The sequence below is a fragment of the Curtobacterium sp. USHLN213 genome (assembly GCF_037144815.1).
Lineage (GTDB): Bacteria > Actinomycetota > Actinomycetes > Actinomycetales > Microbacteriaceae > Curtobacterium.
In genome coordinates this window covers 57,488-171,266 of sequence record NZ_JBBCYQ010000003.1, presented here as the reverse complement: position 1 = coordinate 171,266, position 113,779 = coordinate 57,488, and the positions used below count along the sequence as shown (strand labels likewise).

The 113,779-nt window shown below is 71.0% G+C and carries 109 protein-coding genes, 3 tRNA genes and 2 pseudogenes (2 of these 114 cut by a window edge); 63 read left to right on the top strand and 51 right to left on the bottom strand.

Going from position 1 to position 113,779, the window contains the following annotated elements; genetic code table 11:
- The 4 genes and pseudogenes from WFH25_RS05405 to WFH25_RS05390 all read left to right on the top strand — a co-directional run.
- A protein-coding gene (locus WFH25_RS05405; protein ID WP_261647238.1) for an ABC transporter permease crosses the window boundary here: on the top strand, positions 1-421 show its 3' portion. It extends 980 nt beyond the left edge of the window; 421 of the gene's 1,401 nt are visible here — the last part of the coding sequence; its start codon lies beyond the left edge, outside the window; the stop codon is at positions 419-421.
- Positions 422-816: 395 nt separating this feature from the next.
- Positions 817-2,586, top strand: a complete 1,770-nt coding sequence (gene leuA / locus WFH25_RS05400) for a 2-isopropylmalate synthase (RefSeq protein WP_336697050.1) — start codon at positions 817-819, stop codon at positions 2,584-2,586.
- Positions 2,587-2,890: 304 nt separating this feature from the next.
- Positions 2,891-3,613, top strand: a pseudogene (gene recO, locus WFH25_RS05395) (DNA repair protein RecO); the annotation flags it as partial.
- Positions 3,614-3,849: 236 nt separating this feature from the next.
- On the top strand, positions 3,850-4,647 hold the full coding sequence (locus WFH25_RS05390; protein ID WP_070418701.1) for an isoprenyl transferase: 798 nt from the start codon (positions 3,850-3,852) through the stop codon (positions 4,645-4,647).
- 75 nt (positions 4,648-4,722) lie between these two features.
- On the opposite strand, the gene WFH25_RS05385 is transcribed toward WFH25_RS05390, so the two are convergent.
- Complete coding sequence (locus tag WFH25_RS05385) at positions 4,723-5,649, bottom strand: LysR family transcriptional regulator (RefSeq protein ID WP_336697049.1); 927 nt, start codon at positions 5,647-5,649, stop codon at positions 4,723-4,725.
- A 70-nt stretch (positions 5,650-5,719) separates the two neighbouring features.
- Between WFH25_RS05385 and WFH25_RS05380 the strand changes: the two genes are divergently transcribed.
- From WFH25_RS05380 to WFH25_RS05365, 4 genes are all read left to right on the top strand, one after another.
- On the top strand, positions 5,720-6,769 hold the full coding sequence (locus tag WFH25_RS05380; RefSeq protein ID WP_336697048.1) for an aminotransferase class V-fold PLP-dependent enzyme: 1,050 nt from the start codon (positions 5,720-5,722) through the stop codon (positions 6,767-6,769).
- A 114-nt stretch (positions 6,770-6,883) separates the two neighbouring features.
- Complete coding sequence (locus WFH25_RS05375; RefSeq protein WP_071294830.1) at positions 6,884-8,269, top strand: glycine--tRNA ligase; 1,386 nt, start codon at positions 6,884-6,886, stop codon at positions 8,267-8,269.
- 146 nt (positions 8,270-8,415) lie between these two features.
- Entirely contained in the window at positions 8,416-9,150 is a 735-nt protein-coding gene (locus WFH25_RS05370; protein WP_071294831.1) for a DsbA family oxidoreductase, read from the top strand.
- The gene (locus WFH25_RS05365; protein WP_175473623.1) at positions 9,147-9,317 is read left to right on the top strand and encodes a hypothetical protein; all 171 of its coding nucleotides are present in this window, start codon (positions 9,147-9,149) and stop codon (positions 9,315-9,317) included. The genes WFH25_RS05370 and WFH25_RS05365 overlap by 4 nt, the downstream gene beginning before the upstream one ends.
- A 7-nt stretch (positions 9,318-9,324) precedes the next feature.
- On the opposite strand, the gene WFH25_RS05360 is transcribed toward WFH25_RS05365, so the two are convergent.
- A complete protein-coding gene (locus WFH25_RS05360; RefSeq protein WP_070418706.1) occupies positions 9,325-9,807 on the bottom strand; it encodes an aminoacyl-tRNA deacylase in 483 nt (160 codons plus the stop codon).
- A gap of 47 nt (positions 9,808-9,854) precedes the next feature.
- Between WFH25_RS05360 and dusB the strand changes: the two genes are divergently transcribed.
- From dusB to WFH25_RS05305, 12 genes and pseudogenes are all read left to right on the top strand, one after another.
- The gene (gene dusB / locus WFH25_RS05355; protein WP_336697047.1) at positions 9,855-11,027 is read left to right on the top strand and encodes a tRNA dihydrouridine synthase DusB; all 1,173 of its coding nucleotides are present in this window, start codon (positions 9,855-9,857) and stop codon (positions 11,025-11,027) included.
- Positions 11,024-12,313, top strand: coding sequence for a deoxyguanosinetriphosphate triphosphohydrolase (locus tag WFH25_RS05350; RefSeq protein ID WP_071294833.1), 1,290 nt, complete (start codon positions 11,024-11,026; stop codon positions 12,311-12,313). Before dusB ends, WFH25_RS05350 begins: the two co-directional genes overlap by 4 nt.
- 151 nt (positions 12,314-12,464) lie before the next feature.
- A complete protein-coding gene (gene dnaG, locus WFH25_RS05345; protein WP_336697046.1) occupies positions 12,465-14,393 on the top strand; it encodes a DNA primase in 1,929 nt (642 codons plus the stop codon).
- A gap of 923 nt (positions 14,394-15,316) precedes the next feature.
- A complete protein-coding gene (locus WFH25_RS05340; RefSeq protein WP_336697045.1) occupies positions 15,317-16,933 on the top strand; it encodes an ABC transporter substrate-binding protein in 1,617 nt (538 codons plus the stop codon).
- An 84-nt stretch (positions 16,934-17,017) separates the two neighbouring features.
- Positions 17,018-17,275: pseudogene (locus WFH25_RS19350) on the top strand (ABC transporter permease); the annotation flags it as partial.
- A 183-nt stretch (positions 17,276-17,458) separates the two neighbouring features.
- On the top strand, positions 17,459-18,124 hold the full coding sequence (locus WFH25_RS19345; protein ID WP_374115159.1) for an ABC transporter permease: 666 nt from the start codon (positions 17,459-17,461) through the stop codon (positions 18,122-18,124).
- A 2-nt stretch (positions 18,125-18,126) separates the two neighbouring features.
- On the top strand, positions 18,127-19,122 hold the full coding sequence (locus WFH25_RS05330) for an ABC transporter permease (protein ID WP_336697044.1): 996 nt from the start codon (positions 18,127-18,129) through the stop codon (positions 19,120-19,122).
- Entirely contained in the window at positions 19,119-20,873 is a 1,755-nt protein-coding gene (locus tag WFH25_RS05325; RefSeq protein ID WP_336697043.1) for an ABC transporter ATP-binding protein, read from the top strand. The genes WFH25_RS05330 and WFH25_RS05325 overlap by 4 nt, the downstream gene beginning before the upstream one ends.
- Before the next feature lie 148 nt (positions 20,874-21,021).
- Complete coding sequence (locus WFH25_RS05320) at positions 21,022-21,954, top strand: ATP-binding cassette domain-containing protein (protein WP_336697042.1); 933 nt, start codon at positions 21,022-21,024, stop codon at positions 21,952-21,954.
- Positions 21,951-22,976 carry a D-isomer specific 2-hydroxyacid dehydrogenase family protein gene (locus WFH25_RS05315; protein ID WP_336697041.1) on the top strand — a complete coding sequence of 342 codons (1,026 nt, stop codon included), beginning with the start codon at positions 21,951-21,953 and terminating at the stop codon, positions 22,974-22,976. Before WFH25_RS05320 ends, WFH25_RS05315 begins: the two co-directional genes overlap by 4 nt.
- Before the next feature lie 100 nt (positions 22,977-23,076).
- Positions 23,077-23,149: transfer RNA gene (locus tag WFH25_RS05310), tRNA-Asn, on the top strand.
- Between the two features lie 89 nt (positions 23,150-23,238).
- Complete coding sequence (locus WFH25_RS05305) at positions 23,239-23,727, top strand: hypothetical protein (RefSeq protein WP_070418713.1); 489 nt, start codon at positions 23,239-23,241, stop codon at positions 23,725-23,727.
- Positions 23,728-23,811: 84 nt separating this feature from the next.
- Here WFH25_RS05305 and def read toward each other — a convergent pair whose 3' ends face one another.
- Positions 23,812-24,387 carry a peptide deformylase gene (def, locus tag WFH25_RS05300; protein WP_071294837.1) on the bottom strand — a complete coding sequence of 192 codons (576 nt, stop codon included), beginning with the start codon at positions 24,385-24,387 and terminating at the stop codon, positions 23,812-23,814.
- Positions 24,388-24,426: 39 nt separating this feature from the next.
- Between def and WFH25_RS05295 the strand changes: the two genes are divergently transcribed.
- The 6 genes from WFH25_RS05295 (at position 24,427) to WFH25_RS05270 (ending at position 29,388) form a co-directional block, all read left to right on the top strand.
- Entirely contained in the window at positions 24,427-25,338 is a 912-nt protein-coding gene (locus WFH25_RS05295) for a DMT family transporter (protein WP_175473624.1), read from the top strand.
- 113 nt (positions 25,339-25,451) lie between these two features.
- The gene (locus WFH25_RS05290; RefSeq protein ID WP_071294838.1) at positions 25,452-26,663 is read left to right on the top strand and encodes a glycosyltransferase; all 1,212 of its coding nucleotides are present in this window, start codon (positions 25,452-25,454) and stop codon (positions 26,661-26,663) included.
- A gap of 13 nt (positions 26,664-26,676) precedes the next feature.
- Positions 26,677-26,751, top strand: a tRNA-Ile gene (locus WFH25_RS05285).
- A gap of 55 nt (positions 26,752-26,806) precedes the next feature.
- Entirely contained in the window at positions 26,807-27,943 is a 1,137-nt protein-coding gene (locus tag WFH25_RS05280) for an AI-2E family transporter (RefSeq protein ID WP_229085312.1), read from the top strand.
- Positions 27,940-28,740 carry a DUF1684 domain-containing protein gene (locus WFH25_RS05275; RefSeq protein WP_336697040.1) on the top strand — a complete coding sequence of 267 codons (801 nt, stop codon included), beginning with the start codon at positions 27,940-27,942 and terminating at the stop codon, positions 28,738-28,740. Before WFH25_RS05280 ends, WFH25_RS05275 begins: the two co-directional genes overlap by 4 nt.
- 147 nt (positions 28,741-28,887) lie before the next feature.
- Positions 28,888-29,388: a DUF3145 domain-containing protein gene (locus tag WFH25_RS05270; protein WP_071294840.1), complete on the top strand. Its 501-nt coding sequence runs from the start codon at positions 28,888-28,890 to the stop codon at positions 29,386-29,388.
- A gap of 291 nt (positions 29,389-29,679) precedes the next feature.
- On the opposite strand, the gene WFH25_RS05265 is transcribed toward WFH25_RS05270, so the two are convergent.
- From WFH25_RS05265 to aceE, 6 genes are all read right to left on the bottom strand, one after another.
- Positions 29,680-30,924, bottom strand: a complete 1,245-nt coding sequence (locus tag WFH25_RS05265) for a beta-ketoacyl-[acyl-carrier-protein] synthase family protein (protein WP_261646846.1) — start codon at positions 30,922-30,924, stop codon at positions 29,680-29,682.
- Between the two features lie 201 nt (positions 30,925-31,125).
- Positions 31,126-31,374, bottom strand: a complete 249-nt coding sequence (locus WFH25_RS05260) for an acyl carrier protein (RefSeq protein WP_022903951.1) — start codon at positions 31,372-31,374, stop codon at positions 31,126-31,128.
- A 114-nt stretch (positions 31,375-31,488) separates the two neighbouring features.
- A complete protein-coding gene (locus tag WFH25_RS05255; RefSeq protein WP_070418718.1) occupies positions 31,489-32,544 on the bottom strand; it encodes a beta-ketoacyl-ACP synthase III in 1,056 nt (351 codons plus the stop codon).
- Entirely contained in the window at positions 32,541-33,482 is a 942-nt protein-coding gene (locus WFH25_RS05250; RefSeq protein WP_336697039.1) for an ACP S-malonyltransferase, read from the bottom strand. The genes WFH25_RS05255 and WFH25_RS05250 overlap by 4 nt, the downstream gene beginning before the upstream one ends.
- Before the next feature lie 106 nt (positions 33,483-33,588).
- A complete protein-coding gene (locus WFH25_RS05245) occupies positions 33,589-34,815 on the bottom strand; it encodes a PucR family transcriptional regulator (RefSeq protein ID WP_070418720.1) in 1,227 nt (408 codons plus the stop codon).
- A 7-nt stretch (positions 34,816-34,822) separates the two neighbouring features.
- A complete protein-coding gene (gene aceE / locus WFH25_RS05240; RefSeq protein WP_070418721.1) occupies positions 34,823-37,567 on the bottom strand; it encodes a pyruvate dehydrogenase (acetyl-transferring), homodimeric type in 2,745 nt (914 codons plus the stop codon).
- Positions 37,568-37,811: 244 nt separating this feature from the next.
- On the opposite strand from aceE, the gene WFH25_RS05235 reads away from it, so the two are divergent.
- The 3 genes from WFH25_RS05235 to pip are packed head-to-tail and all read left to right on the top strand — an operon-like array spanning position 37,812 to position 40,279.
- Positions 37,812-38,300, top strand: coding sequence for a peroxiredoxin (locus tag WFH25_RS05235; protein WP_070418722.1), 489 nt, complete (start codon positions 37,812-37,814; stop codon positions 38,298-38,300).
- 53 nt (positions 38,301-38,353) lie between these two features.
- Positions 38,354-39,298 (top strand): alpha/beta fold hydrolase, encoded by a 945-nt coding sequence (locus WFH25_RS05230; protein ID WP_336697038.1) that lies wholly within the window; start codon positions 38,354-38,356, stop codon positions 39,296-39,298.
- A 9-nt stretch (positions 39,299-39,307) separates the two neighbouring features.
- Entirely contained in the window at positions 39,308-40,279 is a 972-nt protein-coding gene (gene pip, locus WFH25_RS05225) for a prolyl aminopeptidase (RefSeq protein WP_336697037.1), read from the top strand.
- Here the strand turns inward: pip and WFH25_RS05220 are convergent.
- The 5 genes from WFH25_RS05220 to WFH25_RS05200 form a co-directional block, all read right to left on the bottom strand.
- The gene (locus WFH25_RS05220; protein ID WP_336697036.1) at positions 40,244-41,830 is read right to left on the bottom strand and encodes an alpha/beta hydrolase; all 1,587 of its coding nucleotides are present in this window, start codon (positions 41,828-41,830) and stop codon (positions 40,244-40,246) included. The genes pip and WFH25_RS05220 overlap by 36 nt on opposite strands.
- Positions 41,827-42,786, bottom strand: a complete 960-nt coding sequence (locus WFH25_RS05215) for an amino acid--[acyl-carrier-protein] ligase (RefSeq protein ID WP_336697035.1) — start codon at positions 42,784-42,786, stop codon at positions 41,827-41,829. The genes WFH25_RS05220 and WFH25_RS05215 overlap by 4 nt, the downstream gene beginning before the upstream one ends.
- Entirely contained in the window at positions 42,783-43,976 is a 1,194-nt protein-coding gene (locus WFH25_RS05210; RefSeq protein ID WP_139199191.1) for an acyl-CoA dehydrogenase family protein, read from the bottom strand. The genes WFH25_RS05215 and WFH25_RS05210 overlap by 4 nt, the downstream gene beginning before the upstream one ends.
- The gene (locus tag WFH25_RS05205) at positions 43,973-44,260 is read right to left on the bottom strand and encodes an acyl carrier protein (protein WP_071294843.1); all 288 of its coding nucleotides are present in this window, start codon (positions 44,258-44,260) and stop codon (positions 43,973-43,975) included. Before WFH25_RS05205 ends, WFH25_RS05210 begins: the two co-directional genes overlap by 4 nt.
- Positions 44,261-44,373: 113 nt before the next feature.
- Positions 44,374-44,751: a holo-ACP synthase gene (locus WFH25_RS05200; RefSeq protein ID WP_336697034.1), complete on the bottom strand. Its 378-nt coding sequence runs from the start codon at positions 44,749-44,751 to the stop codon at positions 44,374-44,376.
- Positions 44,752-44,854: 103 nt separating this feature from the next.
- On the opposite strand from WFH25_RS05200, the gene WFH25_RS05195 reads away from it, so the two are divergent.
- Genes WFH25_RS05195 through WFH25_RS05185 form a run of 3 tightly spaced genes read left to right on the top strand, consistent with a single transcriptional unit; the run spans position 44,855 to position 48,133 of the window.
- Positions 44,855-45,907, top strand: a complete 1,053-nt coding sequence (locus tag WFH25_RS05195; RefSeq protein ID WP_336697033.1) for a hypothetical protein — start codon at positions 44,855-44,857, stop codon at positions 45,905-45,907.
- Positions 45,904-47,478 carry a phenylacetate--CoA ligase family protein gene (locus WFH25_RS05190; RefSeq protein ID WP_336697032.1) on the top strand — a complete coding sequence of 525 codons (1,575 nt, stop codon included), beginning with the start codon at positions 45,904-45,906 and terminating at the stop codon, positions 47,476-47,478. Before WFH25_RS05195 ends, WFH25_RS05190 begins: the two co-directional genes overlap by 4 nt.
- Before the next feature lies 1 nt (position 47,479).
- The gene (locus WFH25_RS05185; RefSeq protein ID WP_336697031.1) at positions 47,480-48,133 is read left to right on the top strand and encodes a hypothetical protein; all 654 of its coding nucleotides are present in this window, start codon (positions 47,480-47,482) and stop codon (positions 48,131-48,133) included.
- A 34-nt stretch (positions 48,134-48,167) separates the two neighbouring features.
- Here WFH25_RS05185 and WFH25_RS05180 read toward each other — a convergent pair whose 3' ends face one another.
- The 6 genes from WFH25_RS05180 to WFH25_RS05155 form a co-directional block, all read right to left on the bottom strand.
- Positions 48,168-48,728 carry a hypothetical protein gene (locus WFH25_RS05180; protein WP_336697030.1) on the bottom strand — a complete coding sequence of 187 codons (561 nt, stop codon included), beginning with the start codon at positions 48,726-48,728 and terminating at the stop codon, positions 48,168-48,170.
- The gene (locus WFH25_RS05175) at positions 48,725-49,705 is read right to left on the bottom strand and encodes an aldo/keto reductase (RefSeq protein WP_070418729.1); all 981 of its coding nucleotides are present in this window, start codon (positions 49,703-49,705) and stop codon (positions 48,725-48,727) included. Before WFH25_RS05175 ends, WFH25_RS05180 begins: the two co-directional genes overlap by 4 nt.
- A gap of 35 nt (positions 49,706-49,740) precedes the next feature.
- Positions 49,741-50,268, bottom strand: coding sequence for a hypothetical protein (locus WFH25_RS05170; RefSeq protein ID WP_071301907.1), 528 nt, complete (start codon positions 50,266-50,268; stop codon positions 49,741-49,743).
- Between the two features lie 224 nt (positions 50,269-50,492).
- Positions 50,493-51,359 carry a hypothetical protein gene (locus WFH25_RS05165; RefSeq protein WP_336697029.1) on the bottom strand — a complete coding sequence of 289 codons (867 nt, stop codon included), beginning with the start codon at positions 51,357-51,359 and terminating at the stop codon, positions 50,493-50,495.
- Complete coding sequence (locus WFH25_RS05160; protein WP_336697028.1) at positions 51,359-52,003, bottom strand: SatD family protein; 645 nt, start codon at positions 52,001-52,003, stop codon at positions 51,359-51,361. The genes WFH25_RS05165 and WFH25_RS05160 overlap by 1 nt, the downstream gene beginning before the upstream one ends.
- Before the next feature lie 265 nt (positions 52,004-52,268).
- A complete protein-coding gene (locus WFH25_RS05155) occupies positions 52,269-54,611 on the bottom strand; it encodes an AAA family ATPase (RefSeq protein ID WP_336697027.1) in 2,343 nt (780 codons plus the stop codon).
- Positions 54,612-54,775: 164 nt separating this feature from the next.
- On the opposite strand from WFH25_RS05155, the gene WFH25_RS05150 reads away from it, so the two are divergent.
- Positions 54,776-54,848 (top strand) — tRNA-Val (locus tag WFH25_RS05150).
- Positions 54,849-54,908: 60 nt separating this feature from the next.
- Here the strand turns inward: WFH25_RS05150 and WFH25_RS05145 are convergent.
- The gene (locus WFH25_RS05145; protein WP_281264287.1) at positions 54,909-55,334 is read right to left on the bottom strand and encodes a hypothetical protein; all 426 of its coding nucleotides are present in this window, start codon (positions 55,332-55,334) and stop codon (positions 54,909-54,911) included.
- A 227-nt stretch (positions 55,335-55,561) separates the two neighbouring features.
- Between WFH25_RS05145 and WFH25_RS05140 the strand changes: the two genes are divergently transcribed.
- Positions 55,562-56,752 (top strand): hypothetical protein, encoded by a 1,191-nt coding sequence (locus WFH25_RS05140; RefSeq protein WP_336697026.1) that lies wholly within the window; start codon positions 55,562-55,564, stop codon positions 56,750-56,752.
- Positions 56,749-57,189: a hypothetical protein gene (locus WFH25_RS05135; protein ID WP_186317532.1), complete on the top strand. Its 441-nt coding sequence runs from the start codon at positions 56,749-56,751 to the stop codon at positions 57,187-57,189. The genes WFH25_RS05140 and WFH25_RS05135 overlap by 4 nt, the downstream gene beginning before the upstream one ends.
- Positions 57,190-57,235: 46 nt before the next feature.
- Here the strand turns inward: WFH25_RS05135 and WFH25_RS05130 are convergent, their stop codons facing one another.
- Together WFH25_RS05130 and WFH25_RS05125 are read right to left on the bottom strand one after the other, a co-directional pair.
- Positions 57,236-58,321, bottom strand: coding sequence for a tyrosine-type recombinase/integrase (locus tag WFH25_RS05130; protein WP_186317531.1), 1,086 nt, complete (start codon positions 58,319-58,321; stop codon positions 57,236-57,238).
- Positions 58,321-58,533 carry a helix-turn-helix transcriptional regulator gene (locus WFH25_RS05125; protein ID WP_186317530.1) on the bottom strand — a complete coding sequence of 71 codons (213 nt, stop codon included), beginning with the start codon at positions 58,531-58,533 and terminating at the stop codon, positions 58,321-58,323. The genes WFH25_RS05130 and WFH25_RS05125 overlap by 1 nt, the downstream gene beginning before the upstream one ends.
- A gap of 226 nt (positions 58,534-58,759) precedes the next feature.
- On the opposite strand from WFH25_RS05125, the gene WFH25_RS05120 reads away from it, so the two are divergent.
- Positions 58,760-59,485 (top strand): hypothetical protein, encoded by a 726-nt coding sequence (locus WFH25_RS05120; RefSeq protein WP_144759176.1) that lies wholly within the window; start codon positions 58,760-58,762, stop codon positions 59,483-59,485.
- A 17-nt stretch (positions 59,486-59,502) separates the two neighbouring features.
- On the opposite strand, the gene WFH25_RS05115 is transcribed toward WFH25_RS05120, so the two are convergent.
- A complete protein-coding gene (locus tag WFH25_RS05115; RefSeq protein ID WP_281264289.1) occupies positions 59,503-59,802 on the bottom strand; it encodes a hypothetical protein in 300 nt (99 codons plus the stop codon).
- An 881-nt stretch (positions 59,803-60,683) separates the two neighbouring features.
- Here WFH25_RS05115 and WFH25_RS05110 point away from each other — a divergent pair.
- Together WFH25_RS05110 and WFH25_RS05105 are read left to right on the top strand one after the other, a co-directional pair.
- Positions 60,684-61,958 (top strand): MFS transporter, encoded by a 1,275-nt coding sequence (locus tag WFH25_RS05110; protein ID WP_336697025.1) that lies wholly within the window; start codon positions 60,684-60,686, stop codon positions 61,956-61,958.
- Positions 61,959-61,979: 21 nt separating this feature from the next.
- A complete protein-coding gene (locus WFH25_RS05105; protein ID WP_187290482.1) occupies positions 61,980-62,567 on the top strand; it encodes an AAA family ATPase in 588 nt (195 codons plus the stop codon).
- Between the two features lie 50 nt (positions 62,568-62,617).
- On the opposite strand, the gene WFH25_RS05100 is transcribed toward WFH25_RS05105, so the two are convergent.
- The 3 genes from WFH25_RS05100 to WFH25_RS05090 all read right to left on the bottom strand — a co-directional run bounded on the left by WFH25_RS05100 (position 62,618) and on the right by WFH25_RS05090 (position 65,114).
- Positions 62,618-63,787, bottom strand: coding sequence for a permease (locus WFH25_RS05100; protein WP_281264291.1), 1,170 nt, complete (start codon positions 63,785-63,787; stop codon positions 62,618-62,620).
- A gap of 130 nt (positions 63,788-63,917) precedes the next feature.
- Positions 63,918-64,532, bottom strand: coding sequence for a DUF305 domain-containing protein (locus WFH25_RS05095; RefSeq protein WP_281264292.1), 615 nt, complete (start codon positions 64,530-64,532; stop codon positions 63,918-63,920).
- A gap of 111 nt (positions 64,533-64,643) precedes the next feature.
- Positions 64,644-65,114: a hypothetical protein gene (locus WFH25_RS05090; protein ID WP_281264293.1), complete on the bottom strand. Its 471-nt coding sequence runs from the start codon at positions 65,112-65,114 to the stop codon at positions 64,644-64,646.
- A 279-nt stretch (positions 65,115-65,393) separates the two neighbouring features.
- Between WFH25_RS05090 and WFH25_RS05085 the strand changes: the two genes are divergently transcribed.
- The 6 genes from WFH25_RS05085 to eno all read left to right on the top strand — a co-directional run bounded on the left by WFH25_RS05085 (position 65,394) and on the right by eno (position 69,514).
- Positions 65,394-65,900 (top strand): universal stress protein, encoded by a 507-nt coding sequence (locus WFH25_RS05085; protein WP_281264294.1) that lies wholly within the window; start codon positions 65,394-65,396, stop codon positions 65,898-65,900.
- A gap of 11 nt (positions 65,901-65,911) precedes the next feature.
- Positions 65,912-66,643, top strand: coding sequence for a 2,3-diphosphoglycerate-dependent phosphoglycerate mutase (locus tag WFH25_RS05080; RefSeq protein ID WP_281264295.1), 732 nt, complete (start codon positions 65,912-65,914; stop codon positions 66,641-66,643).
- Complete coding sequence (locus tag WFH25_RS05075; protein WP_031261894.1) at positions 66,640-67,143, top strand: fluoride efflux transporter FluC; 504 nt, start codon at positions 66,640-66,642, stop codon at positions 67,141-67,143. The genes WFH25_RS05080 and WFH25_RS05075 overlap by 4 nt, the downstream gene beginning before the upstream one ends.
- Positions 67,140-67,511, top strand: coding sequence for a fluoride efflux transporter FluC (locus tag WFH25_RS05070; RefSeq protein ID WP_022906549.1), 372 nt, complete (start codon positions 67,140-67,142; stop codon positions 67,509-67,511). The genes WFH25_RS05075 and WFH25_RS05070 overlap by 4 nt, the downstream gene beginning before the upstream one ends.
- Positions 67,512-67,558: 47 nt before the next feature.
- Complete coding sequence (locus tag WFH25_RS05065; RefSeq protein WP_144759151.1) at positions 67,559-68,044, top strand: inorganic diphosphatase; 486 nt, start codon at positions 67,559-67,561, stop codon at positions 68,042-68,044.
- A 135-nt stretch (positions 68,045-68,179) separates the two neighbouring features.
- A complete protein-coding gene (eno, locus tag WFH25_RS05060; protein ID WP_022906550.1) occupies positions 68,180-69,514 on the top strand; it encodes a phosphopyruvate hydratase in 1,335 nt (444 codons plus the stop codon).
- On the opposite strand, the gene WFH25_RS05055 is transcribed toward eno, so the two are convergent.
- Positions 69,499-70,425, bottom strand: coding sequence for a LysR family transcriptional regulator (locus tag WFH25_RS05055; protein ID WP_281264296.1), 927 nt, complete (start codon positions 70,423-70,425; stop codon positions 69,499-69,501). The genes eno and WFH25_RS05055 overlap by 16 nt on opposite strands.
- Positions 70,426-70,495: 70 nt before the next feature.
- Here WFH25_RS05055 and WFH25_RS05050 point away from each other — a divergent pair, with 70 nt between their 5' ends.
- Positions 70,496-71,653: a TDT family transporter gene (locus WFH25_RS05050; protein ID WP_281264297.1), complete on the top strand. Its 1,158-nt coding sequence runs from the start codon at positions 70,496-70,498 to the stop codon at positions 71,651-71,653.
- 1,167 nt (positions 71,654-72,820) lie between these two features.
- On the opposite strand, the gene WFH25_RS05045 is transcribed toward WFH25_RS05050, so the two are convergent.
- Positions 72,821-73,876 carry a hypothetical protein gene (locus tag WFH25_RS05045; RefSeq protein WP_281264298.1) on the bottom strand — a complete coding sequence of 352 codons (1,056 nt, stop codon included), beginning with the start codon at positions 73,874-73,876 and terminating at the stop codon, positions 72,821-72,823.
- Positions 73,877-74,368: 492 nt separating this feature from the next.
- Positions 74,369-75,055, bottom strand: a complete 687-nt coding sequence (locus tag WFH25_RS05040) for a hypothetical protein (RefSeq protein ID WP_289469968.1) — start codon at positions 75,053-75,055, stop codon at positions 74,369-74,371.
- An 804-nt stretch (positions 75,056-75,859) separates the two neighbouring features.
- On the opposite strand from WFH25_RS05040, the gene WFH25_RS05035 reads away from it, so the two are divergent.
- Both WFH25_RS05035 and WFH25_RS05030 read left to right on the top strand, forming a co-directional pair.
- The gene (locus WFH25_RS05035) at positions 75,860-76,372 is read left to right on the top strand and encodes a hypothetical protein (RefSeq protein ID WP_144759133.1); all 513 of its coding nucleotides are present in this window, start codon (positions 75,860-75,862) and stop codon (positions 76,370-76,372) included.
- Positions 76,369-76,785: a hypothetical protein gene (locus tag WFH25_RS05030; RefSeq protein ID WP_144759130.1), complete on the top strand. Its 417-nt coding sequence runs from the start codon at positions 76,369-76,371 to the stop codon at positions 76,783-76,785. Before WFH25_RS05035 ends, WFH25_RS05030 begins: the two co-directional genes overlap by 4 nt.
- A gap of 58 nt (positions 76,786-76,843) precedes the next feature.
- Here the strand turns inward: WFH25_RS05030 and WFH25_RS05025 are convergent, their stop codons facing one another.
- The 7 genes from WFH25_RS05025 to WFH25_RS04995 all read right to left on the bottom strand — a co-directional run bounded on the left by WFH25_RS05025 (position 76,844) and on the right by WFH25_RS04995 (position 82,531).
- Positions 76,844-77,410: a DNA N-6-adenine-methyltransferase gene (locus WFH25_RS05025; RefSeq protein WP_186317528.1), complete on the bottom strand. Its 567-nt coding sequence runs from the start codon at positions 77,408-77,410 to the stop codon at positions 76,844-76,846.
- A 289-nt stretch (positions 77,411-77,699) separates the two neighbouring features.
- A complete protein-coding gene (locus WFH25_RS05020; protein WP_336697024.1) occupies positions 77,700-78,974 on the bottom strand; it encodes a HipA domain-containing protein in 1,275 nt (424 codons plus the stop codon).
- Positions 78,971-79,615 (bottom strand): helix-turn-helix transcriptional regulator, encoded by a 645-nt coding sequence (locus WFH25_RS05015; RefSeq protein WP_336697023.1) that lies wholly within the window; start codon positions 79,613-79,615, stop codon positions 78,971-78,973. The genes WFH25_RS05020 and WFH25_RS05015 overlap by 4 nt, the downstream gene beginning before the upstream one ends.
- A 159-nt stretch (positions 79,616-79,774) precedes the next feature.
- Positions 79,775-80,818, bottom strand: a complete 1,044-nt coding sequence (mgrA, locus tag WFH25_RS05010; RefSeq protein WP_071301990.1) for an L-glyceraldehyde 3-phosphate reductase — start codon at positions 80,816-80,818, stop codon at positions 79,775-79,777.
- Positions 80,819-80,853: 35 nt separating this feature from the next.
- The gene (locus WFH25_RS05005) at positions 80,854-81,252 is read right to left on the bottom strand and encodes a glutathionylspermidine synthase family protein (protein ID WP_336697022.1); all 399 of its coding nucleotides are present in this window, start codon (positions 81,250-81,252) and stop codon (positions 80,854-80,856) included.
- The gene (locus tag WFH25_RS05000) at positions 81,153-82,160 is read right to left on the bottom strand and encodes a glutathionylspermidine synthase family protein (protein ID WP_336697021.1); all 1,008 of its coding nucleotides are present in this window, start codon (positions 82,158-82,160) and stop codon (positions 81,153-81,155) included. Before WFH25_RS05000 ends, WFH25_RS05005 begins: the two co-directional genes overlap by 100 nt.
- Complete coding sequence (locus WFH25_RS04995; RefSeq protein ID WP_254789616.1) at positions 82,160-82,531, bottom strand: tRNA-dihydrouridine synthase; 372 nt, start codon at positions 82,529-82,531, stop codon at positions 82,160-82,162. The genes WFH25_RS05000 and WFH25_RS04995 overlap by 1 nt, the downstream gene beginning before the upstream one ends.
- A 112-nt stretch (positions 82,532-82,643) precedes the next feature.
- On the opposite strand from WFH25_RS04995, the gene WFH25_RS04990 reads away from it, so the two are divergent.
- Positions 82,644-83,060, top strand: coding sequence for a YkvA family protein (locus WFH25_RS04990; protein ID WP_442892400.1), 417 nt, complete (start codon positions 82,644-82,646; stop codon positions 83,058-83,060).
- Between the two features lie 121 nt (positions 83,061-83,181).
- Here the strand turns inward: WFH25_RS04990 and WFH25_RS04985 are convergent, their stop codons facing one another.
- The gene (locus tag WFH25_RS04985) at positions 83,182-83,877 is read right to left on the bottom strand and encodes a TetR/AcrR family transcriptional regulator (protein WP_336697020.1); all 696 of its coding nucleotides are present in this window, start codon (positions 83,875-83,877) and stop codon (positions 83,182-83,184) included.
- A 104-nt stretch (positions 83,878-83,981) separates the two neighbouring features.
- On the opposite strand from WFH25_RS04985, the gene WFH25_RS04980 reads away from it, so the two are divergent.
- Positions 83,982-85,130 carry an epoxide hydrolase family protein gene (locus WFH25_RS04980; RefSeq protein WP_336697019.1) on the top strand — a complete coding sequence of 383 codons (1,149 nt, stop codon included), beginning with the start codon at positions 83,982-83,984 and terminating at the stop codon, positions 85,128-85,130.
- 255 nt (positions 85,131-85,385) lie between these two features.
- Here the strand turns inward: WFH25_RS04980 and WFH25_RS04975 are convergent, their stop codons facing one another.
- Together WFH25_RS04975 and WFH25_RS04970 are read right to left on the bottom strand one after the other, a co-directional pair.
- On the bottom strand, positions 85,386-87,782 hold the full coding sequence (locus WFH25_RS04975) for an excinuclease ABC subunit UvrA (protein WP_336697018.1): 2,397 nt from the start codon (positions 87,780-87,782) through the stop codon (positions 85,386-85,388).
- Positions 87,783-87,884: 102 nt separating this feature from the next.
- On the bottom strand, positions 87,885-88,562 hold the full coding sequence (locus tag WFH25_RS04970; protein WP_336697017.1) for a hypothetical protein: 678 nt from the start codon (positions 88,560-88,562) through the stop codon (positions 87,885-87,887).
- A 110-nt stretch (positions 88,563-88,672) separates the two neighbouring features.
- Between WFH25_RS04970 and WFH25_RS04965 the strand changes: the two genes are divergently transcribed.
- A complete protein-coding gene (locus tag WFH25_RS04965) occupies positions 88,673-89,092 on the top strand; it encodes a VOC family protein (protein WP_336697015.1) in 420 nt (139 codons plus the stop codon).
- Here the strand turns inward: WFH25_RS04965 and WFH25_RS04960 are convergent.
- Positions 89,073-90,020, bottom strand: coding sequence for a methyltransferase family protein (locus WFH25_RS04960; RefSeq protein WP_070418741.1), 948 nt, complete (start codon positions 90,018-90,020; stop codon positions 89,073-89,075). The genes WFH25_RS04965 and WFH25_RS04960 overlap by 20 nt on opposite strands.
- A gap of 152 nt (positions 90,021-90,172) precedes the next feature.
- Between WFH25_RS04960 and WFH25_RS04955 the strand changes: the two genes are divergently transcribed.
- A complete protein-coding gene (locus tag WFH25_RS04955) occupies positions 90,173-90,832 on the top strand; it encodes an acyltransferase (protein ID WP_336697014.1) in 660 nt (219 codons plus the stop codon).
- Here WFH25_RS04955 and WFH25_RS04950 read toward each other — a convergent pair.
- The 3 genes from WFH25_RS04950 to WFH25_RS04940 all read right to left on the bottom strand — a co-directional run bounded on the left by WFH25_RS04950 (position 90,816) and on the right by WFH25_RS04940 (position 92,753).
- Positions 90,816-90,953 carry a hypothetical protein gene (locus WFH25_RS04950; protein WP_156794898.1) on the bottom strand — a complete coding sequence of 46 codons (138 nt, stop codon included), beginning with the start codon at positions 90,951-90,953 and terminating at the stop codon, positions 90,816-90,818. The two genes, WFH25_RS04955 and WFH25_RS04950, sit on opposite strands and share 17 nt — an antisense overlap.
- Positions 90,954-91,041: 88 nt before the next feature.
- Positions 91,042-91,941 (bottom strand): SDR family oxidoreductase, encoded by a 900-nt coding sequence (locus WFH25_RS04945; RefSeq protein ID WP_070418743.1) that lies wholly within the window; start codon positions 91,939-91,941, stop codon positions 91,042-91,044.
- A gap of 77 nt (positions 91,942-92,018) precedes the next feature.
- Complete coding sequence (locus WFH25_RS04940) at positions 92,019-92,753, bottom strand: alpha/beta fold hydrolase (RefSeq protein ID WP_336697013.1); 735 nt, start codon at positions 92,751-92,753, stop codon at positions 92,019-92,021.
- 44 nt (positions 92,754-92,797) lie between these two features.
- On the opposite strand from WFH25_RS04940, the gene WFH25_RS04935 reads away from it, so the two are divergent.
- Together WFH25_RS04935 and WFH25_RS04930 are read left to right on the top strand one after the other, a co-directional pair.
- Positions 92,798-93,052 (top strand): DUF7218 family protein, encoded by a 255-nt coding sequence (locus WFH25_RS04935; RefSeq protein ID WP_071294860.1) that lies wholly within the window; start codon positions 92,798-92,800, stop codon positions 93,050-93,052.
- Between the two features lie 40 nt (positions 93,053-93,092).
- On the top strand, positions 93,093-93,311 hold the full coding sequence (locus tag WFH25_RS04930) for a hypothetical protein (protein ID WP_071294861.1): 219 nt from the start codon (positions 93,093-93,095) through the stop codon (positions 93,309-93,311).
- 3 nt (positions 93,312-93,314) lie between these two features.
- Here WFH25_RS04930 and WFH25_RS04925 read toward each other — a convergent pair whose 3' ends face one another.
- From WFH25_RS04925 to WFH25_RS04910, 4 genes are read right to left on the bottom strand one after another with little or no spacing between them, the layout of a single operon-like run.
- Entirely contained in the window at positions 93,315-94,148 is an 834-nt protein-coding gene (locus tag WFH25_RS04925) for a glycoside hydrolase family 16 protein (protein WP_336697012.1), read from the bottom strand.
- Positions 94,149-94,178: 30 nt separating this feature from the next.
- On the bottom strand, positions 94,179-95,489 hold the full coding sequence (locus WFH25_RS04920) for a PP2C family protein-serine/threonine phosphatase (RefSeq protein WP_336697011.1): 1,311 nt from the start codon (positions 95,487-95,489) through the stop codon (positions 94,179-94,181).
- Positions 95,490-95,538: 49 nt separating this feature from the next.
- A complete protein-coding gene (locus tag WFH25_RS04915) occupies positions 95,539-95,799 on the bottom strand; it encodes a hypothetical protein (protein WP_071301920.1) in 261 nt (86 codons plus the stop codon).
- A gap of 26 nt (positions 95,800-95,825) precedes the next feature.
- Positions 95,826-96,806 (bottom strand): HD domain-containing protein, encoded by a 981-nt coding sequence (locus WFH25_RS04910; RefSeq protein WP_336697010.1) that lies wholly within the window; start codon positions 96,804-96,806, stop codon positions 95,826-95,828.
- A 96-nt stretch (positions 96,807-96,902) separates the two neighbouring features.
- Between WFH25_RS04910 and WFH25_RS04905 the strand changes: the two genes are divergently transcribed.
- Positions 96,903-97,865 carry an SDR family NAD(P)-dependent oxidoreductase gene (locus WFH25_RS04905; protein WP_336697009.1) on the top strand — a complete coding sequence of 321 codons (963 nt, stop codon included), beginning with the start codon at positions 96,903-96,905 and terminating at the stop codon, positions 97,863-97,865.
- Positions 97,866-97,937: 72 nt separating this feature from the next.
- Complete coding sequence (locus tag WFH25_RS04900; RefSeq protein WP_336697008.1) at positions 97,938-99,203, top strand: hypothetical protein; 1,266 nt, start codon at positions 97,938-97,940, stop codon at positions 99,201-99,203.
- Between the two features lie 156 nt (positions 99,204-99,359).
- On the opposite strand, the gene WFH25_RS04895 is transcribed toward WFH25_RS04900, so the two are convergent.
- Positions 99,360-100,586, bottom strand: coding sequence for a cobalamin-independent methionine synthase II family protein (locus tag WFH25_RS04895; RefSeq protein ID WP_336697006.1), 1,227 nt, complete (start codon positions 100,584-100,586; stop codon positions 99,360-99,362).
- Positions 100,587-100,781: 195 nt separating this feature from the next.
- Here WFH25_RS04895 and WFH25_RS04890 point away from each other — a divergent pair, with 195 nt between their 5' ends.
- From WFH25_RS04890 to WFH25_RS04875, 4 genes are all read left to right on the top strand, one after another.
- Complete coding sequence (locus WFH25_RS04890) at positions 100,782-105,194, top strand: hypothetical protein (protein WP_336697005.1); 4,413 nt, start codon at positions 100,782-100,784, stop codon at positions 105,192-105,194.
- A gap of 35 nt (positions 105,195-105,229) precedes the next feature.
- Complete coding sequence (locus WFH25_RS04885; RefSeq protein WP_336697004.1) at positions 105,230-105,916, top strand: hypothetical protein; 687 nt, start codon at positions 105,230-105,232, stop codon at positions 105,914-105,916.
- Positions 105,917-106,008: 92 nt separating this feature from the next.
- Entirely contained in the window at positions 106,009-107,037 is a 1,029-nt protein-coding gene (locus WFH25_RS04880) for a transporter (protein ID WP_336697003.1), read from the top strand.
- A 133-nt stretch (positions 107,038-107,170) separates the two neighbouring features.
- On the top strand, positions 107,171-107,980 hold the full coding sequence (locus WFH25_RS04875; RefSeq protein ID WP_336697002.1) for a DUF1684 domain-containing protein: 810 nt from the start codon (positions 107,171-107,173) through the stop codon (positions 107,978-107,980).
- A 224-nt stretch (positions 107,981-108,204) separates the two neighbouring features.
- On the opposite strand, the gene WFH25_RS04870 is transcribed toward WFH25_RS04875, so the two are convergent.
- Positions 108,205-108,765, bottom strand: a complete 561-nt coding sequence (locus tag WFH25_RS04870) for a histidine phosphatase family protein (RefSeq protein WP_336697001.1) — start codon at positions 108,763-108,765, stop codon at positions 108,205-108,207.
- 4 nt (positions 108,766-108,769) lie between these two features.
- Positions 108,770-109,486 (bottom strand): MgtC/SapB family protein, encoded by a 717-nt coding sequence (locus tag WFH25_RS04865; RefSeq protein WP_336697000.1) that lies wholly within the window; start codon positions 109,484-109,486, stop codon positions 108,770-108,772.
- Positions 109,487-109,583: 97 nt separating this feature from the next.
- Here WFH25_RS04865 and WFH25_RS04860 point away from each other — a divergent pair, with 97 nt between their 5' ends.
- From WFH25_RS04860 to WFH25_RS04845, 4 genes are all read left to right on the top strand, one after another.
- On the top strand, positions 109,584-111,068 hold the full coding sequence (locus WFH25_RS04860; protein WP_336696999.1) for a reverse transcriptase family protein: 1,485 nt from the start codon (positions 109,584-109,586) through the stop codon (positions 111,066-111,068).
- Positions 111,069-111,149: 81 nt separating this feature from the next.
- Complete coding sequence (locus WFH25_RS04855) at positions 111,150-112,373, top strand: acyl-CoA dehydrogenase family protein (protein WP_336696998.1); 1,224 nt, start codon at positions 111,150-111,152, stop codon at positions 112,371-112,373.
- A 141-nt stretch (positions 112,374-112,514) separates the two neighbouring features.
- Entirely contained in the window at positions 112,515-113,282 is a 768-nt protein-coding gene (locus tag WFH25_RS04850; RefSeq protein WP_336696997.1) for a hypothetical protein, read from the top strand.
- Positions 113,279-113,779, top strand: partial view of an LLM class flavin-dependent oxidoreductase gene (locus WFH25_RS04845; protein ID WP_336696996.1) — the 5' portion only. It continues 774 nt past the right edge of the window; 501 of the gene's 1,275 nt are visible here — the first part of the coding sequence; it begins with the start codon at positions 113,279-113,281; its stop codon lies off the right edge, out of view. The genes WFH25_RS04850 and WFH25_RS04845 overlap by 4 nt, the downstream gene beginning before the upstream one ends.

The following is a 113,779-nucleotide window of genomic DNA, read 5'->3' as shown; positions in this document are numbered from 1 at the left end:
GCGTGACTTCTTCGTCCAGCTGAACGCCGTGGTGAGCGTCATCGTCGGGTTCTCCGCCGTGATCGCCGCGGTGGGGGTCGTGAACGCGCTCGCCCTCGGGGTGCTGCAGCGCCGGCGGGAGCTCGGGCTGCTGCGGGTGCTCGGGCTGACCGGGGCGCAGGTCCGACGGATGATCGTCACCGAGGCCGTCCAGATGGTCGTCGCAGCCGTCGTCACCGGGCTCGTGCTCGGCACCTTCTACGGGTGGGTCGGTGGGCAGACGTTGCTCGGTTCGCTCGGCTTCGCGACGACGCCGGTGCTGCCGCCGTTGACGGTGGGGATCGTGGTCGTGGGGGCGTTGGTCCTCGCGGTGGTCGCGACGATCGCGCCGGTGCGGCGTGCGATGCGGGTTCCGCCGACGGAGGCGCTGGCGGTCGACTGACCCGTCGCCCGCGGTCGCTCGGGTCGCCGGGTCGCCGAGATCGCACGATCCGCCGCTCGGGTCGGCCGAGGTCGCACGATCCGTCGCTCGGGTCGGCCGAGGTCGCACGAAGTGTCGCTCGCGGCGCCGGCAGGCGACGGTTCGTGCGACCTCGACGCCGCGGCCGCGGCACGTCGTGCGACCTCGACGCCCCGGCCGCCGGGTGCGGGTCGTGCGACCTCGGCGCCCCGCGACGGCTCGGTCTGTCACACGGACCGCCGCCGGTGCTACCGTGGACCCGATGTACTCGGCGCTCCTCCTCCTTCGCTGCCGCGACGAGGCCTGACACAACGGCCCACCTCGTCGCGGAGTCCGTCGTGGCCTGACCCACACCTGACGACGAAAGCGACGAAACGATGCAGAACACCCAGCGCCCCTCCGGGATGCCGATCCACAAGTACGTCCCGTTCCACGACCAGATCCGTGTCGACCTCCCGGACCGCACCTGGCCGACGAAGCGCATCGACAAGGCACCGCGGTGGTGCGCGGTCGACCTGCGCGACGGCAACCAGGCCCTGATCGACCCGATGGACTCCGAGCGCAAGCGCGCCATGTTCGACCTGCTCGTCCGCATGGGCTACAAGGAGATCGAGGTCGGGTTCCCGAGCGCCTCGCAGACCGACTTCGACTTCGTCCGCTCGCTCATCGACGAGGGCGCGATCCCCGACGACGTCACGATCCAGGTGCTGACCCAGGCGCGCGAGCACCTCATCAACCGCACGTACGAGGCGATCGACGGCGCGAAGCAGGCCATCGTGCACCTGTACAACTCGACGTCGATCGTCCAGCGCGAGGTCGTGTTCCGCACCGACGTGCAGGGCGTCGTCGACATCGCGGTGTCCGGCGCGAAGCTGTGCCGTGCGGCCGAGGCGACCCTGCAGCACGACACGAAGGTGTTCTACGAGTACTCGCCCGAGTCGTACACCGGCACCGAGCTCGAGGTCGCGGTCCAGATCTGCAACGCCGTGCTCGAGGTCTTCGAGCCGACGCCCGACCGCAAGGTGATCATCAACCTGCCGGCGACCGTCGAGATGGCGACGCCGAACGTCTACGCCGACTCGATCGAGTGGATGTCCCGCAACCTGGCCCACCGCGAGGACGTCATCCTCTCCCTGCACCCCCACAACGACCGCGGCACCGCCGTCGCGGCCGCAGAGCTCGGCTACATGGCCGGCGCCGACCGCATCGAAGGCTGCCTGTTCGGCAACGGTGAGCGCACCGGCAACGTCGACCTGGTCGCACTCGGCATGAACCTGTTCACGCAGGGGATCGACCCCGAGATCGACTTCTCGGACATCGACCAGATCAAGCGCACGGTCGAGTACTGCAACCAGCTGCCGGTGCCGGAGCGCCAGCCGTGGGCGGGCGACCTCGTCTACACGGCGTTCAGCGGCTCGCACCAGGACGCCATCAACAAGGGCTTCGAGGCCATGAAGGCCAAGGCCGCGGCCGCCGGCAAGGACATCGACGAGATCGCGTGGGCGGTGCCGTACCTGCCCGTCGACCCGAAGGACATCGGCCGCTCGTACGAGGCCGTGATCCGCGTCAACTCCCAGTCCGGCAAGGGCGGCGTCGCCTACCTGCTCAAGACGGACCACTCGATCGACCTGCCCCGCAAGCTGCAGATCGAGTTCTCCGGGGTCGTGCAGCAGCGCACCGACGCCGAGGGCGGCGAGTTCTCGTCCGAGCGCATCTGGGACCTCTTCCGCGACGAGTACCTGCCCGCGGCAGACGAGTCCGACAAGTGGGGCCGCTACGAGATCACGAAGACGGCGACGTCGAGCGACTTCGACGGCACGACGAAGCTCTCGGTCGCACTGCGCGTCGACGACGGCTCGATCACGTCCGACGCCGTCGGGACGGGCCCGATCGACGCGTTCCTCACGGTCATGCGGGAGCAGGGCGTCGACGTGACGCTCTACGACTACTCGGAGCACACGATGAGCGCCTCGGGTGACGCACAGGCCGCGTCCTACGTCGAGCTCGACGTCGACGGCGTCCGACTGTGGGGCGTCGGGATCGACGCCGACATCGCCACCGCGTCGCTCAAGGCGATCGTCTCGGCGGTCAACCGCGCGGTGCGTGCGGGGGCTGCGTCCGGCGCGTCCGAGCTGGTCTCGGCGTAACGCGTTCCGTCCAGGAGGCGCGGTGCGGGTCCGTCCCGCACCGCGCCTCCTGTGCGTGGTCGCGCTGGTGCGTGCGTGCGTGCGTGCGTGCGTGCGCGCCGCGAGCGGGACGTTTCTGTCCCGCTCGGCGGTGGCGAGCGGCGCCTTCCGCCCGCTCGGCGGACGTGAGCGGCGTGTCGCGCCCGCTCGGCGGCCGGCCGCTCGGCGGACGTGGGCGGCGTGTCGCGCCCGCTCGACGCCCGCCCGCTCGACGGATGCGAGCGGCGCGGCGCGGCGCGTCGGTGGCGCGGGGGATACTGGACCAATGCCGCTGTACCGGGACGAGTGCGTCGTGTTGCGTACCCACAAGCTCGGTGAAGCCGACCGCATCGTCACGATGCTGAGCCGGCAGCACGGCAAGATCCGGGCGGTGGCGAAGGGCGTCCGGCGGACCGCGTCGAAGTTCGGGTCCCGGCTCGAGCCGTTCATGGTCGTCGACGCCCAGTTCTACGAGGGCCGCTCGCTCGACATCGTCACGCAGGCCGAGTCGCTCGGTTCGTACGGCGCGCAGATCGTCGCCGACTACGGGGCCTACACCGCCGCCAGCGCGATGGTCGAGACCGCCGACCGTCTGAGCGAGGCGGACGCCGGACTGCAGCAGTACCTGCTCCTCGTCGGGGCGCTCCGGTCGCTGGCGCGCGGCGAGCACGTGACGAGTGCGACGCTCGACTCGTACCTGTTGCGCGCGATGAGCATCGCGGGCTGGGCGCCGTCGTTCCGCGACTGCGCGGTCACCGGCGAGCCCGGGCCGCACTCGGCGTTCGTCGTGCAGCTCGGCGGCGTGGTGGCGGACCACGCGGCGCCTCCGGGGACACCGCGGCTCGACCCGGACACCCTGCACCTCCTGGGCTCCCTGCTCGCCGGCGACTGGAGCACGGTGGACGCGTCGGACGAGCGCACGCGCTCCCGGGCGTCCGGCGTGGTGGCGGCGTACGCCCAGTGGCACCTGGAACGATCGCTCCGGTCGCTGCCGCACGTCGACCGCACCGAGCACCCGTCCCCGGTCCATCCGACACCGGGTGGTGTGCCCGCCGCGGTCGCCGCGACCCCGGCACCCACGCTGCCGGAGCCGCCGGACCCGTCCGGCAACGCGACCGGCAACGCGACCGGCAACGCAACCGACCACGCGCCCGGCAACACGCCCGGCAACATGCCCCGCAACGCGACCGGCAACGTGCCGGGCAACGCGCCCGACCAGCCGTCCGACCACGGAGGAACCCCTGCATGAGCCCTCGCCGGTACGCCGAGTCCGAGCCGCTGAAGCCCGTCGACTGGACGGGTGAGCACCCTCCGGCGATCCCGCTGCAGTTCGTCCCCGAGCACGTCGCGATCGTGATGGACGGCAACGGCCGCTGGGCGAACCAGCGCGGCCTCACCCGGGTCGAGGGGCACCGCGCGGGTGAGGCCTCGCTCCTCGACGTGGTCGCCGGCGCCGTGCAGATCGGCGTCAAGCACGTCTCGGCGTACGCGTTCTCGACCGAGAACTGGAAGCGCTCACCCGACGAGGTCCGCTTCCTGATGGGCTTCAACCGCGAGGTCCTGCACCGCCGCCGCGACCAACTGAACGCGTGGGGTGTCCGGATCCGGTGGGCGGGACGGCGGCCGCGGCTCTGGCGCAGCGTGATCGACGAGCTGCAGACCGCCGAGCGCATGACGGCCGACAACGACGTGTGCACGCTGACGATGTGCGTCAACTACGGCGGTCGGAACGAGATCGTCGACGCGGTCCGGGGCATGGCCGAGGACGTCGCGGCCGGGCGCCTCAAGCCGAGCCAGGTCACCGAGAAGGCCCTCGCGAAGCGGCTGTACGTGCCGGAGCTGCCGGACGTCGACCTCTTCCTGCGGAGCTCCGGGGAGCAGCGGACGTCGAACTTCATGCTGTGGCAGTCGGCGTACGCCGAGATGGTGTTCCTCGACCGGCTGTGGCCGGACTTCCGTCGCACCGACCTGTGGGGAGCGATCGAGCAGTACGCGCGCCGCGATCGACGGTTCGGCGGGGCGGTGGACGCACCGACGGCCTGACAGGAGGCGCGGGGCGGCGCCGACCCGCGCCTCCCGTCCGACGGTTCCCGGCTCGACCGAGCGCCCGCCTTCGGCTCAGCCGAGCAGGTGCGCCGCGCCGCGGACCGCGTCGAGCGCGGCGCGGACGCTCGGCACCCGGTCCGCGCCCCGTGCCACCACCACCTCGACGCGCCGCGCGAGCTCGTCGCTCGCCGCCGTGACCGAGACGCCGGGCGGCACCACGGTGGTCGTGAGCGCGAGGCGGGGGAGCAGGGCCACGCCGAGGCCCGCCGCGACCAACCCGACGACCGCCGCGGCGTTGTCCGTCTCGAGGACGATGTCCGGGGTGAAGCCGGAAGCGGCGCACGACGCGAGCAGGTGCCCTCGGCACCGCGGGCACCCGCCGATCCATCGCGCCTCGCAGAAGGCGGCGAGGTCCGCGACCGCGTCGGCACCGTGCGCGGACCCGCTCAGTGCCGGGGCAGGCGTCACGAGGGCGAGCGGGTCGCGACCGAGCACCCGGGTCGTGAGCGTCGGGTCGGCGACGACGTCGTCGCCCTGCAACGCGTGCGAGAACGTCAGCGCCACGTCGACCTCGCCGCGGCGGAGGAGCTCGACGGCCTCCGGCGGTTCGGCCTCGACGTACGAGGTCACCACGCCCGGACTTGTGGCCGACATCGCGGCCAGCACCGGCGGCACGAGGGTCGACGACGCGCTCGGGAACCCGGCGATCCGCACCCGTCCGCGGGCGAGCCCGCCGACGGCATCGAGGTCCTCCCGCGCTGCCGCGAGGGCTGCCTGCACGGCGAGGGCGTGGTCGGCGAGGACCCGTCCCGACTCGGTGAGCGTGACGCCGCGCGCTCCGCGGAGCACGAGCTCGTGGCCCGTCCGGCGTTCGGCGCGGGCGAGCAGCTGGCTCACCGCGGGCTGGCTGTACCCGAGGGCGGCGGCCGCGCGGCTGATCGAGCCGGCGTCACGGACGGCGCGCAGCACGCGGAGGAGTTGGGGATCGAGGTCGTCCACAACGTCATGTTATGAGGGATCGAAGAAGCCTGCCCTGGTGTGATGGGCGACCCCGCGCCACCGTGGAGGCATGGACTCATTCGTCGACGGCTCCGGCTACCTGGCGGCCTGCACCGCCGGACTCCCCACGCGCGGCACGCTCGCCGCCATGCGCGCCGACCTCGACGAGTGGGAGCACGCCGCGTCCACGCCGGTCGCGTACGGCGCGCTCGTCGAGGAGGGCCGCTCGCTCTTCGCGCGCATCGTCGGCGTCGACCGGGCCCGGGTCGCCACGGGGTCGCAGACCTCCGCCATGGTCGCGGTCGTCGCCGCTGCGCTGCCGGACGGCGCCGAGGTGGTCGTCCCCGACGGCGACTTCAGTTCGCTCGTGTTCCCGCTCCTCGCCCAGGCGCACCGCGGGGTCCGGGTCCGGAGCGTCCCGCTCGCCTCCCTCGCCGACGCGGTGCGGCCCGGGACGTCCCTCGTCGCCTGGTCCGCGGTGCAGTCGTCGAGCGGCGTCGTCACCGATCCGGAGCCGGTGCTCGAGGCGGCTCGGACCGTCGGTGCGCTCACGCTGTGCGACCTCACGCAGGCCGCCGGCGTGCTCCCGGTGGACGCTGCCCCGTTCGACGTGACGGTCACGCACGCGTACAAGTGGCTGTGCGCGCCGCGCGGGGTCGCCTTCTCGACGTTCTCGGACGCGGCGGTCGAACGGCTCCGCCCCGTGCAGGCCGGGTGGTACGCGGGCGCCGACGTGTGGGCGTCCTGCTACGGCCCAGCGATGCGGCTCGCCGACGACGCGCGTCGGTTCGACGTCTCGCCGGCGTGGCAGGCATGGCCGGGCGCGGTGGCTGCGCTCCGGCACGTCGCCGCGCTCGATGCGACGTCGTCCTGGAGGCACGCCACGCGTCTCACGGACCGGCTCGCCGACACGCTCGGGTCACCGCGGAGCGGTCAGGCGATCACGACGTTCGCGGACGCCGACGGCGCGGCCCTCCGGGCCCTCGCGGCAGCCGGGATCACCGCGAGCGGGCGGGCCGGTCGGCTCCGGCTGGCGTTCCACCTCTGGAACGACGAGGACGACGTGACGCGCGTGGCGGACGCGCTGGGCGCCGTGGACGGCTTCAGACCGGAGGGGTGAGGCGCGTTCTCCACAGGCACCGCGCCTCCCGTCCGCCGAGGCCCGTGGGGCCGGTACGCTTGCCCGGTACGTTTCCGAACCGGGCACCCAGCTCGGCGACCTCTGGAGCATCCCGTGGCACAGTCCTCCCGTCTCGACAGCGTCATCGCCCTGGCCAAGGGCCGTGGCTTCGTCTTCCAGTCGGGGGAGATCTACGGCGGATCGCGCTCCGCGTGGGACTACGGGCCCCTCGGCGTCGAGCTGAAGGAGAACATCAAGCGGCAGTGGTGGCAGCGGTTCGTCCGCGGCCGCGGTGACATGGTCGGCCTCGACTCGGCCGTGATCCTGCCGCGCAAGGTGTGGGAGGCGTCGGGGCACGTCGCGACCTTCACCGACCCGCTCGTCGAGTGCCTGCACTGCCACCACCGGTTCCGCGAAGACCACCTCATCGAGGCGTTCGTGGCGAAGAAGGACCGGCAGCCCGAGGGCGGCATGGCCGAGATCGCGTGCCCGAACTGCGGCACCCGCGGCCAGTGGACCGAGCCGCGCGAGTTCTCCGGCATGCTCAAGACCTACCTCGGCCCGGTCGAGTCGGAAGAGGGCCTGAACTTCCTCCGCCCCGAGACCGCGCAGGGCATCTTCGTGGACTTCGCGCAGGTCGTGACGACCAGCCGCATGAAGCCCCCGTTCGGCATCGGCCAGGTCGGCAAGGCCTTCCGCAACGAGATCACGCCCGGCAACTTCATCTTCCGGACGCGCGAGTTCGAGCAGATGGAGATCGAGTACTTCGTGCCGCCGGCCTCCGCGCAGGAGCACTACGAGCAATGGATCGCCGACTCGGTCGCGTTCTTCACCGACCTCGGCATCGACCCGGAGAACCTGCGGCGCTTCGACGTCCCGGACGGGGAACGCGCGCACTACTCCGACGCCACCGCCGACATCGAGTACCGCTTCGGGTTCGCGGGCACGGAGTGGGGCGAGCTCATGGGTGTCGCGAACCGCACGGACTTCGACCTGAACAACCACATCGAGTCCTCCGGCAAGGACCTCCGGTACTTCGACCAGGCCGCGAACGAGAAGTACGTGCCGTACGTCATCGAGCCGTCGTTTGGTCTGACCCGTGCGCTCATGGCGTTCCTGCTCGACGCCTACCACGAGGACGAGGCGCCGAACGCGAAGGGCGGCGTCGACAAGCGCACGGTCCTGCGGCTCGACCCGCGGCTCGCTCCGGTCAAGGCCGCCGTCCTGCCGCTGTCCCGCAACGAGCAGCTGTCGCCGGTGGCGCGTGGCCTCGCGGACGACCTGCGCAAGTACTGGAACGTGGACTTCGACGACGCGGGGGCGATCGGCCGTCGCTACCGTCGCCACGACGAGATCGGCACGCCGTTCTGCATCACGGTGGACTTCGACACGCTCGAGGACAAGGCCGTGACGGTGCGCGAGCGCGACACGATGTCGCAGGAGCGGGTGGCGCTCGACCAGCTACAGGGGTACCTCGCGGCGCGGTTGCTCGGCGCGTAGGCGCGGTGCGTCCGGCGCGGCCGTTCGCACAACCAAAGGCACCCCGAACCACGCTGATGCGCGGCGCGGGGTGCTTTTGGTTGTGCGGCGGGCGCAGGCCGGGGCAGCGCGGGAATGCGGCTGCGGCGGCCCCGGTTGCGACCAGCATGAACGACTCTGTGAAGGTCGATGTCTGGTCGGACATCGCCTGCCCCTGGTGCTACATCGGCAAGCGGAAGTTCGAGGCCGGCGTCGCCGCCTTCGCCTCGACCCCGAACGGCGCCCCGGTCGAGGTCGAGTACCACTCCTTCGAGCTCAGCCCCGACACCCCCGTGGACTTCGAGGGCACCGAGGCCGAGTTCCTCTCCGGCCACAAGGGCATGCCCGTCGAGCAGGCGCAGCAGATGCTCGACCAGGTCTCCGGCATCGCCGCGAGCGTGGGCCTCGACTACGACTTCGAGTCGATGCACCACACCAACACGGTGAAGGCGCACCAGGTCATCCACCTGGCGAAGGAGCAGGGCAAGCAGCTCGAGATGGTCGAGCGCCTCTTCGCCGCCTACTTCGAGCGCGGTGAGCACGTCGGTCAGGACGAGTCGCTGGCGTCCCTCGCGGCCGAGGTCGGCCTCGACCCGGACGAGGTCCGCGCCACGCTCCGCGACGACTCGCAGCTCGCGGCCGTCCGCGCCGACCAGGCGCAGGCGCAGGCGTACGGCATCAACGGCGTCCCGTTCTTCGTCATCGACGGCAAGTACGGCGTCTCCGGCGCGCAGGACCCGGCTGCGTTCGAGCAGGTGCTGACGCAGGTCGTCGCCCTCCGTGGGACGACCCCGTCGGACGTCGCCGAGGCCGAGCAGCGGTCCGCCGAGGACGCGGCAGCAGACGCGGAGGCGACCCGATGACGGACGTCCGCGTCGACGGCTCGGCCGAGCCGCGCCTCCAGTCCGACGGCCAGGAGGCGCGACCCGCCCTGCTCACGCTCGTCACGCCCGGCGGTGCGCCGGTCTGCGAGGGCGACTCGTGCTTCGTGCCCGGCGCCGAGGGCGTCTGGACCGAGGTCCCCGACTGAGCGGGTGCTAGCGGACGGGTTCCTCGTCGGTGATGTCGGCGACCGTGGCGCCGTACGCCGCGACCAGGTCGTCGGCGTCGACGAAGGCGCTCGCGCCGTGCCGACCGGCGCCGAGGGCGACCCGGCGTCCGACGATCCGCTCGTCGGCGTAGACCGGCAGGTCGCCCGTCGCGCCGATGGGCGTGATGGTGCCGCGCTCGTAGCCCGAGGCCTCGAGCGCGGTGGCGGCGTCGGGCATCGAGAGCTTGTTGACGCCGACGACGGTGCGGAGCTTCTTCCAGGCGATGGCACGGCCACCGGGCACGAGGGCGAGCAGGAAGCCGCCGTCGTGCCGCTTCACGACGAGGGTCTTCACGATGTCGCCGGGCTCGATGCCGAGCAGTGCGGCTGCCCCGTGCAGGGAGTCCGCGGCGGGTCGCTCGACCACGTCGACCCGGAGCCCTCGGGCCCGTGCGTCGGCGTCGAACCTGGTGATGGCGTCGGTCGTCATGTGGAGAACGCTACCGGCGCGCACCGACGTGGGAAGATGGGAGACGTATGACGATCACTGACGCACTCGGGACGGCGACCCGTCCGGCGAAGCCCCTGCGCATCGGCCCCATCGAGGTCGACGTGCCGGTCGTGCTCGCGCCGATGGCGGGCATCACGAACATGGCCTACCGCCGGCTCTGCCGCGAGTACGGCGCCGGCTTGTACGTGTGCGAGATGATCACCTCCCGCGCGCTCGTCGAACGCACTCCCGTGTCGATGCAGCTCATCCAGCACCACGAGTCCGAGACCCCGCGGTCGATCCAGCTGTACGGCGTCGAGCCGAACACGGTGGCCGAGGCGGCGACGATCCTCGTGGGCGAGGACCGCGCCGACCACATCGACCTCAACTTCGGGTGCCCCGTGCCGAAGGTCACGCGCAAGGGCGGGGGAGCGGCCCTGCCCTGGAAGCTCGACCTCTTCAAGGAACTCGTCACGAAGACCGTCCGTGCCGCCGGGGACGTCCCCGTCACCGTGAAGATGCGCAAGGGCATCGACGGAGACCACCTCACGTACCTCGACGCCGCCCGCATCGCGCGGGACGCCGGCGTCGCGGCGGTCTCCCTGCACGCCCGCACCGCCAACGAGCACTACTCGGGCCACGCGGACTGGTCGGCGATCGCGACGCTGAAGGAGACCATCACCGACATCCCGGTGCTCGGCAACGGCGACATCTGGTCCGCTGCCGACGCACTCCGCATGGTCGACGAGACCGGGGCGGACGGCGTCGTCGTCGGGCGCGGGTGCCTCGGTCGGCCGTGGCTGTTCGGCGACCTCGCGGCGGCGTTCCGCGGCGAGGGGTTGCGGTACATGCCGTCCCTCGGCGAGGTGGCGGTGGCGTTCAAGCGGCACGCCGAACTGCTCGTCGAGTTCTTCGGCAGCGAGGAGCACGGCTGCCGCGACGTCCGGAAGCACGTCGCCTGGTACTTCAAGGGGTACCCGATCGGCGGCGACGTCCGGTCCGGGCTCGCGATGGCGTCCAGCCTGCAGGAGATCGACGACCTGCTCGGGCAGCTCGACCACGACGCTCCGTACCCCGGTGCCGACGCCGAGGGGCCCCGAGGTCGTGCGGGCCACCCGAAGCGCACCGCCCTGCCCGACCGCTGGCTCGAGTCGCGCGACGTCGACAGCGAGTTCCGCAAGGTCCTCGCCGCCGCCGAGCTGCACCACAGCGGCGGATGAGCGCCACGAGTTCGTACGGGCCGGCCGACGCCGAACGCTGGCTGCCCGAGACCCACGGCAACCGTCGGTCCGACTTCGCCCGTGACCGCGCCCGGCTCCTGCACTCGAGCGCGCTCCGACGGCTCGCCGCGAAGACCCAGGTGCTCAGTCCGACGACCGGGCTCGACTTCGCCCGGAACCGTCTGACGCACTCGCTCGAGGTCGCCCAGGTCGGCCGCGAGCTCGCCGACTCGCTCGGCCTCGACCCCGACGTCGTGGACACCGCCTGCCTCGCGCACGACATCGGGCACCCGCCGTTCGGCCACAACGGCGAGACGGCCGTGAACGCGTGGGCGGCGGGCATCGGCGGGTTCGAGGGGAACGCGCAGACGCTGCGGCTCCTCACCCGGCTCGAGCCGAAGGTGTACGGCGCCGAGCCCGAAGACCACCGTCCGTACGGGCTGAACCTCACGCGGGCATCGCTCGACGCCAGCTGCAAGTACCCGTGGCCGGCAGCCCAGGGCGTGTCCGAGGCGTCGTCCGGCCGCACCAAGTTCGGCTTCTACGACGACGACCACGACGCGTTCGAGTGGCTCCGTGCCGGTGCTCCCCGTCGGCAGCGCTGCATCGAGGCGCAGGTCATGGACCTGTCGGACGACATCGCGTACTCGGTGCACGACTTCGAGGACGCCGTCGTCGCGGGCTTCATCGACGTCGCTGCACTGGGCGACCGCGTCGGCGAGAACGACATCGTGTCGGCGATGCACGCCTGGGTCGGCTCGGACCTCAGCCGCGACGAGCTGCTCGAGGCGTTCGACCGGCTCCGCTCGCTGCCGCTGTGGATGACCTCCTACGACGGGTCGCGACGAGACCTGGCGCGGCTGAAGAACCTCACCTCGCAGCTGATCGGTCGGTTCGCGCGGACGGCGACCGCGGCGACGCGGGAGTCCTACGCCTCGGGCTCCCTCGTGCGCTTCGCGGCGTCGGTCGTGACCCCGCCCGAGATCATCGGCGAGATCGCCGTGCTGAAGGGCATCGTCGCGGCGTTCGTGATGACGCAGGGCGATCGGCAGCCCGTGTACGAGGACCAGCGGCGGATCCTGACCGAGCTCCTCGACGCCCTGGCGGCGAGCGGCAGCGCCGACCTCGAGCCGGGCTTCGCGGCGGACTGGCGTGCTGCGTCCGACGACGCCGGGCGGTTGCGGGCCGTGGTCGACCAGGTGGCGAGCCTGACCGACCAGGGTGCGCTGGCGTGGCACAAGCGGCTCGTGGTGGGGGACCGCGAGACGGTGCACATCCCGGTCTGACGGTCGCGCGCACGGCCACGTGCGCCGCGCCCTGGATGCGACCCGTGGCGGGGCGGCGCCGGCGGGGCGGGGCCGAGCCGCGCCTCCTGGCCGTTGTCCACAGGTCTCGTGACGGTCGGCCGACGTCGGTCGCACGAACTAGGATCGAGGGGTGGCTGGGAGGATCGCGCGGAACGACATCGACGAGGTCCGCTCGCGTGTCAACATCGCCGACGTCGTCGGCGACTACGTGACCCTGAAGTCCGCCGGGGTGGGGTCGCTGAAGGGCCTCTGCCCTTTCCACGACGAACGCTCCCCGTCGTTCCACGTCCGTCCGCAGGTCGGGCGGTACCACTGCTTCGGCTGCGGCGAGGACGGCGACGTCTTCGACTTCGTCATCAAGCAGGACCACACGACCTTCCAGGAAGCCGTCGAGCGGATGGCCGCGAAGATCGGCTTCACGCTCCACTACGAAGAGGGCGACGGCCCCCGCACCGACTACAACGCCCGTGCGCGGCTCATCGCCGCGAACGAAGCGGCGCAGCAGTTCTACACCGCGCAGCTCACGACGGCGGCGGCCGAGCCGGCCCGGCAGTTCCTCGGTGAGCGCGGGTTCGACCCCGCGGCGGCGCAGCACTTCGGCGTCGGCTTCGCTCCGAAGTCGTACGACGCGCTGCGGGACCACCTGCGCGGTCGTGGGTTCTCGCTCGAGGAGATCGTCTCCGCCGGACTCGTCAGCCAGGGCGACCGGTCGCCGTACGACCGGTTCCGCGGGCGCCTCATGTGGCCGATCCGCGACGTCACCGGGGCGACGATCGGCTTCGGTGCGCGGCGGCTGCTCGATGACGACAAGGGCCCCAAGTACCTCAACACGCCCGAGACCCCGATCTACCACAAGAGCCAGGTGCTCTACGGGCTCGACCTCGCCCGGCGGGACATCTCGAAGCAGAAGCAGGTCGTGATCGTCGAGGGGTACACCGACGTCATGGCGTGCCACCTCGCCGGCATCACCACCGCGGTCGCCACCTGTGGCACGTCGTTCGGCGTCGACCACATCAAGGTGCTCCGGCCGATGCTCGGCGACTCGGCCAGCCGCGACCTCTCGCAGCTCGGCAACATCGTCTTCACGTTCGACCCGGACGAGGCCGGGCAGCGCGCTGCCTCGCGGGCGTTCGCGGAAGAGAGCCGCTTCGCCTCGCAGACCTACGTCGCGGTCGCGCCGGGCGGGCTCGACCCGTGCGACCTCCGGCTGGCGCGGGGTGATGCCGCGGTCACGCGCCTCATCGAGACGAAGCGCCCGATGTTCGAGTTCATCATCCGTCGCCGGCTCGCCGCGCACGACATCGAGACGGCCGAGGGGCGCGTCGCCGGCCTCCGCGACGCCGCACCGGTCGTCGCGGGCATCCGCGACCGGACGCTCGCGACGGCGTACACGCGCGAGACCGCCAAGTGGCTCGGCCTCGACATCCCCGAGGTGCGTCGCGCGGTCGAGAACGCCCGGCAGCGCGCGGGCGCGTCGACGACCGACCACCGCTCAGGAGGCGCGGCTCCAGCCACGCACCCCGGCTCCGGTGGCGACGCGGTCGCCGTCCCGGACGAGCCCGTGGCCGGGCTCCGACTCCTGCCGAGCGACCCGATCACCCGCATGGAGCGCGACGCCGTGATGGCGATGGTGCAGCAGCCCGGGCACGTCGGAGCGCCGCTCCTCGGGTTGGCGGCGGCCGCGACCTTCTCGGCACCGATGCTGTCCGTCGTGCGGGACGCCGTCGTGGCGAACGTCGACGCGATCGGCGCGGGGGACTGGCTCGAACGGTTGCTGCAGGACGTGCCGGGGCCGTTCCGCGGCCTCGTGCAGGAGCTCGCGCTCGCACCGATCCCGGCCCGCACCGACGAGGACCTGGCCATCTACGCGCGGAGCATCGTCGTCGCGCTGGTGGAGCGGGACCTGCTCGCCCGGAAGGCATCGCTGCTCGGGCAGTTGCAGCGGGCGGACCCGACGGAGCAGGCCGATCGGCGGGCGGAGATCCAGCGGCAGCTCGTGGACATCGACGCGCAGCGGATGCGGTTGCGCGCGGACGCCGAGGCGGCGGCGAACTCGTAGGCGGGTCGCGGCGCCCACCTGGCTGCCGTGCGGTCGTTCGCCCGTGGTCGCCCGTGGTCGCCCGCGCGGGGTCGCTCGCGCGGGGTCGTTCGTCCCGGGGTCGTTCGCCCGGGGTCGCTCGCCGAGGTCCCTCGACACGCCGTGTGCGTGTCGCCGAGGTCGCACGAACGGCCGTTCGGTAGCGCTCGGAGCGGCACTTCGTGCGACCTCGGCCCAGGGGACGGCCACGCGCACGAGGTGGGCCCGCGTGCGGTGGACGTGACCGGAGCGTCACCGGGGGACGCGGTGCGGACGGGCGCTGCGCCTCCAGGGTGCCGAGGTCGCAGGACACGCCGCGTGCATGTCGCCGAGGTCGCACGAACGGCCGGCCGGTAGCGCTGGGAGCGGCACTTGGTGCGACCTCGGCGCTGCCGGCTGGCGCCGGCGGCAGGCCGGGATGCCGAGCGGGCGGGACGCGCCGCGTGCGGCTCGGCGAGCGGGCGGAACATGCCGCATGCCGGGCGTGAGGGGTGTGTACATCGCCCGCTCGCGACCCGGCGAGCCCGGCGAGCCCGCCGAGCCGCCGAGCCGGCGAGCCGCCGAGCCGGCGAACCCGTCGAACCGCCGAACCGCCGCCGGCGACCTCGAGCGGGCGGAATGCGCCGGTGGTCGGGCGCGAGCGGTGCGGACATCGCCCGCTCGGCCGCCGGGGCCGGCAGAGCCCCGCGTTGCACCGCGCAACAATCCTGCGCGACGCGCCGCCCGGACACGCACGGATGATGCAACACGCGACGCGACCGTGCATTACAGCGGTGTAAACAAATCTCCCTCGGTTCGTGCAGTTCCGTGACAGGGTGATAGCAATGAGCGTTCCTGGCCGGGCACACAGTCGATCCACCTCCGGCCCAGGACCCTTGCATTCATCACCAAGAGAGGCATCGGACATGGCATCCGTGACCAAGTGGGGCAAGCGCGGCATCGCGCTCGGCGCCGGAGTGGCAGCGACGGCGCTGGTGCTCAGCGGCTGCGCGAGCAGCAGCGTGAGCGACACCGCCCTGAACGGCATCAGCATCGGGACGACCGACAAGATCACGTCGCTCGACCCGGCGGGCTCGTACGACAACGGCTCGTTCGCCGTGCAGAACCAGGTCTTCCCGTTCCTGATGAACACGCCGGTGGGCAGCCCCGACGTCGAGCCGGACATCGCGACCAAGGGCGAGTTCACGAACGACACCACGTACACGGTGACGCTCAAGAAGGGCCTGAAGTTCGCGAACGGGAACGACCTCACGTCGAGCGACGTGAAGTTCTCGTTCGAGCGCGAGCTGAAGATCAACAACGAGAACGGCCCGCAGTCCCTGCTCGCCAACCTCAAGAGCATCGACACGCCGGACGACACGACGGTCGTGTTCCACCTCGACCACGCCGACCAGACCTGGCCGCAGGTGCTCTCCAGCCCCGCCGGCCCGATCGTCGACGAGCAGGTCTTCTCGGCCGACAAGCTCACGCCGGCTGCGGACATCGTCAAGGGCAAGGCGTTCGCCGGGCAGTACTCGATCAGCTCCTACAAGGAGAACGACACGATCCAGTACAAGGCGAACAAGAACTACGACGGCCTCCTGGGCAAGCCGAAGACCGACGAGGTCACGGCGAGCTACTACACCAAGGAGACCGACCTCAAGCTCGCCGTCCAGAAGGGCGACGTCGACGTCGCCTACCGTTCGCTGACGCCGACCGACATCGCCGACCTCCGCAAGGACGACAAGGTGAAGGTCACCGACGGCCCCGGCGGTGAGATCCGCTACCTGGTCTTCAACTTCAACACGCAGCCGTTCGGCGCGAAGCAGTCGGACGCCGACGAGACGAAGGCCCTGGCCGTGCGCCAGGCCGTGGCGGACGTCGTCGACCGCGAGAAGCTCGCCAAGGACGTCTACAACGACACCTACTCGCCGCTCTACTCGATGGTGCCGGACGGCCTCACCGGTGCCGCGAAGCCCTTCGAGGAGCTCTACGGCGACGGCGACGGCGGCGCGGACGTCGACAAGGCGAAGGAGACCCTGTCGAAGGCGGGCGTCACCGGCAAGGTGCAGCTCGACATCCAGTACGCACCGGACCACTACGGTTCGACGTCGGACGACGAGTACGCCGAGCTCAAGACCCAGCTCGAGAACTCCGGCCTGTTCACCGTGAACATCCAGTCGACGGTCTACACGACCTACGCACAGGAGCGCACGAAGGACGCCTACCCGGTGTACCAGCTCGGCTGGTTCCCGGACTTCTCGGACGCCGACAACTACCTGTCGCCGTTCTTCACGAAGGACAACTTCGTGCAGAACCACTACGACGACCCGACGATCCAGCAGCTCATCTCCGAGGAGCAGCAGGAGTCCGACAAGGACAAGCGCGCGGACCTCATCGAGCAGGCGCAGGAGCGTGAGGCGACGCAGATCTCGACGCTGCCGCTGCTGCAGGGCAAGTCGGTCGCCGTCGCGGCCAAGGACGTCAAGGGCCTGACCCTCGACTCCTCGTACAAGTTCCGGTACGCGACCCTCTCCAAGTAAGCCCGGTTCCGGTCCACGGGGGCGTTCCCACGAGGAGCGCCCCCGTGACCGCGTCCCCAACGGCACCGAAAGGCACCCGTCCCCGTGACCCTCAGCACCCCAGAGGCGAGCTCGGAACTGGCCACCGACCCCACCAAGCCCGAGGCACAGCGCAGTGCCAAGAGCAGCGGCGGCGGACTCGGCCGGTACGTCCTCGTCCGGTTCCTCCTCATCTTCCCGACCGTCTTCATCCTGGTGACGCTCGTGTTCTTCCTGATGCGCGTCATCGGGAACCCGATCACCGCATCGGTCGGCGGCCGACTCACGCCGTCCCAGCTGCAGGAACGCCTGCACGCCGCGGGCTACGACCGCCCGGTCTTCGTCCAGTACATCGAGTACCTCGGCAACATCGTCCGCGGCGACTTCGGCACGACGGCCACCGACAACCGGCCGATCACCGAGATCATCGTCACGTACGGCGGCGCGACCGCCGAGCTCGTCTTCTACGCGCTCATCGTCGCGCTGCTGCTCGGCATCCCGCTCGGCATGCTCGCCGCGTACATGCGCGACAAGTGGCCGGACGTCCTGTTCCGCGCGCTCGCGATCCTCACCTACGCGACGCCGGTGTTCTTCGGCGGCCTGCTGCTCAAGCTCGTCTTCTCGGTGTGGCTCGGCTGGCTCCCGCTCGGCGACCGCGCGTCCACGCGGGTGTCGCTCGTCCTCGACAACATCCAGGGCGCGACGGGCATCTACCTCATCGACGCCCTGCGCACCGGCAACGCCCAGATCATCGGGGACGTGCTGGCGCACGCCGTCCTGCCGGCACTGACCCTGGGGCTCCTCACCGCCGGCATCTTCCTGCGCCTGGTGCGCGCGAACATGATCGGGACGCTCGGTTCCGAGTACGTCGACGCGGCCCGCTCGCGCGGCGTTCGGGAGGCGCGGCTCGTCCGCACGCACGCGTTCCGTCCCGCCCTCGTGCCGATCATCACGGTGATGGGACTCCAGATCGCCATGCTCCTGGGCGGTTCCGTCCTCACCGAGACCACCTTCGGGTGGCGCGGGCTCGGCTTCGAGCTCAACCAGTACCTGTCGGCCCGCGACTTCGTCGCGGTCCAGGGCATCGTCGCGATGCTCGCGGTGATCGTCGCGGTGACGAACTTCATCGTGGACGTCGTCGCGGCCCTCATCGACCCGAGAGTGAGGTTCTAGAGATGGCTGACACCTCCCTCGTCGACCGCCACGAGCCGCTCTGGAAGCGGCTGCCCGTCGTGCTGCAGCTCCGTCGGAGCACTGGCTGGCAGCGCGCCATGCTCATCACCGGCGTGGTCATCTGCGCGCTGTACCTCCTCGTCGCGATCGCCGCGCCCCTCATCGCCCCGTACGGCTTCGGCCAGCTGCAGGGCGCCGACGGGCAGAGCTTCCCGCGCACGGGTGCACCGAGCGCCACGCACATCTGGGGCACGACCGTCGGCGGCTTCGACGTCTTCAGCCGCGTCGTCTACGGCGCCCGGACCGCGGTGCTCGTGGTCATCGTGGCCGTCGTCGTGTCGATCATCATCGGCGTCCTGCTCGGCATGGTCTCCGGCTACATCGGCGGCTGGCTCGACCGGGTCCTCGTCGTCGTGGCGGACGCGATCTACGCGTTCCCCTCGCTGCTCCTCGCCATCGTGGTGTCCATCGTCATCTCGGGCGGCAACTCGAGCTACTCGGGCGGCATCATCGCCGCGGCGATCTCGATCACGGTCGTGTACGTCCCGCAGTACTTCCGGGTCGTCCGCGCCGAGGCCGTGCGGCTCAAGAACGAGGCGTTCGTCGAGTCCGCGCGGGTGATGGGCACCAACCCGTGGCGCATCATGACCCGGCACGTGCTGCGGAACTCGACGCGCTCCCTCCCGCTGATCCTCACGCTGAACGCGAGCGACGCGATCCTGACACTCGCGGGCCTCGGCTTCCTGGGCTTCGGCATCGGCCCGACCAGCGGCGCGGAGTGGGGCTACGACCTCAGCCGTGCGCTGTCCGACGTCGCGAGCGGCGTCTGGTGGACCGGCGTCTTCCCGGGTGTCGCGATCGTGGTGCTCGTCCTCGGCGTGACGTTCATCGGCGAGAGCCTCAACGACATCTCCGACCCGCGTCTGCGTGCGCGACGCCGGCTCAAGCAGCTGGTGTCCCGCAAGCAGACGGCCAGCACGGAAGGGGCGACCGCATGACGGACGCGACCAACCAGTCCCGCGCGACCGACCAGTCGCGCGCGACGGACCTGCCCGTCGCCTCCACGCGCCTCCAGGCCGGCGACACCACGACGGAACCGGTCGTCGTCGTCGACGACCTGACCGTCACCTTCGCGACCGACGGCGGTGCCGTCGACGCGGTCAAGGGCGTCAGCATCGACGTCCGCCCCGGCGAGGTCCTCGCCCTGGTCGGCGAGTCCGGCTCGGGCAAGTCCGTCACGGCGCGGAGCATCCTGCGCCTCATGCCGGAGACGGCGACGCTCGGCGGTGCGGTGTTCCTCGACGGCACGGACGTCGTGACGGTCGGTGCGCAGAAGCTCCGGAGCCTGCGCGGCACCGCGGGCGCGATGGTGTTCCAGGAACCCTCCACGGCGCTCAACCCGGTCTTCACGGTCGGGTGGCAGATCGCCGAGGGGCTCCGGGCCCACGGCGGCGTCTCCGCGAAGGAGGCCCGCGCGAAGGCGATCGACTACCTCCGCCGCGTCGGCATCCCCGATCCCGAGACCCGGGTCGACCACTACCCGCACCAGTTCTCCGGCGGCCAGAAGCAGCGCGTCGTCATCGCGAGCGCGCTCGCCCTCGAACCGTCGGTGATCATCGCCGACGAGCCGACCACCGCCCTCGACGTGACGGTCCAGGCGGAGATCCTCGACCTGCTCCGCCGGTGCCGCGACGAGTTCGGCGCGGCGATCGTCATCATCACGCACAACATGGGCGTCGTCGCCGACCTGGCCGACCGCGTCGCCGTGATGTACCAGGGCGAGGTCGTCGAAGAGGCCCCGGTCGCTGAGCTGTTCGCGGCGCCGCAGGCCGACTACACGAAGCGCCTGCTCGCCGCCGTGCCCCGGCTCGAGGCCTCCACCGGGGTCGCCCGCCGTGCCGCGATCAGTGACGACGTCGAGCCGCTCGTCCGCGCACGCGGGCTCGAGATCGAGTACCCGGGCCGGCTCGGGTCGCACGCGTTCAAGGCGGTCAAGGGCGTCGACCTCGACATCCGTCCCGGCGAGGTCCTCGGCCTCGTGGGGGAGTCCGGCTCCGGCAAGACGACCATCGGCCGCGCGATCGCCGGCCTGACGAAGATCACCGGCGGCTCGCTCGAGGTGCTCGGCACCGAGATGCTCGGGTACCGCGAACGCGACTTCAAGCGGCACCGCAAGGACATCGGGTTCGTCTTCCAGGACCCGGCGACCTCGTTCAACCCGCTGCTCACGATCTCGGAGTGCGTCGCCGAACCGCTCGTCGTGCACGGCGAGGTGTCGAGCCCGCGTGCCGCCCGGAAACGTGTCGGCGAACTGCTCGAGGCCGTGCAGCTCCCGGCGGCCTACGGCGACCGGTACCCGCACGAGCTGTCCGGCGGGCAGCGGCAGCGTGCGTCGCTCGCGCGGTCGCTCGCGCTCCGGCCGAAGCTCCTCATCGCCGACGAGCCGACGAGTGCGCTCGACGTGTCCGTCCAGGCGCGCGTGCTCGAGCTGTTCCTCGAGCTGCAGCAGGACCTCGGGTTCGCATCGCTGTTCATCAGCCACGACCTCGCCGTGGTCGGCGCGCTCTCCGACCGGATCGCCGTGCTCTACCGCGGCGACCTGGTCGAGACGGGCACCACGGCCGAGGTCCTCAGCTCGCCGCAGCACCCGTACACGCAGCGTCTCCTGGCGTCACTCCCGGTGCCGGATCCGGCGGAACAGGCGGAGCGACGGCGTACGCTTGTGGAACTGGAGAACGCCGGGTCCTGACCCGACGCGACCATCCCCGGAGGCGCGGCTGACGTCGACGACGCACGCCGCGCCTCCTGGGCGGTCACCTCCACCGCAACACGCACGACGGTCGGTGCAGCCCGGTCCGTCGCGAACCGCCGCCAGGGGGCGGCGTGGAAGGGGACCCATGATCGCGGTCAACGGACCGGCGGTCGTCGCGGACGACGTGTCGATCGAGTACCGGAGCGGACGGGGGACGGATGCGATCCGGGCCGTCGACGGCGTGAGCCTCACGGTCCGTCAGGGGGAGATCCTGGCCGTGCTCGGCGAGTCCGGGTCCGGCAAGTCGACGTTCGCCGCGGCGATCGCCGGCCAGCTCGGCACCACCGGCGAGGGCGACGGTGCCCACCGTCGGCACATCGTCGGGGGCGAACTCACGGTGCTCGGGCAGAAGACGCGTGGGCTCCGACCGACGTCCCGCAAGCTCGAGCGGCTCAGCGGCCGCATAGGCTACCTGCCGCAGGACGGCGCGGACCGGCTCAGCCCGGACCTCACCGTCGGCGAGGCCATCGCGGAACCGATCTACGCCCGAGACCGCCGGTTCGACCGGAAAGAGGCCGGCCTGATCGTCGCCCGCCTGGTCGACGCCGTGCACCTGCCGCTCGGGGTGATGCGGCTCAACACGTGGGAGCTCTCGAGCGGGCAGCGGCAGCGCGTCGCCCTCGCGAAGGCGCTCGTGCTCGAGCCCCAGCTGCTCGTCGCCGACGAACCCGCCCGCGGCGTCGACGTGCTCGTGCGGCAGTCGGTGCTCGAGGCGCTGGCGACCCTGCAGCGGAACCGGCAGTTCTCGGCGGTCGTGGTGTCGAGCGACCTGCGCGAGGCCCGGGCACTCGCCGACCGGGTGGCGATCATGGCCGAGAGCCGGCTCGTCGGTCTCGGCACCTTCGACGAGGTCCTCGACAACCCCGTCGACCCCTACGTCAAGACGCTCGCGTCGACGGCGGCCCGTCCGGTGAAGCGTCGGCAGCCGGCGTCGGCCGCACCCCGTCGGTCCTCGGTGCCGCGTCGGCCGGTCGCCGCCGGCACCGGTCCGCGCGCGGAGCGGCAGGAGAACGCATGAGCGCGGGTACGTCGCCGTCGTCGGGGGTGCGCGGGCACCGGGCCGTGGTGACCGACGCGGGTGCCGAACTGCCGGTCGCCCCGCCGTCCGCGGGCCCGATCGCGATCCTGCCCGCCGGGGACGGCACCGCCCTCCACGAGGACGCCGTCGCCGCAGCCGGTGGGACCGTCGCTCCGCTCGGGGCGGACACCGCCGGACTCGTGTGGCTCGACCCTCGCGATCCCGCGGGACTCGCCGACGCGCTCGACGGCGCACCGTCCATCGGCTGGGTCCAGTTGCCGTTCGCCGGCGTCGACGCCTTCGCCTCGCTGATCGCCGAGCACGGCGACCGGGTGTTGTTCACCTCGGCCAAGGGCGCGTACGCCGAACCCGTCGCCGAGCACGCCCTCGCGCTGACGCTCGGGACGCTGCGGGTGCTGCAGAAGCGTGCCCGGGCGCGGTCGTGGGCGACCGAGCCCGAGGGTGTCTCGCTCTACGGCCGGAACGTGGTCGTCATCGGCGCCGGTGGCATCGCGCTGGAGTACATCCGCCTGCTCGCGCCGTTCGAGGTCTCGGTCACCGTGGTGCGCCGGTCGTCCTCGCCGGTTCCCGGGGCGGACCGGACCGTCACGACCGACCAGCTGGACGACGTCCTGCCCGATGCCGATGTGGTCATGATCGCCGCGGCGATGACCTCGGGGACCGCGAAGCTGTTCGGGCCCGCGCAGTTCGCGATCATGAAGCCGTCGGCACGGCTCGTGAACATCGCCCGCGGGGGACTGGTCGACACCGCCGCGCTCGTGGACGCCCTGCGCAGCGGTGCGATCGCTGCGGCCGGACTCGACGTCACCGACCCGGAGCCGTTGCCGGACGGACACCCGCTCTGGGACGAGCCGGGCGCGATCATCACGCCGCACCAGGCCGACACGCCGGAGATGGTGGCGCCGCTGCTGGCCGAGCGCGTGCGGGTGAACACCGTGGCGTTCCTCGGCGGAGTCGGCGAGGGCTTCGTCGGCGTGGTCGACCCGGTCGCGGGGTACTGAGCGCGGCACGCCCGGGATGCGTGGCGGATGCGCGGGGTCGCTCCCGGGTACTGCTATGCTGTTACCCGTTGTTCGCACGACATTCGCCAGCGGACAGTGATCCTCGATAGCTCAATTGGCAGAGCAGCCGGCTGTTAACCGGCAGGTTGTTGGTTCGAGTCCAACTCGGGGAGCAGCACGGCCCTCACCTTCGGGTGGGGGCCTTTTGCGTGGCGTCGGAGCTCGCAGCGGACGCATGGCCGGAAGCTGTTAGCGTTCACAGGTGATCACCGTGCGCCGAGCCCTCGCCGCGGGCGTCGTCGCGGCCGCGGCGATCGGCCTCGTGGGGTGCACGACCGGCGCGGAGTCCGAGCCGGGCGACTCGCTCGACACCACCGCCACCTCGGGCGTCGCGGTGTCCGGCACGGCACCGATCGTCTTCGCGTTCGTCTGCGACGTGGGGACGTCGGACCGCTCCGAGACGTACACGACCTACTCCGCCGTGTGGGACGACGAGCGCACCGACTGCCGGGCGCAGCGGATCACCGGCACCGAGATGTCGACGCAGCAGCGCTCCGCGGTCGACGCCGCCGAGGGGGACGCCACGCTCGAGGAACTCGCGACCACCTGCGCGGTGCGGGGGACCGGGCCGTGGGCGGCCTCCGTCGACTCATCGGCCGAGGCGCACGTCGCGGCCGGTCTGCTCGAGTACTGCCCGGGGCATCCGGAGACCGAGCACCTGCGGGACGCGATCGCTGCCTGGCGGGGGTGAGCCGCGCCTCCTGGGCCCTGCTGATCAGCGCCGGGCCGACGCGGTTGGCCGTCGACCGGACCCGGGCAGACGGGACGAGCGCCGTCAGCCCTCGGGGTGGTCGCGCCCCGGCAGCCAGGACTTGCCCGGGCCGCCCCAGCTGTTCTTCCTGATGGCCTTCGCGACCTGCTTGCCGTACGGGTGCACGAGCCGGTCCGCGTAGAGGTACCCGTCGAGGTGGTCGTACTCGTGCTGGAAGATGCGGGCGAGCCAGCCGTGGGCCTCGACCTCGAACGGCGTGCCGTGCTCGTCGACGGCACGGAGCAGCGCGCCCTCGGAGCGGCGGAGCGGGAACCGTTCGCCCGGGACCGAGAGGCAGCCCTCGGACTCCTCGTCCTCGTCGAGTTCCTCCACAGCCTCGGGAACGGCGGGGGTCGTCCACAGGACGGGGTTCACCGCGACGCCGCGGTGCAGGACCTCGTCATCATCGGTCCATGAGTACACGAACAGCCGCTTGCCGACGCCGACCTGCGGGCCGGCCAGTCCGACCCCGGGTGCGAGGTCCATCGTCTCGAACATGTCGGCGACCAGCGATCGCAGGTCGTCGTCGAAGTCGGTGACCTCGGCTGCACGCTCGTGCAGGACGGGTTCGCCGGTGATGCGGATCGGGAGAACGGCCATTCACCCAGGTTATCCGGCGGGGAACGGTAGCCTCGACGCGTGACGACGGACCTCCAGCTGCCCGACGCGGTGAACCTCACGCCGTTCCAGGCGCTCATGATCCCCGTCGCGCTCATCGGGGCGGTCTTCCTCTCACTGGGGGCGCAGTTCCAGAGCCGCGGGGTGCAGCGGGTGGAAGCGCGGCTCGGTCGGCAGTCGAAGGGACTCAGCGTCCGGCACGTCGTCGGGCTGGTCTCGAGCGGCTACTGGGTGCTCGGCACGCTCATGCTCGGCATCGCCGTGGTCCTGCAGCTGGTGAGCATCACGTACGCGCCGCTCATCGTCGTGCAGCCGCTCGGCGCCGTGGCCCTCGTGATCACGACCTGGTTCTCGTCGCGGTCCTCCGGGGTCCCGCTCGGCCGTCGGGCACGGCGAGCTGTCTGGACGTGCATCGTCGGCGTCGGCATCTTCGTCGGCATCGCGGCCTTCGTCGGGCACGAGAGCGCGATCACGAGCCGACAGCTCGTCACCGTGCTCGTGATCCTGGCCGTCGTGCTGGTGCTCGTGCTGGTGTCGTTCCGCCTCGTCGCGAAGCACAAGAACGCGCTGTACTACATCGTCGGCGCCGGCGTCCTCTACGGGTTCGTCGCGACGCTGGCCAAGGTCGTGCTCAACCGGTTCGTGAACGGCACGTTCGACTGGCTGACGGTGCTCGCGATCGTCGGGGTGGTCGTCGCCGCCTCGCTGGGCGGGTACTTCGTGCAGAACGCGTACTCGAGCGGGTCGGCCGACCTCGTGATCGCCGGGCTGACGGTCATCGACCCGATCGTCGCCGTCGGCATCGGGGTGATCGTCCTCGGCGAGGCCGCCGGCGCCCCGGTCTTCGCCGTCTTCGGCTTCGTCGTCGCCGCCGCGATCGCGATCACCGGGGTGTTCCTCCTCGCCAAGCACCACCCGCAGACCCGCTCCTGAGCCGTCGTCCCGTGGGGTGACGGAGTCCACCGCGAGGCGGACGCGCTGCCCGAGCGGCGTGCGGTAGCGTCGTCGAACGACCAGCAATCGCCCACGAGAGGACGACGCCAGCCGTGTCAGACGACGCCACCACCGCCACCGCCGGACCGACGGGTGCGACGGGCGGTCGACGACCGCTGCGCGTCCTCATCGCAGCGGACACCTTCGCACCTGACGTCAACGGAGCCGCGACCTTCGCCGAGCAGCTCGCCGTCGGCCTCGCCGAACGCGGGCACGAGGTCCAGATCGTCGCCCCGGCGGCGAGCCGCCACTACGGCACCTTCGACGAGGAGCTCCACGGTGTGACCCTCGTCGTGCACCGCCTGAAGTCCTACAAGTGGCCGCTGCACGCGTGGCTGCGCTTCGTGTGGCCGTGGAGCGTGAAGAAGTGGACCGCCCCGATCCTCGACGCGTTCCAGCCCGACGTCCTGCACATCCAGTCGCACGTCGTCGTCGGCCGGGGCATGGTGCCCGAAGCGCACGCGCGCGGCATCCGGGTGATCGCCACGAACCACTTCATGCCCGAGAACCTCCTCGAGTACACGCCGTTCGGCAAGCGCACGGTGCCGATCGCCGTGAAGATCGCCTGGAACGACGCCGCCAAGACCTACCGGCTCGCCGACGCGATCACGACCCCGACGAACCTCGCCGCCGACTACCTGCGCCGGGCCATCGCCGGGCAGCGGGTCCTGGCGATCTCGTGCGGGATCGACGCCACCCGGTACGTCGCACGCGAGGGGCGGCCTGCGGGCAACGACATCGTCTTCGTCGGTCGGGTCGCACCCGAGAAGAACCTCGACGTCCTCGTGAAGGCCCTCGCGCTGCTGCCGTCCGAGCTCGGAGCCACGCTGACGATCGTCGGCGACGGCGAGATGATCCCCAAGCTCCGGCAGCAGGCGAAGGAGCTCGGGCTCGAGGACCGCGTCCGCTTCCTCGGCTTCGTCTCGGACGAGGTCAAGCAGCAGGCGCTCACCAACTCGACCGTGTTCGCGATGCCCTCCACCGCCGAGCTGCAGAGCATCGCCTCGCTCGAGGGCATGGCCTCCGGCCTCCCCGTCGTCGCGGCGGACTCGATGGCGCTCCCGCACCTCATCGACGGCAACGGGTACCTCTTCACCCCCGGTGACGAGCACGACCTCGCGGCGAAGCTCACGGCGGTGCTGACCGCGTCGGACGAGGACTACGTCACGATGCGCGACCGCAGCCTGGCGATGATCGAGGCGCACGACATCAACCGCACGCTCTCGACGTTCGAGTCGCTGTATCGTGGGGAACCGGTGGCCTGACGGTCCCCGGCACGGGGCGGTAGCCAAGCTGGTCAAGGCAGTCGGCTCATAACCGAACGATTCGCGGGTTCAAGTCCCGCCCGCCCTACATGTCAAAAGCCGACGCGGGTTCGAGCAACAGCAAGCGACCGCACCCGCCCCGCGTGCACCTCCCGAGGAAGCGCGACACGCAGCAGCAACAGGACGACCACAGCCCGACGCCCAACGTGACGTTCGAGGTGACCCGTGGTGGCACCGGCGTGCGCGTGAACGCCTTCCGGATCGGCTTCATGGGTGCGCTCGGCGTGCTCGTCGCCGTCGTCGCGGGGGCGATCGTCAACGAGCTCTCCACCGTGCTCGTCTACGTCGGCGTCGCGCTGTTCCTGGCGCTCGGCATCGACCCGTTGGTGTCCTTCCTCGAACGGTTCGTGCCGCGCTGGGTGGCCATCACCGTCGTGGTCGTCGGGGTCCTCGCCGCGTTCGCCGGGGTGGTGTTCGCGGTCGTGCCGATCCTCGTGCAGCAGGCGACGAACCTCATCCAGAACTTCCCCGACATCGTGCAGGACATCTCGAGGCAGGAGTGGGTGCAGAACCTCTCCGACCAGCTGTCCGGGTCGTTCGACATCGACCACGCGTTGCAGTCCGTGCAGTCCTTCGTCGAGAACCCCGGCAACCTGCTGAGCCTCGGCGGCGGGATCCTCGCGGTCGGCAGCGGGATCCTGACCGGTCTCACGGGCGCCGTCATCGTCATCATCCTGATGCTCTACTTCCTCGCGTCGATGCGCGGCATGAAGTCGATGACCTACCGATTCGTCCCGGCGTCCCGCCGCGAGAACTTCATCGACGTCAGCGAGCAGATCACCCAGGCGGTCGGTCGCTACGTCGTCGGGCAGATCTCCCAGGCGCTCATCAACGGCATCCTCAGCCTGGTGTTCCTGCTCATCATCGGTGCTCCGCTGCCCGTGCTGCTGGCCTCGTTCGCCTTCCTCGGGTCGCTCATCCCGCTCGTGGGCACGCTCGCGTCGGCCATCGTCATCTCGCTGCTGTGCCTGTTCGCTTCGCCCGCGACGGCCCTCGCCGCCGCGATCTACTACCTCGTGTACATGCAGGTCGAGGCGTACGTGATCTCGCCGCGGATCATGTCGCGTGCCGTGCAGGTCCCCGGCGCCCTCGTCGTCATCGCAGCGGTCGCGGGCGGGACCATCGGCGGGGTGCTCGGCGCACTCGTGGCCCTGCCGGTCGCCGCGTCGGTGATCATCATCGTCCAGAAGGTCATCTACCCCCGCCAAGAGCAGTCGTGACCGCCTTCGACGAGCACGTCGCCGACCGTGACCGCTGGGCGACCAGCCCTCGGGGTCCGCTCGCGCTCGTGAACGCCCAGCGCGTCGACCACGCCCAGCCCGTGTGGCCGGTCCCGGGGCAGTGGGCACCGGCACCCGGCGGCCTCACGGTCACCGCCGACGCAGGTGACGGGGTGCTCGTCGACGGCGACCCGGTGGACGGCACCGTGCTCGTCGCCGGCGACGAGGCGGTCGTCCCGTCGGTGGTCGCCTTCCCGGACGGCCTCGCCGGGTCCGTCTCCCGTGGCACGCTGCGCGTGTGGGACCCGGCGTCCGACGCGATCGCCCGCTTCGCACGCATCGCCCGGTTCGACCACTCCGCCGCGTGGGTCACGTCCGGCAGGTACACGCCGGGTGTCCCAGGAGGCGCGGCGAGCGTCGTCGACGCAGCCGGCGATCCGCTCGAGGTCGCCGGACACGTCGAGACCACCCTGGGCGGATCGGCCGTCCGGTTGGTGGCGGTCCGCTCCGCGGCCTTCCGAGGCGCCGCGCGGCTGCAGCTCATCGTGCAGGACGCCACGAGCGCCCTGCCCGAGGACGATCCCGGCAGCACCTACTCGATGGGCCGGTTCCTGTACCTCGACGACCCCGGTGTCGCTGCCGACGTCGAGCTGGACTGGAACTTCCTCGTCCTGCCGCCGTGCGCGTTCTCGTACCAGTTCGCCTGCCCGATCCCGCCCGGCGAGAACCGGATCCCGGTGCCGCTCACCGCGGGGGAGCGGCACCCGCTCGACGCGTCGGGGCACGTCTTCCACTGACTCTGTCGCGGTGCCTGGTGTTCCCAGCGCGCAGCCTGCATAATGGGCGTGTCCGCAAGGACATCACAATCGGATATCGATGGTTCCGAAACGAGAACCTCCAGTTCAGGTCGATGGGGAAGTCGCACCTGACGAATCGGAGGAATCGTGAACGGAACGACCACCGGGGTGCTCTACGTGCACTCCTCACCACGCGCGCTCTGCCCGCACGTCGAATGGGCAGCAGGTCGCGCCATGAGCCGCGCCGTGAACTTCTCGTGGCTCGACCAGCCCGCTCAGGACGGCGCGCGTCGGACCGAGTTCACCTGGACCGGTTCCGTCGGCACGGGTGCGGCGATCGCCTCGGCCCTGCGCGGCTGGGAGCACCTCCGGTACGAGGTCACCGAGGAACCCACCTCCGAGTCGGACGGCGGCCGCTGGATGCACACGCCCGACCTCGGGGTGTTCTACGCGCAGACCGACGTCACCGGCAACATGGTCGTCCCCGAGGACCGCGTCCGCTACGCGATGGAGGTGGCGGGGAGCAACGCCCTCGAACTCCACCGCGAGCTCCGACTCGCCCTGGGTCAGGCGTGGGACGACGAACTCGAACCGTTCCGCCACGCCGCCGAGGGCAACCCGGTCGTCTGGCTGCACCGCGTCGGCTGAGTCGCGCCCGATCCTCCGTCACGGACGCCGCCCCTCGGGGCGGCGTTCGTGCGTCCGCGGCCGCCCGCCCGCGCCGAGTCTCGCCTCGGCGGACAGTTTCGCGCCTCCGGAGCCGCGAAACTGTCCGCGGGGCCGAGTCTCGGCGCACCGACGCGGCCACACGCCACGGGCCGCGGCCGCGGGGAGCGCGCCCCGCCCAGACCGACCAGGGACGGACGGAGGCCCGCCCCGACGACGCGGGACGGGCCTCCAGGACCGACGGACGGACCCGACGGGCCCGACGGACCGGACTCAGACGCTCCGGAACGCGACCACGGCGTTGTGCCCACCGAACCCGAACGAGTTGCTCACCGCGAGCAGGTCGCCCTGCGGGAGCTCGCGCGGCGCCGTGGCGACGTCCATCACGATCTCCGGGTCCTGCTGGGTGAGGTTGATCGTCGGCGGCGCGACGCGGTTGTGCAGCGCGAGGGCCGTGAACGCGGCCTCGATCGCACCGGCACCACCGAGGAGGTGCCCCGTCGACGCCTTCGTGGCGGACACCACGACGTTGTCGAGGTGGTCGCCGAACACGCGGCGCATGGCGTGGTACTCGGCGACGTCGCCCACCGGGGTCGAGGTGGCGTGCGCGTTGACGTGCACGACGTCCTCGCGCGCAGCACCGGCGTGCTCGAGCGCCTGCAGGACGGCACGGGCGGCAGCACTGCCCTCGGGGTCCGGCGCGGTGATGTGGAACGCGTCCGAGGTGATGCCGGCGCCGGCGACCTCGGCGTAGATCGTCGCGCCGCGGGCCTCGGCGTGCTCCTTGGTCTCGAGGATGAGCGCCGCGGCGCCGTCCGCGAGCACGAAGCCGTCGCGCGTGACGTCGTACGGACGCGAGGCGGTCTGGGGGGAGTCGTTGCGGCGGGAGAGCGCCTGCATCGACGCGAACGCCGCGAGGGGCAGCGGGTGCAGGGCGGCCTCGGCGCCGCCGGTGATGACGATGTCGGCCTCGCCGGTGGCGACGTGGCGGTAGGCCTCGGCGAGGGACTCGGTCGAGGACGCGCACGCCGAGAGGTAGGTGCGGGCGCCGCCGCGGGCGCCGAACTCCATCTCGATGGCGGCGGCCGGGCCGTTCGCCATGAGCATCGGGACCGTCATCGGCAGGACGCGACGGGGGCCCTTCTCGCGCAGGGTGTCCCACGCGTCGAGCAGGGTGTTGACGCCGCCGATGCCGGTGGCCCAGTCGACGATGAGGCGCTCGGGGACGACGGTCTCGGCGTCGATGCCGGCGTCGGCCCAGGCTTCGCGCGCGGCGACGAGCGACAGCTGCGACGAGGGGTCGAGGCGCTTCGACTCGGGGCGGGTGAGCTGGTCGGTGAGGAACCGGCGCGCCTGGCCGGCGAACTCGACGGGGAGCTCGAGCTCGGCGTAGCGCGGGTCCTCGATGCGGGTGATGCCGGACGTGCCGGCGAGCAGCGCGTCCCACGTTTCCGGGGCGGTCGCGGCGAGGGGCGTGATCGCACCGATCCCGGTGACGACGACGGTCTTGTTGGTCATGGAACGACGTGTTCTTTCGTGAGGACGTCCGACCGCTCGTGGCGGTGCCGGACGGAGCCGGGGCGGCCCGACGAACGCCGGACCGGGGCGGCCCGACGATCGCCGGACCTGTGTGGACCGACGAAGGTCGGTCCGGTGGACGAGATGAGCGCCGCGGCCCGCGGTCGGTCCGCCGGGGCCGCGGCGCTCAGGAAGCTCGCGTCAGGCCTGGGCCTTGACGATGTAGTCGACGGCGTCGCCGACGGTCTTGAGGTTCTTGACCTCTTCGTCGGGGATCTTGACGTCGAACTTCTCTTCGGCGTTGACGACGATGGTCATCATCGAGATCGAGTCGATGTCGAGGTCGTCGGTGAACGACTTGTCGGCCGCGACGGTGTCGGTCGCGATGCCGGTCTCGTCGTTGATCAGCTCGGCCAGGCCGGCGAGGACTTCTTCGTTGGACAGGGCCATGGGGATTCTCCTTGAGGGGGTGTCGTTTGACCGTGGACCAGCCTAGGGCACGCAGCGGTCGCGTGCCCGGAGGCTCGTCGGAGGGTGGCCGCGCGGGTGCGTGGCCGGGATGGGCTAGGGGAGGACGACGACCTGGGCGCCGAAGACGAGGCCGGCGCCGAAGCCGATCTGCAGGGCGAGGCCGCCGGAGAGCTCGGGGTTCTCCTCGAGCAGGCGGTGCGTGGCGAGCGGGATGCTCGCGGCGGAGGTGTTGCCGGTGGTGGTGATGTCGCGCGCGATCACGACGGACTCGGGCAGGCCGAGCTGCTTGGCGAACTCGTCGATGATGCGGATGTTCGCCTGGTGCGGCACGAACGCGGCGAGGTCGGACGGCTGGATGCCGGCGGACTCGAGCGCCTCACGGGCGACCTTGACCATCTCCCAGACGGCCCAGCGGAACACGGTCTGACCGGCCTGCCGTATCGTCGGCCGCGCGGCCCCCGCTTCCCACTCGTTGTAGGTCGAGGTCATGCCGATCGCGTCCCACTTCGACCCGTCGGAGCCCCAGATCGTCGGGGCGATCCCGGGGAAGTCGCTCGGGCCGACGATCGCCGCTCCGGCACCGTCGCCGAGCAGGAACGAGATCGAGCGGTCGGTCGGGTCGACGATGTCGCTGAGCTTCTCGGCACCGACGACCAGCACGTGGTCGGCGATGCCGGACTTCACGAACGAGTCCGCCTGGGCGATGCCGTACGCGTACCCGGCGCACGCGGCGCTGATGTCGTAGGCCGCGGCGGGGGCGGCACCGATGCGCTCGGCGAGCAGCGACGCCATCGACGGCGTGGCGACGGTGTGGGTCACGGTGCTCACGAGCACGACGCCGATCTGGTCGGGCGTCAGGCCGGCCTTGGCGATCGCGTCGAGCGCGGCGGCCTCGGCGAGGTCGACCGCCTCGACGTCCTTGCCGGCGCGCATGCGGGTGATGATCCCGGTGCGCTGGCGGATCCACTCGTCGGAGGAGTCGATCGGCCCGACGAGGTCGTCGTTCGGCACGGCGTTCTCACCGCGGGCGGCGCCGAAGGCCAGGATGCGGGTGAACTCGTGGCCGCGACGCTGCTGCAGCAGCGGACGGGAGGCGCGGGTCGGCTCCGTCCCCTCGGTCGCGGTGGTCGGGATGGGGGCGTCGGTCATGCGGTTGCGTCTGCTTCCTGGCCCGCGCTCTGCAGCAGGTCGATCGCTGCGGGCAGGTCGTCGGGGGTCTTGATCGCGACGGTCGGCGTCCCGCGCAGACCGCGCTTCGCCAGGCCGACGAGGGCACCGGCGGGTGCGAGTTCGATGATGCCCGTGACACCGGCGGCCGCGAAGGACTCCATCACGGCGTCCCAGTGCACGGGGCTCTGGATCTGCTGGACCATGAGGTCGACGAAGCGACGACCGTCGTCGACACGGGAACCGTCGGCGTTCGTCCAGATCGGCAGCGACGGGTCCTGCACGGTCGCGGCGGCGGCGACCGGGGCGACACGCTCGACGGCGGACGCCATGTACCGGGTGTGGAACGCACCGGCCACGGCGAGGGGGATCACGCGGGCCTTCGCGGGTGGGTCAGCGGCGAGGGCGGCGATCGCGTCGGCGGGACCGGCGACGACGGTCTGACCGCCGCCGTTGTGGTTCGCGGGGACGAGGCCGTTCGCCTCGAGCGCGGCGGCGACGGCATCGGCGTCCCCACCGAGGACGGCGGCCATCGACGTGGGCTCGAGCGCGGCGGCGTCCGCCATCGCCCGGCCGCGTTCGGCGACGAGGGCGACGGCGTCGGTCGGCTCGAGGATCCCGGCGACCCCGGCGGCGGTGAACTCGCCGACCGAGTGGCCGGCGACCCCGCCCACGAGAGCACGGCGGCCGTCGGCGAGCAGGGCGTCGGCCGTGATGAGACCGGCGGCGACGATGAGCGGCTGCGCGAGCGCCGTGTCCTTGATGGTCTCGGCGTCGGACTCGGTGCCGTGGGCGGCGAGGTCGACGCCGATGGCCTCGGACCACGCCCCCACGCGGTCACGGACGGTGGCGTCCTCGAGCCAGGGGGCGAGGAAGCCGGGGGCCTGGGAGCCCTGTCCGGGCGCGACGACGACGATCACCGGACAATCCTGCCCGTCGGCCCGCGCCGCACCCGTGTGGGCTTCCCACAGCGATGACCGCTCGACATTGTGCATTTCCTAGCGACGATGCGGCATACGACGTCGCTCACCGGCGGTGCGGGATGCGACGCCGCCCGGCGGTCGACTCGGACATGGCACCGAGGATGAGCGCCGACTGCACGATGAGGGCGTCCCGCGCGTGCGTGGCGTCCCACCCGATGATGTCCGCCACGCGGCGGAGCCGGTAGCGCACCGTGTTCGGGTGCACGAACAGCTCGCGCGCCGTGGCCTCGAGCGACCGGCCGGTGTCGAGGTAGCACCAGAGCGTCTGCAGGAGCTCCGTCGACTGGTCCTTGAGCGGCACGTAGATGCGCTGCACGAGGGCGGACCGGGCGAGCGGGTCGCCGGCGAGGGCCCGCTCCGGGAGCAGGTCGTCGGCCAGGGCCGGACGAGGAGCACCGCGCCAGGCCCGCGCGACCGCGAAGCCGGCGAGGGCGCCCTTGGCACTGGTGGACGCGTCGACCACGCCGGGCACCTCGTTGCCGAGGACGAGGTGTCCCTCGCCGAACGAGGGCTCGAGCGCCTGGGCGATGGCGGTGAAGGACACCGGCTCCTCGCCCTCGGGGACGTCGTCGCGCGGCGTGGCACGGCCGATCACCACGACGAGGCGGGAGCCCTGCACGCCGATGAGCACGTCGGCGTCCATGTGCCGCGCGGTGCGACGGATCTGGTCGACCTCGAGCTGCTTCGGCGCGTTGCCGACCAGGACCGCGACCTCGCCGTGACCGTGCCAGCCGAGGGCCGCGATGCGCGACGGGAGTTCGTCGTCGTACTCGCCCGACAGGATGGAGTCGACCACGAGGGCCTCGAGCCGGGCGTCCCACAGCCCACGGGCCTCGGCCGCGCGGGCGTAGACGTCGGCGGCCGCGAAGGCGATGTCCCGCGAGTACTTGAGGATCGCCTCCTGCAGCATCTCGTCGTCCTTGGCGCGTTCCTCGACCACGGTGACGACCACGCGGATGAGCTGGAGCGTCTGCTGCAGGCTCACCGAGCGCAGGAGTTCCCGCGGCGCGGAGCCGAAGACGTCCGCCGCGGCGATCCACGGCGTCGACGCGGTGCCCTCGAGCCAGCTGATGAACGAGGTGATTCCCGCCTGGGCCACGAGCCCCACGGCGGAGCGTCGGCCCGGAGGCATCTCGCTGTACCAGGGGAGGGTGTCCTCGAGCCGCTTGATGGTGGCGGTGGAGAGTTCCCCGGACACCTGACGGAGCCAGGAGAGCGCCCGCTCGCGCGCGCTCTCCTGGCTCTCGGAGTCCGGTCGGACCGACGTCACTCGCTGATCAGCTCTCGCCGCCCGCGCTGCCCGTGGTGCCGGCGGTCACGTCGTGCAGGCGGTACTTGTCGATCGCCTGCTGGACGAGCGCACCGTCGACCTTGCCCTGCTTCGCGAGCTGCTGCAGCGTCCGCACGACGACCGAGGGGCCGTCGATGTGGAAGAAGCGGCGCGCTGCCGGACGGGTGTCCGAGAAGCCGAAGCCGTCGGCGCCGAGGGTGGCGTAGTCGGTCGGGACGAACGGGCGGATCTGCTCCTGCACGGCGTGCATGAAGTCGCTCACCGCGACGACCGGGCCCTCGGTGCCGAGCAGCCGCTCGGTCACGTACGGGGTGCGCGGTGCCTCGTTCGGGTTGAGGAAGGCGTGCTGCTCCGCGTCGAGACCGTCGCGGTACAGCTCGCCCCAGCTCGTGACGCTCCAGACGTCGGCCGACACGCCCCAGTCCTCGGCGAGGAGCTGCTGCGCCTCGAGGATCCACGGGACGGCGACACCCGACGCGAGCAGCTGGGCCTTCGGGCCGTCGTGCTCGCTGCGGTTGAGCAGGTACATGCCCTTGACGATGCCGTCGACGTCGATGCCCTCGGGCTCGGCCGGCTGGACGATCGGCTCGTTGTAGACCGTCAGGTAGTACATGACGTTCGGGTCGGCGTGCTTGGCGCTGCCGTCCTCGTTCGTGCCGTACATCCGGTCGAGGCCGGCCTGGACGATGTGCCCGATCTCGTAGCCGTACGCGGGGTCGTAGGACACCACGGCCGGGTTCGTCGTCGCGAGGAGCAGCGAGTGGCCGTCGGCGTGCTGCAGCCCCTCGCCCGTGAGCGTCGTGCGACCGGCGGTGGCGCCGATCATGAAGCCACGGGTCATCTGGTCGCCGGCGGCCCAGATGGCGTCGCCGGTGCGCTGGAACCCGAACATCGAGTAGAAGACGTAGACCGGGATGAGCGGCTCGCCCTGCGTCGAGTACGAGGTGCCGACCGCGGTGAACGCCGCGAGGGCGCCCGCCTCGTTGATGCCGACGTGGATGATCTGTCCCTGCGGGCTCTCCTTGTAGGCGAGGAGGAGCTCACGGTCGACCGACGTGTAGTGCTGGCCGTTCGGGTTGTAGATCTTCGCCGTCGGGAAGTACGCGTCCATGCCGAACGTGCGTGCCTCGTCGGGGATGATCGGCACCACGCGGTCGCCGAAGTCGGGGGAGCGGAGCAGGTCCTTCAGCAGTCGGGCGAACGCCATGGTGGTGGCGATCTCCTGCTTGCCGGAGCCCTTCTTGACGACCTGGTACTTCGAGTCCTCGGGGAGGGTGATCGACGTGTACTTGGTGCGACGCTCCGGCACGTACCCGCCGAGCTCACGCCGGCGCTCGTGCATGTACTGGATCGCCTCGTCGTCGTTCCCGGGGTGGTAGTACGGCGGCGTGTAGGGGTTCTCCTCGAGCTGTGCGTCCGTGATCGGGATGCGCATCTCGTCGCGGAACTGCTTGAGGTTGTCGAGCGTGAGCTTCTTCATCTGGTGCGTCGCGTTGCGCCCCTCGAAGCTCGGGCCGAGGCCGTAGCCCTTGACCGTCTTCGCGAGGATGACGGTCGGCTGGCCCTTGTGCTCGGTCGCGGCCTTGAACGCGGCGTAGACCTTGCGGTAGTCGTGCCCACCGCGCTTGAGGTTCCAGATCTGGTCGTCCGTGTAGTCCTTGACCAGCTCGAGCGCCTTCGGGTCGCGCCCGAAGAAGTTCTCGCGGACGTACGCGCCGTTCTCGGCCTTGTACGTCTGGTAGTCGCCGTCCGGCGTCTGGTTCATCAGGTTGAGGAGCGCGCCCTCGGTGTCGCGGGCGAGCAGGTCGTCCCACTCGCGGCCCCAGACGACCTTGATGACGTTCCAGCCCGCACCGCGGAAGAACGCCTCGAGCTCCTGGATGATCTTGCCGTTGCCGCGGACCGGACCGTCGAGACGCTGCAGGTTGCAGTTGATCACGAAGTTCAGGTTGTCGAGGCCGTCGTTCGCGGCGACCTGGAGCTGTCCACGCGACTCGACCTCGTCCATCTCGCCGTCGCCGAGGAACGCCCAGACCTGCTGGTCGGAGGCGTCCTTGATGCCGCGGTTGGAGAGGTACTTCGCCTGCTGCGCCTGGTAGATCGCGTTGATCGGGCCGATGCCCATCGACACGGTCGGGAACTGCCAGAAGTGCGGCATGAGGCGCGGGTGCGGGTAGGACGAGAGTCCGCCGCCGGCGTGGGACTTCTCCTGACGGAAGCCGTCGAGCTGGTCCTCGCCGAGGCGCCCTTCCATGTAGGCGCGGGCGTACATGCCGGGGGACGCGTGCCCCTGGAAGAACACCTGGTCGCCGCCGGACGGGTGGTCCTGCGCGCGGAAGAAGTGGTTGTAGCCGACCTCGTACATGGCGGCGCTCGACGCGTAGGTCGAGATGTGGCCGCCGACCGCGATCCCGGGGCGCTGCGCGCGGTGCACGGTGATCGCGGCGTTCCACCGGATCCACCGGCGGTAGCGGCGCTCGAGCTCCTCGTCGCCCGGGAACTCGGGCTCGTTCTCCGGCGCGATGGTGTTCACGTAGTCCGTGGTCGGGACCATCGGCACACCGAGGTGCAGTTCCTTGGACCGCTTGAGCAGGCTCAGCATGATCTCGCGGCCACGCTGGTGGCCGTGGGTCTGCACCAGCCCGTCGAGGGACTCACGCCATTCGGCGGTCTCCTCCGGGTCCTGGTCGCTGCTGCCGTGGCTGTACGGGTCCTGGTCGTTCACCGTCACCCTTGACCTCGTTCGTTCTCGTGGTGGTGGACATGGCGGGCCACCGGTTGGTCGGGTCACGACCGGATGGGGCCCCGACCACTCTAGGCCCCCGCACCGACCCAGAGGCTGATGGTGACGTGTGGGTGGACAGGTGCTTGCATTCGGGTGACGTCGGCGTACGATTGCCGATCGTGCACACGCGACCCGTGCGTGCGCGAGGACACCGGGCACACCCCACGCCCGAGGAAGAAGCAACGCACTGATGGCACTGGAGATCGGCTCGCTCGCGCCGGACTTCGAACTCCCGAACCAGTTCGGGGAGCACGTCCGCCTCAGCGACTTCCGTGGCGTCCGCCCGGTCGCGCTGGTCTTCTTCCCGCTCGCGTTCTCGTCGACCTGCACGAACGAGCTCTGCGCCCTTCAGGACAACATCGCGATGTTCCAGGACCAGCGCGTCGAGCTCGTCGGCATCTCGGTCGACTCGAAGGCGACGCTCCGATCCTTCGCCGAGTCGAACGGCTACGACTTCGAGCTCCTCGCGGACTTCTGGCCGCACGGCGCCGTCTCGAAGGAGTACGGCGTCTTCCTCGAGCACAAGGGCTTCGCCACCCGCGCGACCTTCGTCATCGATGTGCAGGGTCGCATCAAGGCCTCGATCATCTCCGAGCCGGGCGTCGCCCGTGACGTGACGGAGTACAAGGCCGCGCTCGACCGCCTGGCGGCCTGCGCCGCACCAGTCCCCGTCGGCTAGCGTTCCGAACACCTCCTGAGGCGACGTACGACGCGTCGCAGACTGGAGGCACGGTGCACGCCGTCGACGACCGCCCACCCACGCGGGTGGTCACCACCGAGCCGTACGCGCCGTTCCCGGTCACCGCCGACGCCGACCGGTGGGGCCTGCAGCGCACCGTCGTCCCGACCGACGTCGGCCCGGTCGTCGTGCACCACCGACCCGGCCCCGCCGCGCTGCTCCTGCTGCACGGGGTCGCCGGGTCGTGGACCACGTGGACCCCGCTCCTGGCGGCGGCGGACGGCATCGACGACCGCGGCCTCGTGCTCGTCGACCTGCCGGGCTGGGGCGCGTCACCCGCACCGGTCGAGCCGCTCGGGGTCGACCGGGCGGCGTCGGTGCTGACCACGGTGCTCGACGCCCTCGCCGTGCCGGACGTCGACGTCGTCGGGCACTCGATGGGCGCCTTCGTCGGCATGCACCTGGCCGTCGCGGCACCCGGACGCGTGCGTTCCGTCGCGCTCGTCTCCGGCACGACCGTGGCGACCGCCGGAGCGTCCCGGCACCCCGTGCGCGGGATCCTGACGCTCCCCGCGTTCACGCTGCTGCGCGCGGGCCTCGCGATCACCGGGGAGACGGCACGGCCGCTCCTGCGCGGACTCCGGGCGATCGGCCTCCTGCCCGTCCTCGCCGCTCCCGTCTTCTCGCACGTGCGCCGGCTCGACCCGAGCGTGCTCGAGGCGTTCGTCGACGAGCTCCGTCCGGCCGGCTTCACCGGAGCCGCTCGTGCCGCGGCCGCCTACGACCTGGACCGCTGGCGCGGCGTGACGTGCCCGGTCACGGCGATCGCCGGGCGGGACGACGTGTTCGCCCGGGTGTCCGACCTCGCGGCGCTCCGTGGCCTCCTGCCCGACGTCCGGACGGTGCTGCTCGACGACTGCGGGCACTTCGCCCACGTCGAGCACCCGACCGCGGTGGCGCGCGCGCTCGACCTCGTCCGGTCCGCACGTCCGTCGTAGGCTCCGGGGGTGCACCCGCCCATCGACCCCCACGACCACGGCTGGCTCGACCGCCCCGACGGCGCCCGGATCCACTGGGAGGAGTCCGGCAACCCGACCGGCCGCCCGGCGCTGTACCTGCACGGCGGCCCGGGATCCGGTCTCGGCGCCGGGGGCTACCGACAGCGGTTCGACCCCGAGGTGTACCGGATCGTCGGGCTCGACCAGCGCGGGTGCGGGCGGAGCACCCCGTGGGCGATCGACGACCTCGGGTCGCTCGACCGCAACACGACGGCGGCCCTGATCGAGGACGTCGAGGCGTTGCGGCGACACCTCGGCGTCGAGCGTTGGTTGCTGCACGGTGTCTCGTGGGGCAGCACCCTCGCGCTCGCCTACGCCCTGAAGCACCCCGAGCGCGTCACCGAGGTCGTGCTCGTCGCGGTGACCACCGGTTCCCGTCGCGAGGTCGACTGGATCACCGAGGGGGTCGGGTCGGTGTTCCCGGAGGCCTGGGCGCGGTTCACCGCCGACGTCCCGGCGGGCGTGCGGCCGGTCGAGCACCACGCCCGACTGCTGCGTTCGTCCGACCCCGCCGTCCGGGACGCCGCAGCCGACAGCTGGGACACGTGGGAGTCGACCCACGTCTCGCTCGACCCGGCGTGGCGCCCGGGGCAGCTGCACGCCGATCCCCGGGACCGGCGCAACTTCGCCACGCTGGTCACCCACTACTGGGCGAACGACTGCTTCCTCGATCCGGACGAGGTCCTCCGGCGCGCCGGCGAGCTCGCCGGGATCCCCGGCGTGCTCGTGCACGGGCGACGGGACGTCAGCGGGCCGGTCATCACGCCGTGGCTGCTGCACCGGGCGTGGCCGGGCAGCCGTCTCGAGGTCGTCGAGGACGAGGGACACGGCGGCCCCACCGAGGTCGCGATCGCGCAGCGCGCCATCGACGGGTTCGCCCGCGGGTCAGGCGTGCACGGGGAACGTCGCCGCGACGCGTGACCGCACCTCGGTGAGCACGGCCTGCCGCATCACCGGGGAGAACAGCGAGTGGTCGCCGTCCGGCACCCGCACGAGTTCCACCCTGCCGGTCCGGCCCCGGGTGCCCCACCGCCGGAGGGCACGCGGACCACCGAGCCGCTCGAACAGCTCGACGTCCACGGGCGACGCGATGAGCACGACGTCGGTGCCGTGCTCGACGAGCGGACGGACGTGTCCGACGACCCCGCCGACCCGGTCGCGACGGGCGACCCGGTCGCGCACCCACTCGGGTACGACGGCGTTCCACCAGCGCCGGAGCACCAGCCGCAGCGGCGACGGTTCGTCGATCGCGCGGAGGGCATCGGCGTACGCGCCCACCGCGGCCGGCTGGCGGCGGTAGTCGTTCGGGCTGATCTCGAGGACCATGCGCGGTGCGGCGTCCGCGGAGCGCCCCGCGAGCCACGCGCCGGCGCACATGCCGACGAGCACGAGCCGCCGGGAGTCCACGGCGAGGGCGTCGACCACCGCCTGCTGGTCGTCGATCCACTCCTGCGCGAACATCGCGGACCGCTCGTCCTCGTGGACCGCGGAGCTCTCACCGGTGCCGCTGCGGTCGACCCGGACCACCCGGGCACCGTCGCGGGCGAGGGTCCGTGCGAGGGCGACCTGGTAGTCGGACGCGCCGACGTGGTGCTCGGCGGCGCCGTTGTGCAGCACGACGACCGGGGCGTCCTCGTGCTGGCCGGAGGTGACGGTCTCGATGGCGAAGAGCCGTTCCGGGCCCATCCGGACGATGCGCTCCGACGTGCGGGCGTCCACGTCGAGGACCTCGTCGAGTGTCGGCGGCAGGACCGGCAGGGCCACCGTCGGCGCCCACGCGTCCGTCCACGCCACGACGGTGTCGACGGCGGAGCCCGGGATCCGGGCGACCATGCTCGTGCCGTCGAGGAGCTCGGCGCTCCCGGTGACCTCGGTCGTCGACACGTCGCCGAGCGCTGCGGGGGCGCTGCTGCCCGGGCGCACGAGGGCGATGGTCGGGCCGGTCCGCGCCCGGTAGGTGAGCGCGCCGAGGGCCGCAGCTTCGGTGGGGTCGACGTCCATGCCGACAAGGCTCTCGACGCCGTCGACCACGCGGTCGGCGCCGATCGTGATCGTCGCCAGTGCTCGCTGCTTCCGGAGCCAGGCGCGGCCGGAGGCGGGCGCGTCCCAGAGGACCAGGCCGTCCGTGTCGGAGGCCGCGGCGGCGGCGATCGGCGCGGCGGAGGCCAGGCCGACGTACGCGATCCGCTCGACCCCGGCGTCACGCAGCACCGCTGCGGCGCGACGTGCCGACCGGACCTGCGCGTCGGGATCGCCGTCGGGTGCGGAGTCCCCACGTCCGGACGGGTCGTACCGCACCGAGGCCACGCCACGCGCCTCCAGTCGGTCCGCCAGCAGGCGGAGGGTCCGGTACGCGATGACGCCCTCCTGCCCGAGCGGCGGACAGATCACGACGCCGGCGCGCGCCGCGACGGGGAGCTGCACGGCGACGCGGAGGGCCGGGCGACCCGTCCAGCCGTGGTGGGTGCTCACAGGGCCAGGGCCGCGCGGACCGGAGCCGGCCACGCGTCGGGGTCGGTGCCGTGGGCGGCGAAGAGGGCGATCGTGATGCGCTCCAGGCCGAACGCGACGCAGGCGCTGTGCGCGACCTCGCCGTCGGCCGTGCGGATGCCGAACGAGGTGCCGAAGTGGTCCTCGTGCAGGTTCGCCGAGCCGATCGCGGTCGCCGGGTGCTCCGGGCCGTAGACGGGCGTGACGAACTCGAACTTGAGCGCCTGCTCGACCTGGTTCCGGGCGAGCATCTGCCCGACGCGTCCGAAGAACGGGTCGTTCGCGGGGACGACGTCGATCTCGAGGCCGAACGACTCGAGCAGCGCGCGCATGACCGGGATGCGGTCGTCGCGGTGGTGCTGGGCCGAGGCGGGCGTGCCGATGTGCACGAACTCGTGCATGTGGAACGCCTGCAGCCGCATCGGGTCGAGCGAGGGCTCGCGCCGGAACGAGTCGCCGACGATGTCGAAGGTGCGGCCGTCCTGCGGGACGCGGCCACCGACGAGCCCGTAGACCGGGTGGCAGACCGCCGGGGTCAGCATCAGGTCGGCCGGCTCGAGGAAGCCCTCCCACCGCTCTCCGCGCTCGCGGGCGGCGAGCAGGGCACGGTGCGTGCGGTCGTCACCGGTGAAGCCGGAGATCGACGCGGCGAGGTCCGGGAAGGACGCGATGTAGTCGGTGCGCTCGAACGCCGCGAGCGGCTCCACGGGCGGGAAGCGCAGCACCTCGGCGTCGAGGTCCTGCTGGCTGGCCACGGCCGCGGTGTCGACCGCTGTGTACACGCGCTCGAACACTCCGGTGCGGCCGTAGAGCCCCGGCGACCCGAGGTCGATGAGCACGCCGTCGGCGAGCAGCCGTGCACGCAGCGCGGCGCGGGCGGCGTCGAGGTCGGACGCGGGTGCGGACGGCGTCGTGGTCGTCGGTTCGGTGATGGTCACAGGATGGCTCCGGTCATGAGTGCCAGTGCGGCGTCGTTCTGCAGGAGACGGTCGTTGCTCACCATCACGGCGGCACCGTGCGCGTCTCGGAGGTGCCGGGCGATGCTGAGCTCCCCGGTGGCCGCGAACCCGGCGATGCCGACGATCCGCAGCGCCTGGGTGACGAGGTCGGTGACCCGCTCGGAGGAGCCGATCTTCAGCGCGTTCGCGGCCAGCGCGTACGCCGTCGACTCGAGCACCTCGGGGTCGTCGGCCACCTGGTCGAACCGGGCCGCGGCGTGCCGGACGGCGTCGGCCATGGTCTGCAGGTCGACCAGGAGCTCGGCGAGCCGGAGGGCTCCAGGAGGGGTCTGGCCGACGGCGGCACGCGCCTGCTTGCGGACGGCTCGACGGGCACGGTCCGCAGCGTCCGCCGCGATGCCGAGCCACACCGACGCCCAGAGCACGTGCGACACGGGGAGGACCGTGCGGGCGGAGATCGTCGCGTAGTCGTCGCGGAGGACGCGGTCTTCGTGGGTCTCGGTGTCGAGCAGCCAGCCGTTGCTGCACGTGCCGCGGAGCCCGAGCGTGTCCCAGGTCGAGGTCTGCGTGAGCGTGGTCTCCGCCGGCAGCGCGATGACGAGCCGCTGGTCGGACGCCGGCGCGTCGAGGTCGCGCCGGGCGGTGACGAGGATCGCGTCGGCCTCGGTCGCGTACGAGATGACCGGGGCGTCCTTGCGGAGCCGGATGCGTCCGGCCTGGTCGGGCTCGATGGCGCAGGTGCTCCGACGGGCATCGCCGCCGATGCCGCGCTCGGTGGTCGACGACGCGACGAGGGCGCCGTCCCGCACGGCCTCGATCATCGCGGTGACGCCGAGGGCCACGCCGCCGTGCCGCCAGAGCGCCATGGCCTGGCCGTGGTGCATCGCGAACACCATCGCCGTCGCGGCGCACGCACGTCCGAGTTCGGTCGCGATGACGGAGAGCTCGGCGAGGGTCGCCCCCTCGCCGCCGTGCTCCACCGGGACCGCCGCGGCGAGGAGACCGTGCTCCTTCATCGCGGCGATCGCCTCGCGCGGGGGGCGGGCGTCACGGTCGACCTCGTCGGCGTACCGGGCGGCGATGTCGACCACGAGGGCGGTTCGCTCGGCGAACCGGTCGACGGCGGAGACGGTCGTCCCGGCGCTCGCCGGACGCTCCTCGGTGATCACGCCGCCGTCTCCGCTGCCGTGGCGATGGACTCGATGGTGGCGAAGGTCGACCGGTGCAGCGCGGCGTCGGGGAACTCCACGTCGAGTTCGTTCTCGACCGCGAGCATCACGTTCACGGTGGCGTGCGAGGTCAGCCCGAGGGCGTAGAGGTCGGCGATCGACGCCACGTCCATGGCGTCGACGACGAGCCGTCCGTGGTCGGCGAGGGCTCGCCGGACGGCCAGTTCGGTCGTCGGGGCGACGAGTGCGACGGCGGTCGCTGCGGAGGTCGGGTCCTGGTGCATGCTGGCAACGATAAGGAGGACGGCGGCCCGGAAAGCCGCCGTGCGGGTGCGTGAAACCGCACGCGCCGCGCCGGACCTGAGTGCCTTGACAGGGAGCGACCCAGGGGGCTGCGTCAGCGCTCGGAGAGGGCGACGGCGGTGGCGATCGCCAGTCCCCGTTCGTGGGACAACGAGACCGCGATCGACGTGCAGCCGACCGCCTCGGCGAGCTCCGCCGCACGACCGGTCAGCTCGACGACGGGGGCGCCGACGGTGTCGAGCACGACGGCGACGTCGGTCAGCGGGACGGCGTCCGAACGCTCCGGCCGGAGCAGTTTCAGCACGGCCTCCTTGCCGGCGAAGCGGGCGGCGAGGCGCTCCGGGTCGTCCCCGGCGTCGGCGCGCTCCTGCCGGGTGAAGACCCGGGCGAGGTAGCGCTCGCCGTGCGTGGTGATCCCGGCGATCACGTCCTCGACCGCGGCGAGGTCGGTGCCGGTCCGGATCGTGGCCATGGGCCGAGCGTACGCGGCCTCGGGGAGCACTGCATGCCCCGGACGGCATGGGCGTCACCGGGCGTTCGTATGATCGACCGCAGAGACCACCGAGGGGGAACCGATGGCATCACCGTGGACGGGCATCATCGAGGACGCGCGGCACTACCCGTCGCCGCACAACTCGCAACCGATCGTCGTGCGGGTCGAGGACGACCGCACCGCGACCGTGTTCTACGACCTGCGCAGGGGGTTGCCGGCCGAGTCGTTCGGCATCCCGTTCGGCCACGTCTGCGCCGGGGTGTTCCTGGCCGGGCTCGACGTGGTCGCCCGGGCGCACGGGTTCACGGTGCAGGAACGGCTGGACCACGCCGAGATGGACTTCGGGCGGCTGGACGCCGGCGCCGGTTCCGGCGCGGCCGACGACCACCTGCACCGACTGGGCACGGTCGCGTTGCGTCCGCGAGCCGCCACGGCGGACGACCGGGAGGCGCTGGCCCGCTTCCTCGCACGGCGCACCTCGCGCAGGCCCTACGACGCGACCCTGGTGGACGAGTCCGCGATCCGGGCTGCCGCCGCCATCGCGTCGGCGGCCGGCCACCGCTTCCGCACCACCGCCGACCAGGCCACCGTCGACGAGATCGTCCGGGTCAACCAGGAGACCCTGTTCGACGACCTGCAGCACGACGCCGTGCACGACGAGATCCTGCACTGGCTGCGGTTCTCGAAGCGGCAGGCGGCCGAGTCCGGTGACGGGCTGTCGGCCGAGACGATGCTCATGCCCGGACCGGTGCTGCGGTTCGCGATGGAGCACCGCGGGCTCTGGGAGGCACCCGGCGTCGGCGGGGTCTTCAAACGCGTGTACCTGTCGACGATGCGCGGCGTCCGGCAGCTCGGGTGGCTCGAGGGACCGTTCTCGTCGCCGGCGGACTACGTCGAGGCCGGACGCACCTTCATGCGGATCTGGCTCGAGCTCACGGCACGGGGCGTCGCCCTGCACCCGTTCGGCACCGTGATCACGAACCCGCGGTCGCACGCCGCGTTCGTCGAGCGCGCCGGCGTCGACGAGTCCGACGGTCGGATGGCGTGGATGCTCTTCCGCTTCGGCCACAGCGCACCGCCACCGCTGGCGCACCGCCGACCCGCGGCGGCGATGACGATCGGGGGTGCCCGGTGAAGCGCGCGGCGGTGTTCTCGGTGGTCTGGGTCGTCGAGACGGTCGTGGCGCTGTTCATGCCGCGCGTCGGCACCCACAAGCTCCTGCTCACGCCGGGCATCGAGCCGCTCCGCTGGACCCTCGGACGCTGGCGTGCGTGGCGGACCGCCGAGCGCGCTGCGAAGCGGGTGCCCGCGTACGGCGCGTTCCTGGCGGAGGCGGGGCGTGCCTCCCGTCTGGACACCCGCGGCGGGATCGCCGCAGCGATCTCGGGGCTGCCCGAGATGGACAAGGAGTCGTACGTCAAGCGGTGGAGCATCCCCGAGCGCTGCGTCGACGGTCGGCTGCCCCGGCGCGGAGTCGTCGTCGACGAGTCGAGCGGGTCGAGCGGCACGCCGACGAGCTGGGTGCGCGGCCCCGACGAACGGCAGGCGACCCGCCAACTGCTGCAGCTCGGGTTCTCGCGGACCGCGAAGGACCTGCCGAAGCAGCCGTTCGTGCTCAACGCGTTCTCGCTCGGCGCCTGGGCCACCGGCATGAACGTGACGGCGTCGCTCACCGAGTCGTCGATGATCAAGTCGATCGGGCCGGACCGCGACAAGATCGTGCAGACGATGCGCGAGTTCGGCACCGACTTCACGTACATCATCTGCAGCTACCCGCCGTTCCTGAAGGCACTGTTCGAGGACGACCGGCTCGACTGGAGCGAGTACACGATCGTCGCGGCGTTCGGCGGCGAGGGCATCAGCGAGAACATGCGCGCGCACATCGAGCAGTACGCGCAGGCCGTGCTCGGGTCGTACGGGGCGAGCGACCTCGAGATCAACCTCGGCATCGAGACGCCGTTCAGCGTGCAGCTGCGTCGGGCGATCGCGGCGTCGCCGGAGCTCTCCGCCGCACTGACGAAGCAGGCCGAGTACGGCGTGCTGCCGATGGTGTTCCAGTTCAACCCCTTCGGGTACCTCATCGAGACGAACGAGCTCGGGGAGCTCGTCGTGACGATCACCCGGTCCGAGAACATCAGCCCCCGCATCCGGTACAACATCCACGACCGCGGGCACGTGGTGCGGATGCGCTCGCTGCGCCGGACCCTGCGCGAGCACGGGTTCGACGACCTCGCCGACGCCGCCGAGCTCGACCTGCCGCTGCTGTTCCACTACGGCCGGTCCGACCTGTCCGTCGACTACAACGGGGCGGTCGTCGCGCCGGACGTCGTGCGCGACGTGGTCTACGGCGACCCGGCGCTGCTCGAGGCCGTCGAGAACCACCGGCTGATCAGCTACGAGGACGACCGGGGCGACCGGCAGCTGCACATCGCGTTCCAGCTCGCGTCCGGCGCATCGGGGTTCGACGCCGACGGTGCTCGAGGCGCGGTGGTCGCCGAACTGCGGCGGTTGAACAAGGATTTCTCGAACGCGATCCGGACGGCGCCGCCGGGCACGCTGCCGACCGTGGCGTTCTACCCGTACCGCACCGGACCCTTCCGCGAGGACGGCCGCAAGCTCAAGAACGAGTACGTGTGGCAGCTGCCGGCCGGCTCGGTGGACGAGTGGGACCTCGACCTGGCGTGGACCGCCCCGAAGGAGGCCTGACGTGCCGCGGGACCGTCGGGCGTGGCTGGAGCGGCTGCGGGACGGCCGCTTCGTCGACCCGGTGCCGCTCCGTGTGGCGAGCCTCGTCGCGGTGGCGGTCGGGACCGCCGCGTGCGTCGCGTTCCACACCGAACCGACGATCAGCGCGATCGCGGCCTCCGTCATCATCACGGGCGTGGTGGTGGTCGTGCCGAACCTGTGGTTCCCGTACGCCGACCGCGCGACGGCGCGACGGGTGCACGAGGTCGGTGGGCTGCCGATCCGGCTCTGGCTGCCGGTGCGGCGTTGGGCATCCGGACAGCGCGCCGTCGGGGTGCCGACGTCGCTGCCGGTGGTGTGGACGGTCGACGACGCGGGCCTGCACGGGTGGGCGCCCGAGGAACCGGAGCCGGTGTCGACCGTGCTGTGGTCGGACGTGACGTCGATCGACGTGGGCGAGTACCGGCCTCCGTGGTACCCGACGTTCACGATGTCGTGCCTCCGCCTCGAGACCGTCCACGGGCCGGTCCGACTGCGTGCCCGGTACGGCCTCGGGAGCGTCGGCGGCGGCTCGGACCGGCACGACCGCGAGCTGGTTCGCGCGCTCCGGGCCGTGCACCCTCCGGAGTCGCGACCGGTCCCGCGGGGGAGCGCGCTCGGTCTGCCGGGCGACTGAGGGCGCGGCGTCGCCGGGCGTGGCGCGGTGCGGGTCAGCGGTACTGCGGCGGCCAGTCGAAGGGTGGCGGCAGGTGCGGGACCTCGCCGATCGTCGTGACGTCGAGCACGACCTCGCGGCGGTTCGTCAGCGCGATGGAGCGCGGGTCGCCGATGAACCTGCGGCCGTCGACCCACACCGTCAGCTCGCCACGGAGCCCGCCGACGTGCGCGGGGCCGAGCGAGACGCCCCACTCGTCGAAGAACTGCCCGAGCGTGAAGGTCTGCCGGGTGGGGGACTCGACGTGCAGGATGCCCGAGGTGTCGTGCGTGTGCAGCTGCGCGGCGAACCGTCGGGTGTCCGAGTGCCCGACGTTCGCCGGCACCGTCACGGGGACGTCGCCGTCGAGGATCGTCAGGTGGGTGTGCACGTGCTCGGCGAGTCGCTCGCCCCAGACGTTGCGCAGTCCGGCGTCGTCCGCGTGCTCGGCGAGGGCCGTCGGCGCGGGCCACGGGGGAGCGGACCGCGAGGTGCCGTCCGCCGGTGCCGTCCCGCCCGCGATGAGCGCCAGGACCGTGAGGGCCGCGAGCGCTGCGCCGACGGCGGCCGGCTTCACCACCGGTCGTGCACGGCGGCGCGGAACCACTCGTCGTACAGCTCGCGGACGGTCTCGTCGAGGCCCGGGACCTCGGGCAGCGAGCCCGCACCGGCGTTCGACCGGGCCTGCTCCGGGTTGCGTGCGCCGGGGATCGCCGCGGTCACGCCGTCCTGGGCGATGATCCACGCGAGCGCCGCCTGCGGGACCGAGACGCCGTCAGGCAGCGATGCCGCGAAGGCCTGGGCAGCGCGCACCCCGTCCTCGAAGTCGACGCCGCTGAAGGTCTCGCCCTGGTCGAACGCCTCGCCGTGGCGGTTGTAGTTGCGGTGGTCGCCCTCGGCGAAGGACGTGTCCGCCGTGTACTTGCCGGACAGCAACCCCGATGCCAGCGGGACGCGCGCGAGGATGCCGACCCGCGCCTCCTGGGCCGCCGGCAGCACGCGGTCGAGCGGCTTGAGACGGAACGCGTTGAGGATGATCTGGACGGTGGCGACGCCGGGGCGGGCGATCGCGGTGAGCGCCTGGTCGGCGGTCTCGACGCTGACGCCGTAGGCGGCGACCGAGCCGTCGGCGACGAGCGCGTCGAGGGCGTCGTACACGGCGTCGTCGGCGACGACCTCGGTCGGCGGGCAGTGCAACTGGACGAGGTCGAGGGTGTCCTGCCGCAGGTTCCGGCGCGAGCGGTCGACCCACTCGCGGAAGTTCGCGGCGACGTAGTTGGACGGGACCTGGTCGGCGCGGCGGCCCATCTTCGTCGTGACAGTGAGCGGGACGTCGGGGTTGGCCGCCCGCCACGCGCCGATCAGTTGTTCGCTCCGGCCGTCGCCGTACACGTCGGCGGTGTCGAACAGCGTGACGCCGGACTCGACGGACGCGTCCATGACGGCGTTCGCGTCGGCGTCGGAGACCGGGCCCCAGTCACCGCCGAACTGCCAGGTGCCGAGGCCGACGACGGACACGGGGCGGCCGGTACGGCCGAGGGTGCGACTCTGCATGACGGCGAGCGTACCCAGGACGGTGCCGGGCGGGATCAGGTGGGGGTGGCGACGCCGCGGCCGAGCAGTCGTTTGGCGGCCCGGGCGCGGGGGATCACCCAGAGTGCGCTCCACAGGCCGAGGCCGATCCAGAGCAGGATCAGCATCGTCGTGATGACCGGTCCGTGCTGGTCCCGCATCGACCAGGTCATGAGGATCCAGATCGTCGAGAGCACGATCTTGCCCCAGCCGGCGACCTCGCGCTCGGCCTGGGCCTGCACGAGGGGGATCCACTCGGCGGCCGGCACGGTCGGGGGCACCTCGCCGTCGAGCACCCAGTTGCGGACGACGACGCTCCGGTCGTACCCGCCCTCGGCGCGCCAGGAGCGGAGCTGCAGGACGACGGCGATCGCGATGCCCACCGCTGCCGCCGGGACGCCGAGGCCGACGAGGAGCGCCGGGGTCGGTTCCGTCCACGACGACGCCACGAGGACGACGAGCACGACGGCGAAGGCGGCACCGGTCGCACCGGCACCCAGCAGCCGCAGGCGGCCGGCCTCGTCGAGGACTCCGACTCCGTTCACGTAGACGACGCTACCCGGCGACGACCGGGATCTCCCGGGGCGGCCGCTGTGCATCCGGCCTGTGGCGTCGGCGGGGCGCTGGCGGCGGTGCGCTGGCGGCGTCGAACCACGGATCCGACATCGAACCGGGACCAGGCGGTTGTTCGATGTCGGATTCGTGGTTCGACGGGGAGCGCGGTGCCCGGCGACGTGGGTCACGGGTCGCGCGGGACTCGCCCGGGGCCTCAGCCCTGTGCGAGCAACCAGCACATGCCGGCCGCGGCGAACGCCATCGCCCAGCTCACCAGGCTGCCGATGAGGAAGTACTCGGCCTGGTACCCGGTCGTCTCGCGGCGGATCTCCGGGAAGCGGACGATGCCCTTGGCCGCGATCAGCGCCGCGACGACGGGGAAGGCCCCGACCAGCGAGAACCCGGCGAGCAGCAGGCGTTCGATCGGTCCGATCATGCGGCCGCCCTGCAGCAGGACCGTGCCCTGGCCGGCGTCGTCGTCGCCTGCAGGTTGGGCCTCGCGGACGTCCCGTCGGGGTCGTCGAGCGAACAGCCGTCGACCCCGGCCGTCCTCGACCGCACGCCCGACGGTGTCCGGGGAGAGCCCCGGCGGGAGGGCCTGGGCGACGACGACGTTGGCCGAGTCGACCAGGAACAGCGCCGCTCCGACGCCGCCGACGATCGCGGCGAGCGGGACGGCGGCGACGAAGGCCGGCGCGGAACCACGCTGCCACTCGACGACGAACCCCGAGGGATCGACGGACGGGACCGTCAGCAGCAGCACGGCGAGCGCGACCGCGAGCAGGACCGACGGCCACGAGCCCGAGCGGCGCCACCAGACCCGTGGCGGCGTGGTCGACGGCCGGGCGTCGGTCGGCCGCACCGGCGTCGTCGTGGCGATCCACAGGGCGGCGAGCACGATCGCGCTGGCCACCGCCCCGACGGGGAGGCCGAGGCCCGGCACGGCGACGACGGCCACCCCGATCCACAGCAGCAGGACCACGATCGCGGTCAGGACGCGGCGTGGTGCGGCGTCGGTGCCGGTCCGGGTGCGCACGACGTCGGCCGTCCCGATCAGGGCGAGGAGGACCCCGGCGAGCATCAGCGGCCCCCGTCCCCGAGGACCCGCAGGCCCTCGACCAGTGCGGCGACGCCCGACTTCTGCACGGACTGGGACACCGCCGACGGGGTGATGCCCTCGTCAGCAGCGATCTGCGCCTGGGTCCGGCCCTGGACCAGCCCGAGGGCGATCCGCCGTGCACGCGGGGTCAGGCGCGCGACGACGTGGTCGCGGCTCAGGAAGTAGGCGTTCACGAGTCGCTCCGTCGGTCCGTGGCGGTCCTCGGCGTCGTGGTACCAGGCCCGGAGGAACGCGGTCCGGCCGTCCTCGCGCCGGTGGGTCTCGTTGATGGCGTCGCGTGCGGACCACCACCCGGGGCCGTCCTGCAGGGGACCGACCGCACCCGCGCCGATCGTCCGCACCGTGCCGCGCCCGATCCCGAACCGGATCTGCACGGTCGGCGGGAGGGCGAGGATCGCGGCCGTGGTCGCGACGAGTGCGTCGGTCAGCGTGGCGTAGATCACCTGGAACTCGTCGCCGACGGTGGCGCGCAGCGGATCGACCGCCTCGACCGCTGGGGTACCGTCGAAGGCGCGCTCGACGTCGCGCTGGGCCGCCGCGCGGTCGTCGAGGGTGCGGGAGTCGACGAGGTCGACGATCACCGCGATCACGGGGGCGGAGTGCACGTGTTAAGGATACGACTTCACATCGCCGAAAGTAAGCCTGTGGCTGAACATCGGGCGGGGTGTCCGACGCCGTAGACTCGACGTGAGGGCCTTTAGCTCAGCTGGTAGAGCGCCACGTTTACACCGTGGATGTCAGTCCCGTCGCTCGCGCTCCGCTGGTCGCCGAAAGACCAGGTCAGGACGGTGATCGTCCCGTTCCCTCTGACTGGTCCGAGCGTTGCTCCGTGTCCGTGTCGGTTTGGTGTCGGTGCGGAAATGGCAACGGCTAGGCGGCAGCGACCGGTTCCACCGTGACCGAAGCCGCACCGATGTACGAGAGGCCCGGCACGACGGCGGCGCACATCTGCTCGAAGTGCGGCCGATCCACTGCCGCGATGAAGCGGAACACCGACTCGAGGACGACCACCGCCTCGTGCACGTCCACGGGCCGAGAGATGTCCGCTTCTTCGCTGTGCGACGACTGGTGAAGGAACCGCACCAGACGCTGGCGGAGTGGCTGCTCGATCTGGTGTTCGTCGAACGCCGTCCGCATGCTCCCTTCGAAGTCGCCCATGAGCACTGGCAACCGAAAGGCCAGGAACGACTCCAAGAGCCGCCTCGCGGCGTTCGGTAGGAGCGCAGCAGCTTCAAGCTCAGCCTCGAACTGCGTACCGGAGTTCCGCTCGAGGACGGCACTGCCGACTCGCCAGAACAGGTAGTGGTACTGGGAGCGCAGCTTCTTGCGGAGCTGAGGGTCGCTCCAGCTCCGCAGCACAGGCACACGACGGGGAACGTCCTCAGCGTCGCGACTCACCCTCGAGCGCAGCTCGTGCAATGAGTACGAGTTGTCCCGGCGGAGCCGCGAGTGCAGCCGGTCCAGTTGGTTCACCCACATCCGGAAGAGCTCGAAGCTGTGCGTGAGCAGGATCAACTGGTGGCGGATGCCCGCTCCGACGAAGGTGTTCCAGAGGTGCCCGGAGACGCCGACCATGATCTCCTGGTCCAGACTCGACACCGGATCGTCAATGACGACGGTCAGGTCGGCGCCACGCATCGTCTCGTCGCGGAGGCTGCACAGGAAGTGGAGCAGCGAGATCGCCGTCCGCTCGCCCTCGCTGAGACCGACGGCCGGGCGCCCGTCCCGTTCGATGGCGTAACGCCCATCGACGGCGGTGAAGCGGAGCTCGTCGCGACCGAGGAGGACGGCAACGTCTCGGGTGAGCTCGCTTGCAAGTGGTCCCGCGTCGAGCCCGGCAGAATTCAGGCGCCCACGTTCGCGGGTCAACTGCTCGCGCTCGGCGCCGTGGTCTGCCGCTTGTTGCTCGGCGCCGAGCGCTCGCTCCGACAGCGACACGTACTCCGAGCGGATCAACTCGACCCGAGCGCGCTCGACACGGTCGGCGGCGTCCGCGCGGATCGACTCGAACGCCGCCGAACGCTCGTTGTGGTCCCGCAGCACGAGGTTGATCGCGGCCACGTCGTCCGATTGGCCGTCGACAACACCGGGATCGAACGTGACCACGTCGAACATCGCGGAGCGCTTGGTCTCGATCGCACGGCGAACCGCGTCGAGGGCCTCGCTTCGAGACGTGGTGGCCTCTCGCACCCCGGCGAGCAGCTCACCGTACGACTCCCGGAGCGGCGGGTACAGGAGATTTGCTGCCGGCGCGCGGGAGATCATGCCCTGCTGAGCCGCGATGACCGCTGCGACGCGGCCGTCCAGCATGTCGAGCGTGCGCTCCAGCTGCCGGAACCGGCCGTCGAAGTGCGCGGCCAGAGCACCTCGGCGTTCGTCGGTCACCACACCGCCACAGAACAGGCACCGATCGCGTTGCTCGTGCCTCGACACGCCTTCACTCACCCAGGTGCTGTCCTCGGGATGCGCGGCCAGGTCGTCGAGGACCACGTTCGACACCGAGGTGGCAAGCGCGTCACCCACCTCGGCGACGAGCGGAACGACACTTTCACCGGTGATGGTGAGGAGGGAGACTGGCTCCATCTTCTGCGGACGAACAGTGCCGAGATGCGTCGAGATGACCTCGTCGAGGGGTTCGTCGAACCTGGTCGGCAAGGCATCCAGCAAGGTCTTCACCTGGCGACGGTTGTAGGCCCGGCCGTACCGTGCGCTCACGTGCTGCAGCTCGCTGTGGATCGTCGTCGCGGTCGCAGTTGCGAGACGGTCCGCAGCGTTTCTCGCGCGGCCGGCGTCCTCAACCGCGAGACGCTCCTCGCTCTCGATGATCTCGAGGCGTTCGGCGATCTGCGCGAGCCGTGTCTCGCGACCAACGCTCTTCTGGCCGAGGACGAGAAGCGGTGCTGCCTCGCTGCGATCGGTGCCGAAGCTCAGGTTGTTCTCGACGTAGTCCTGGTTGAACACGCGGACGCGTGTCCAGAAGGGGTCCTCGCTCGACGTGACTTGGCGAAGCCTGTCGCCGTCTTCGACTGAGACGTGCACGGTCGAGGCCGATGATGCCGCGGTCGCCTCGCCGAACGCGCGTGCGACTGACGACTTGCCGGTGCCGTTGCCGCCATAGACGACGTTGATCCGTTCGAAGTTGAAGGAATCGCTGCCGGGCTGCCAACGCCGGAAAAGACCGATGCCGTCGATACGGACGATGCGCTTGATCACGGGACCCCCGGCCCTTCGAGTGTGGACCCGGTCGGGTCGAACGAGCGCCGCAGCGCCGAGGGCAAGTATCGCGCAGGCGAGAGTCGGCCACCGTCGTCGGCGACGGCGAGTCAAGTCGCTCGTCGTCACGATGTCAGCTCATCGCCAAGTAGGATCGGCCTTGAGGGCTCTTAGCTCAGTTGGTAGAGCACTTCGCTTACACCGAAGTGGTCGGCGGTTCGAGCCCGCCAGAGCCCACCGGACCCTGGCAATGGTTCCGGCTCGAGCACGGGTCAGCTCCGCCGACTCGGCTCGTGATCAGCCGACGTAGAACACGTGGGGCGCACGGGCCTGCACCGAGAGCTGTCCGCCGGGACCGTTGCCCCCTACGATGACTTTGAACGGCTGCCCCGAGCCGTGATTTCGTCCAGCGCATGCGCACTCACACAGCCATGCGTTTTCGGGGAGTCCCGTCTTCCAGCACGCTTCCACGCACTTCTCGACACCGCCATGCTGAATCACCGTTACCCGGCCGTATCGTGCGGCGAGACCGTGGATGACAGCGTTCGTGTGCGGCCGCGAGACCGACCATGATCGGGAGCTGGGGGAGTAGTCGACCTGACCACGCCGTGAAGCGTTGAACATGTCTCCGAGGATGGTGTAGCCGCGTCCGTTGCCCTCGAACGGCATGTTCTGGATCTCCGTGCGCCGACCAGGACGAATCGTCACCGTGAGATCACCCATGCTCGGAGCCTAGAGGCTCTCGAGCGGTGCGCGCCGGAGGTCTGGAGCGGGATTGGGGCAAGGCGCACTTGTACGCGTCACCTTCTTGATGGCCTCCGGTCGGCGAGTTGACTTGCTCGACACCCGAACTCGGGGTCGCTTCGAAGGCCGACATGAGGGATCGTCGGTCGGATGGGGAGCACGGCAGCCACCGAGTCTGGATCGTTGAGCCACCACGCGGTGTTGCCGTGAGCGCCGACCAGCCAGGGACGATCGCGGTCACTCTGCACGGGAGCCGCGTGATGATCGACCGCGTCGTCTTCGTCGAGCTGTTCGAGAACTCTGTCGTGAGTGCACGCGTTCCGTATCGCCACGCCCTCGAACGGTCAACGATCAGCTTTTCTGATCTCGTCGATCTGGCGCGCACCGCACAGGTGCCGTACGCACTCTGCTTCGCGCCGCGCGAGCTGGTTCGGGCGCAGGTCGAAACGAAGACGCAGAAGCTGCTGCAAGGGTTGAGCAAAGACACCTTCGCCGTCAACTCGCGTACGACGATCGAGCTCAGCGACGTCGAGCTCATCGTCAAGGATCTTGTGCGGAAGCAGATGATGCTGCGCACTCACGACGAGTCGCTCGCCGAGAACAAGATCGTTGGAGTCCTCCGGAAGCCTCGGGCGACGATCGAGGAGGACGTCGCCGTGCTGCTCACAGCTCTCGACTTGGATGTGGCCGTACTCCGCTCGGCTCGATCGAAGGGCGCCGCCCTGTCGTTGCTCATCGAGACGCTGGAGTCGCACCAGATCCTCGTCTCGCGCAGCGTCCGCGGCTTCATGCCGCAGCTCATCGAGGTCAAGTTCAGTGGGCTGACCATCAAGGACAAGAAGGTCCCGTACATCTTCCTCTCGCGGGGGAGTCACGGCGACGACGAGGAGCCGGAGGGGCGTCAGCTCTTCACGCTTACCCTTCTCACCGTCTTGGTCGCTCGCGGCATCTTCGCCCCGGTGACCTACGACGGCCGGAACCTTGCGTCGAACCCGGGCCGCGAGTACGACATCGTTGGCGAGGTCCTAATGCCGGCGGCGCAGATGCGAACGGTTCCGTCCGACGACCTCGGGAAAATCAGGAGCACCGCCGACTCGTTCAAGGTGACTCCGAGCGCGCTGGTCGTGCGCCTCCAGCGGCTCGGACTCATCAGTTGTGTCGGTGCTCAGCAACACCTCGAGGAACTTCGCCTCGAGTTCGCCAGCCGGCCGAAGTCGCAGGGCCGCCAACCGAAACCCGTGAACGGGGTCCGGACGTACAACGGCCGGGAGCTGTCCGTTCGCATGCTCGGCGCGCTGGATGCCGGCAAGATCACCGAAGGTGAGTTCTGCCGAGCGGTCTGCGCGAACAAGATCCGACCGCGAGAGATCCGGGACTTCCGGGAGGCGCTCGAATGATGGGGACGTTCTACCTCCTCGACAACAACGCGTTGACTCGGCTGACGCCGGAGCAACGCTCCTCGGCGTTCGTGCACGAACAGTGTCGGCTACCGTCCGAAGTGCTCCACGAAGCACGATTCCTTCCGGACGTCGATTCGCTGCGCGCGCTCGAATACTCGACCGATGAGGGCGTCCTCCTGCACCTCGCTGCCGTCCTTCAATGTGTTCCAGCCGACGACACGACCCTCATCGACCTCTACGCAAATCTCGGGAATGCCGACCCGATGTTGCTCGCGTGCGCGCTCGACGCGATGGCCGAGGCTGAGCTGGGTCTGTTCGGTGCGGAGTGGGTGGTCGTGTCGAACGACCGCGCCGTGGTGACGCTGGCTGGTGACCTAGGCGTGCCGACACTCTCGAGCGACGAGTTCTCGTTGGTGCTCATCGAGGAGGGCTGAGACGGAGCGGCCGGGCCGGGCCCCGTTCGGTTCCGCTGCCTCCGCCTCATGACAAGTCTCGCTCCTCGGAGCGCTCGCGTCGAGCTCGCATCATCCGGGCGATGGCGGCCATGTCGCCGTCGTCGTTCATCCAGTGGGAGTAGCGGTTGACGGTCTGCTGTGTCGTGCTGTGACCGAGCCATACAGAGATGGTCTTGACGTTGATTCCGTCGCTCATCCACGCCGTCGCGGCGGTGTGGCGAAGGTCGTGGACACGATGGTTCCCTGCCGTCGTCTTCCAGCGAAGGTCGCGGGTGAAGTTCGGTCCGCTCAGTTCGGAGCCGCCGGTCGACCGGAACAGGAACGCGTCGGGCGACTTGCCATCAGCATGGCGCATCGCGATTTCCTCTGCGTTGCCCATGAGAGGGACCTTCCGGCTTCGCCGTCCTTTCGTCTGCTTTTCGGGGTACCCGTCGCTCTTCGAGCGCTCGACCATGACTGCGGGGAAGGGGTTCGTGACGATGTTGCGGACACGGAGCGCCTTCATCTCTCCCCAGCGCAAGCCGGTCTCCCGAAGAAACTCGACAACGTCGGCGTAGTTCGGGTTCAGGGCTCGCTGAGCCACGAGCATCGACCTGAACTCCGACTCGGTGAAGGGCCGGACGGTGTTCGTTTCCGTTCCGTCCCCGCGACCGAGCGGCGCATCCAGGACTGGGTTGTGCGAGATGTACGCCTCCCGCACCGCGTACGCGAAGACCCCACCGAGCGACTCCCGAATTCGCTTCGCGGTGCTGTGCCGCTTGGTGCGCACGAGGTTGGCGACGTACCTTCGCAGCTGCCGGCCGTCGATGGAACCGATGGGAAGCCGCTTCATCTGGTCTGAGACGTGGAGGCGGAGGTTTGTCTCATCGGTGTCGTAGGTCTGCTGCGAGACGAGTCCGCGCCGCTCGGTCAGGAACTCCTTGATGAGTTCTGCGAGCGTCATCTCGGCGTTGCGAGGGTCGGACCAGGTTCCGGATGCGAGAGTCGTCTTCTGGCCGAGCTCCCAAGCGTCGGCGTCCTTCTTCCGGTCGAACGTCGCCATCGAGACCTGCTTGCCGCGGTGGTAGACGCGGGCGCGCCAACGTCCGTTGTCCGCCTTCTTGACGCTCATCAGGCTGCCTCCGCCTCGTCGCTCAGCATGTTGAGCCATGCATCGACGTCGGACGTCCGAAACCTGAGGGCTCGACCGATGCGGACGCCCCTCGGGCCGCGTCCCTGGCTTCGCAGCGAGTAGAGCGTGCTCTTCGAGGTCTGCGTGTAGTGGCTGAGCTCGTCCATCGTGAGCATTGGCTCCAGCTGGGGGTTCGCGCTCGCGTCGGTCATGGATTGTGTATGCGCGGACGCATTCGGTACGCCGCACGTCGCGCAGCGGGTCTGGGTTTCGGTCATGGGAGGCCTATGCGTCGCTCACGGGACCAGCACCCGGAAACCGGGTTTTGCCTGGTCAGGCGGTAACTCGGGACGATCGTCGCCAGTCCAGTCGGTCACGATCGCACGCGAGACCGGGGAGTGGGGCGCCCGTTCCTTGAACATCTGGCACCCTTTGAGCGTGGCAACGATCATGACGAAGACAAAGGCAGCCGCGACCATCCGGGAGCACCTCGCCCAGAGCGGCGTCGATGTGACGAAGCTCCACACGGTCACGAACACCGCTCAGCTCGTCATTCTCGAAGACGACCTCGTCGTTTCTGCAGCGTTGCTTCGGCCGCGCGGCGTGACCGCCGACCAGGTCACGCCGGTCCTCGAGCGAGCTGAGATGCGAGCGGTTCGGGTGTACGTGGTGTCTGGCTGGAACGAGGATGCAACTGCGGCTCTTGACGCGGTAGGCATCGAGCGATTCAGCATTGGGTCAAACGGTGTTGTCACAGCGGACAACGTGGTGGCGGAGATCTCGGCTGCCTCGGGAGCGCTGCTGGACGAGGCTAGGGCGCTGAGCGTTGTCAACGACATCGCGGCCGCCGCACACCGGCTCCAGGCTGCGGCGGAGCAGCTTGTCGATCTGGCTTTGCGAGTCCGTATCGCGCAACAGCGCGGAGCTGTCACGTCGACGGAATGGTTGGACGTCGTGGACATTCGGAGACGAGTAGACGACGCGCGGAACTTGCTGGCTCCTGCTCTTGATCGTGCGAAGGTGGCGGTGCCCTTCGGCCGTGTTCCAGCGAGTCGGATCGCTCGTTGGCTTCCGGTCAGATCTGCGAACGAGACGCTGGCGGAAGTCATGGCAATCGGTCGCCGAGAGATCGACGCGTCGCAGAGGGCGCTCGGGCTGGCGTAGCGTCGCCAGCCCTGGCGTCAGGGCTCGTCGGGCAGCTCCGTCAGGGTGCGTCGAATGAGCTCGTGGGAGAGCACTCCGACATCCGTTCCGGCGTGCAAGGCCTTGAGTGCTCCGATGAGCTCCTCCCGCGCGATGTTCGCAACCTCCCCGCTGTCCCAAACTTCGGCCGCGCGCACCCGCCATCGGGTGCGTCGGATGACCTCGAACGCGGTCTCGTCCGACGCCGGGTCCTGCGCGGCGAGAAGAACGAGTCGTTCGAGTTCACGTGAGGTCTGGAGCAGCGCCCATCGTGCGCGCAGTTGAGATGCGATATCCATGCTCGTCTCTATGCGCGGAGTTCCTCGACCTGCTCCTCCGAGCCGTGCGAATTGGGCCTCAGAATGACACGCCGGGGCCAGCGCCAGCTCGCCAATTTCGCCCAGAACAGGGCCGAATTTTCGCTCGACGCCTCACCCATGTCGGAGACGGCGGAACCGTTGCGTCTTGTGAGGAAAGACCAACGGGCCAGACGACGTGGCACGCGGCGATGCGATCCTACGAGGCTCCCGCTGGTCCGTTGCGCCCGTGTCAGGCTCCGGTAGAGGAGCGGCGCGACGACGATGTCGTGGAGGCCTGAGGTCACCTCTCAGACCGTTCATGCGCGGCTCCTGTCGTCGACACGTCATCGCTTCGCCTTCGCCGAGCCCGCTGTCGTACACACCACGGGTCACGGCGGACGCACCGCGAGTGTCCTCGTCTCGTCAATTCACGTCGGGCCGACATCAGGGTGCTGCCGAAGACGGCCCCGCATGCTCGCCGCCCAGGTCGTGATCTCCCGGCAAGGCGTCGTGCGCCTGCCACGCGCGTCACATCTTGGTGATGTCCTTCTGGACACTGTGCCGACGTGAGCGCACCGACGTGGCGCTGCCGTTTGCGGTTCGCCGACCGTTCCTCCTGGACGATTCGACATCATCACACCGCTCGCTACGACGCTGTCGGCCAACACGCGATCTTGGCTGACGATCTCGCGCCGGTCCTACTGCCTTGGCGCGACCAGGCTCCACCCATTGATGGTCATTAGCGGCGCTACCGCGCACATAAGGAGAACCGGGACCGCGGATACTCCGACCCTCCCTAACGTTGACGGTCGAGGGGTGACACGTCTGGCAGTGACGCCGACTGGCCCAGCCCTCGTGTCCGCTCAACGAGGAGAGGCCCAATGCAGTCCACCCGCACCGTCGCGCGAGCACGACGCGCAGCTTTCGCCAGCTTCCTCGGCGGCACCCTGGAGTACTACGACTTCTTCGTGTACACGACCGCGGCATCGCTGATCTTCGGCCGGGTGTTCTTCCCTGCGGGGGATCCGACCGCCGCGCTGATCCAGTCCTTCGCGGTGCTCGGAGTCGGATACGTGTTCCGGCCGATCGGCGCCTTCATCTTCGGGCACCTCGGCGACCGCGTCGGCCGGAAGAACACGCTCGTGGCGACGCTGACGATCATGGGCGCCTCGACGTTCCTCATCGGCGTCCTCCCCACGTTCCAGACGGCCGGCTACCTCGCGCCGATTCTGCTCGTCGTGCTCCGGATCCTGCAGGGCTTGTCCGCCGGTGGCGAGACCGCCGGCGCTTCCACGTTGACGGTCGAGGAGTCGCCGGAGGGTCGCCGGGCGTTCTACGCGAGTTTCACGTCTTCGGGCATCAGCGCCGGGATCATCCTGGCATCGCTCGTCTTCCTTCCCGTCGCCGCGCTGCCGGAAGCCGCCCGCGACAGCTGGGGATGGCGAGTCCCGTTCCTGCTTTCCGTCGTCGTCCTGATCGTCGCGTACCTCGTGCGCCGCCGCCTCGAGGAACCTGAGGTGTTCGTCGACGAGAAGGACGCCCATCGGCGCGCCCGTCTGCCGATCGTCGAGCTGTTCCGGTCGAATCCGAAGGCGTTCCTGGTCGTCGTACTGATGTCGCTGGTGATCGTCATCAACACGTTCATGCAGTCGTTCGGCCTCGCGTACGCGACCCAGATCAGCACGCTGTCACCGGCGGACATGCTCTGGACCAGCGTCGCGGGCAACGTGCTCGCTGTCGTCTGGGGACAGCCCGTTCATCGTCGCGGCCCCGGGGACATCGCGGAACTCGAATCAGGACACTCCGACGACTGGGGTCCACGAGCGCTTCTTGCCTGTCTACGGAAGCTTTGTGGCGGCGGGCCCACGGAAGCCGAGCGGGTGGTCGTTGAAGACGCCTGGGCCACAAACGATGAGTTTCGCGTCATCTACTCCTGGACCGGTGGCCGACGAGTCGGCATCATCCGGAATAGAGAGACCACCATCGACCGGATGGACGTCTACGCAACCGGAGACATTGCGACACCCGAAGAGTTCGGCCAGGAGGTAGCGGACTTCAACATCGGAGAGCCCCTGGGGGCGTACGGCGACATCCTCGATGTTGATGCCGACGGTCTCGGGTGGTGGGGCCACATCCCCCTTTGCCGCCGCTCGTGACCGCCCGTTGAGTGGTCCAGCGTGCGTATCCACGTCGCTGGTGCTGCGCGTCCGCGAGCGATAGACAAGGAGCTACGGCCGCCGAAGGAGTTGTCGATGCTGGTTCAGGTTTGTGGTCTTCCTGGTGCAGGGAAGTCGACGCTGTCTGCTGCTATCGCGGAGCTGATGCCCTCGCTGACGCTCCGCGTCGACGCGATCGAGGGCGCGATGTGGAAGTACCAAATCCCACGCGAGCAGTCCGGTATCGCTGCGTACTCGATCATGCATGCCATCGCGGTACCGAACCTCCGTCGCGGTCAGGTGGTCATCGCGGACGCGGTGAGCGGCGTTGAACCTGCTCGGGCAGGGTGGGTGTCCACGGCTGATGCCGCCGGGGTGCCGCTGCGCGTGATCGAGGTCGTGTGTGCCGACGTCGACGAACACCGCCGCCGCGTGGAACAGCGTGCGAACGACCTGCCCGGGTTCACGTTGCCGACGTGGGACGAGGTACAGCGCACCGCCGACGAGTACGAGCCCCGCACGGACGATCGGCTCATCACCGACAGCACCCGCCCTCTCGAAGAGACGGTTCGCCAGGCACTCGACTACCTCGAACTCCACGCCCGGTAGGCGATCGGCTACCGGACGGCGGAGGTGGGGGGCGCGGTCCTACGGAATGGTCAGGTGTGCGAGTGGCCGTGGCTGTTCTCCTCGGGTGCGTCGCTCATCATGCGGAGCATCGACCAGGAACCGCTGCGGATGAACACGACCAGCAGGAACGCGGCGATCAGGAGGAACACGATGTTGAGCCAGGTGGTGTAGTTCCAGCTGATTGTGGTCGCGACGATGCTCAGGTGCCGGTTCGTGGGAATCAGGCCCAGCGGAGTGAACAGCAGCTCGACGGCCCACCCGGCGAGGACCATGGCGCCGTAGAAGATGCCGGTGATCCGGAGGGCGGCCTTCCAGCCGTAGTACTTCCGGTAGATGACGATGATCGGGATGATGATCAGGTCGGCGAAGATGAAGCTGATCACGCCGCCGAAGCTGATCCCACCGTTCCAGAGCACTGCAGCCAGGGGCACGTTACCGACGGAGCAGACGAAGCTCACCATCGCCAGGATCGGTCCGATGATTGGGTCGATGATGAACGCGAGCGTGGGGTGCCCTTCGAGGAAGATCGCTTGCAGCCAGGCTTTCGGCACCCACGCGTCGAATGCGCCGGCGATGAGCAGACCGATGATGACGTCGCGGATGACGGATGCCCAGTCCATGACGAAGTACTGCGACACACTTGTCAGCCCCGGCTTCGAGAACAGTCGCCGCCAAAACCCCTGGTTGCCCTGCACGGACATGTCCATCGCCGCGTGGCCCTCCATCGATCCGGCAAGGCCCTTGTCGGCTTGCTCGCGGGCGGCGTCGAGGATCTTGCCACGCATCCAGAGTCGGAAACCGAGGGCGATGAGGATGATCATGATTGGGCCGCCGATGAACTCCGCGAGGGTGAACTGCCAGCCCATCACGAACGCCAGGATCAGGCCGAGTTCGACGACGAGGTTCGTCGATGCGACCTCGAACGCCATCGCGGATGACAGGCTCGCGCCTTTCCGGAACAGGGCTCGTGCGAGTGCGACTGCGGCGTAGGAGCAGGACGATGACAGGGCGCCGAGTCCGGTCGCGACGCTGATCGCGCGAGGCGAGTCGTCGTGCATGAGCTTCATGATCCGGTCCGTGCGGACGACGGCTTGGATGATACCGGACAGGGTGAAGCCGAGGATGAGGGGCCAGAGGATCTCCCACCCCATGGAGCCAGCGGCTGCGAGGGCGTCGCCGAGCGCGTTGAGGATGAACATGTACACCTACTTCGTTGCGGTGCGGGAAGAGTGTCCCGCAGCGTCGTGAGAATGAGGGAGACCGGACCGGGTCGGACCGGACCGGTTGCGCGCCGAGGAGGCGGTCAAGCCTGCCGCGGCGCGCGCCGGGTCACTTGGATGCGAGCATGTCCTGCATCTGGGTGATCTGCTCGGTCTGGCTCTGCACGATCGACTTCGCGAGTGCGACCGCGTCTGCGTTCTTGCCCTTGGTGACTTCGGTTTTCGCCATGTCGACGGCGCTGGTGTGGTGCTGGATCATCTGCTCGAGGTAGAGCTGCCCGGCGTCCCGCGGGGACGCGTTCTGGAGGTCCTGCATGTCGGAGTCGGACATCATCCCCGACATCGCAGAGTGGTTCATCCCAGACATGCTCGGCATCTGGGTCGGTTTGTTCCACGCCTTCAGCCAGCCGGTCATTTCCATGATCTCGGGGACCTGTTCGGCCTTGATCTGCTTCGCCAGCGTCCCGACGTCGGCCTGCACGCCGGAGCCCTTCGCGAGGAGCATGTCGCTCATCTCGATGGCCTGCTGGTGGTGGGGCAGCATCTGCTGCGTGAACTTGACGTCCTGATCGTTGTGCGACGCCGCGGAGGTGGATTTCGACGACGAGGATTCCGACGACGACGTCTCTGGGCTGCTGGTGTTGTTGGTGGAGCAGCCCGCGAGAGTGAGCCCGATGGCCAGGGCTGCGGCGGCCGCGAGAGCGCGCATGGTGGTGGTCTGCATGGTGGATTCCGTTTCCGTGGATGCGTCAGATGGGTGCGGGCAGGCGACTGCCTGCCCGGGTTCTGGGCATGCGGGTGCTGCCGGAGGGTGGGAGGACCCGCCGGGGTGGAATCAGACTCGGATGATCTGCAATGCCGATAGTGACGGCGGCCGCGGCGCCGCGACACGGCGTGCCACGTGGGCTGCGAGGGCGAGCAGCCGCGCGAGGAGATGCAGCACCCCGCCACTCCGGGCGCGGAGCAGCACCCACGCGAACAGGGCGATCGTCAGCATGCACGCCATCCCCATCAGCGAGCACATCAGCGCACACAAGCCACCATCGCAGCCGGCATCGCTCAGGACGTTCTTCACCGCAACCGCGGGAACCACGTCTTGAGCATGACCGGTGGCCGCGGTGTGACTGGTGGCAGCGGCCGGGTGGTGCTCCATCGCGGCGGTGGGAGCTGTCATCGGATGCTCAGGGTCGGCGGTGTGCCCGGCCATGGTGTGCATCAGGACCGTGAACCCGACCAGCAGCAGCAACGCCATCGTCGCCGTGACCTGCAACAGCAGTCGGCGACGCGGAGACGTGGTGATGATCATCTGGTTTCAGTGGGTCGGAGAGCGTCAGCCGTGCGAGGCGACAGGTGACCGTCATGATACCCCCAAGGGGTACCCGCCGTCCGAGGATCGTGGAGGGCAGCAGCCAGCACAGGTATCGAGGTGCGGAAGATTGTCGGTGCAGGCATGGGGTGGTGGGTGCATACTTGTGGGGTCTTCGGACCCGGCAGTGGGGCTTGCCGGACCCAACCTCGACAATCGTCGACAACAGTCCCTATCTCAGCTGGTCGCGCTTTTGCGCGCCTGAGGTAGGGATATGTCATGGTCGAGTCGAACACTGCCGGTGTTGTCGTCGTCGGTGTGCAGCCAGGGCAGGCGCACGACGTCGTCGGTGTCGCGGCTGCCGTCGCTGAACGCTTCAGCGCCCGCCTGGTGTGTGTGGTCATCGATCCGGCGCTGCTGTCGACGGGGTTCCGTGCGGATGGGTCGGAGATCATCGAACCGATTGACCCGGACACGGCGGACAGCGACCCGCAGCAGCTCCCCGACGAAGACGTGCGGGTCATTCAGGAGCTCGCTGCAGCGCGATTAGTGGACGTGGAAGTTGCCTTCCGGGTCGGGGATCCGGGTCGCGCACTCGCTGCGGTGGCTGAGGAACGTGATGCGGTGATGATCGTCGTCGGATCGCAGACCGGCCGACGCCGGGTGACGGAACTGCTCAATGGGTCTGTCGCCGCGCACTTGACCCATCAGCAGCACCGGCCGGTGTTGGTCGTCCCGCATGACCCGGTTGGTGCCACCGTGGTCCGGCCGTCGGATGCCCCGTGACGGGCACGCTGATGCTTCTGCGGCATGGGGAGAGCACCGCGAACGAAGCCGGCACTTTCACCGGGCTCCTCGACGTCCCGCTCACGCCTCACGGTGAAGAGCAAGCGGCAGCGGCGGGGCAGCTTCTTCGGTCGAAGCACATCACGCCGGACGTCGTGGTCACCTCCACATTGCGCCGAGCCGTCCGCACCGCCGAACTGGTCTGCGACGCCCTCGGGACACAGATGCCCACAGAAGCGGTGTGGCAGTTCAACGAACGCAACTACGGTGCTCTGACCGGGATGACGAAGACCGACGCCCGTCGGATGCTCGGTGACGACAAGTACTTGCGGCTCCGCAGGTCCCGTACCGGCGCGCCGCCACCGATGTCGCTGCAGCTGTGGGAGGAACTGCGGTCAAGTTCCGCGCTGCGCGGCCTGCCCGACGGCGCTCTCCGACGCACCGAGGCCCTCTCGGACGTCATCGAGCGGGTCCGCCCCGTCCTGCACGACCGGCTCCTGCCGATGCTGCGGGCAGGGCGGAGCGTCCTCGTCGTCGCGCACGGGAACTCGCTCCGTGCGTTGTGCGCATGCATTGGCGACCTCACCGGCCCGGAGCTCGAGCAGCTGAACCTGCCGACCGGGCAACCCGTGCAGTACCACCTCGCCCCGACGGGTGCTCTCGTCCCGCGGGGTGGGGCGTTCCTGGATCCGACAGCAGCACAGCACGCCGCGGCGTTGGTCGCGGCAGAAGGCGGAACATGACCACCCGAACGGACACCCCGATGCCCGACGACCAGCTCCCCTCCGACCCGGACGTCGACGTCTCCGACCCCGCAGCGACCATGCGGCCGGTGCATCTGCGGTGGCGGTACGTCGGCCTCGTCGCAGTCGGTGGGGCCGCTGGTACTGCCCTCCGTGACGTCATCAGCATCGTGCTTCCTGCCGATGGCGGGGTGAGTTGGTCGATCTTCTGGATCAACATCACCGGCGCGTTGGCCCTCGGTGTGCTGTTGGAAGCGCTCGCGCACCGCGGGCCCGATGCCGGCCGCCGGAGGGTGCTGCGGCTGCTCCTCGGGACCGGGGTCCTCGGCGGGTTCACCACCTACAGCACCCTCGCCGAGTCCACCGCCGCCCTGTTCCTCGACGGGCACGGACTCGCCGGCACCGGGTACGCGCTCCTGACCGTCCTGTCCGGCGCGATCGCGACCGCCTGCGGTCTCGTCGTCGCCGGCTGGTTCCGACCCCGAACGGAGGACGCATGAACGCCGCGCTCATCCTCGCCGTCGCCGTCGCCGGCGGTGCCGGCGCTGCCGGCCGGTTCCTCCTCGACGGGGTGATCAACACCGGCCGGGAGTTCCGGCTCCCCGTCGGCACGTTGACGATCAACGTAACCGGGTCGCTGCTGCTGGGGATCATCGTCGGTGCCGCCACCCACCTCGGTGCGGTGCCGGTCGCGGTCCTCGGCACCGGGGTGATGGGCGGCTACACCACGTTCAGCACCGCCAGCTTCGAAACCGTCCGCCTCGCCCGCAGCGGCCGGATCACCGCCGCCGCGATCAACGTTCTCGGGATGCTCGTCGTCTCCGTCGCCGCCGCGACCGCCGGCATTCTCCTCGGCGGCACCCTGTGACCACCCCGCCCACTGACCACACACCCGCTCCAGAACCGGAGGCGCTGATGCTGTTCGACGTCACGATCGAGATTCCCCGCGGCAGCGGCAACAAGTACGAAGTCGACCACACCACCGGCCGGATCCGGCTCGACCGGGCGGTGTTCACCAGCATGGTGTTCCCCCAGGACTACGGCTCCATCGACAACACCCTCGGCGAGGACGGCGACCCCCTCGACGCCCTCGTGCTCCTACCCCGTCCCACGTTCCCTGGCGTCGTCATCACGGTCCGGCCGGTCGGGATGCTGCGCATGGTCGACGAGAACGGCGGCGACGACAAGATCCTCACCGTCCCCGCTGGCGACGACCGCTTCGCGCAGCTGCAGGACATCACCGATGTGCCGGAGCCCACGCTGGCGGAGATCGAGCACTTCTTCGCCCACTACAAGGAGATCGAGCACGGTAAGCACGTCACCACCAACGGGTGGGCCGACCGTGCTGCTGCCGAAGCCGTCATCCGCACCGCACAGGAAGCCCACACCCGACACCCGTGACCCACGGGTCCACAGACTGCCGCGGGGAGGCACTGGCGCTGAGTGATCGCCAGGAGGTCGTCCCTCCGCCTCCCCGCGGCTTCCCCGCAACCACCCGCCAGCTCGACGCATGACCCGAACCGAAGGAGCGTCACCATGAACGACTACATCAGCGGCATCCACCACCACGGAGCACATCAGGGCGAGTACGTCACCCACCACGACCACCCCGTCACCATCGACGCCGTCCACGGCGCCCGCATCCTCGACTCCCGCGGCCACCCGACCGTTCGCGTCTCCCTCGAGCTCGACGACGGCCGCACCGTCACCGGGGACGCCCCCGCGGGCGCATCCACCGGCGCCCACGAAGCCGTCGAGCTCCGCGACGGCGGTTCCAAGTTCGGCGGCCGCGACGTTACTCAGGCGCTCCACCTGATCAACACCGACATCTCAGGGCTCCTCACTGGCCGGTCATGGTCTTCGATCGGGCGGATCGACGCCGCCCTCGCCGAACTCGACGGCACCACCGGGTACCGCCGGCTCGGCGCGAACAGCGTCGTCGCCACCTCGATCGCCGCATCCCGGGCCCTCGCCCACGCCGCGGACCTCCCGCTCTGGCAGTGGATCGCCGAGATCACCGGCTCGACGCCGCGCCTACCGGTCCCGCACTTCAACGTCCTCAACGGCGGCGCGCACGCAGCGAACGCCCTGGACTTCCAGGAGTTCATGATCGCCCCCGTCGATGCCGACTCGATGGCCGACGCCGTCCGCATCGGCGCGGACGTCTACCACGCGCTCGCGGCCCTGGTGCGGGACCGGTTCGGCAGCCTCGGCCTCGGCGACGAGGGTGGCTTCGCACCGTCAATTGCCGCCCCCGAGGAAGCGCTCGACCTGCTCGTCGCCGCGATCCGTGCCGCCGGCTACGAGCCGGGCGTCGATCAGGTGGCGATCGCCCTCGACCCGGCCGCGAACGAGTTCTCCCAGGGCGCCGGCTCCTATCGGATGCTTGACGACAGCCTCGACCGGGACGGGCTGGTCGACTACTACCGGCACCTGGTCGACGCGTATCCGATCCGGAGCGTCGAAGACGGGTTCGCGGAAGACGACCATGAGGGGTTCCGCCGCATGCAGGCAGCGCTCGGAGACCGGATCCAGATCGTCGGCGACGACCTCTACGTCACCGACCCGCAACGGATCCGCGACGGCGGCGAACAGCAGCTGACGAACGCGGCACTGATCAAGCCGAACCAGATCGGCACCGTCTCCCAGACCCTCGGCGCGATCGCCACCGCCACCAGCGTCGGGATGGCCAGCATGGTGTCGCACCGTTCCGGGGAGACCACGGACACGTTCATCGCGGACCTCGTTGTCGGGACCGGCACCGGGCAGATCAAGTCCGGCGCACCCGCCCGCGGGGAACGCGTCGCGAAGTACAACCGGCTCATCGAAATCGCCGAACAGCACCCGGAGCTGCCCTACGGACTGATCTGACCACCGGCGCTCGAGCTGCGGGCGGTGTCTAGGAACGCCGTCACAGCGGGCCCCGGGCGGCCCGTCCAGATTGCGCGCAGCGGCCGGATCAGTGGCGGGCCGAGTAGCGGCACTCGGACGAGGGCACCGTCGGCGAGGTCGGTGTCGACGGTGCGGAGACTCATCACCGCCGGCGCGATGCCGGCCCGCGCGTTGGCGCGGATGATGCCGGTCGTCTCCAGCACGGCCGCTGGGGCGACCAGGCGGAGCCCAGCACGGTCGAGCCACGCTTCGACCGTGGCGCGGGTGCCGGACCCTTCCTCGCGGAGCAGCAGTGGCGTCTCCGCGAGGTCATCCGCGGTGATGCCTGAAGCGCTTGCCCACGGGTGGTGCGGGGCGACGACGACCACGAGTTCGTCCTCGTCGACCACCAGCGAGGACAGGTCAGGTGGCGCAGCAGGTGTCTCCGTGAATCCGACGTCGGCAGCGCCGGAACGGACGAGGTCGGTCACGTCGGCGGAGTTCCCCGCGATCAAGCGCACCGACGCATCCGGCGCGGCAGCACGGTGGGTGAGCAACCACCCGGGGAGCAGGAGTTCGGCGATCGTCTGCGACGCTGCAACGACGAGGGATCCCGCGGGTTCTCGAAGCGCGGCGACGCCTGCTTCGAGCCGCCGGGATGCCTCCAGCACCGGGACGGCCAGACCGAGCACCACTCGGCCGGCGTCGGTCAGCGCGGTCCCTGATGCCGTCCGGTGCGCCAGCGGCTGACCGATTGCCTGTTCCGCGGCACGCAAGCGTGCCGACACCGCCTGCTGTGTCACCCCCAACACGTCGGCCGCGCGGGTCAACGAACCGGTCTCCGCGACGCGGACGAGGACCTCGAGGGTGTCGAGGTCCAGAGTCCGGTCCGTCAGCCGCCGCAGTGCCACAAGCAGCCATTGTGCCCTGCCAACGAGTTCGCCGTTCCCGAACCATGGGGCACACGCGCACGATGGGTGCATGTCCGCTCACCTCGCCCACGCACCCACGACGTCCGAGCATGGTGTGCGCGACCGGCGGTTGTTCCGAGAGTTGGAACGGCCGGGCCTGATCGTGTCGAACCTGACTCCGAACTGGTTCGCGTCGATCATGGGCACCGGGATCGTCGCCGTCGCGGCAGCGTCGCTGCCGCTGCAGTTCCCGGGGCTCCGGACTGCGGCGACGGTCGTCTGGGCGATCGCGGCGGTCCTGCTCGTCGCCCTCACCATCGCGACGGTCCTGCACTGGATCCGCTACCGGAGCACAGCGGCAAAGCACCACCTGCACCCGGTGATCTCGCACTTCTACGGGGCACCGCCGATGGCGTTCCTCACCGTCGGCGCCGGAACGATCCTCCTCGGCAAGGACTGGATCGGCCTCCCCGCCGCTGTCACCATCGACTGGGTCCTCTGGACCGTCGGCACCGTCGGCGGACTGCTCACTGCGGTCCTCGTGCCGTACCTGGCGTTCACCCGCCACGAGAACGGACCCGACTCCGCGTTCGGCGGTTGGCTGATGCCGATCGTCCCGCCGATGGTGTCGGCCTCCACCGGCGCACTCCTGCTGCCGTACGCGCCCGCCGGGCAAGCACGCGAGACCCTCCTGTGGTCCTGCTACGGCTTCTTCGGCCTCAGCCTCATCACGTCCCTGGTCGTGATCACGTTGATCTGGAACCGGCTCGCGCAGCACAAGGTCGGTGCCGCAGGCATGGTCCCGACTTTGTGGATCGTGCTCGGACCGGTCGGGCAGTCGATCACCGCAGTGAACCTCCTCGCCTCGAACGCCCCCACCGTCGTCGACGCCTCCACCGCCCACGCACTGCTGGTCGTGGCGTTGGTGTACGGGTTCGCGATGCTCGGCTTCGCGCTGCTGTGGACCGTCATCGCCCTTGCCATCACCATCCGGACCGCCCGCGAGCACCTGCCGTTCAGCCTGACGTGGTGGTCGTTCACGTTCCCCGTCGGGACCTGCGTCACCGGCCTGAACGGCCTGGCCCTGCACTCCGGACTCACTGTCGTCGCCGTGCTCGCGGTCGTCTACTACGCCGGCCTCGTCGCCGCATGGATCACCGTCGCCGTCCGCACGTTCCACGGCTCCGTCATCCGCGGCACACTCCTCGCACCACCACAGCCGGCGTGAGCACGCCGGACGAATTCGCGGATGAGGTCGCGGACGTTCGATCGCTGAACGCCCTCGCGGAGACATGGCGCACCGCACCCGACGGTGCGCGGCGCTTCGTCCCGAGTTTCGACCCACGATCCGGCGGCACGTCCAGCCGAGTGCTGGTCCTCATGCAGTCACCCGGCCCCCAGACGATCGCCGCAGCGCACGCGGCGGTCTGCAGCGAGGACAACCCGGGGCCGACCGCGGCCGCGTATCGCGCAGCCCGCATCGAGTCCGGACTCGCACGCAAGGAGTACCTTCGCTGGAACCTCATCCCGTGGGAGCTCCCCGGGCGCATACGACCTGCGGACATCGACGAGGGACGACATGCCCTGAGCGTTCTCCTCAAGGCGCTCCCCTCCGTCGAAGCGATTGTCACGTACGGGAGCATCGCTCTCGACGGAGTCATGCGGTACCTCACCTTGGACGAGCACGCCCGACTCGTCCCCGTCATCGCGGCACCACACCCCTCGCCCGCCAACGGCCGCCACCGCTCGGAACAACACCGACGTTCCGTTCAGGCACTCCGACTCGCCGCACGGATGCGTCGAATGTAGCGAGGCTTCAGCTGCCTCCACTGGCAAGGCACGAGTGACCGATAGCCGGTCGTCGACCGGCCGGCTGCGGACCGCCGCTCGATCGAGGGTTCGAGTGTCGCATATAGATGGTCCGCTTTGATTCTCTCAAGGCTGCCCCATACGAACGCTTCTGGCCGGCGGGCGCAGCGCGTCTGCTCGGCATTCAGAGGCCGAGGTCGTAGCGGCGCAGCGACGGACTCCAGGCGCCCGCGGACTCCTTTGATCGCGGGGCTCCCGTCGTGGCTGGTTCAATCTGTGCGGAGGAGAAGCCGATTGCTGTGTCGTCGAGGTCAGGCCTGTCGGCGCGGTCACTCCGAGTGGTTCGTTGTCGTGCTGAGGCGCCTTTTCGTCGCCCGACGGTCGCCAACCGAGGCCTGGTCGACTGAGGTGACGCGTCACGGGCTCGAGGCGACGTGCCACACCCCGTCGTTGGTCTCAACGAGTCCCGGCACGGGCGCGGGGTCCGCGGTTCGGCAGTTGTCGCACGAGACGCCGGCGCAATCTGGGGCGCCCACAGTCGTGGGTGACACTTCCGATGCTTGAAGCGTGCTGTCGTACGGGCCTGTCACGAAGGAAGATGGTGGATGAGGTCGTAGTGGACGTCGGTGCGGAAGTGGATTCGGCTGCGGAGCTGGTTGGCGAGGTCAGTTTCGTGGTAGCCGCGCATGAGAGTGGCTACGGTGATGGTGTCGTCGGTGATGCCGCCGGCGGAGAAGTTCGACGTCGCGAAGATGGTCTCGTCCTCGGGGACAGCGACGGTGAACTTCGGTCGCGCCCTCCCATCCCTTGGTGGGACGGCGGGCGTGAATCCCAGCGCGGCCATGTCGGGCATGTTGCGGGTGAACGCCACCCGTGTTCGTCCGGTTCCGACGTCGTCTTTCCGGCCGAGATACGAAAGGCCAGGGAACGGGGTCATCGCCGCCCAGGCGCCGGAGACGAGTGCGCCGGCGTCGATGAGGAGGCGCGCTTGTTCTTTGACGGTACCGGGGTGGTGCCAGCTGGTGGCGGTACCACCGGGCCCGTTGTAGGTCATCGCCCAGTCGGCGAGGGCGAACATGTCGACCGCTTCCCATCCGATGTCGACGTGCCGAACGGTGTCGCCGAGAACGCTGAGCGCGTCACCGACCCGTCCAACGCTCATCCCCGTGTGGGCCGCGATCTGATCGATACGGCCGCTGGCAACAGGGAGGGTGCGTGCGACGGCGAACACCGCGTACCGGTCACTTCGGAGCTCTTGGAACGCAGGCTCTCCGGCGATCTGCCGGCCGTCCTCCCATACCTGGGAGCCGTCAACGAGCAGCACGTTCGGTGCGGACCGCGCTACTTCGACGAAGGTGCGGCGGTTGACGTACGCCGGTGTCGGCACGAGCAGCAGTTCTGGCTCGTCGTCGAGACTCAGGCCGGGTTGGCGGCGGGGGGATGCGGCTGGTGCGACGCGGGCGCGGCGGCCGTCGGCGAGGCGGATTGTGTCGTGGGTCTCGATCGTGGCGGGCAGGCCCGCGCGTTCGAGGGCGACGAGTTCGCGCGTGATGTCGACCGGCCACGTGGACCAATCCCGCAAGTCGAGGATGTCGGTACGTTGCCGGGCTTGAGACCACCATTCGTCGCTGGCGCTGTGCATCAGATTCCCTTCGAGATCGGATCTGCCGTGCCGGCGACTGTCTCGGATGGAGACCGGCGGGGCTACCTGCGATATGTGCGGAGGTAGCGAGGTCATCGACAACATGCCTCGAGTGACCCCTCGAGGCGAGTCAGCATTCACAACCACGGAGGTCACATCAGATGGCACCCCGGTTCGCGACTTGCGGCGCTCCCAAAGCCCGTCCTGTCCGCGCATAGGAACGGCGCCGCCGATGTCCGGCCGGCTTCAAGAGAGGAACGACCATGATGATTTCCGCCGGAACCGTTGTCGCTGCGAGCAAGGACCATGGGGGAACGAGCAGGACGTTCGTACCCGGAGGGTGTCGTGGCGTCGTCACCAAGGGTGGCGGTTGGCCTCTCCAGGTGCGTTGGGAAGGTCTCGCGTGCGCACAGCCCGCATACCGTGACGAGATCATCTGACGAAGGCCGAGCTCGTGGCGGTCGGCTGACATCGCTCGGCCGACCCCCACCCTCACGCGGCCTGCGACCGGTTCAGCGCGGCGCCGAGGCGTCGCCCGTTGGCGTTGTCGGCTTCGATCGACGCGGAGAAGTCGGCGACCCAGTTCTCGCCGTCCTCGCGGGGCATCCGCATCTCGTTCCCGACGTAGAACGTCGAGTCCGGCAGCGGAACGATGTTGATGATGTAGTAGAGGGACTGTCGAGGGCATCCGATTTCATCAGCGAGCCACCCCAGGCCCACTGTCGCTCGCGATGCCTGTCGGCGCCTTGGGAACGGGCGTCGTCGGCGGCTGCGCTGCTCCTCGGCAAAGGTGCGTGCGTCTTCGATGGGCATCTGGATGGATCGCCCGATCCGTCGCGCGGATGCAGGCAGCGCGCCCTCTGCACTCAGGGCCCACACCCGGCGCAGTGACACGTTCAACTGAGCGGCGAGCCACTCGAGCCCGACTGTCTCGACATCCGGCGGGAACGGTTCGGTGTTCTGTCCGAAGAAGCGCTGCTTGTCCGCACGCCGTTCTGCGATGAGCACGTCGGCGTCAGCGCGAGGGATCCAGAACTTTCCGTCGACCTTGGATGCAGACTCGGGGAGCATGCCCTTGGCGCTCCAGGCGTAAACGGTGCCGAGGGTGACGTCAGCCGCCGCAGCGAGCTCTCGGAGTGACATGGCGCCGTTGCCGGCGGGCTGATTGGTGGGGGACATGTGTTCGCTTCCTCGTGGTGGACGGACAGGCTGTTTGCTGTCCACCCACCTCTATGCGGCGAAAATGTCGGAGTGACCGAGACGGGCTGAGTTGACCTGTGTTTCGGTCCAGTCCAGCGACGGCGAGGCCGGTGTGTCATAGCCGCCGTCCTCAGGGAGGAACCGGGCTGATGGCCCTTGTCGTCGGGGCTCCTGACATGCACCCAGGGTGCCCGGATCGTCGTTCCTGGCGGATAGTGCTTGCCCGTGATGAGCCCTGGAAGTGTCAGAAAAGTCGGTCTGAACTGGGGAAACCTCTCGTGGCTTCCGTGCATGACCGTTGCGGGGAGGTACAGCTATAGACCTTTTAGGGGGTATATAGGTGTGGGGATCTAGGGCCGATCTACTTCTTCTTCTTCTTCTTTGTATCCTCTATACATAAGTCTTCAAGTCAAAGGGCCCTCTACCCCTTCCGATCGGCTTGCCACCGGCGATCTGCGGTGACTTGACGATCCCGTCCACCCGTCGAGCACCGGCAAGTCACCGCTTGCTCGATGACGGCCGGATCGCGCCGGCCCTCGAGAAAGTCGCGTCAACGCCGCGGTTCGCCGCATAGAAGCGTTCGTGATGAACTCAGCCCCCGCCGCGCATTCGGACCTTCGACGCACGGACGCACCGCGTGCGGATGATCAGCACCAGCCCGAATGCTGTCGTCGTTCCGTCCGTACGCACGCATGTCGTGCAATCCGCGCATACATCTCTCGTGAACGGATCAGGATCGACCGGGGCGCCACGCGCGATCACTCCGGCAGCTGTGGACCTCGCATGAGCGGCTACCCCGAGGCCAAGCAGCACCTCGCGGCGGAGACGCTCTCCGTGCTGCAAGCGGGCGGCGGTACGTGGCGAGCCATCTCGTGGGGGCGCCTGCGTTCGACTGTCGATGCGCATTCGTCGTCGCCGACCACCGGCGAGCCGATGCTCATCGAGTACCGCAGTGGGCCCGAGGACGACGCGGAGGTCCGCGTTCGTGCGCAGGTCCTCACGCTTGGTCCCGGCGTCGGGTTGATAGTCGAGCTCGTCACCCCGCAGGAAGGCGCTAGGGAGTACGCGCGCGTTGCGAAGCGAGATGCGCCCGACGAGGTCCGCCGCGTCCACATCCGCGCTGGTTGGACCGCGGTGGTGCGGGCAGGCGAGATCTTCTCACCCGCTGAGGCGACCGCTCTCCTCGGCTGGGCAATGCCGGAAGACGGCCGCCTGCTCGATGCGCTGTGGTCGCTGCAACAACCGCTCGACTACCTCGCCGACATTCGCGCAGGACGGCGTCGGCCGCCGTCGTGACCATCGAGCCGTCGGCCCACACCCTCGTCCACATCAGCGGAGACTGGATGCTGTTCGATGACCCGCGAGCCGCGCTGGCTCAACTGCTCCCGGGCGCCTCGAATCGCGCCGAGCTGATGATTGCCGTCGCACAGAGAGCACAGCACGCCGAACTGGAACACTGGGAGCGCGTGCATCGCCGTCAGGGCACCGCGTCGATGACGGTTGAGGAGCTGGCCATCTACACGGCACCGAAGGGCGAGCGATTCGAATCCGACCTCCCGGAGCAGTGGGTCGGAAAACCGGCCCTCTACCTCACCGTCATGCAGCTGCACGGTGCGCCGTTACCGCTGGGTTCGGTAGAGCGGGTGGGGCCGAGCGACGGGCAGATGCTTCTGATGTTGGAGCGCGCTGGCATTCTCGACGTGATGTGAGCGCGCGAAGAAGCCCTCAACGCGAACTCGCATCGAGGGCCTCTGGGGAACCCGGTGGTCAGCTCAGAACGGAGAAGCAGAGCCCGAGGTCGGCCTGGCGGAGAACTCTCGCGGCCCGCTCTCCCCACGCCAGGAACATCGACCCCGCGCCAGGCGACCCCTGTGGCCGGCCCGTCCGGCCGTTGATGAACTTGATGCGGCCAGCGGTGAAGCAGACGACGTCGGCCGAAGCCATCGCCTTGTGCGCCCACTTGGTGTCCGTGCGTGCGAAGACGAGTGCGATGCCATCGCCGTGTGCAGCCAGCTTCTCGAGCCATGCGTCCGTGTCGTCGTAAGGCGGGTTTACCCAGCACATGCCGTGCCACGGGGAGGTCAGCCCGTCATCGTTGATGGTGAAGCAGTTCACGGCCGGAACGTTCGAGAGCGCGGAACCGGGGGAGCAGGGGTCCAGGTCGAAATCGACGCCCAGAGCGTCGAACACGGCGGCCGGGGTGTACCACTCGATGTTCGGGTTGTTCGGGCCCGACTCGTGGGTGAAACCGCGGCCTCGACGAGAAGGGGCGGTCTGGCCGTTCGACGTCTGAGCGCTGCGGGCCTTGATGGTGTGGGTGTTTGCGTTGGTCATGCACGCCCTATGCATGACCCGACGCCGCGGGGGCCTTGTTCGAGGAAAGCCCAGGTCAAGTCGGGTATCGTCGAGCACCCGGCGCAGCTGACTCGTCGCGCGGACCCTCGCCGCCTACAGTGCCGACGCCGCGAGTCCTGGTGTGTGCGGTGGAGCTTCCGCGTGTCGGTGTGATGTTGGTGAAGACGCGGAGGCGGTGGCAACTAACCGCAAAGAACCGGACTTTGAACAGCTGCGATGGTTGCGGTTACTTGCCTACCGGTCTGGCAGCGTCCAGGGATAAGGACATTTACACCGTGGATGTCGTCGGTTCGATCCCGGCAGGGCCCACCGTTCCCGGCGTGGTGCGCGTCGCACGCGGACCCGCGATCTTCGCCGTCTGCTCGGCGACGAGTCCGCGCATCCGAGCGGCCTGGTCGTCGTCGAGGTCGTTCCAGGCGGTGTCGATCCGGTCGGCGACGTCGTCGTACACCCGTTGCACCTCGACGCGGGCGCGGTCGACGTCCAGGCCGGACTGATCGGCGAGCTTCGACCAGTGGTCGAGTGTCAGCTCCTGCGTGTACTGCGCGCCACCGATGCGCATCGCGAGCTGCTCGTCGTACCCGGGCCAGAGGCGCGTGGGCAGGGCGTCGTAGAGCGGCGCGAGTTCCACCCCCGCCGGTCTGAGCAGGACCGAGTAGTTCTTCGCGTGCGCGTCAGCGTTGCCGATCGCGGCGTTGAACGCGGCCTGCCGGAGGAAGTCGTGCGCGGCCGTGCCCGACGCATCGTGCTGCAGCAGGAGCTGGAGGATCGGCTTCGCTCCGATGCGGTACTTGTCGGCACCGGACCTGCCGAGTGCCTGTGCGAGGTCCTCCATGTGGAGTCGCGCGGCGAAGCCGGACGGTTGCAGTGCCCGGTCGAAGCGCTCAACGAGGTACGCCTGCTCGCCGACCACGTCGAGCACGTCGGCTCGCGGGGCGACGATGCCGATGTCCGCTGCCAGGCGCTCGGCCGCGACCTCTGCCTGCTCGGCTCCCCGGTTGGCGGAGAACGCCGGCTTGATGATGTGCGTCGACGGGACCGACGCGTTCGGCCAGAACCAGGTACCGGCGACGTTCGCGAGCGCGAACTTCGGCTGCGTACCGGCGAGAGAGAACCGGGCCGGGTCGCTCCGCTCCCACCAGCGATCCGGATCGTCGTGCAGGCTGCTGATCCGGAACGCGATCGCGTCGTCGTCGGCCAGCAGCAGCGCGGTGGCCGCCGGCTGCGGCAACTCCGGTGCGGGGAGGAGCACCAGCCCGCCGGCGACGTCGCCGCCGACCTCTTCGAGGAGGTCGAACGTGCTCGTCGAGCGGGCTCCGGTGACGCGGCGCATCCAGTCGCGGGCTTCGGGTCGATCGGGCAGGAGGTTGTCGAGGAACCGGCCCGGTGCCCGGTCGGAGATCCTGCCGTCCCGGGGCAGGGACAGCGACACGGGTGTGTCCGGGGCGGCATCGTCGTAGCGGAGCGTGATCCGGCCGCTCCCGTCGACGGCGAACTCGCCGACGTAGCGCCCTTCGAGCCAGGCGTGCAGCACCCGGTTCACGCGGAGTCCCGGACGGCTCCGGTGGGCAACGCCAGGGGGTGCACGTCGAGCGCGTTCACGACCCGGAGGACGGTGAGCATGGTGTCGACCTGCCGCCCGGTCTCGACGGCGGCGACGTCACCGGGTGTCGTGCCGGCACGGTCGGCCAGTTGTGCGCGGCTGAGGCCGTGGATCGCCCGTTCGTCGGCGACGACCCGCGCCAGGCGCTCGGGCGAGTTGAGGTACCGCCGCTGTGGTCGGGCGAGACGGTCGGCGACGTCGTCGTCCTGGTGTTCCAGTGCCGCCCGGACCAGGAGTTCTCCGAGCGTGAAGCCCGTCGGGACTTCCGCTCCGCGGAACCACGCCCGGATGAGCGCTGCCGGTCGGTCGGAGGCGCGGAGCCGGCCGAGGTACGCGGCGATGCGTCGGCGGTCGGACCCGGTCACCTCACGGACGGTCTGGTCGCTCAGTGCACGGAGGAACAGGCGCCGCGTGCGCTCGCTCATCGGTCGTGTGCCGACGGCCGGCGTCGTGGCGACGCCATCGTCGAGGATCCAGGCACGTCCGACCCGTCGTGCCGGGAGACGGCCCTGCTGCGCGAGCGCGCGAGCGCGGCGCGGCGAGATGCCGTGCTGCGCCGCGTACTCGGAGATGGTGGTCACGGGTGCGAATCTACGCCGTGCGGAACAGGAAGTGCAATCGATGACGCATGCCGATCCCGGCAGGGCCCACCGGAATGCAGACGCGACCGCCTGCGGGACGGGAGGCGCGGCGCGGCCCCGCACCGCGCCTCCCGTCCGCCACCTGGTGACGGTTCCCGCTCAGGAGACCTGACCGGCGCGCGCGCCGGCCCACAGGTCGACGTCCGCGATCCCGACGGAGTGCTCGTCGATGGTGCGGAGCTCCTCATCGGTGAAGGACGTGTTCGCCAGGGCGGCGACGTTGTCCTCGACCTGGGACACGCGCGAGGCGCCGATGACGAGCGACGTGACCCGCTCGTCGCGGAGCGCCCAGGCCAGCGCGAGCTGCGCGAGGGACTGGCCACGTGCGGCGGCGACGTCGTTCAGGGCACGGAGGTGGGCGACCACCTCCGGTGTGATGCTCGACGCGTCGAGGGACTTGCCGGCGGCGGCGCGGGAGTCCTCCGGGACGCCGTCGAGGTACTTGCCGGTCAGGAGCCCCTGCGCCAGCGCGGTGAAGCCGATGACGCCGAAGCCGAGTTCGCTCGCGGCGTCGAGCAGCCCCTCGGTCTCGATCCAGCGGTTCAGCATCGAGTACGAGGGCTGGTGGATGAGCAGGGGCGTGCCGAGGTCGCGCAGGATCGCGGCGGCCTGGCGGCTGCGCTCGGCGTCGTACGACGAGATGCCGACGTAGAGCGCCTTGCCCTGCTGGACCGCGGTGTGCAGGGCGCCCATCGTCTCCTCGAGCGGGGTGGACGCGTCGAGGCGGTGCGAGTAGAAGACGTCCACGTAGTCGAGACCCGTGCGCTGCAGCGACTGGTCGAGGGAGGCGAGGACGTACTTGCGGGAGCCGCCGCCCTGGCCGTAGGGACCGGGCCACATGTCCCAGCCGGCCTTCGTCGACACGATCATCTCGTCGCGGTACGGCCGGAAGTCCTCACGCATGAGGCGCCCGAAGTTGACCTCGGCGGCACCGTAGGGCGGCCCGTAGTTGTTCGCGAGGTCGTGGTGGGTGATGCCGAGGTCGAAGGCGCGGCGACTCACGGCACGCTGCGTCTCGAAGGCGACGTCGTCGCCGAAGTTGTGCCAGTAGCCGAGCGAGAGCAGCGGCAGGTCGAGGCCGGAGTTCCCGGTACGGCGGTAGGGCATCGTGTCGTAGCGGTCGCTGCTGGCGGTGTAGGTCATGCCGTCCATCGTGGCAGGACGCGCGGCCCCGTCGTTCAGGACGCGGTGATCACGTTCGGCGCGAAGCGGCACCAGTAGTCGGTGATGGGACCGTCGGACTCGCGGATGCCGACGCCGAACGACTCGCCGTCCACCACCCAGGAGCCGAGGACCGGGTGGTTGTGGCCGCGTGACCCGGGGAAGTCCGGCAGCTCGTGGTACTGCTGCCACACCCGTTCGCCGCCGGTGCCGGCGCGGCGGTACTCCGAGCCGTTCGTCGTCACCGAGCCGTCCGCGCGGTGCACGGCGATGCCGTCGCCCTCGCGCCCGAACACCGGCTTCACGACGAAGTCCGTCATGCCGTTCGGGCCGTCGGCGAACGCCGGCAGCAGGTTCTCGTGGCCCGGGAACAGCCGCCAGAGCGCGACCAGCAGCAGCTTGTTCGACAGGAACATCTTCCACGCGGGCTCGTACCACCGGCCGAGGCGGCCGCGGTCGCTGACGAGGAACGCGCCGAACTCCTGGTCGCGCTCTGGCGGTCGTCCCCGGAGACGAGGTCCTCCCACGGGTAGAGCTTGAACAGGTTCCGGATGACCGGGTACTGCGTGCCGTCCTCGTCGCCGGGCAGCGTGAAGACGCTCCGGGACGAGCCGGCGGGCTCGGCGTTGCCCACGAACTGCCGGGCGACCGCGTGCCACCCGATGTCCTTCATCTCGATGCCGGTGTGCTCCCACCCGGCCTCGCCGGCGAGGTCCCGCATGTACGCGACGGTGTTCCAGTCCTCGCCGGCGGTGTCGAGGTCGGAGTGGGCGACGAAGAGCCGGCCGCCGTCCTCGGCGCGGAGCGATGCGTGGAGCAGGGTGCGCCAGCGGGCGACCATCGCCTCGTGGATGCCGTTCCACTGGTCGGTGTCGGCGGGGAGCGTCCCGTCGGCGATGCGGTCCTGCAGCCAGTGCCACTGCGTCACCGAGGCCTCGATGAGCCCGGTGGGGGTGTCGCCGTTGTACTCGAGCATCTTCGCGGGGGAGCCGTCGCCCGCGTACGCCAGGTCGAAGCGGGCGTACACGTCCGGTTCGCGCTGCTCGAGCGACCACGCTGCGAGGTCGAAGCCCTCGCGGGTGAGCCCGAGGGTGCCGAGTTCGCCGGACGCGAGGTACCGGGCGGCCTCGAGGCACATGCGGTGCAGCTCCTCGGTCTGCCGTTCGAGCGCCTCGACCTCGGGCAGCGTGAACACGTACGCCGCGCCGTCGTTCCAGTACTCGACCGCGGTGCCGTCCTCGCGCACCGACCGCGAGTAGATGAGGCCGGTCTGCTGGATCCGTCGCTGCCAGTCCGGGCGCTCGGTGAACTCGACGCGCTCCATCAGCCGCCGAACCCGCCGTGCTCGCCGGACCCGCCGAAGCCGCCCTTCGTCACCGAGCTGCCGCGGGACGAGATGCCCGACTCCGCGGTCTTGCCCGACGGGAGGCTGGCGGTGCCGCCCGACACGGCGTCGCCGACGGCCGGGACCTTCGTCGCGCGGCTGCCGCTGAGCGGGAGGTAGTACCAGCCGGCGTGCCCGCCGTGGTTGTTGCAGTCGTCGTCCGGCAGGCGCTTCTGCGTCGAGTTGTCGCGGCAGATCTTCGCGTAGTCGCTGTCGACCCCGGACCCCTCCCCGCAGCCGGTCAACGACGCGGCGAGGGCTGCGACGACCCCGATCGAGACGACACGGGACGCGCGACGACGAACACTCACGAACGGGAACAGTACCGGGGCGGGCGGCACCGTTCCGGCTCGACACCGCCTTCGCAGCGCGACCTGTCCGTTCGCTCAGCTCCCGCGACACCGCGTCCGCCATGCTCGGGACATGGAGTGGTGGTCGGTCGTCGTCGCGATCGTGGGCGGGTTCGTCATCGTGTGGGGCGTCGTGGTGATCGCCCTGGTGGTCGCCGCACGTCGATCTGGTGACGGCCTCCGGCTGGTCGAGGCGCTCCGGCTCGTCCCCGACGTCGTGCGGCTGGTCCGGCGGCTCGTCGCCGACCCGACGGTGCCGCGGGGTGTGCGCATCGCCCTCGTCGCACTCCTCGGGTACCTGCTGCTGCCGATCGACCTCGTGCCGGACTTCGTGCCGGTCATCGGGTACCTCGACGACGCGATCGTCGTCGCGCTCGTGCTCCGGTTCGTCACGCGGCGGGCGGGCGCGGCGGCGGTGGACCGGCACTGGCCGGGTACGCCGGAAGGGCTGCGTGCAGTGCGCGCCGCCGTGCGGCTGTCGGAGTCCTGACCAGGCCGAGACCTGGCAGGGAACGTGCCCGGGCGTGCGCGTGGGAACGCGCGCTGGCGTGGGCGCGGCGGAGTCGCTGGCGGCGGTGCAGGGCACGCGACGGTGGTCCCGATCGACCCCGTCAGTCCGACGCGGGAGCGAGTTCCTGCGCCCGTGCTGCCGGGACGCCGAGGACGAGGAGGCTGGTGGTGACCGCGGCCCGCAGATCGAGTGCATCGGCGGCACCCGCTGCATCGGCGGCACCCGCTGCACCGCCGGCATCCGCTGCACCGCCGGCGTCCGCTCCGTCGCCGGCATCCGGCGCGTCCGGTGCCGTCGGGCGGCTGTCGTCGGCGATGGCGAAGACGGTCGCGGAGGCGATCTGCCCGAGGGCGATCGCCGGGAGGTGCCGCCCGAAGACCCCGTCGTCCTGACCCCGCTGCACGAGCACGGCGAGACGCCGGTCCACCGCCCCGAGCAGGGCGTGGATCTCGTCGCCCTGCTGCCCACGACGGAGCGCCAACAGCACCCGGTACCGGTGAGCGAGCGGCCAGAGGTCGGTGACGAACTGCGCCCACGCGGCGTCGGCGGGCGATCCGTCGACGTCGGCGCGCTCGAGGATGGTGCCGATCTCCGCTCCCGCTCGCTCGGCCAGCGTGCGGACGAGGTCGGTGCGGGCAGGGAAGTGCCCGTAGACGGTGCGGCGGACCACTCCGGCGGCCTGTGCGACCTCGCCCATGCCGGCATCCGGTCGCCGGCCGAGGAGTTCGCGGGCGACGTCGAGGATCCGGTTCCGTGTCTCGTCCATCGCGAGGTCGCGTGCGGATCCGGAAGCCATGCACCGATCATTGCACACTGCTGTGCAATGGGTTACGGTTCCGGTGTTCGTTGCACAACCGTGTGCAACGAACTGCCGCACACTCATCGTGAGGACCGCAGACCATGACCGCATCCACCGCCGTCCGCCCGTTCCGCGTCGACGTCCCGCAGGCGGACGTGGACGACCTCCGCGCCCGTCTGGCCAGGACCCGGTGGCCCGACCCGGAGACCGTGCCGGACTGGTCGCAGGGCGTCCGGTCGGAGAACCTGCGGGCCCTCGTGCGCCACTGGCTGCACGACCACGATCCCGTGCGGTTCCAGGAGCGGCTGAACCGGTCCCCGCAGTTCCGGACCGAGATCGACGGACTCGACATCCACTTCCTGCACGTCCGGTCCGCCGAACCCGGTGCGATGCCGCTCCTCCTCAGCCACGGCTGGCCGGGCTCGGTGCTGGACTTCGTCGACCTCATCGGTCCGCTGACCGACCCGGCCGCGCACGGTGGTGACCCTGCGGACGCCTTCGACGTGGTCGTGCCGTCGCTGCCCGGGTTCGGGTTCTCCGGCAAGCCGACGACCACGGGGTGGGACGCCGATCGCACGGCCACGGCGTGGACCGAGCTGATGCGGCGACTCGGGTACACCCGGTGGGTGGCACACGGCGGGGACTGGGGATCCGTGGTGACGACCGCACTCGCGGCAGCGCGCCCGGAGGGGCTGGCGGGCATCCACCTGAACACCCCGTACGCCGTCCCCGAGACGATCCCGGACGAGCGCACACACGAGGAGCAGCACGCGGTCGACACCCTCGCGCGCTACGCGGGACCGCTCGGCGGGTCGAACCACCTGCAGGGCACGAAGCCGCAGACGCCGGGGTTCGCCCTCGCGGACTCACCGGTGGGGCAAGCAGCGTGGATCTACGAGAAGTTCCAGTCGAAGACGGACAACCAGGGCCTCGCCGAGCAGGCCATCGACGTCGACGACATCCTCGACACGATCTCGCTGTACTGGTTCACGAACTCCGCCGCGTCCTCCGCCCGGATCTACTGGGAGAACCGCCGCGCCACGATGGCGGGCCCGGTGCTGCACCTCCCCGTCGCGGTGACCGTGTTCCCGCGGGACATCCCGCTCCTGCCGCGCACGTGGATCGAGGCCGCCTACCCGGACCTCGTCCACGACGGCGAGGCACCGCGCGGGGGGCACTTCGCGGCACTCGAGCAGCCCGAGGTCCTCGTCGACGAGCTCCGCAGCGGGCTGCGCGGGCTGCGTCGCTGAGGACGGACCGGCCCGGACCGGGTCGGATCAGACGGTCCGGCGCGTCGCGACCGCGGCCCCCACGACCGCGGTCGCGGACGACCGGACTCCCCACACACCGCTCAGCATGCTCCGGTCGCCCCGTGGGTGCATCCTCCGGAGGGATGAAAAGCTGATGGCCACTCAGCGAGCGCCGCGGCCCTCGACCCGCACCGGATCGGACTGGAGGCGCGGTTCGGGCCCGCACCGCGCCTCCAGGCCGTCACCCGGTCGCGTTCACCGCCCCAGCTGCGCGCGCAGGTAGGGCGCGGTCGGACTCGTGGCGGACGCCGCGACCGCGGCCGGCGTACCGGCGGCGACCACCTGCCCGCCCGCGTCCCCGCCGGCGGGACCCATGTCGATGACGTGGTCGGCCGCCGCGACGACGTCCATGCTGTGCTCGACGACCACGACGGTGTTGCCGGCGTCCGTGAGCCGCGACAGCTGCTCGGACAGCAGCTCGACGTCGGCCGGGTGGAGGCCGGTGGTCGGCTCGTCGAGCAGGTAGAGCGTGTGGCCGGTCCGGGCGCGCTGCAGTTCGGTGGCGAGCTTGATGCGCTGCGCTTCGCCGCCCGAGAGCTCCGGGGCGGGCTGCCCGAGTCGGAGGTAGCCGAGACCGACCTGGCGCAGCGTCTCGAGCCCGCGCGCCGCGGCCGGGAGGCCGGCGAGGAACGGTGCCGCCTCGTCGACGGTCATGCCGAGCACGTCGGCGATGCTCGCGCCGTCCCACCGGACCTCGAGCGTCTCGGCGTTGTACCGGGCACCGTGGCACTCCGGGCACGGCGCCCAGCTGCCGGGCAGGAACAGCAGCTCGACCGAGACGGACCCCTCGCCCTGGCACACCTCGCACCGGCCGCCCGCGACGTTGAACGAGAACCGTCCGGCGCCCCAGCCGCGTTCCCGTGCCGCGTCGGTGGCGGCGAAGGCCTGGCGGACGGCGTCGAACAGGCCCGTGTAGGTGGCGAGGTTCGACCGGGGCGTGCGGCCGATCGGCTTCTGGTCGACCTGGACGACCCGGGTCACGAGCGGGTGCGAGGCGCCCTCGGTGGCCAGGACGCCACCGACGAGCGAGGACTTCCCCGAGCCGCTCACCCCGGTGACCGCGGTGAGGACCCCGAGCGGGACGTCGACGTCGAGACCGTGCAGGTTGTGCAGCGTCACGTCGCGGAGCGCCAGGGTGGCGACCGGCTCCCGCGGTGTGCGGGCGGCAGGTGGGCCGGCCGGGTGGAGGAACCGCCGCGTCACCGACCCCTCGACGTGCTGGAGGCCGTCGACGGGACCGCTGTACAGGACGGTGCCGCCACCGGAGCCCGCGCCCGGCCCGACGTCGACGATCCAGTCGGCCCGTCGGACGATGCTCATGTCGTGCTCGACCACGAAGACGCTGTTGCCGCCGGCGCGGAGGTCGTCGAGCACCTGCACGAGGGACTCGGCATCGGCGGGGTGCAGTCCTGCGCTCGGCTCGTCGAGGACGTACACGACACCGAACAACCCGGAGCGGAGCTGCGTCGCGATCCGGAGCCGCTGCGTCTCACCGGGGGAGAGCGTCGGCGTCGACCGGTCGAGCGCGAGGTACCCGAGCCCGAGGCCGAGGAGGACGTCGAGGCGCGTGACGAGGTCACCCGCGATCGCGACGGCCACCTCGGTGTGCTCGCCCGAGGACGCACGGGACGTCGCCGCCGAGGCGTCCGTGATCGCGGCGATCGGCCGGAGCACGTCGGCGAGCGCCGTGATCGGCAGCGCGTTGAGGTCGGCGATGCTGTGCCCGCCGACCGTCACGGCGAGGGCCGCCCGGGTGAGCCCGGTGCCGCCGCACAGGCCGCACGGTCCGGACTCGACGTACTGCAGGGCCTTGGTGCGCTGGGTCTCGCTCTGGGAGTCCGCGAGGGTGTGCAGCACGAACTGCCGGGCGCTCCAGAACCGACCGCGGTAGGGCTTGGCGACCCGGTCGCGCTTCGGGTGCACCTCGACCACCGGCTGCTCCTCGGTGAAGAGCAGCCAGTCGCGGTCGGCGCGGGGGAGGTCCCGCCACGGCCGGTCGATGTCGTAGCCGAGCACCGCCGTCACGTCGCGGAGGTTCTTGCCCTGCCAGGCACCGGGCCACGCGGTGATCGCGCCGTCGCGGATGCTGAGCGAGTCGTCGTGGACCGCGGACGCCTCGGTGACCTCGTGCGCGGTGCCGAGTCCGTGGCAGCGGGGACAGGCCCCGGCGGCGGTGTTCGGCGAGAACGAGTCGGACTCGAGCCGGTCGGCTCCCGGCGGGTAGGTGCCGGCGCGGGAGAAGAGCATGCGCATCGAGTTCGACAGGGTCGTCAGCGTGCCCACGGTGGAGCGGGCACTCGGGGCACCGCGGCGCTGCTGCAGGGCGACGGCCGGGGGGAGTCCCGTGAGCGACTCCACGTGCGGGGTGGACCCCTGCGCGATGAGCCGCCGGGCGTACGGGGCGACGGACTCGAGGAACCGGCGCTGCGCCTCGGCGAACACGGTGCCGAACGCGAGGCTCGACTTGCCGGAGCCGGAGACGCCGGTGAAGGCGACGATGCGGTCGCGGGGGATGTCGACGTCCACGTCCTGCAGGTTGTGCTCGCGGGCGCCGCGGACGCGGATGAATTCGTCGGGGCGGGGGTCGGGCATCCTCACGATGCTAGGCCGAGGCGGCTGGGTGCTCGGGTGCTCGGGTGCTGGTGGTGCGCGGGGACCGACCGGTGCGGGTGGTGTGCGGGGACCGTCCGGAGGTCATCCCGACCGTCGTCGGTCCGCCGCCGCCAGTGCCCGGCGCATCCGCTCCGCGTCGCCGACCGCCCACCCGCCGGAACTCGCCAGCGGCAACTCCGTCATGTGCCGACGCAGGTGCTCCGGGTAGTCCCGCACGACCCGGTCGGGGTCGTCCCGCACCGTGGCGTACAGCGCGGGGCCGTCCGCGTAGAACAGGTCGGCGACGACCAGCCGGCCGTCCGAGCCGCGCATCACGTTCGCCGGGTTGTCGTCGAGCGGACCCCACCACGGCTGCTCCCGGGCGCCACGCGCGTGCACAGCGTCGATGTGCTCGGCGAGCGCCGCCACGTCCGGCTCCCGTGCACGGATCGACCGGTGGAAGGCCGCCCCCTCGGCCGCGGACACCGGTGCGAGGTACTCCATCACCGTGAGGTCGGACCCGCCCTCGAGCACGCGGTGGTCGACCAGCACGGGGACCTGACGGGTGTGCGCCGCCACACGGTAGAGCATCGCCGAGTACGGCCCGGCGGGGTCGAACGGGCTGACCCGAGCCGCGAGTCGACCGGAGGGGGAACGGAACGCGCACGCCCAGTCCCCGGTGCCGCACGGCGTCCACCCGAGGCCCTCGAGTGTCCGGACCACCTCGGTCCACGGCATCTCGGCGCTGAGGTGCTCGTCGTACGCGTCGTCGCTGCCCACCGCCCCATCCTGCACGACCCGCCCACGGGCTTCCGCGCGCGCCGACGGTCTGGGACGATCGACGCGACACGGACGACGGCGCCCGTGCACCATCCGCTGAGGAGTCCACCATGACCGTCCGACTCAACCCGTACATCGGCCTCCGCGACCAGGCCCGTGACGCGCTCGACTTCTACCACGGCGTCTTCGGCGGCGAACTCACCGTCAACACCTTCGGCGAGGCCGGCATGGCTCAGGACCCCGCCGACGCCGACAAGGTCATGCACGGCCAGCTCGAGGGCGAGAACGGTCTGCTGCTCATGGCCTCCGACGCACCGACCGGCATGGAGGGCCCCGACGTCAGCAACATCTCGGTGTCCCTCAGCGGTGACGACGAGGACGCCCTCACGCGCTACTGGAACGGGCTCGCCGACGGGGCGAAGACGATCATCGAACCCCTCACGAAGGCCCCGTGGGGCGACACGTTCGGCATGGTCACCGACCGCTTCGGCGTGACCTGGCTCGTCAACATCAGCGGCGCGGCGGGCTGATCGCGTCCGCCGGGGCGCTCGCCGGGACCGGCCACCGGGGGACCCAGCACCGGACGCGTGCGGCGTAGCGCCGGAAGTCGTCGCCGAACCGGTGGTCGAGGTCGGCCTCCTCGAGCGGGCGGACGACGCAGTTCCAGACGATCGACCCGGCGAGCGCGTACACGACGACCATCCACGAGGTGAGCAGGAGCCCGACGGCGACGCCCTGGGCGATGCCGGCGAGCGCCATCGGGTTGCGCACCGAGCGGTACGGACCGGCGATCACGAGCCGGTTCGGCATCGCGGACGGCAGGGGGGTCCCGGCGCCCTGCGTCGACATCGCCGCGGCGGACGCGATGCCGAGCGCACTCGCGGCGACGAGTGCGACGGCTCCGGTGACGACAGCGGTGGTCACGACGCCGTCGGGCAGCGTCGGGTGGAGCCGCCAGCGGTGCTCGGCGGCGGCGATGACGAGCGGCAGCACCCCGAGGAAGAGCCCCCAGAAGACGGTGATCTGCAGGACGGTGCCGAGGACGTGGCGGCGGCGACCCGCGTCGGGGTCGGCGGTCCGGAACCGCAGCGGGCCGGTCGTCAGCCACTCGGTCGGGACCCGGCCGAGCACGACGAGCGCCAGGGCGAGGGCGGACCCGACGGTCGCGCCGATCATCACGAGCACTCCGGCACCGGCCTCGGTCGTCGCGGTGGCCCAGACGGCCAGGGCGGCCATGACCAGCGCGGTCCACCCGGTCGTGACCACCGCGGCGGCGCGACTGCCGGCCGCCGCGAGCGCCGATGCCACGACGAAGAGCGGGACGTCGAACACCGCGACGACGACGGGGTCGAGTGAGCCGAGGGTCGCCGACCGGACCCCGGGGAGGGTGCACACCGCGATCCACCAGAGGGCCCCCGCGACCGACTGGACCGCGAAGTACCGTCGGCCCCAGGACATGCGAGCACGGTAGCAGTGCGGGATCCCGGCAGCGGACACCGCAAGAATCGCGCAACGCCCCGGTCCCCGCGTTGTCGACCGTGCTCGAGCCGACCTACCGTTCCGGCTGTGTGCGAGGACGCACACGTCCCCCTGCGAGACCTGGAGGCGGCATGTCCGCACGCACCGCATCTCCGTCCACGTTCGGCTCACGGCTGCGCGACGACGTCGTCCACGCCCGCGAGTACACGCTGTTCACGCTGCTGCTCGGGTCGCCGTTCCTGCCACGTGCGGTACGCCGGTTGATCGCGTCCGCCGCGGGCGCCGACCTCGCGTCGAGCCCCGGTCCGCTGTTCTCACTGACGGGGGACCCGAAGAACCTCGTGGTCGGCCGGGGCGTGTACTTCAACCGGAACGTCACGGTCGAGGCCGTCGCGCCGGTCCGGATCGGCGACCACACCGCGATCGGGATGCAGGTGCTCGTGATGACGAGCCACCACGAGATCGGCGACGACGGGGCGTGGAGCGAGACCGCCTCGGGCCGATCGGTCGACATCGGCGAGCGGGTCTGGATCGGTGGGCGTGCCGTCGTGCTGCCCGGGACGGTCATCGAGGACGACGTGGTGGTGGCGGCCGGGGCGGTCGTCCGGGGGCGGCTCACGTCCCACGGGGTCTACGCCGGGGTGCCGGCGCGGCGGATCCGTGAACTCGGCGTCCCGGGCGCCGCCCCCGCGCCTGCGGGCGCCGCGACGGCGACGCCCGCGGTCCCGGCCGCTGCCGGACCGCCCGCGGTCCCGGCCGCTGCCGCGACGGCGGTCAGTCCTGCCGGTTGATCTGGCCCAGCCAGCGCCCGAACGACGGCTTGCGCTCGTCGTGCAGGACGGAGACCGTCGTCGCCGGCGTGCAGCTCCGCTGGACGTCGACGGCCGTGCTCTCGTGGAGGTCGTGGCTCATGGTGTGCTCCTTCGCGTTCGGTGGTGGATGAGACACCCGGGACGCTCGTTCCATTCCCGGGTGCGTGCAGCCCGTGGGCCGTGCCGGGTCAGGGCGTCACCATGCCGCCGTTCACGTTGAGGGTCTCCCCGGCGACGTAGCTCGACTCGTGCGAGGCGAGGAACACGTAGGCGGGCGCGAGTTCGGCCGGCTGCGCGGCGCGGCCCATCGGCGACTCGCTCGACCCGAACTCGGGCAGCGACTCCGGATCGACGCCGCCGCTCGGCTGCAGGACGGTCCAGGTGGGTCCGGGAGCCACGATGTTCACCCGGATCCCACGCTCGACGAGTGCCTGCGACAGCCCCTTCGAGAGGTTGTTGATCGCGCCCTTCGACGCCGCGTAGTCGAGCCGGTCCGGAGCGGGCGCGTACGCCTCCATCGACGCCGTCGTGGTGATCGTCGACCCCGGCTGCAGGTGGGGGAGCGCAGCGCGGACCAGGCGGAACAGCCCGAACACGTTGACGTCGAACGTCGCCTCGAACTGCTCGTCGGTGAGGTCCTCGACCTCGGGCTGCCAACGCTGCTTGCCGGCCACGCTCACGAGCGCGTCGAGGCCGCCGAGTCCCGCGACGGCCTGCTCCACCAGCGTGGTCGCGTAGGACCGGTCGCGCAGGTCACCTGGTACCGCGACGGCCGTCCGGCCCGCGGCGCGGATCTGCTCGATGACGTGGTCCGCGTCGGACTGCTCCTCCGGGAGGTACGCGAGCGCGACGTCCGCACCCTCGCGTGCGAACGCGATGGCGACGGCGCCACCGATACCAGAGTCCGCGCCGGTGATCAGCGCCTTCCGACCGGCGAGCCGGCCGGTTCCCCGGTAGGTCTCCTCACCGAGGTCCGGTACCGGCCGCATGCGGCTCTGGAGGCCCGGCTCGGCTTGCGTCTGCGGCTCCGGCTGGACGTCGGGGTAGCGGGTGCGCGGGTCGGCTGGCTCGTACTGGTCGCGGGGCATGGTGCGGGTCCTCTCATCGGTTCCCTCCCACAGAACCGGACGGCATCTGGACCGCCGCCCAGGAGTGCGGTGTCCGGTCAGTGCCGCGCGCGACGGCGGGGTGCGACACCGTCGCTCTTGTCGGTCGCGTGGAACGCCTCGACGAGCTGCGCGACGAGGTCCGGCTGCTCGACGATGAGGCCGTGCGTCGCCCTCGGGACCACCGCGAGTTCGCCGTCCGGCAGTGCCTCGAGCATCTGGGCGAGGTGGTCGAGCCGCACCTCGTCGTCGTCCCCGCACAGGATGAGGACCGGGACGTCGAGGCCGCCCAGCTGCGCCACCGTCACCGCGGGTTCCGCCGTGTGCAGCACCCGCGACTTGGCGGTGACGACCTCCCAGTGCTCCGGAGGATCGGGGGACACCTCGGCGTAGGCGTCCGCCATGAACCGGGGCGGGTCACAGTCGAGGACGCCCTCGTGCCAGCCGTCGACGGAGAAGGGTGCACCGCCGAACACGAGCGACCGCACCAGGTCCGGGTGGGCGAGCGCGAGGTGCAGCCCGACGATCGCGCCGTCGCTCCACCCGACGAGGTGCACGGGGCCGGCGCCGAGGGACCGCACGGTGCCGGCGAGTTCCTCGGCGATGTCCGCGAAGTGCCACGGGCCGTCGACGTCGGGAGTGCGACCGTGCCCAGCTCGGTCGACGAGCACGACACGGGCGCCACCGAACGCCTCGGCCAGCGCCGACATCGACCGGGAATCGGTGCCACCGGGGTGGAGCAGCACGATCGGGGTGCCCGGACCACCCGGGTCGGAGGTCCAGGGTTCGGTCATGCCGGAGTCTCCCACGGCGAGGACCCGGGCGTACGGTGTGCGCCATGCCGAACCAACTCAAGAAGCCGGACATGTACGAGGAGCTCCGCAAGGAGGGCAACTCGAAGGAGAAGGCCGCCCGCATCAGCAACGCCGCCGCGGCGCGGGGCGAGCACGCCGTGGCGAAGAAGGGCGGCGAGTCCGGGTCGTACGACGACTGGACCGTGGCGGACCTCAAGCGACGCGCGAAGGAGCTGGGCATCACCGGGTACTCGTCGAAGCGGAAGGCCGAGCTCGTCGAGGCGCTCCGGGAGCACTGACGGTACCGGGAGCACTGACGGCGTCTGGCACCATGGAGTCGTGAACGAGACGGGCATGCCGCGCTTCCGACGGATCTGGTCGACGGTCCAGGTGGGCGTGCTCGCCGTGGCCGTCGTGTTCTGCGTCGTGATGCTCGTGATCGGACAGGGCAAGCTCGACCGCGTGTACGCCGTGGCCGCGGTGTTCTTCGGCCTCGCCCTCATCGGGCACAGCACGTACCTGTGGCTGGTCGCGCGGAACGGCCGCGGCCGCCCCTGAGTCTCAGGCGTTCGCGAAGACGCGCACCCAGTCCACCGTCATCTGCTGCGGGAAGCGCGTCGACGCGTCGGGCGACCCGGGCCACGAGCCGCCGACGGCCACGTTGAGGACGACGAAGAACGGCTTGTCGAACACCCACGGGTCCGCCCCGACGTCGGCACGGGTCAGCGTCCGGTACGCCGTGCCGTCGACCGACCACGTGATCGAGTCCGGACGCCAGTCGACGCCGAACACGTGGAAGTCGTCGGCGAACGGAGCCCCCGTGGGGTTCGTGGTCGCCGCCGAGATGCCCTGCGCGCCGGAGTACCCCGGGCCGTGCACCGTGCCGTGGACCACGGCCGGTTCGTACCCGACGTTCTCCATCACGTCGATCTCGCCGCAGGCCGGCCACCCGACCGACCCGATGTCCGCGCCGAGCATCCAGAACGCGGGCCAGATCCCCTGTCCCCGAGGGATCCGGATGCGCGCCTCGATCCGGCCGTACTGCGCCGTCGAGGTACCCTCGGTCTTCAGTCGTGCCGAGGTGAACGAACCGTCGGCCTCACGCCGAGCGGTGATGACGAGGTTGCCGGCACCGTCGAGCGCCGCGTTCCGCCGGGAGTCGGTGTAGGTCTGCAGTTCCCCGTTGCCCCACCCGCCCGCACCGAGGTCGTACCGCCAGACCGCGCTGTTCGGTGCGCTGCCGGCGGGGCCGTCGAACTCGTCCGCGGCGAGCAGGGTGCCCGCTGCCGCCACAGCCGGTGTGGAGCGGCTCGCGATGCTCGTGCCGACGATCGCGGCGGTGGTCCCGGCGATGCCGGCGGTCATGAACCGGCGACGGTCGATGCGGTCGTCCACGTCGTCCTCCTCGGGTGTGCGCGTGGGTGGTCAGGGTCGGTAGGCGATGCAGAGCACCGTGACGTCGTCGGGGTGCTCGCCGCGGTGGGCGAGCTCGGTGATCCCGTCGACGAGCTGCTGGGGGTGCGAGCGTTCGGCGACCCAGGCCTCGAAGCGGTCGAGCGCGTCGAGGTCCCCGCCGAAGAGGTCGAGCACCCCGTCGCTGACGCTCACGACGACGTCGCCGGGCTCGAGGTCGGTCGTCTCGCTCGACCACGAGGTCCCGACGCCGATCGGCAGGTGCCCGGACCGCAATGACCGGACCGCGCCATCGGCACGCCGGAGCAGGCTCAACCCGTGGCCGGCGTCGACCCAGCGGGCGTGGCCGTCGCGGTCGATGCGCACGTGGAAGCACGTCGTGAACTGTGCGCTCTCGACGTCGGACGTCCCGGTCGCCAGGCCGGCGGCCGCTCGACGGACCGCCGTGGCCGCGTCCGGTTCGTCGACGGTGCTGCGCACGAGGGACCGGACCGCGGCGGCGATCATGCCGGCGCCGACGCCCTTGCCCATCACGTCGCCGAGCGTGAAGGCCGCGCCGTCCGGTGTCGGGAACCAGTCGTAGAAGTCGCCGCCGACGGTCCGTGCCGGGATGCACACCCCGAGTGCGTGGAGTTCCGGTGGGAGTCCCTCCGTGGACGCGGGCAGCAGGGACTGCTGGACGAGGGCGGCCCGGTCGATCTCACCCTCGGCCACGCGACGACGACGCTGCGCGGTGCTGAGCCGGACGTCCGCCTGCCGGGCGAGCTCGTTGGTCACCGCCGCCGTCGCGCCGTACACGACGACCGCGAAGGCGAGCCGGACGAGTTCGCTCGGACGCGGCTCGGTGGGCTCCAGCACGTACGGCAGCAGCAGCGTGGCGCAGGTCCCGAGCAGCGGGTACAGCACGTGGCGCCGACCCGGGCTCGCCGCCATCCAGATCACTGGCAGGACGACGACGGCGAGGAACACCGAACGGGTGTCGCCCGTCCCGTACCGGAGCAGTCCGATCGCGACGAAGTCGATCGCCGGGACGACCAGCTCGGCGCGGGCGGCGCCCGGCCAGCGCGCCATCACACCAGCCACCAGCAGCCCGCCGAGGGCCAGTGCCACGCCGGTCCACATCCGCGGCGCGTCGGTGACCGGGAGCCAGGGGGTGAGCGTGCTGGTCACCGCGGCGGCCACGACGAGGGCGGCGACGACGGACTGCTTCGCCAGGGGCGCCCACGAGGCGCGGAGCCCGACGAGCGCGATGGGCCCGGTGTCCTCCCGTGCGGTCACGGTCCAGGTCCTGGGGGTCGCGGTCGAGCCGGCCGTGCTGGTCATCGGGTCGAGTCAAGCCGTTCCGGCCCGACAGGGCAAGCCCGTGCCCGGGTCACCCGAAGCGGACGGCGAGCGGCACGAGCAGTCCCGCGACCCAGACGAGCACCATCACGAGGGCGCCGATCGCGATGAACCGCCGGCGCCGTCGGAGCCTCGGACTCGGTTCGTCGCCCCACATCTGTGCGCGGACGAGGACCCGGTTCGCCTGCTCGACGACCTTGCGCACCTCGGGATCGTCGAGTTCCAGCACGCCGTCGCGGGCGTGCTGGGCGATGACGGTCGCCTCGTCGACGGTGAGGTCGTCCTTGCGCATGCGCCCATCGTGGCAGGCGGCCCGCGTCAGCGCACCCCGTCGCGCGTCACGGCCACCCGGAGCGGCAGGCCCGCGGCGAGCGCCGCGACACGCGGATCGCGCAGGGGACGCCCACCGACCGTCGGCAGGTCGAGGTAGCCACGGCTGACCGTGTGCCGGAGCGCACCGGTCGGCACGGGTCCGTCGCCGGGGAGCATGCGCCACGCCTGCGGTCGGCGACGCAGGAGGTCGGCGTCGGAGGCGGTGTCGGGGTCGGCGACGAGGCGCGCCCAAACCTCGTCCTCGGTGCTCCGGGCGAGGTCGGCCGGCGACAGCGCACCATGGTCGAGCAGCCGCCCGACGAGGTCGCGGAGCACGGTCACGGGCACGAGGTTCGCCGCGGAGCGTTGTGCGAGTGCCTCGCGGACGGCCAGGTCGGCCAGCTCGAGGGCGTCGTCCGGATCCGCGTCGACCGTCCCGCCGACGAGCCGCAGACGACCGAGCAGCACGTGCGGCGGCGTCTGCGTCCGTCCGTGCGCCTGGCCGCTCCGGAGGAACGAGTCCAGGTGGTCGAGCTTCAGTCCGCCCGGGACCGACGTCAGCACCGACGGCACGCGGCCCTCGTCGACCGCGATGACCTGGTCGGCGTCGATACCAGGGACCTCGTCCGCGAGGCGCCGGATCGCGGTTCGTCCGAGGGAGTGGTGCTCGAGACCGCCCAGACCCTCCAACGTGTGGCTGAACGGCAGATGCCCGACGTCGTGCAGTAGCGCGGTCGTGCGGGCGAGGTGGTCGTCCGGAGCGAAGGCGGTGACGAGCGCGAGCACCCCGAGGGAGTGTTCGAGCCGCGAGTACGACTGGGTCGTCGTGAGCGCGGCACCGCCGGCGTGGGCGACGAACGCGAGCCGTCGCACCGTCCACGTCTCGAGCAGTCGTCGTTCGAGCGGGGTGAGCCGCACCTCCACCCGCCAGAGCGGATCGAACCAGACCCCGTCGATCCCGAGCGTGTCCACCGCGTCCCCGTGCACCGTTCCCCCTCGTCGCCTGCCCCTCGACGCTACCGGACCCGCCGTGCTGCACGTGCCCTGTGCGGGGACGGAGCCGCGACCGCGTACCAAGGACCCATGGCACATCGGTTCCGCGGGAAGATCGTCGTCGTCACCGGAGCATCGAGCGGGATCGGCAGGGCCGCCGCGCACGAGTTCGCACGGCAGGGCGCGACGCTCGTGCTGGCCGCCCGCAGTCACGACTCGCTCGAGGCCGCCGCCGCCGAGTGCCGGGCGCTCGGGGCCGAGGCCGTGGCGATCCCCACGGACGTCGCCGACGAGCACGCCGTCCGCGACCTCGTCGCGACCACCACGACCCGCTTCGGACGGATCGACGTCTTCGTGGGGAACGCCGCCCTGTTCGTCTACGGCCTGTTCGAGCAGACCCCGACCGAGGCCTTCAAGCGCGTCGTCGACACGAACCTGTACGGCCACCTGCACGCGATCACCGCCCTGCTCCCGCACTGGAAGCAGCGGGGCGAGGGCACCTACGTCCTCGTCGGCTCGATCCAGTCGCTGCTGTCCGCGCCGTACCAGTCCGCCTACGTGACGAGCAAGCACGCTGCCCTCGGCCTGGTCGACGTCCTCGGCGACGAGTTCGCCGGCACGGGCATCCGCTTCGCCGCGCTCCTGCCGTCGACCATCGACACGCCGATCTACCAGAACGGCGCCAACTACACCGGCAAGACCTCGCACCCGTTGCCGCCGACGGTGTCCGTCGAGCGTGCCGGCCGCGCGATCGTCCGCACGGCACTGCACCCCAAGCGCTACCGGTTCGTCGGCCGGATCCAGGCGTCGCTCGTGCCGCTGCAGTACGTGTTCCCCGGGCTGTTCCACAAGATCACCAAGCCGATGGTGCAGACGTTCGCGCTCCGCGGCAGGGGAGCGCCGACCGACGGCAACCTCTGGACCCCGGCCGACGCCGGCAACGCGACGAACGGCGGCTGGGTCGCGAAGCGTCGCCGCGTGACCCGGCCGCTGGCCTGGGCGGGCGTGGCTGCGGTCGTGGGCGCCGTGCTGCTCGGGCGCTCCCGCCGGTGACCGGAGCGGCCGCGTCCGACCGCTAACCTGCTGCTCGCGAGCGCGTCGGGTGCTCGCGGATCGGGGGACCGCATGGCCGACGCAGGACCGGCGACACAGGTCGAGGTCGACACCGAGGACGCTGCCCGGGCACGTGGACGGTCGCACCGCGCGGGCTCGAAGACGGGCAGCGGACCCTGGACCACCGTGCTCGTCACCGCGTGGATCGTGCTCGTCGTCGCCTTCGTCGCGATCTCGGTGTTCGAGAACGCCTTCCGGTACCGGGCGGTCGGCGCCTCGTTCCTCATCGCATCGGCGTGGACGCTCCCGCCGCTGCTCGTCCTGCACGGCATCCACGCCGCTGTCGTCCGTCCCGGCGGTCCGCGCGCCCGCCGTCGTGACGCCCCCTTCGACCGCGCCGCGGCCCGGGTGGTCGCCGAATCGCGTGCGGCGGGGTTCCCGGACCTCGACGTCGCCGCCCTGGTCCGGATGCTCCGATCGGCGGACAACGGCCCCGACCCGGGCACGGGCGAGCGTGGGATGCCCGACTGGCCGCTCCTCCGCTGGGAACTGCCGCTCGCGCCGCCACAGCCCGGTCGGTTCGTCGTCGCCGAGCGCAGGAGCGGACCCGAGCGCGGGAGCGGACCGGAGCGCGGGAGCGGACCGGAACGCACCGTGCTGACGCTGGTCGAGCATCCGACCGAGCCCCCCGTTCCCCGGACCGCGCCGTCGGTGGCGGAGCACCTCGGCACGATCGTGCTCGGGGCGTACCGACCGGACGCGCCGGCCCCATTCACCGCCTCGCGCATCGGCGGTGCCCCCGCGGTTCCCGAGGGATGGGAGTGGCCGCTGTGCGCCCACCACGACGAACCGATGCAGTTCACCGCCCAGATCGAGCACCGGGGCACGCTCGTCAGCGTGTTCGTGTGTCAGTTCGACCCGGGGACGTGTGCCTCGTGGGAGCCCGACAGCGGCGCGAACGCGGCGTTCGTGTTCTCCCGCCGAGGGCTGCACCTCGCGGCCGGACCCGTCTCACCGCACGGCGATCCCGACGACCCGGAGCCGGCGTCCCCACCGCTCCTCGCCGACGCGATGCTCCTCCGGCACGTGCCGGTGCCGATGGTCCACGACGACGAGGACCCCGACCGAGTGCTCACGGCCGCGGCCGCCGAGGGGGTCCTCGTCGCGGGCCAGTACGGCGGCCTGCCGGAGTGGATCCAGGACGACGAGACCCCCGCGGGCACCGAGTTCGTCGCGTCGATCGAGCCGGGTCCGCTCGGGTTCGACCTCGGCGACGCCGGGCGGGCGTACGTCTTCAGCGACGGCGCGCGGGCGTCGGTGCTCTGGCAGAGCTCCTGAGCTCTGACGTCCCTCTCGGGGAGACGCGACCGCCTGCGGGCCCGGAGGCGCGGATCGGGCCCGCACCGCGCCTCCAGGCCGTCCCGTGCGAGCGTCCGCACACCGTGACAGGCCGTGCGGGCCGCACCGAGCGCGGAAACTCGCACGCTGCGACGGCTAGAAGAGCGTCGCGCTCGCCCGGCGCGCGCCCTCGCCGAGGGACTCGAGCTTCGCGGCGGCGATCTGCGGGTGGATGCGGCCGCCGAGGCCGCAGTCGGTGCCGGCGATGACGCGCTCCCGGCCGACGACCGAGGCGAACCGCTCGATGCGCTGCGCGACGAGGTCCGGGTGCTCGACGACGTTCGTGGCGTGGCCGACCACGCCGGGCACGATGACCTTGCCGTCCGGCAGCGCGACGTCCTGCCAGACCGTCCACTCGTGCTCGTGGCGGGCGTTCGCCGCCTCGAACGAGTAGGCGCCGGCGTCGATGTCGAGCATGAGGTCGACGATGTGCCGGAGCTCGATGTCGGTGGTGTGCGGGCCGTGCCACGAGCCCCAGCAGAGGTGGAAGCGCACCCGCGAGGTGTCGAGGCCGCGCAGCGCGTGGTTGAGCGCATCGACCCGGATGCGGGTGAAGGCGCGGTAGTCCTCGACGGTCGGCTCCGGGTTGATCTGGTCCCAGTTCTCGGCGATCGAGGGGTCGTCGATCTGCAGGACGAGGCCGGCGTCGAGGATGATCCGGTACTCCTCGCGCAGGGCGTCGGCCCAGGCCCAGATGTGCTCCTCGTCGGTGGCGTAGTACTCGTTCGCGACCCGCGCGGCGGACCCGGGGGAGAGCGCCGTGATGAAGCCGTTCGCGGCGCCGGCCGCCTCGACGGCGTGCCGGAGGTTGGCGGCGTCCGTCCGGGCTGCCTCGTGCCCGGTGTACGCGATCGGGCCGGTCGTCGTCGGGAACGCGGTGGCGTTCTTGCCCGTGCCGATGCCCGAGCCCGGGTCGGTGTAGGCCTCGCGGAAGATCGTCCAGTCGCGGCGGTCCGGGAAGCTCGTGAGCCGGACGTGTCCGGGCTCGGAGCGGACCGGCTCCTGCGTGAAGATGTCCTCCTCGGTCAGGCTGAGGCCGCTGACGCGCTGGAACGAGTAGCCCCACCAGGCGCCGTAGTCGACGCTGTTCGACATCGCCTTGCCGAACTCGCCGTCGCCGGGCTGCGTGATGCCGAGGGCGGTCTGGCGGGCGACGACGTCGTCGACCGCGGCGCTCGTGAGCGCACGGACCTCGTCGGTGGTCTCCAGCGTGAAGCCGTCGGCGGCGAGGGGCCGGGCGGCGTTCGCGGCGATGAGCTCCGGCGTGCGGGGCAACGAGCCGGCGGTGGTGGCCTGGACGTGGTCGGTGTTCTCGAAGGACATGCTGCCCAATCTGGCACGGGCGGGCCGACACGCACCCAGCGGGCACGTGTCCGATTCACTGTGTATATTCAACATGTGAAATTTCGAGACAGCCACCACGTGATGTCACCAGCATCGCCCGGATCAGAGACAACCGGTGTTCTCCGAGCGACGAGGGCGGCGCGACCCGCCCTGATCGCGTCGATCGTCCTCGTCATGGGGATCGTGTTCGGGCTGGTCAGCCCGACCGCCGCCTTCGCCGCGCCCCCCGCCGAGGACATCGAAGGGCTCCCCGTCCCCGAGGCCGTCCCGGAGTGGGTGTGGCGCGCCGACACCCGCGGTCCGGCGGACGGCATCTTCGACGACGGGTTCCGTCCGAAGGGCGACGAGGGCTCGTGGAACGACAACCTCGCCGACCACGTCCTCAACACGGAGCAGCCGAACCGCTCGGCCTGGGTGTCGACCTCGTACGACCAGGACGAGGCGCTGAGCTTCGGCCGCTCGAACCTCGACGGGCCCTTCTGGGAGTACCAGATCGCTCCGGACGAGACCTTCACGAGCGTGCAGATCTCCTTCAAGGACGCACTCCTGCCCGGCGGTGAGTACGACGAGGACCTGGCGAACCGGTTCGAGAAGGCGAAGGACTCCTGGTTCGGTGACGTCGAGGGCGAGGCGGAGTTCTCGGCCTTCGGCGGCATCGACGGCTCCAACGTCCACTCCGCACGCAAGTGGGAGATGAACGACGATGGCGACTGGGAGGTCACCGAGACAGCGGAGAACCCGACGTTCTCGCGTCCGGTGACGCAACCGAACCTCGACCCGCACCCCATCCCGGAGTCCGGGGTCTGCTACGGCGGCGCGCGGGCGACCTGCGCCCCGTCGATCGGCGACGAGGGCGACCTCGCCGACGTGCACGGCGACCGCTTCTCGGGCGACACGGACGACTTCGACTTCACGCTGCGCACGGACGAGCTCGCCGAGGACGAGTCGCTGCTCCTGGCTCCGGCTCCGGACTCCGTCGCGATCGTCGACGACTTCGCCGCCGACGTGCACGATGCCGGGGCGTTCGACGAGTTCACCGACGAGATCACTTCGGCGTTCGAGGCGGACGCGGACGCACTCGCGGGGGTCTCCTCGGCGTCGAGCGTCATCGACAGCGTCGCCGAGTCCATGGAGGTCGTCCTCGACACCGGTTCCGAGCTCCTGCCCTACTTCGGCATCGCCGCGACCGGCTACGCCCTGAAGGGCGACATCGAGCACGGTGACTGGGGCGACGCGGCGGCCGACGGCATCGCCGAGGCGATCCAGACCGCGATGGTCGTGGCACCGGAGTTCGACATCATCCTCGTACCGCTCCTGTGGGTCGATCTGCTGGCGAAGGCGATCGGCGACTGGGCCTACAGCCTCTTCCACCCGGCCCCCGAGTACAGCGAGGCGTACCGCAACCAGCTCGAGAAGGCGAACGACCAGGTCGACGCCGCGCCCGGGCTCCTGACGGACGCCTGGACGAAGGAGCGGAACGCGGTCCTCGTCAAGTTCTCGAACGAGCAGATCGAGCAGCGGCTCGTCGCGTCCGTCATCGAGAAGGTCCGTTCGGACATCACGGTCCTCCGCGAGATGGACCGTGCGGTCCTCAAGGAGATCGTCCGCCACGAAGCCCGTGCCATCGCGCACGCTCGGACCGACGGCGAACGCCAGTCCGTCCGACTGTCGTCGCTCCGTGCCCAGGCCGACCTGCGTGCCACCACCCAGCACGCCATCGACGAGCGGGTCGGGCAGTACCGAGCGCGCTACGCCGGCCTCATCGACGCGACCGCCGCCGCGACCTGGAAGCTCTCGCTCGAGAAGCTCGCCGGGACCTTCGTCGAGGACCAGAAGGTCTCGGAGTACCTGACCAAGGTCTCCGAGATCGCTTCCGAGGCCTACTTCCAGAAGCCCTTCGACCAGCTGCCCGCAGGCGAGAAGGAGATCGCGCGGGATCGTGGCGCCGAGGAGCGCGCAGCACTCCACGCCCTGGTCCCCGAGATCGAACGGAGCCGGCACTGGACGCCGCCGAACGGCGACGAGCGCTCGACGATGATCCTTCTCCTGCGGAACGGGGTCGAGCGGGGGATCAGGGACGACCTGAAGCTGCCGCCGGCGCGGACCGCGACGACCCTGGGCGTCCACGGCCTCCGAGTGGCGCCGACCAACGGAACCTCGTTCGCGGCGGGGACCAGCGGCACGGTCCGGTGGGACCGGCAAACCGGTTCGTCGGCCATCCCGATCGACGGCCCGGTCGGGACGTCGTTCTCGTGGACCGTCGAACTCCCGGACGGCCTCACCGCGGGGACGCTCCCGACGATGCCTGCCGTTCCCGGCTGGACCCAGACGTGGAAGCAGGACGGGCAGACCCTCGTGCACACCGCGACGCGGACGTCCGGCTCCGGCCCAGCGTTCGGCAACCGCCAGCACTACGAGATCCCGGTCACGGCGACCGACACGCTCCGGACGTCCGACGCCGTGCGGGTGACGTTCGCGCCGCCGCGCGGACACACCTCGACGGCCGCGCTCGGCTTCTCGACGATCGCCGTCGGGATCATCGAGCCGATCGAGGCCGAGGTGGTGGACTCCTCGAAGGGCGACCACCTCGTCCGGTTCGGGGTGCAGAGCCTCGTGACCGCCTCGACGAAGTGGACCGTCAAGCTCGAGGCGAAGACTCCTGAAGGCGTCTGGTTCGACGACCGCCCCGTTCTGCACGGCGCGATGCGCGACTCCGCAGCAGCCGAGTGGCGTGACAAGACGGACCTCAAGATCATCACGAACTCCGTCGGGTACCGCAGCATCAATCTCCGCTCCGACAGGAGCTTCTCCGTGGAGCCCGGTGTGGGCGTGTCGTGGGCGACGAACGTCGAGGTGCTCGACCGCGCGGCCGGCGGGACGTTCGAGATCCCCTACACGATGACCTTCGAGGCTGACGGCGTCTCGACGACCGTCCGGAGCGCCGTGCGGTTCGCGCCGGCCAGCGTGCTCCAGCAGTCGTCCACCGGCGTCAGCGAGCTCGACGCCGGCGCGCCGGTCGCGGTCCCGGTGGACGTGCAAGCGGTCGGGAGTGCGCTGACGTCGCTCGGGGCGGGAACCCTCCGCCTCGAGGCGCCCGAGGGAACGGTCTTCGATCCGACGGAGACACTGCCCGCGACCAAGCTCGACGGATCGTCGCTCCCGAGCGCCGGGGTCACCGGCGTCCGATCCGACGACGGTTGGAAGACCCTGACCGGAACGATCAGGGGTGGCTCGATCGCGCTCGCCGACGGCGACCGGATGCGGTGGCTCCCGAAGGTCCGAGTGGTCCGACCGCCGTCGGACCAGCGTGCCCCCGGGCTCTCGTTCGAGCTCCGGGGGACGGCCTCGGCCGGTCCGGTGTCCGTCGACGGCTTCCAACGGGTCGCCTACCCGCAGGACGCCACCCGGGTGTCGTTGTCCCAGCACCACGTCCCCACGATCGCTCCCGGAACCGCGGGGCCGGTGCTGTACTCCATCGGTGCGACGCGGGCTGTGGACGGCGTCGGACTCGTCTTCCGCGCGCCCAGCAGCACGACCTTCTCGAAGTCGGAGATCGGTTATGACTCGGCGACCGGGTCCAAGTGGATGCCGGGTGTCCTCTCGTCCGACGCCAGGACGTTGACGGTCCCCATCTTCGAACGGCTGCCGCTCCCCGCGCAGGCAGCCTCGGTCTCCGTGTACGTGGCCGTCGACCCGGAGCTCTCCGCTGCCCCGAACGGTGGCACCGTCGACGTGACCGGTCCGGTCGAGAGCACCCAGACGGCGCTCCGTGTCGACTCGACGCCGGTGCCGGTGGTTCCCGACCCTGGTCCGGACCCCGAGGGAACGCTGTCGATCACGAGCAAGGCGGTGCCGCTGATCCGCCAAGGTGAGACCGGTACCCAGACGTTCCAGGTGCAGAACGTCGGCGACGGCGCGTCCTCCGCGTTCCGTCTCGCCGCCACCGTGCCGGAAGGTTCGCGCCCGGCCAGTGCTCCGCTCATGGTCCGCCAGGGCTCGGCGCAGGGCTGGACCGCCGTCCCCGCAGACGTCAGCGGACGCAACGTCACGGCGCGGTCCGACCTCCCCGGGCTCGCCGCCGGGGCATCGATCGACGTCCGGCTGGACCTGCAGAACACCGAGACGGACTGGTCGGCCGGCAGCCGACCGGGCGGCGTCGTGCGAGCGTCGAGCGGGACCGAGACCCTCGCCGAGTCGCGCTTCCTCTTCATCGCGCTGCTCGGCGACGGGAAGATGGTCGCGCAGTGCACCGAGTCCAGCGGGCTGGGGCTGGCGCAGGTTCGCATGCGGTGGTCCGAGGAGTCGAACGGCTACTACAAGATGACCGTCGAACAGGCTCGCGTCACCAGCCCGTACCTCCTCTCGCCCAACGCGCGGATCGGCCTCCAGCTCAGGACCGACGGCTACGACGGCGCCTGGGGGACGAAGAGCATCCGGCGCGGCGACTGGGTCTCGGACGGCCCGACCGCGTGGGCCTACATCAGGAAGCCCAAGATGCTCGTCGGGACCGTCGACGTGGAGTTCTCCGATCAGGCCCTCGAGTGGGCACCGAACTGTCACGCCGACTTCACCATCTTCAAGAACTGACCATGCCGTCACACGACACGAGAGAACAACGAGCAATGCGAACCATGCGGATGAACAAGCGGCTGGTGACGGCGTTGGCAGCGGCCACCGTGGTGTCGGTCGGTGCCGCCGTCGCGGTGGTGATGACCGCGCAGAGCGCCCAGGCGGCGTTCGAGGCGCCCGTGGCGATGGAACAGACCTCCGACTGGAAGAAGACCGGCTGGCGGAGTGAACGGGAGCAGACCCGTTGCCCGGTCGACACCCTCGTCGTCGGCGTCAAGATCGACCCCGTCGAGGGGCTCCAGCTCGGCGAGAACCACGTCAAGTGCGCCAGCCCGGCGGTCGCCGAGGAACGCGGGGTGGTCGTCCGACCGACCGGCACCCCGACGAAGAGCGTGTGGATCGACGAGGGTGACCCGGAACCCGTCACGTTCGACTGCGGGAACGCGGCGATGATCGCGACGACGCACCTCGGCACGTACACGAAGGGCGAGACGCAGTACCGGTGCGCCGTCCTCCAGGCGGAGAGCGCCGTCCTCGGCACCGCAGCGCACATCGTGGTCACGTCGTCGGAGTGGTCCGACTGGATCGACGCCGCGCACTGGAACGACGGCACGCTGCAGACGTCGTTCGAGTACGTCTGCCCGGCCGGGTCGGCGATGGCCGGTCGCGAGCACGCGCACACCGGGTACGGCAAGGTGCGGTTCCTCTGCAACACGTGGGAGGTGCGCGCGAGGTCCTGACCGAGCGGGCCGACGGGAGGTGCGGTGCACGTCCGACGTGCACCGCGCCTCCCGCGCTGTTCCCGCGGCGACGGACGGGAGAATGGGACACCGTGCCCCGTCCCACCACCCGCATCCCGCTCAACACCCTCGCCGTCCCGTTCGGCCTCGCCGGCTTCGCCGAGACCTGGTCGTACGCCGCCCCCGTCCTCGACCTGCCGGCCGTCCTCCCGCAGGTCTTCTGGGGCATCGCCGCCGTCGCCTGGGTCTGGCTGCTCGCCGCGCACGCCGTCCGCGGGGTCCGGGTGCGCGCGCACGACCGGCTCGTCGACCAGCTGCGGCACCCCGCGCAGGGCCCGCTCGCGGCACTGGTCCCGGCGACCGCGATGCTGCTCGGGGTCGACCTCGCGCACGGCTGGCCGGTCGGCGGGAGGGTGCTCGTGCTCGTCGCCGTGGCGGTCGCCGCCGGGTTCGCCGCCTGGCTCCTCGCGTCGTGGTTCGAGGGTCGGCTCGCCCTCGAGTCGGTGCACGGCGGCTACCTCCTGCCGACCGTCGCAGCGGCGCTCGTCGGCTCGGTGGCCACGCACGAGGTCGGGCTCACCTGGCTCTCCTGGGCCTGCTTCGGCGTCGGCGTGTTCTTCTGGGTCGTGATGACCGGCCTGCTCCTCATCCGACTGTCATTCCGCCCCGCGTTGCCCGCACCGCTCGTGCCGACGATGGCGATCCTCGTGGCACCGCCGTCGGTCGCCACGGTCGCGGTGTTCGCGCTGACGGACGACGTGCTCACGGTCCCGGTGCAGGCGATCACCGGGCTCGGCGTGCTGCTCGTCGCGGTGCAGGTCGCCCTGCTGCCGCGGTACGTGCGGCTGCCCTTCTCGCTCGGGTTCTGGTCGTTCGTGTTCCCGGCGGCGGCGGTCGCGACGGCCGCGATCGAGTGGCTGCGGGTGCTCGACGTGCGGTGGGCGTGGATCCCCACCGCGGGGGTGCTCGCCCTGCTCTCGGTGCTGGTCGCGGTCGTCGGGTCGCGGTCGATCGCGCTGGCCGTGCGGCACCTGCTGCCCCAGGCGGAGGGCGTCCTGCAGGCCGCCGACGACGAGGACGCCGAGCCGGGCCCCGTGACGGGCGCGACCCGGACGGTCTGAACGCGACCACGGTTCGGGAGGCGCGGTGCGCGTCCGACGTGCACCGCGCCTCCCGAGCCGGTCGCGCGCACCGCGTGACGTCCGGAGACGACGTGCGTCGCCACCCGGCCGTGACACGACGTACCGTCGTGGCATGACCACGACGACGCCGACCGCAGCCGACTTCCGCTCCGAGTGGGCCGCGTGGCACGACGCCCACGAGGCGGCCCGGGCGAGTGCGCACGGCTTCCTCGCGATCACGAGCATCCGGTGGCTGACCGGCACGCCGGAGCGCTTCGAGGACGCGCCCGGGGCGTGGTCGACCTCGGAGGCGGGACCGGTCGTCACCCTCGACGACGGCGAGTCGATCGAGGTCGACGGCATCGCGGTGACGGGCACGCACCGGTTCGGTCCGCTGCCCGAGCGGTCGAGCACGACCATCGCGTGGCAGGACGGCGACGAGCGGGTCGTCATCGAGGTCGCCCGGCGTGGCGGCAGTGACGTCCTCCGACCGCGGCACCCCTCGAACCCGACGCGGACCGGGTACACCGGGACGCCGTCGTACTCGCCGGACCCGTCGTTCGCGGTCCCGGCGCACTTCGAGCCGTTCGACACGCCGCGCTCGGTGACCGTCGGGTCGGTGGTCGACGGGCTGCAGCACGTGTACGAGGCGCCGGGCGTGCTGACGTTCGACCTCGACGGGCCGCGGTCGCTCCTGGCGTTCAACGGGTACGGCGACGGGCTCCTGGTGCTGTTCACCGACCGGACGAGCGGCGTGACCACGTACGCGGCCAACCGGAGCCTGGACGTCCCGGCGCCGGACGCGTCGGGCGCGACGACGATCGACTTCAACCGGGCGACGAACCTGCCGTGTGCCTACACGCCGCACGCGACGTGCCCGTTGCCGCCGGCGGAGAACCGGCTCGACGTCGCGGTGGAGGCGGGGGAGCAGCTGCCGGCGTGAGGCGCGGGCGCGGCGCGGCGCCGCGGCGCGGCGGGCGCGGGCGGCGGCGCGGACTCCGTACGACGTTGTCGATGTCGTACGACGTCGGTGGTGTCGTTGATTGCGTGCGCGGGGTGTTGCGCACGCCGGGTTGCGACGAGCCCGCTGTCGTCCGACATCGACGTTGTCGTTCGGCGTCGGCACGCGCACGGCGGCGGCACACGCACCCGCGGGCGACGCCCGGCTCAGCGCACCCCGACGCGGGCCCAACCACTCGTCGCCCGCCATGCGCCCGGGTCGAACGAGAACACGCTGCCCATCCCCGGCTGGTCGAGCGCACGGGTGACCGGCACGCCCCGCAGGTCGGCGAGCAGCAGCGCCCCGACCGCACCGTGCGACACGATCGTGACGTCGCCGGCGTCGGTCAGCGCCCGCACGGCACGGACGATGCGGTCCTGGGCGTCGACGGCGCGCTCCCACCCGCGCACCGACTCCTCCGGCGTGGCGAAGAACGCGTCGACGACCCCGTCGAACTCCGCGGGCGGCAGGTAGCCCGTCGCGCTCCGGTCGATCTCGCCGAGCGCGGGGTCCGTCGAGGGCACGAGCCCCACGGCCTCCGCGAGGATCGCCGCCGTGTCGACCGCTTTCTGCTCGGTGCTCGACACGATCCGCTGGACCCCGGGGCCCCAGGCGACGGCCGCGGCTCCGGCAGCGCGGACACGCCCGTCGGGGGAGAGCCCCCACGACTCGATCGGCCGCGCGGGGTCGACGACCACCTCGGCGTGGGTCAGGAAGAACGAGGGCACGGCGTCACTCCAGGTCGTCGGCGACCGACGGGTCGACGACGCGCACACCGTCGACCTCGCCGATCCGGGCGATGAGCAGGGCCCCCTCGGCACGGCCGGCGACGTCGATCCGGACCGCGGTGGCGTCGACCCGGTCGGTGTCCTGCCGCACGAGCCGGGCGACCCGCCACCCGCCGGCCGTCGCGAGGGCGAGCACGTCCGGCAGCACCCCGCGGCCGGCGTCGTAGACCACGTCGAGCGTCATCGACTGCTCGGCGGAGCGGGACAGCGCCCGGACGATCGCGGTGTAGCCGAACACGACGACGAAGTGCAGGGCGGTGACGACGAGTGCGAGCAGCCAGAGCCCCGCACCCGCGGCCATGCCGATCGCCGCGGTCTCCCACACCGCGGCGGCCGTGGTGAGCCCCCGGACGGCTCCGCGTCGGGTGAGGATCAGCCCGGCGCCGAGGAACCCGACCCCGGAGACGATCTGCGCCGCGACGCGCGAGGGGTCGAGCACGACGTGGTCCGGCACGAGGACGTCGCTGAACCCGTACTTGCTCACGAGCAGCATGAGGGCCGACGCGGTCCCGACGATCGCCTGCGTGCGGATGCCGGCGCTCTTCGACCGGAGCTGCCGCTCGAGGCCGATGAGCGACGCGAGGGCGAACGCGAGCAGGACCTCGCCGATCTGGACCCACCCCTGTCCGGCGAGGGGCTCCGTGAGCTGTTGGATCGTCACGCCGACCGACGATACGCCGGCACCCGGCGGACGGGAGGCGCGGTGCGGGCCCGACCCGCGCCTCCCGTCCGTCAGCGGGTCGCCGTAGGGTGAGCGCGTGGAGTTCCCGGGGGAGGCGGCCGACGCGCGTGACGCGTCGACCTCTCCGGGGTCACCCCGGGGCACGCAGGACCAGCAGCACGACACGCCCCGAGCGGGACGGCGCGCTCCGCGCGCGACGCCGCACGGAGGCACCGACGGGTCCCCCGGGAACCCCACGCCCCTGACCGTCGTCGCCGGTGCCCTCGCCGACGCGTTCCTGACCGCGGAGCACTGGGGACCGGACGACCTGACCGCCGCCGGCTGGGCGGTGGTCGGCGTCGAGCGCGCCTACGTCGGGCTCGCGGTCGCAGCGGCCCTCGCCGCACACCCGCGACCACCGGTCGACGCACCGCGACAGCTCGCGGCGGTGCTCGAGGCGTCGCCGCGCCTCGCCGAGCTGCACCGCGCACGCGAGGCGCGCCGACCGGTCCGGGTCGTCGCGCGCCGGGCGACCGCGGTCCGGGCGCGTCCGGAGACCGCGAGCCGACTGCTCGTCGACACGCTGCCCGAGCTCGCGCGCGAGCTCGACCTCACCGTCGGGCGGCTGCTCTGGCTCGCCGACACCCGCTCGTGGAACCGGCGACCGGGGTCGTCGAGCCCGCTCCACCACCACCGCTGCGAGTGGATCCGTCGACCCGGACGCACGCCGCGGCTGCTCGAGAAGCCGATGGACATGCTCCGCCGGACGCAGCGGACGATCCTCGACGAGCTCCTCACCGCGCTGCCGGTGCACGACGCGGCGCACGGCTTCGTCGGCGGTCGGAGCGTCGTGACCGGAGCCGCGGCGCACACCGGGCGGCAGATCGTCGTCACGGCCGACCTGACGTCCTTCTTCGCGAGCGTCACCGCGCCCACCGTGTACGGGGTCTTCCGCGCGGCGGGCTTCGCGGAGCCGCTCGCACACGTCCTCACCGGGGTGTGCACGCACCGGGTGCCGGTGCACGTCCTCAGCGCGATGCCGGACGGCGGCAGCCCCGAGGAACGGCAGGCGCTGCGCGCGATGCTCCGGGAAGCCCACCTGCCGCAGGGCGCGCCGACCTCACCGGCGCTGGCGAACACGGCGCTCCGGCACCTGGACGCACGGCTCGCGGGGTGGGCGGCCTCGGTCGGCGCGGTCTACACCCGGTACGCCGACGACCTGACGTTCAGCGGCGACGAGCGGCTCGCGGCACGACCGGACGCGTTCCTCCGCGGGGTCGACCGGATCGTCACGGAGCAGGGACTCCGGCTGAACCCGTCGAAGACCCGGGTGCGGCGACGGGGCACACGGCAGTCGGTCACCGGGGTCGTCGTCAACGACCGGACGTCGCCCGGTCGGCGCGAGGTCGACCGGCTGCACGCGATCCTGCACAACGCCGCCGAGCACGGTCCGGCGTCGCAGAACCGTGCTGGACACCCCGACTTCCGGGCGCACCTGCTCGGGCGGATCGGGTGGGTCGAGCAGGTCCACCCCGGACGCGCACGGCGCCTGCACGAGGAGTTCGCCCGCATCACGTGGTGATCGCGGGCCGTCCCCGTGCGGGTGTGACGCCGGGTTGCAGCGGGCACGGGCACGACGCCCGACCGCCGGTAGCGTGCCGCCATGTGCCCGAGTGAGATCCCGGCCGACGCCCGCTACGAGGAACTGATCGCGCCGCTGCGACCGGTGATCGAGCGGATCGCCCTCGACGCCCGGCAGCGGGAGCGCGAGGAACGGCTCGCCACCGACCAGCTCGGGTGGCTCGTCGACGCCGGGTTCGCGCGCTGGCGCACCCCGGTCGCGTGGGGCGGGGTCGGGGCCCGGCTGTCGGACGTGTTCCGGGCGGTCGCCGAGATCGCCGAGGTCGACCCGAACCTCGCGCACGTGTGGCGGAACCACTTCTCGTTCATCGAGGACCGGGTGCACGCCGAGGGGAGCGCCTCCGACCGGGCGATCGTCGAACGACTCGGCGGTGGGGAGTTCGTCGGCGGTGGGTGGAGCGAGACGCCGAACCCGGCCGGAGCGGACATCAGCACGCGGCTCACCCCGGACCCGGACGGCGGCTGGCGCGTCACCGGCCGGAAGTTCTACTCGACGGGGAGCATCTACGCCCGGTGGATCACGGTGCTGGCGCTCGACGACGCCGGAGCACGGTTCGTCGCGCTCGTGGACGCCCGCGACCCGGGCGTGCGGATCGGCGACGACTGGGACGGGTTCGGCCAGCGGATCACCGGCAGCGGGAGCGTGACGTACACCGACGTGCACGTGCCCGACGAGCGGGTCCTGCCGTACGCGACGCGCTACCCGTACCAGGAGCAGTACTACCAGACGGTGATGCACGCGATCCTCGTCGGCATCGGGCGTGCGGCCCTCCGCGAGGGGGTCGAGGCGCTGCGCTCCCGGCAGCGCGGGCACCACAACGGCACGACCACGGACCCGACCGCCGACCCCGAGCTGCTCAGCACGATCGGCACCGTCGCGGCCCGGGTGTACGCCGCCGACGCCGCGTTCGCCGCGAGCCTCGGACCGGTGGACGCCGCCGTCGACCGCCACACCGGACTCCGGGCCGCCGGGGCGGACCCCTCGACGGACCCGGTGCTGCGCGCCGCGCTCGAGCGGAGCTGGATCGCGGTCGCCCAGGCGCAGACGGTGGTCACCGACGCCGTGCTCGACGCGACGACGCTCGTGTTCGACGCCCTCGGGTCGAGCGGCACGTTCCGCTCCCTGGGGCTCGACCGGCACTGGCGGAACGCCCGGACCCTGGCCTCGCACAACCCGCGCGTGCACAAGCGGCGCATCGTCGGGGACCTGCTCGTGAACGGCGCCAGCCCGCTCGACCGCGTGTAACCCGCCGTCACGATGCGCAACCGGACGACACCTGCACCCGCCGGGGCCGCGCTGCCCCGTACGGTCGTCGGCAACGGCCCGCCACGGACGCTGGGGAGGCGACGGTGGCGGGCCGCTCTGCACGCGTACGGAGGGACCACCGTGACCGAGACACCCGCACCGACCATCGTCGCCGTACCGGACGGCGACCTCGCCGCCGCCGTCGCCCGACCCGGTGGGATCGCCCGCCTCGCCGACCGGATCCGGGCCTCGGGCGCCGCGGTCGTCGCGATCGGCACCGACCGGTTCGACGCCGAACGCGGTCGTGGCCACCGGCTCGACCCGACCACCGCGGCGCTCGCCCTCGGCCGTGCCCTGCCCACGCACGGGCTGCTCGTCGCCGCGGCCCCGACCCGGGAGCACCCGTACAACGTCGCCCGCCGGGTGCTCTCCCTCGACCACGTCCTGGACGCCCGGGTCGGACTCGTCGTCGGAGCGCGGGACCACGGCCTGCCGGCGACGGGGGAGCAGCACGACCCGGCCGAGTTCGCCGAGGTGGTGCGCGGCCTCTGGCGGACGTGGCCGCTCGACAGCATCGTCGGCGACCGCGCAGCCGGCCGGTTCGCCGACACGACCCGGATCCTCCCGCTCGACCACGACGGCGGGCCGGACGGGTACCGGGTCCGGGGGCCGTTGACGACGCCGTCGAGCCGGCAGGGCGAACCCGTCCTCGCGGTCTGGCACGACGTCGCACACGAGGGTGCCGACCTGGTGCTCGGCGGGGCCGCGCGCCCGCTCGTGCCGTTGCCGGGCGAGGCCGGTGCGTCGGGGCCGAGCCGCGCCTCCCGGACCCCGACCGGCCCCGGTGCCCACCGGCGGACGCTGCGCGACCTGCTCGGTCTGCCGGTCCCCGCGCCGGTCGGCGCATGATCGCCGACGCCGACGCCGGGCTCGTCCTCGGCGTCAACCTGCAGGGCTTCGGCCAGCGACCGGCGGCCTGGCGGACCCAGGACGTCGAGCCGACCGACCTGCTCACCGCCGGGTTCTGGGAGGACCTCGGCCGGACCGCCGAACGCGGGCTGCTGGACATGGTGTTCTTCGCGGACCACCCCGCGCTCGGCGACCCGAACGTCCGCGCGTACGGGCTGCTCGAGCCGTTCGTGGCGCTCGGGGCGATCGCCGCCGCGACCACGCACCTCGGACTCGTCGGGACGGCGTCGACGACCTACAACGACCCGGTCGACCTCGCCGAGCGGCTCCTCTCCCTCGACACGGTCTCCGGCGGCCGCGTGGCGTGGAACGCCGTGACGACCTACGACCGGTCGGTGTCGGCGAACTTCGGCGTCGCGACGAACCCGGAGCGACCCGAGCGGTACGCCCGTGCCGGCGAGGTCGTCGACCTCGTGCAGGCGCTCTGGCAGTCCGCC

Coding starts and splice junctions, on each gene's coding strand:
- eno (WP_022906550.1), top strand. CDS start 68,180: ATGAACGACTACATCAGCGGCATCCACCACCACGGAGCACATCAGGGC.
- WFH25_RS05040 (WP_289469968.1), bottom strand. CDS start 75,055: ATGTCCCCCACCAATCAGCCCGCCGGCAACGGCGCCATGTCACTCCGA.
- WFH25_RS05095 (WP_281264292.1), bottom strand. CDS start 64,532: ATGCAGACCACCACCATGCGCGCTCTCGCGGCCGCCGCAGCCCTGGCC.
- WFH25_RS05050 (WP_281264297.1), top strand. CDS start 70,496: ATGTCCGCTCACCTCGCCCACGCACCCACGACGTCCGAGCATGGTGTG.
- WFH25_RS05110 (WP_336697025.1), top strand. CDS start 60,684: ATGCAGTCCACCCGCACCGTCGCGCGAGCACGACGCGCAGCTTTCGCC.
- WFH25_RS05165 (WP_336697029.1), bottom strand. CDS start 51,359: ATGCTCGCCGGGGTCCTCCTCGCCCTGATCGGGACGGCCGACGTCGTG.
- WFH25_RS19345 (WP_374115159.1), top strand. CDS start 17,459: ATGCTCGCCGCGTACATGCGCGACAAGTGGCCGGACGTCCTGTTCCGC.
- WFH25_RS04855 (WP_336696998.1), top strand. CDS start 111,150: ATGTGCCCGAGTGAGATCCCGGCCGACGCCCGCTACGAGGAACTGATC.
- WFH25_RS04915 (WP_071301920.1), bottom strand. CDS start 95,799: ATGCGCAAGGACGACCTCACCGTCGACGAGGCGACCGTCATCGCCCAG.
- WFH25_RS04890 (WP_336697005.1), top strand. CDS start 100,782: ATGGGGATCGTGTTCGGGCTGGTCAGCCCGACCGCCGCCTTCGCCGCG.
- WFH25_RS04990 (WP_442892400.1), top strand. CDS start 82,644: ATGGAGTGGTGGTCGGTCGTCGTCGCGATCGTGGGCGGGTTCGTCATC.
- leuA (WP_336697050.1), top strand. CDS start 817: ATGCAGAACACCCAGCGCCCCTCCGGGATGCCGATCCACAAGTACGTC.
- WFH25_RS05205 (WP_071294843.1), bottom strand. CDS start 44,260: ATGCACCAGGACCCGACCTCCGCAGCGACCGCCGTCGCACTCGTCGCC.
- mgrA (WP_071301990.1), bottom strand. CDS start 80,818: ATGACCTACACCGCCAGCAGCGACCGCTACGACACGATGCCCTACCGC.
- WFH25_RS04900 (WP_336697008.1), top strand. CDS start 97,938: ATGGCCGACGCAGGACCGGCGACACAGGTCGAGGTCGACACCGAGGAC.
- WFH25_RS04965 (WP_336697015.1), top strand. CDS start 88,673: ATGACCGTCCGACTCAACCCGTACATCGGCCTCCGCGACCAGGCCCGT.
- WFH25_RS04885 (WP_336697004.1), top strand. CDS start 105,230: ATGCGAACCATGCGGATGAACAAGCGGCTGGTGACGGCGTTGGCAGCG.
- WFH25_RS05085 (WP_281264294.1), top strand. CDS start 65,394: ATGGTCGAGTCGAACACTGCCGGTGTTGTCGTCGTCGGTGTGCAGCCA.
- WFH25_RS05330 (WP_336697044.1), top strand. CDS start 18,127: ATGGCTGACACCTCCCTCGTCGACCGCCACGAGCCGCTCTGGAAGCGG.
- WFH25_RS04960 (WP_070418741.1), bottom strand. CDS start 90,020: ATGTCCTGGGGCCGACGGTACTTCGCGGTCCAGTCGGTCGCGGGGGCC.
- WFH25_RS05005 (WP_336697022.1), bottom strand. CDS start 81,252: ATGTTCCTGTCGAACAAGCTGCTGCTGGTCGCGCTCTGGCGGCTGTTC.
- WFH25_RS05320 (WP_336697042.1), top strand. CDS start 21,022: ATGATCGCGGTCAACGGACCGGCGGTCGTCGCGGACGACGTGTCGATC.
- WFH25_RS05390 (WP_070418701.1), top strand. CDS start 3,850: ATGAGCCCTCGCCGGTACGCCGAGTCCGAGCCGCTGAAGCCCGTCGAC.
- WFH25_RS04945 (WP_070418743.1), bottom strand. CDS start 91,941: ATGCCCCGCGACCAGTACGAGCCAGCCGACCCGCGCACCCGCTACCCC.
- WFH25_RS04875 (WP_336697002.1), top strand. CDS start 107,171: ATGACCACGACGACGCCGACCGCAGCCGACTTCCGCTCCGAGTGGGCC.
- WFH25_RS04975 (WP_336697018.1), bottom strand. CDS start 87,782: ATGCCCGACCCCCGCCCCGACGAATTCATCCGCGTCCGCGGCGCCCGC.
- def (WP_071294837.1), bottom strand. CDS start 24,387: ATGGCCGTTCTCCCGATCCGCATCACCGGCGAACCCGTCCTGCACGAG.
- WFH25_RS05115 (WP_281264289.1), bottom strand. CDS start 59,802: ATGGATATCGCATCTCAACTGCGCGCACGATGGGCGCTGCTCCAGACC.
- WFH25_RS05315 (WP_336697041.1), top strand. CDS start 21,951: ATGAGCGCGGGTACGTCGCCGTCGTCGGGGGTGCGCGGGCACCGGGCC.
- WFH25_RS05360 (WP_070418706.1), bottom strand. CDS start 9,807: ATGACGACCGACGCCATCACCAGGTTCGACGCCGACGCACGGGCCCGA.
- WFH25_RS05130 (WP_186317531.1), bottom strand. CDS start 58,321: ATGAGCGTCAAGAAGGCGGACAACGGACGTTGGCGCGCCCGCGTCTAC.
- WFH25_RS04980 (WP_336697019.1), top strand. CDS start 83,982: ATGACCGCATCCACCGCCGTCCGCCCGTTCCGCGTCGACGTCCCGCAG.
- WFH25_RS05340 (WP_336697045.1), top strand. CDS start 15,317: ATGGCATCCGTGACCAAGTGGGGCAAGCGCGGCATCGCGCTCGGCGCC.
- WFH25_RS04985 (WP_336697020.1), bottom strand. CDS start 83,877: ATGGCTTCCGGATCCGCACGCGACCTCGCGATGGACGAGACACGGAAC.
- WFH25_RS05045 (WP_281264298.1), bottom strand. CDS start 73,876: ATGCACAGCGCCAGCGACGAATGGTGGTCTCAAGCCCGGCAACGTACC.
- WFH25_RS05070 (WP_022906549.1), top strand. CDS start 67,140: ATGAACGCCGCGCTCATCCTCGCCGTCGCCGTCGCCGGCGGTGCCGGC.
- WFH25_RS05235 (WP_070418722.1), top strand. CDS start 37,812: ATGGCACTGGAGATCGGCTCGCTCGCGCCGGACTTCGAACTCCCGAAC.
- WFH25_RS05025 (WP_186317528.1), bottom strand. CDS start 77,410: ATGACCAACGCAAACACCCACACCATCAAGGCCCGCAGCGCTCAGACG.
- WFH25_RS04905 (WP_336697009.1), top strand. CDS start 96,903: ATGGCACATCGGTTCCGCGGGAAGATCGTCGTCGTCACCGGAGCATCG.
- WFH25_RS05255 (WP_070418718.1), bottom strand. CDS start 32,544: ATGACCGACGCCCCCATCCCGACCACCGCGACCGAGGGGACGGAGCCG.
- WFH25_RS05090 (WP_281264293.1), bottom strand. CDS start 65,114: ATGATCATCACCACGTCTCCGCGTCGCCGACTGCTGTTGCAGGTCACG.
- dusB (WP_336697047.1), top strand. CDS start 9,855: ATGACGATCACTGACGCACTCGGGACGGCGACCCGTCCGGCGAAGCCC.
- WFH25_RS05380 (WP_336697048.1), top strand. CDS start 5,720: ATGGACTCATTCGTCGACGGCTCCGGCTACCTGGCGGCCTGCACCGCC.
- WFH25_RS04940 (WP_336697013.1), bottom strand. CDS start 92,753: ATGACCGAACCCTGGACCTCCGACCCGGGTGGTCCGGGCACCCCGATC.
- WFH25_RS05065 (WP_144759151.1), top strand. CDS start 67,559: ATGCTGTTCGACGTCACGATCGAGATTCCCCGCGGCAGCGGCAACAAG.
- WFH25_RS04920 (WP_336697011.1), bottom strand. CDS start 95,489: ATGACCAGCACGGCCGGCTCGACCGCGACCCCCAGGACCTGGACCGTG.
- WFH25_RS05325 (WP_336697043.1), top strand. CDS start 19,119: ATGACGGACGCGACCAACCAGTCCCGCGCGACCGACCAGTCGCGCGCG.
- WFH25_RS05195 (WP_336697033.1), top strand. CDS start 44,855: ATGGCATCACCGTGGACGGGCATCATCGAGGACGCGCGGCACTACCCG.
- WFH25_RS04895 (WP_336697006.1), bottom strand. CDS start 100,586: ATGTCCTTCGAGAACACCGACCACGTCCAGGCCACCACCGCCGGCTCG.
- WFH25_RS04950 (WP_156794898.1), bottom strand. CDS start 90,953: ATGAGCCACGACCTCCACGAGAGCACGGCCGTCGACGTCCAGCGGAGC.
- WFH25_RS05135 (WP_186317532.1), top strand. CDS start 56,749: ATGATGGGGACGTTCTACCTCCTCGACAACAACGCGTTGACTCGGCTG.
- WFH25_RS05350 (WP_071294833.1), top strand. CDS start 11,024: ATGAGCGCCACGAGTTCGTACGGGCCGGCCGACGCCGAACGCTGGCTG.
- WFH25_RS05145 (WP_281264287.1), bottom strand. CDS start 55,334: ATGGGTGATCTCACGGTGACGATTCGTCCTGGTCGGCGCACGGAGATC.
- WFH25_RS05000 (WP_336697021.1), bottom strand. CDS start 82,160: ATGGAGCGCGTCGAGTTCACCGAGCGCCCGGACTGGCAGCGACGGATC.
- WFH25_RS05265 (WP_261646846.1), bottom strand. CDS start 30,924: ATGACCAACAAGACCGTCGTCGTCACCGGGATCGGTGCGATCACGCCC.
- WFH25_RS05365 (WP_175473623.1), top strand. CDS start 9,147: ATGACGGACGTCCGCGTCGACGGCTCGGCCGAGCCGCGCCTCCAGTCC.
- WFH25_RS05175 (WP_070418729.1), bottom strand. CDS start 49,705: ATGCAGAGTCGCACCCTCGGCCGTACCGGCCGCCCCGTGTCCGTCGTC.
- WFH25_RS05260 (WP_022903951.1), bottom strand. CDS start 31,374: ATGGCCCTGTCCAACGAAGAAGTCCTCGCCGGCCTGGCCGAGCTGATC.
- WFH25_RS05035 (WP_144759133.1), top strand. CDS start 75,860: ATGAGCGGCTACCCCGAGGCCAAGCAGCACCTCGCGGCGGAGACGCTC.
- WFH25_RS05080 (WP_281264295.1), top strand. CDS start 65,912: ATGCTTCTGCGGCATGGGGAGAGCACCGCGAACGAAGCCGGCACTTTC.
- WFH25_RS05200 (WP_336697034.1), bottom strand. CDS start 44,751: ATGGCCACGATCCGGACCGGCACCGACCTCGCCGCGGTCGAGGACGTG.
- WFH25_RS04955 (WP_336697014.1), top strand. CDS start 90,173: ATGTCCGCACGCACCGCATCTCCGTCCACGTTCGGCTCACGGCTGCGC.
- WFH25_RS04935 (WP_071294860.1), top strand. CDS start 92,798: ATGCCGAACCAACTCAAGAAGCCGGACATGTACGAGGAGCTCCGCAAG.
- WFH25_RS05075 (WP_031261894.1), top strand. CDS start 66,640: ATGACCACCCGAACGGACACCCCGATGCCCGACGACCAGCTCCCCTCC.
- WFH25_RS05100 (WP_281264291.1), bottom strand. CDS start 63,787: ATGTTCATCCTCAACGCGCTCGGCGACGCCCTCGCAGCCGCTGGCTCC.
- WFH25_RS05370 (WP_071294831.1), top strand. CDS start 8,416: ATGAACGACTCTGTGAAGGTCGATGTCTGGTCGGACATCGCCTGCCCC.
- WFH25_RS05125 (WP_186317530.1), bottom strand. CDS start 58,533: ATGACCGACGCGAGCGCGAACCCCCAGCTGGAGCCAATGCTCACGATG.